The 111,420-nt window shown below is 64.4% G+C and carries 111 protein-coding genes, 1 tRNA gene and 3 pseudogenes (1 of these 115 only partly in view); 59 read left to right on the top strand and 56 right to left on the bottom strand.

Annotation, left to right across the window (positions count from 1 at the left end; translation table 11 throughout):
• Positions 1-2,022 carry the 5' portion of an Rne/Rng family ribonuclease gene (locus tag ABIB99_RS32975; RefSeq protein ID WP_354131271.1) on the bottom strand. The gene continues 1,074 nt to the left of window position 1, outside the view, so the window shows 2,022 of its 3,096 coding nt (coding positions 1-2,022); its start codon is at positions 2,020-2,022; its stop codon lies off the left edge, out of view.
• Positions 2,023-2,727: 705 nt separating this feature from the next.
• On the opposite strand from ABIB99_RS32975, the gene ABIB99_RS32970 reads away from it, so the two are divergent.
• The 7 genes from ABIB99_RS32970 to ABIB99_RS32940 all read left to right on the top strand — a co-directional run bounded on the left by ABIB99_RS32970 (position 2,728) and on the right by ABIB99_RS32940 (position 12,133).
• Complete coding sequence (locus tag ABIB99_RS32970) at positions 2,728-4,023, top strand: N-acetylmuramoyl-L-alanine amidase (RefSeq protein WP_354179548.1); 1,296 nt, start codon at positions 2,728-2,730, stop codon at positions 4,021-4,023.
• Between the two features lie 263 nt (positions 4,024-4,286).
• On the top strand, positions 4,287-6,797 hold the full coding sequence (locus ABIB99_RS32965; RefSeq protein ID WP_014495579.1) for a penicillin-binding protein 1A: 2,511 nt from the start codon (positions 4,287-4,289) through the stop codon (positions 6,795-6,797).
• A gap of 104 nt (positions 6,798-6,901) precedes the next feature.
• A protein-coding gene (gene prfB, locus ABIB99_RS32960) for a peptide chain release factor 2 (RefSeq protein WP_100213929.1) occupies positions 6,902-8,033 on the top strand; the annotation gives its coding sequence in 2 pieces (ribosomal slippage) (positions 6,902-6,970 and positions 6,972-8,033; 1,131 coding nt in all).
• The gene (locus ABIB99_RS32955; protein WP_354179545.1) at positions 8,033-8,914 is read left to right on the top strand and encodes an NAD(P)-dependent oxidoreductase; all 882 of its coding nucleotides are present in this window, start codon (positions 8,033-8,035) and stop codon (positions 8,912-8,914) included. The genes prfB and ABIB99_RS32955 overlap by 1 nt, the downstream gene beginning before the upstream one ends.
• Before the next feature lie 14 nt (positions 8,915-8,928).
• Complete coding sequence (locus ABIB99_RS32950; RefSeq protein WP_354179543.1) at positions 8,929-9,804, top strand: DMT family transporter; 876 nt, start codon at positions 8,929-8,931, stop codon at positions 9,802-9,804.
• A 78-nt stretch (positions 9,805-9,882) separates the two neighbouring features.
• Positions 9,883-10,788, top strand: coding sequence for a DMT family transporter (locus ABIB99_RS32945; RefSeq protein WP_354179541.1), 906 nt, complete (start codon positions 9,883-9,885; stop codon positions 10,786-10,788).
• Positions 10,789-10,897: 109 nt separating this feature from the next.
• Complete coding sequence (locus ABIB99_RS32940) at positions 10,898-12,133, top strand: ABC transporter substrate-binding protein (RefSeq protein ID WP_354179539.1); 1,236 nt, start codon at positions 10,898-10,900, stop codon at positions 12,131-12,133.
• On the opposite strand, the gene ABIB99_RS32935 is transcribed toward ABIB99_RS32940, so the two are convergent.
• From ABIB99_RS32935 to ABIB99_RS32910, 6 genes are all read right to left on the bottom strand, one after another.
• On the bottom strand, positions 12,134-12,817 hold the full coding sequence (locus ABIB99_RS32935; RefSeq protein WP_354179537.1) for an O-antigen ligase family protein: 684 nt from the start codon (positions 12,815-12,817) through the stop codon (positions 12,134-12,136). It lies immediately after the preceding gene.
• A 20-nt stretch (positions 12,818-12,837) separates the two neighbouring features.
• A complete protein-coding gene (locus ABIB99_RS32930; RefSeq protein ID WP_354179535.1) occupies positions 12,838-13,284 on the bottom strand; it encodes a hypothetical protein in 447 nt (148 codons plus the stop codon).
• 81 nt (positions 13,285-13,365) lie between these two features.
• A complete protein-coding gene (locus ABIB99_RS32925) occupies positions 13,366-14,745 on the bottom strand; it encodes a glycosyltransferase family 4 protein (RefSeq protein ID WP_354179533.1) in 1,380 nt (459 codons plus the stop codon).
• Positions 14,742-15,482 carry an ABC transporter ATP-binding protein gene (locus ABIB99_RS32920; RefSeq protein WP_354179531.1) on the bottom strand — a complete coding sequence of 247 codons (741 nt, stop codon included), beginning with the start codon at positions 15,480-15,482 and terminating at the stop codon, positions 14,742-14,744. Before ABIB99_RS32920 ends, ABIB99_RS32925 begins: the two co-directional genes overlap by 4 nt.
• 3 nt (positions 15,483-15,485) lie before the next feature.
• Entirely contained in the window at positions 15,486-17,414 is a 1,929-nt protein-coding gene (locus ABIB99_RS32915) for a glycosyltransferase (protein ID WP_354179529.1), read from the bottom strand.
• A gap of 7 nt (positions 17,415-17,421) precedes the next feature.
• Positions 17,422-17,583 (bottom strand): hypothetical protein, encoded by a 162-nt coding sequence (locus tag ABIB99_RS32910; protein ID WP_193375689.1) that lies wholly within the window; start codon positions 17,581-17,583, stop codon positions 17,422-17,424.
• Positions 17,584-17,709: 126 nt separating this feature from the next.
• On the opposite strand from ABIB99_RS32910, the gene ABIB99_RS32905 reads away from it, so the two are divergent.
• Both ABIB99_RS32905 and ABIB99_RS32900 read left to right on the top strand, forming a co-directional pair.
• Positions 17,710-18,609 carry a DUF6502 family protein gene (locus ABIB99_RS32905; protein ID WP_247310779.1) on the top strand — a complete coding sequence of 300 codons (900 nt, stop codon included), beginning with the start codon at positions 17,710-17,712 and terminating at the stop codon, positions 18,607-18,609.
• Positions 18,606-19,814, top strand: a complete 1,209-nt coding sequence (locus ABIB99_RS32900) for a DUF5666 domain-containing protein (protein ID WP_354179526.1) — start codon at positions 18,606-18,608, stop codon at positions 19,812-19,814. Before ABIB99_RS32905 ends, ABIB99_RS32900 begins: the two co-directional genes overlap by 4 nt.
• Positions 19,815-19,846: 32 nt before the next feature.
• Here ABIB99_RS32900 and ABIB99_RS32895 read toward each other — a convergent pair whose 3' ends face one another.
• Both ABIB99_RS32895 and ABIB99_RS32890 read right to left on the bottom strand, forming a co-directional pair.
• The gene (locus tag ABIB99_RS32895; protein ID WP_187387717.1) at positions 19,847-21,214 is read right to left on the bottom strand and encodes a M23 family metallopeptidase; all 1,368 of its coding nucleotides are present in this window, start codon (positions 21,212-21,214) and stop codon (positions 19,847-19,849) included.
• Between the two features lie 110 nt (positions 21,215-21,324).
• On the bottom strand, positions 21,325-22,014 hold the full coding sequence (locus ABIB99_RS32890; RefSeq protein WP_084795150.1) for a peroxiredoxin: 690 nt from the start codon (positions 22,012-22,014) through the stop codon (positions 21,325-21,327).
• A 202-nt stretch (positions 22,015-22,216) separates the two neighbouring features.
• Between ABIB99_RS32890 and ABIB99_RS32885 the strand changes: the two genes are divergently transcribed.
• Positions 22,217-26,017 (top strand): YhdP family protein, encoded by a 3,801-nt coding sequence (locus ABIB99_RS32885; protein ID WP_063986395.1) that lies wholly within the window; start codon positions 22,217-22,219, stop codon positions 26,015-26,017.
• Between the two features lie 139 nt (positions 26,018-26,156).
• Here ABIB99_RS32885 and ABIB99_RS32880 read toward each other — a convergent pair whose 3' ends face one another.
• Positions 26,157-27,851, bottom strand: coding sequence for a methyl-accepting chemotaxis protein (locus tag ABIB99_RS32880; RefSeq protein WP_354179523.1), 1,695 nt, complete (start codon positions 27,849-27,851; stop codon positions 26,157-26,159).
• 270 nt (positions 27,852-28,121) lie between these two features.
• The gene (locus tag ABIB99_RS32875; protein ID WP_354179521.1) at positions 28,122-29,813 is read right to left on the bottom strand and encodes a methyl-accepting chemotaxis protein; all 1,692 of its coding nucleotides are present in this window, start codon (positions 29,811-29,813) and stop codon (positions 28,122-28,124) included.
• Between the two features lie 161 nt (positions 29,814-29,974).
• On the opposite strand from ABIB99_RS32875, the gene ABIB99_RS32870 reads away from it, so the two are divergent.
• Positions 29,975-30,118: a hypothetical protein gene (locus ABIB99_RS32870; RefSeq protein ID WP_166341029.1), complete on the top strand. Its 144-nt coding sequence runs from the start codon at positions 29,975-29,977 to the stop codon at positions 30,116-30,118.
• Between the two features lie 55 nt (positions 30,119-30,173).
• Here ABIB99_RS32870 and ABIB99_RS32865 read toward each other — a convergent pair whose 3' ends face one another.
• The 3 genes from ABIB99_RS32865 to tyrS form a co-directional block, all read right to left on the bottom strand.
• Positions 30,174-30,617 (bottom strand): DoxX family protein, encoded by a 444-nt coding sequence (locus tag ABIB99_RS32865; protein ID WP_354131275.1) that lies wholly within the window; start codon positions 30,615-30,617, stop codon positions 30,174-30,176.
• Between the two features lie 219 nt (positions 30,618-30,836).
• Positions 30,837-32,033, bottom strand: a complete 1,197-nt coding sequence (locus tag ABIB99_RS32860) for an MFS transporter (protein WP_354179519.1) — start codon at positions 32,031-32,033, stop codon at positions 30,837-30,839.
• A gap of 119 nt (positions 32,034-32,152) precedes the next feature.
• Entirely contained in the window at positions 32,153-33,406 is a 1,254-nt protein-coding gene (tyrS, locus tag ABIB99_RS32855; RefSeq protein WP_063983526.1) for a tyrosine--tRNA ligase, read from the bottom strand.
• 164 nt (positions 33,407-33,570) lie between these two features.
• Between tyrS and ABIB99_RS32850 the strand changes: the two genes are divergently transcribed.
• From ABIB99_RS32850 to ABIB99_RS32840, 3 genes are all read left to right on the top strand, one after another.
• On the top strand, positions 33,571-34,674 hold the full coding sequence (locus ABIB99_RS32850; RefSeq protein WP_354179516.1) for an anhydro-N-acetylmuramic acid kinase: 1,104 nt from the start codon (positions 33,571-33,573) through the stop codon (positions 34,672-34,674).
• A 111-nt stretch (positions 34,675-34,785) separates the two neighbouring features.
• Complete coding sequence (locus ABIB99_RS32845) at positions 34,786-35,463, top strand: glutathione S-transferase family protein (RefSeq protein WP_354179514.1); 678 nt, start codon at positions 34,786-34,788, stop codon at positions 35,461-35,463.
• A 10-nt stretch (positions 35,464-35,473) separates the two neighbouring features.
• A complete protein-coding gene (locus ABIB99_RS32840) occupies positions 35,474-35,797 on the top strand; it encodes a DMT family transporter (RefSeq protein ID WP_028148768.1) in 324 nt (107 codons plus the stop codon).
• Here the strand turns inward: ABIB99_RS32840 and ABIB99_RS32835 are convergent.
• Together ABIB99_RS32835 and ABIB99_RS32830 are read right to left on the bottom strand one after the other, a co-directional pair.
• Positions 35,794-36,306, bottom strand: coding sequence for a DUF1697 domain-containing protein (locus ABIB99_RS32835; protein WP_354179512.1), 513 nt, complete (start codon positions 36,304-36,306; stop codon positions 35,794-35,796). The genes ABIB99_RS32840 and ABIB99_RS32835 overlap by 4 nt on opposite strands.
• Before the next feature lie 8 nt (positions 36,307-36,314).
• Positions 36,315-36,962 carry an alpha/beta hydrolase gene (locus ABIB99_RS32830; protein WP_014495555.1) on the bottom strand — a complete coding sequence of 216 codons (648 nt, stop codon included), beginning with the start codon at positions 36,960-36,962 and terminating at the stop codon, positions 36,315-36,317.
• A gap of 345 nt (positions 36,963-37,307) precedes the next feature.
• Between ABIB99_RS32830 and ABIB99_RS32825 the strand changes: the two genes are divergently transcribed.
• The 8 genes from ABIB99_RS32825 (at position 37,308) to ABIB99_RS32790 (ending at position 44,853) form a co-directional block, all read left to right on the top strand.
• Positions 37,308-38,447, top strand: coding sequence for a cysteine desulfurase family protein (locus ABIB99_RS32825; RefSeq protein ID WP_354179509.1), 1,140 nt, complete (start codon positions 37,308-37,310; stop codon positions 38,445-38,447).
• Positions 38,448-38,562: 115 nt separating this feature from the next.
• Complete coding sequence (gene sufB, locus ABIB99_RS32820; RefSeq protein WP_354179507.1) at positions 38,563-40,059, top strand: Fe-S cluster assembly protein SufB; 1,497 nt, start codon at positions 38,563-38,565, stop codon at positions 40,057-40,059.
• 62 nt (positions 40,060-40,121) lie between these two features.
• Positions 40,122-40,874, top strand: coding sequence for a Fe-S cluster assembly ATPase SufC (gene sufC / locus ABIB99_RS32815; protein WP_028161255.1), 753 nt, complete (start codon positions 40,122-40,124; stop codon positions 40,872-40,874).
• 11 nt (positions 40,875-40,885) lie between these two features.
• Complete coding sequence (gene sufD, locus ABIB99_RS32810; RefSeq protein WP_354131278.1) at positions 40,886-42,190, top strand: Fe-S cluster assembly protein SufD; 1,305 nt, start codon at positions 40,886-40,888, stop codon at positions 42,188-42,190.
• Positions 42,187-43,434: a cysteine desulfurase gene (locus ABIB99_RS32805; RefSeq protein WP_354095340.1), complete on the top strand. Its 1,248-nt coding sequence runs from the start codon at positions 42,187-42,189 to the stop codon at positions 43,432-43,434. The genes sufD and ABIB99_RS32805 overlap by 4 nt, the downstream gene beginning before the upstream one ends.
• Positions 43,431-43,802, top strand: a complete 372-nt coding sequence (locus ABIB99_RS32800) for an SUF system Fe-S cluster assembly protein (RefSeq protein ID WP_014495549.1) — start codon at positions 43,431-43,433, stop codon at positions 43,800-43,802. The genes ABIB99_RS32805 and ABIB99_RS32800 overlap by 4 nt, the downstream gene beginning before the upstream one ends.
• 49 nt (positions 43,803-43,851) lie before the next feature.
• Positions 43,852-44,250 carry a HesB/IscA family protein gene (locus tag ABIB99_RS32795; protein WP_166341045.1) on the top strand — a complete coding sequence of 133 codons (399 nt, stop codon included), beginning with the start codon at positions 43,852-43,854 and terminating at the stop codon, positions 44,248-44,250.
• Positions 44,251-44,412: 162 nt separating this feature from the next.
• Positions 44,413-44,853, top strand: a complete 441-nt coding sequence (locus ABIB99_RS32790; RefSeq protein WP_354179503.1) for a TfoX/Sxy family protein — start codon at positions 44,413-44,415, stop codon at positions 44,851-44,853.
• A 98-nt stretch (positions 44,854-44,951) separates the two neighbouring features.
• Here ABIB99_RS32790 and fabA read toward each other — a convergent pair.
• The 4 genes and pseudogenes from fabA to ABIB99_RS32770 form a co-directional block, all read right to left on the bottom strand.
• Positions 44,952-45,481 (bottom strand): annotated as a pseudogene (gene fabA / locus ABIB99_RS32785) (bifunctional 3-hydroxydecanoyl-ACP dehydratase/trans-2-decenoyl-ACP isomerase).
• A 104-nt stretch (positions 45,482-45,585) separates the two neighbouring features.
• The gene (locus ABIB99_RS32780) at positions 45,586-46,653 is read right to left on the bottom strand and encodes a GGDEF domain-containing protein (protein ID WP_354179501.1); all 1,068 of its coding nucleotides are present in this window, start codon (positions 46,651-46,653) and stop codon (positions 45,586-45,588) included.
• 165 nt (positions 46,654-46,818) lie between these two features.
• Complete coding sequence (locus ABIB99_RS32775) at positions 46,819-48,357, bottom strand: DEAD/DEAH box helicase (RefSeq protein WP_354179499.1); 1,539 nt, start codon at positions 48,355-48,357, stop codon at positions 46,819-46,821.
• 300 nt (positions 48,358-48,657) lie between these two features.
• Complete coding sequence (locus tag ABIB99_RS32770; protein WP_354179497.1) at positions 48,658-49,668, bottom strand: helix-turn-helix domain-containing protein; 1,011 nt, start codon at positions 49,666-49,668, stop codon at positions 48,658-48,660.
• 202 nt (positions 49,669-49,870) lie between these two features.
• On the opposite strand from ABIB99_RS32770, the gene ABIB99_RS32765 reads away from it, so the two are divergent.
• Positions 49,871-51,391 (top strand): caspase family protein, encoded by a 1,521-nt coding sequence (locus ABIB99_RS32765; RefSeq protein ID WP_354179495.1) that lies wholly within the window; start codon positions 49,871-49,873, stop codon positions 51,389-51,391.
• A 44-nt stretch (positions 51,392-51,435) separates the two neighbouring features.
• On the opposite strand, the gene ABIB99_RS32760 is transcribed toward ABIB99_RS32765, so the two are convergent.
• A complete protein-coding gene (locus ABIB99_RS32760) occupies positions 51,436-51,720 on the bottom strand; it encodes a hypothetical protein (RefSeq protein WP_063983514.1) in 285 nt (94 codons plus the stop codon).
• A 121-nt stretch (positions 51,721-51,841) separates the two neighbouring features.
• Here ABIB99_RS32760 and ABIB99_RS32755 point away from each other — a divergent pair, with 121 nt between their 5' ends.
• Both ABIB99_RS32755 and ABIB99_RS32750 read left to right on the top strand, forming a co-directional pair.
• Positions 51,842-53,101 (top strand): FAD-dependent oxidoreductase, encoded by a 1,260-nt coding sequence (locus ABIB99_RS32755; RefSeq protein WP_354179492.1) that lies wholly within the window; start codon positions 51,842-51,844, stop codon positions 53,099-53,101.
• Positions 53,102-53,280: 179 nt separating this feature from the next.
• On the top strand, positions 53,281-54,048 hold the full coding sequence (locus tag ABIB99_RS32750; RefSeq protein ID WP_071914298.1) for an outer membrane protein: 768 nt from the start codon (positions 53,281-53,283) through the stop codon (positions 54,046-54,048).
• A 368-nt stretch (positions 54,049-54,416) separates the two neighbouring features.
• Here the strand turns inward: ABIB99_RS32750 and ABIB99_RS32745 are convergent, their stop codons facing one another.
• Together ABIB99_RS32745 and ABIB99_RS32740 are read right to left on the bottom strand one after the other, a co-directional pair.
• Entirely contained in the window at positions 54,417-55,187 is a 771-nt protein-coding gene (locus tag ABIB99_RS32745) for an SDR family NAD(P)-dependent oxidoreductase (protein WP_063983511.1), read from the bottom strand.
• A gap of 21 nt (positions 55,188-55,208) precedes the next feature.
• Positions 55,209-55,394 carry a hypothetical protein gene (locus ABIB99_RS32740; RefSeq protein WP_007609848.1) on the bottom strand — a complete coding sequence of 62 codons (186 nt, stop codon included), beginning with the start codon at positions 55,392-55,394 and terminating at the stop codon, positions 55,209-55,211.
• Positions 55,395-55,533: 139 nt separating this feature from the next.
• Here ABIB99_RS32740 and ABIB99_RS32735 point away from each other — a divergent pair, with 139 nt between their 5' ends.
• Positions 55,534-55,980: a hypothetical protein gene (locus tag ABIB99_RS32735; RefSeq protein WP_354179489.1), complete on the top strand. Its 447-nt coding sequence runs from the start codon at positions 55,534-55,536 to the stop codon at positions 55,978-55,980.
• 295 nt (positions 55,981-56,275) lie between these two features.
• Here the strand turns inward: ABIB99_RS32735 and ABIB99_RS32730 are convergent, their stop codons facing one another.
• The 3 genes from ABIB99_RS32730 to parE all read right to left on the bottom strand — a co-directional run bounded on the left by ABIB99_RS32730 (position 56,276) and on the right by parE (position 60,631).
• Entirely contained in the window at positions 56,276-57,094 is an 819-nt protein-coding gene (locus ABIB99_RS32730) for an outer membrane protein (RefSeq protein WP_354179487.1), read from the bottom strand.
• Between the two features lie 281 nt (positions 57,095-57,375).
• Entirely contained in the window at positions 57,376-58,158 is a 783-nt protein-coding gene (locus ABIB99_RS32725; protein ID WP_028161268.1) for an outer membrane protein, read from the bottom strand.
• Positions 58,159-58,585: 427 nt separating this feature from the next.
• Positions 58,586-60,631 (bottom strand): DNA topoisomerase IV subunit B, encoded by a 2,046-nt coding sequence (gene parE / locus ABIB99_RS32720; RefSeq protein WP_354179485.1) that lies wholly within the window; start codon positions 60,629-60,631, stop codon positions 58,586-58,588.
• A gap of 271 nt (positions 60,632-60,902) precedes the next feature.
• Here parE and ABIB99_RS32715 point away from each other — a divergent pair, with 271 nt between their 5' ends.
• On the top strand, positions 60,903-61,433 hold the full coding sequence (locus tag ABIB99_RS32715; protein ID WP_063983507.1) for a DedA family protein: 531 nt from the start codon (positions 60,903-60,905) through the stop codon (positions 61,431-61,433).
• Between the two features lie 40 nt (positions 61,434-61,473).
• Here the strand turns inward: ABIB99_RS32715 and ABIB99_RS32710 are convergent, their stop codons facing one another.
• Positions 61,474-62,475, bottom strand: coding sequence for an MBL fold metallo-hydrolase (locus ABIB99_RS32710; RefSeq protein WP_354179482.1), 1,002 nt, complete (start codon positions 62,473-62,475; stop codon positions 61,474-61,476).
• A gap of 370 nt (positions 62,476-62,845) precedes the next feature.
• On the opposite strand from ABIB99_RS32710, the gene ABIB99_RS32705 reads away from it, so the two are divergent.
• The 4 genes and pseudogenes from ABIB99_RS32705 to ABIB99_RS32690 all read left to right on the top strand — a co-directional run bounded on the left by ABIB99_RS32705 (position 62,846) and on the right by ABIB99_RS32690 (position 66,241).
• On the top strand, positions 62,846-63,514 hold the full coding sequence (locus ABIB99_RS32705; protein WP_208086635.1) for an FMN-binding negative transcriptional regulator: 669 nt from the start codon (positions 62,846-62,848) through the stop codon (positions 63,512-63,514).
• On the top strand, positions 63,511-64,497 hold the full coding sequence (argC, locus tag ABIB99_RS32700; protein ID WP_354179480.1) for an N-acetyl-gamma-glutamyl-phosphate reductase: 987 nt from the start codon (positions 63,511-63,513) through the stop codon (positions 64,495-64,497). Before ABIB99_RS32705 ends, argC (ABIB99_RS32700) begins: the two co-directional genes overlap by 4 nt.
• 96 nt (positions 64,498-64,593) lie before the next feature.
• Positions 64,594-65,640 (top strand): N-acetyl-gamma-glutamyl-phosphate reductase, encoded by a 1,047-nt coding sequence (gene argC, locus ABIB99_RS32695; protein ID WP_354179678.1) that lies wholly within the window; start codon positions 64,594-64,596, stop codon positions 65,638-65,640.
• Between the two features lie 14 nt (positions 65,641-65,654).
• Positions 65,655-66,241 (top strand): annotated as a pseudogene (locus tag ABIB99_RS32690) (class I SAM-dependent methyltransferase).
• A 19-nt stretch (positions 66,242-66,260) separates the two neighbouring features.
• Here the strand turns inward: ABIB99_RS32690 and ABIB99_RS32685 are convergent.
• Together ABIB99_RS32685 and ABIB99_RS32680 are read right to left on the bottom strand one after the other, a co-directional pair.
• On the bottom strand, positions 66,261-66,659 hold the full coding sequence (locus ABIB99_RS32685; RefSeq protein WP_063983501.1) for an MAPEG family protein: 399 nt from the start codon (positions 66,657-66,659) through the stop codon (positions 66,261-66,263).
• 82 nt (positions 66,660-66,741) lie between these two features.
• Positions 66,742-68,550: a PHA/PHB synthase family protein gene (locus tag ABIB99_RS32680; RefSeq protein ID WP_354179478.1), complete on the bottom strand. Its 1,809-nt coding sequence runs from the start codon at positions 68,548-68,550 to the stop codon at positions 66,742-66,744.
• Between the two features lie 253 nt (positions 68,551-68,803).
• On the opposite strand from ABIB99_RS32680, the gene ABIB99_RS32675 reads away from it, so the two are divergent.
• The 6 genes from ABIB99_RS32675 to ABIB99_RS32650 all read left to right on the top strand — a co-directional run bounded on the left by ABIB99_RS32675 (position 68,804) and on the right by ABIB99_RS32650 (position 74,828).
• Positions 68,804-69,079, top strand: coding sequence for a hypothetical protein (locus ABIB99_RS32675; protein ID WP_135213523.1), 276 nt, complete (start codon positions 68,804-68,806; stop codon positions 69,077-69,079).
• A 209-nt stretch (positions 69,080-69,288) separates the two neighbouring features.
• Positions 69,289-70,509 (top strand): LL-diaminopimelate aminotransferase, encoded by a 1,221-nt coding sequence (locus ABIB99_RS32670; RefSeq protein WP_014495524.1) that lies wholly within the window; start codon positions 69,289-69,291, stop codon positions 70,507-70,509.
• A 30-nt stretch (positions 70,510-70,539) separates the two neighbouring features.
• Positions 70,540-71,856, top strand: coding sequence for a homoserine dehydrogenase (locus ABIB99_RS32665; RefSeq protein WP_085401211.1), 1,317 nt, complete (start codon positions 70,540-70,542; stop codon positions 71,854-71,856).
• Positions 71,857-71,995: 139 nt separating this feature from the next.
• Positions 71,996-72,997, top strand: coding sequence for a class II fructose-bisphosphatase (gene glpX / locus ABIB99_RS32660; protein WP_063983497.1), 1,002 nt, complete (start codon positions 71,996-71,998; stop codon positions 72,995-72,997).
• 142 nt (positions 72,998-73,139) lie between these two features.
• Positions 73,140-73,859, top strand: coding sequence for a haloacid dehalogenase type II (locus ABIB99_RS32655; protein WP_135213525.1), 720 nt, complete (start codon positions 73,140-73,142; stop codon positions 73,857-73,859).
• Positions 73,860-73,934: 75 nt separating this feature from the next.
• Positions 73,935-74,828: a LysR family transcriptional regulator gene (locus ABIB99_RS32650; protein ID WP_354179676.1), complete on the top strand. Its 894-nt coding sequence runs from the start codon at positions 73,935-73,937 to the stop codon at positions 74,826-74,828.
• 18 nt (positions 74,829-74,846) lie between these two features.
• Here the strand turns inward: ABIB99_RS32650 and ABIB99_RS32645 are convergent, their stop codons facing one another.
• From ABIB99_RS32645 to ABIB99_RS32615, 7 genes are all read right to left on the bottom strand, one after another.
• A complete protein-coding gene (locus ABIB99_RS32645; protein WP_354179474.1) occupies positions 74,847-75,041 on the bottom strand; it encodes a hypothetical protein in 195 nt (64 codons plus the stop codon).
• 21 nt (positions 75,042-75,062) lie between these two features.
• On the bottom strand, positions 75,063-75,188 hold the full coding sequence (locus ABIB99_RS32640) for an MFS transporter small subunit (protein WP_014495518.1): 126 nt from the start codon (positions 75,186-75,188) through the stop codon (positions 75,063-75,065).
• A gap of 4 nt (positions 75,189-75,192) precedes the next feature.
• On the bottom strand, positions 75,193-75,351 hold the full coding sequence (locus tag ABIB99_RS32635; RefSeq protein WP_157790313.1) for a hypothetical protein: 159 nt from the start codon (positions 75,349-75,351) through the stop codon (positions 75,193-75,195).
• A 27-nt stretch (positions 75,352-75,378) separates the two neighbouring features.
• A complete protein-coding gene (locus ABIB99_RS32630; protein WP_354179471.1) occupies positions 75,379-76,800 on the bottom strand; it encodes an L-lactate MFS transporter in 1,422 nt (473 codons plus the stop codon).
• Between the two features lie 264 nt (positions 76,801-77,064).
• Positions 77,065-77,751: an alpha/beta fold hydrolase gene (locus ABIB99_RS32625; RefSeq protein ID WP_212094622.1), complete on the bottom strand. Its 687-nt coding sequence runs from the start codon at positions 77,749-77,751 to the stop codon at positions 77,065-77,067.
• 276 nt (positions 77,752-78,027) lie between these two features.
• Positions 78,028-78,510 carry a bleomycin resistance protein gene (locus ABIB99_RS32620; RefSeq protein ID WP_354179468.1) on the bottom strand — a complete coding sequence of 161 codons (483 nt, stop codon included), beginning with the start codon at positions 78,508-78,510 and terminating at the stop codon, positions 78,028-78,030.
• A 105-nt stretch (positions 78,511-78,615) separates the two neighbouring features.
• Positions 78,616-79,080: a GntR family transcriptional regulator gene (locus tag ABIB99_RS32615; protein ID WP_354179466.1), complete on the bottom strand. Its 465-nt coding sequence runs from the start codon at positions 79,078-79,080 to the stop codon at positions 78,616-78,618.
• Here ABIB99_RS32615 and ABIB99_RS32610 point away from each other — a divergent pair.
• Positions 79,055-79,192 (top strand): annotated as a pseudogene (locus ABIB99_RS32610) (4-hydroxythreonine-4-phosphate dehydrogenase PdxA); the annotation flags it as partial. The gene ABIB99_RS32615 and the pseudogene ABIB99_RS32610 sit on opposite strands and share 26 nt — an antisense overlap.
• A 10-nt stretch (positions 79,193-79,202) precedes the next feature.
• Here ABIB99_RS32610 and ABIB99_RS32605 read toward each other — a convergent pair.
• A complete protein-coding gene (locus ABIB99_RS32605) occupies positions 79,203-79,616 on the bottom strand; it encodes a cupin domain-containing protein (protein WP_354097772.1) in 414 nt (137 codons plus the stop codon).
• 50 nt (positions 79,617-79,666) lie between these two features.
• Complete coding sequence (locus tag ABIB99_RS32600) at positions 79,667-80,410, bottom strand: SDR family oxidoreductase (protein ID WP_354179464.1); 744 nt, start codon at positions 80,408-80,410, stop codon at positions 79,667-79,669.
• Between the two features lie 363 nt (positions 80,411-80,773).
• On the opposite strand from ABIB99_RS32600, the gene ABIB99_RS32595 reads away from it, so the two are divergent.
• Both ABIB99_RS32595 and ABIB99_RS32590 read left to right on the top strand, forming a co-directional pair.
• Complete coding sequence (locus tag ABIB99_RS32595) at positions 80,774-80,947, top strand: hypothetical protein (protein ID WP_187387715.1); 174 nt, start codon at positions 80,774-80,776, stop codon at positions 80,945-80,947.
• 73 nt (positions 80,948-81,020) lie between these two features.
• Complete coding sequence (locus ABIB99_RS32590; RefSeq protein ID WP_354179462.1) at positions 81,021-81,779, top strand: sulfite exporter TauE/SafE family protein; 759 nt, start codon at positions 81,021-81,023, stop codon at positions 81,777-81,779.
• Between the two features lie 80 nt (positions 81,780-81,859).
• Here ABIB99_RS32590 and ABIB99_RS32585 read toward each other — a convergent pair whose 3' ends face one another.
• The gene (locus ABIB99_RS32585; RefSeq protein ID WP_085401220.1) at positions 81,860-82,936 is read right to left on the bottom strand and encodes a methyl-accepting chemotaxis protein; all 1,077 of its coding nucleotides are present in this window, start codon (positions 82,934-82,936) and stop codon (positions 81,860-81,862) included.
• Positions 82,937-83,219: 283 nt separating this feature from the next.
• On the opposite strand from ABIB99_RS32585, the gene recJ reads away from it, so the two are divergent.
• The 3 genes from recJ (at position 83,220) to ABIB99_RS32570 (ending at position 86,868) form a co-directional block, all read left to right on the top strand.
• Entirely contained in the window at positions 83,220-85,061 is a 1,842-nt protein-coding gene (gene recJ, locus ABIB99_RS32580) for a single-stranded-DNA-specific exonuclease RecJ (RefSeq protein ID WP_354179460.1), read from the top strand.
• Between the two features lie 91 nt (positions 85,062-85,152).
• Positions 85,153-85,962 (top strand): SDR family NAD(P)-dependent oxidoreductase, encoded by an 810-nt coding sequence (locus tag ABIB99_RS32575; protein ID WP_063983487.1) that lies wholly within the window; start codon positions 85,153-85,155, stop codon positions 85,960-85,962.
• 108 nt (positions 85,963-86,070) lie between these two features.
• Entirely contained in the window at positions 86,071-86,868 is a 798-nt protein-coding gene (locus ABIB99_RS32570; RefSeq protein WP_354179458.1) for an aldolase, read from the top strand.
• Positions 86,869-86,979: 111 nt separating this feature from the next.
• On the opposite strand, the gene ABIB99_RS32565 is transcribed toward ABIB99_RS32570, so the two are convergent.
• Positions 86,980-88,209, bottom strand: a complete 1,230-nt coding sequence (locus ABIB99_RS32565) for a lytic murein transglycosylase (protein ID WP_071914260.1) — start codon at positions 88,207-88,209, stop codon at positions 86,980-86,982.
• Positions 88,210-88,342: 133 nt separating this feature from the next.
• Here ABIB99_RS32565 and ABIB99_RS32560 point away from each other — a divergent pair, with 133 nt between their 5' ends.
• The 3 genes from ABIB99_RS32560 to ABIB99_RS32550 all read left to right on the top strand — a co-directional run bounded on the left by ABIB99_RS32560 (position 88,343) and on the right by ABIB99_RS32550 (position 89,201).
• Entirely contained in the window at positions 88,343-88,603 is a 261-nt protein-coding gene (locus tag ABIB99_RS32560; RefSeq protein WP_354179455.1) for a hypothetical protein, read from the top strand.
• A 73-nt stretch (positions 88,604-88,676) separates the two neighbouring features.
• Positions 88,677-88,928 carry a hypothetical protein gene (locus tag ABIB99_RS32555; protein ID WP_354179453.1) on the top strand — a complete coding sequence of 84 codons (252 nt, stop codon included), beginning with the start codon at positions 88,677-88,679 and terminating at the stop codon, positions 88,926-88,928.
• Between the two features lie 84 nt (positions 88,929-89,012).
• The gene (locus ABIB99_RS32550) at positions 89,013-89,201 is read left to right on the top strand and encodes a hypothetical protein (RefSeq protein WP_354179451.1); all 189 of its coding nucleotides are present in this window, start codon (positions 89,013-89,015) and stop codon (positions 89,199-89,201) included.
• Positions 89,202-89,207: 6 nt separating this feature from the next.
• Here the strand turns inward: ABIB99_RS32550 and ABIB99_RS32545 are convergent, their stop codons facing one another.
• Positions 89,208-89,738 (bottom strand): MarR family winged helix-turn-helix transcriptional regulator, encoded by a 531-nt coding sequence (locus tag ABIB99_RS32545; RefSeq protein ID WP_135213537.1) that lies wholly within the window; start codon positions 89,736-89,738, stop codon positions 89,208-89,210.
• A gap of 53 nt (positions 89,739-89,791) precedes the next feature.
• On the opposite strand from ABIB99_RS32545, the gene ABIB99_RS32540 reads away from it, so the two are divergent.
• Both ABIB99_RS32540 and ABIB99_RS32535 read left to right on the top strand, forming a co-directional pair.
• Complete coding sequence (locus ABIB99_RS32540) at positions 89,792-90,271, top strand: carboxymuconolactone decarboxylase family protein (RefSeq protein ID WP_063983481.1); 480 nt, start codon at positions 89,792-89,794, stop codon at positions 90,269-90,271.
• 32 nt (positions 90,272-90,303) lie between these two features.
• Entirely contained in the window at positions 90,304-90,807 is a 504-nt protein-coding gene (locus tag ABIB99_RS32535; RefSeq protein ID WP_063983480.1) for a cupin domain-containing protein, read from the top strand.
• 31 nt (positions 90,808-90,838) lie between these two features.
• Here ABIB99_RS32535 and ABIB99_RS32530 read toward each other — a convergent pair whose 3' ends face one another.
• Together ABIB99_RS32530 and efp are read right to left on the bottom strand one after the other, a co-directional pair.
• Entirely contained in the window at positions 90,839-92,461 is a 1,623-nt protein-coding gene (locus ABIB99_RS32530) for a hypothetical protein (protein WP_063983479.1), read from the bottom strand.
• Positions 92,462-92,478: 17 nt separating this feature from the next.
• A complete protein-coding gene (gene efp, locus ABIB99_RS32525) occupies positions 92,479-93,045 on the bottom strand; it encodes an elongation factor P (RefSeq protein WP_063983478.1) in 567 nt (188 codons plus the stop codon).
• Between the two features lie 162 nt (positions 93,046-93,207).
• Between efp and epmA the strand changes: the two genes are divergently transcribed.
• From epmA to ABIB99_RS32510, 3 genes are read left to right on the top strand one after another with little or no spacing between them, the layout of a single operon-like run.
• Positions 93,208-94,272 carry an EF-P lysine aminoacylase EpmA gene (gene epmA, locus ABIB99_RS32520; protein ID WP_063983477.1) on the top strand — a complete coding sequence of 355 codons (1,065 nt, stop codon included), beginning with the start codon at positions 93,208-93,210 and terminating at the stop codon, positions 94,270-94,272.
• Positions 94,269-95,363: a lysine-2,3-aminomutase-like protein gene (locus tag ABIB99_RS32515; protein ID WP_063983476.1), complete on the top strand. Its 1,095-nt coding sequence runs from the start codon at positions 94,269-94,271 to the stop codon at positions 95,361-95,363. The genes epmA and ABIB99_RS32515 overlap by 4 nt, the downstream gene beginning before the upstream one ends.
• A 43-nt stretch (positions 95,364-95,406) precedes the next feature.
• Positions 95,407-95,664 carry a hypothetical protein gene (locus tag ABIB99_RS32510; RefSeq protein WP_063983475.1) on the top strand — a complete coding sequence of 86 codons (258 nt, stop codon included), beginning with the start codon at positions 95,407-95,409 and terminating at the stop codon, positions 95,662-95,664.
• 58 nt (positions 95,665-95,722) lie between these two features.
• Here the strand turns inward: ABIB99_RS32510 and ABIB99_RS32505 are convergent, their stop codons facing one another.
• The 11 genes from ABIB99_RS32505 to ABIB99_RS32455 form a co-directional block, all read right to left on the bottom strand.
• On the bottom strand, positions 95,723-96,808 hold the full coding sequence (locus ABIB99_RS32505; protein WP_063986391.1) for a 3-deoxy-7-phosphoheptulonate synthase: 1,086 nt from the start codon (positions 96,806-96,808) through the stop codon (positions 95,723-95,725).
• A gap of 231 nt (positions 96,809-97,039) precedes the next feature.
• Positions 97,040-97,618: an HdeD family acid-resistance protein gene (locus tag ABIB99_RS32500; RefSeq protein WP_063983474.1), complete on the bottom strand. Its 579-nt coding sequence runs from the start codon at positions 97,616-97,618 to the stop codon at positions 97,040-97,042.
• 69 nt (positions 97,619-97,687) lie between these two features.
• Positions 97,688-98,728: a PrsW family glutamic-type intramembrane protease gene (locus ABIB99_RS32495; protein ID WP_028151012.1), complete on the bottom strand. Its 1,041-nt coding sequence runs from the start codon at positions 98,726-98,728 to the stop codon at positions 97,688-97,690.
• 329 nt (positions 98,729-99,057) lie between these two features.
• A complete protein-coding gene (locus tag ABIB99_RS32490) occupies positions 99,058-99,213 on the bottom strand; it encodes a hypothetical protein (RefSeq protein WP_187387714.1) in 156 nt (51 codons plus the stop codon).
• A gap of 93 nt (positions 99,214-99,306) precedes the next feature.
• Entirely contained in the window at positions 99,307-99,564 is a 258-nt protein-coding gene (locus ABIB99_RS32485) for a hypothetical protein (RefSeq protein WP_063983473.1), read from the bottom strand.
• A gap of 137 nt (positions 99,565-99,701) precedes the next feature.
• Entirely contained in the window at positions 99,702-100,709 is a 1,008-nt protein-coding gene (locus tag ABIB99_RS32480; protein WP_063983472.1) for an acyl-CoA desaturase, read from the bottom strand.
• 122 nt (positions 100,710-100,831) lie between these two features.
• A complete protein-coding gene (locus ABIB99_RS32475; protein ID WP_063986390.1) occupies positions 100,832-101,458 on the bottom strand; it encodes a PilZ domain-containing protein in 627 nt (208 codons plus the stop codon).
• Positions 101,459-101,599: 141 nt separating this feature from the next.
• The gene (locus tag ABIB99_RS32470) at positions 101,600-102,259 is read right to left on the bottom strand and encodes a hypothetical protein (protein ID WP_063983471.1); all 660 of its coding nucleotides are present in this window, start codon (positions 102,257-102,259) and stop codon (positions 101,600-101,602) included.
• 1,217 nt (positions 102,260-103,476) lie between these two features.
• A complete protein-coding gene (locus ABIB99_RS32465; protein ID WP_084795144.1) occupies positions 103,477-103,707 on the bottom strand; it encodes a photosystem reaction center subunit H in 231 nt (76 codons plus the stop codon).
• A gap of 506 nt (positions 103,708-104,213) precedes the next feature.
• The gene (locus tag ABIB99_RS32460) at positions 104,214-104,348 is read right to left on the bottom strand and encodes a hypothetical protein (protein WP_256461574.1); all 135 of its coding nucleotides are present in this window, start codon (positions 104,346-104,348) and stop codon (positions 104,214-104,216) included.
• Between the two features lie 103 nt (positions 104,349-104,451).
• A tRNA-Glu gene (locus ABIB99_RS32455) sits at positions 104,452-104,526 on the bottom strand.
• 225 nt (positions 104,527-104,751) lie between these two features.
• On the opposite strand from ABIB99_RS32455, the gene ABIB99_RS32450 reads away from it, so the two are divergent.
• The 3 genes from ABIB99_RS32450 to ABIB99_RS32440 are packed head-to-tail and all read left to right on the top strand — an operon-like array spanning position 104,752 to position 105,481.
• The gene (locus ABIB99_RS32450) at positions 104,752-105,006 is read left to right on the top strand and encodes a PilZ domain-containing protein (protein ID WP_063983468.1); all 255 of its coding nucleotides are present in this window, start codon (positions 104,752-104,754) and stop codon (positions 105,004-105,006) included.
• Positions 105,007-105,062: 56 nt separating this feature from the next.
• Positions 105,063-105,308 carry a hypothetical protein gene (locus tag ABIB99_RS32445; protein WP_354179442.1) on the top strand — a complete coding sequence of 82 codons (246 nt, stop codon included), beginning with the start codon at positions 105,063-105,065 and terminating at the stop codon, positions 105,306-105,308.
• 5 nt (positions 105,309-105,313) lie between these two features.
• A complete protein-coding gene (locus tag ABIB99_RS32440; protein WP_014495480.1) occupies positions 105,314-105,481 on the top strand; it encodes a hypothetical protein in 168 nt (55 codons plus the stop codon).
• Positions 105,482-105,613: 132 nt separating this feature from the next.
• Here ABIB99_RS32440 and ABIB99_RS32435 read toward each other — a convergent pair whose 3' ends face one another.
• Positions 105,614-106,252, bottom strand: a complete 639-nt coding sequence (locus tag ABIB99_RS32435) for a glutathione S-transferase family protein (protein ID WP_063986389.1) — start codon at positions 106,250-106,252, stop codon at positions 105,614-105,616.
• A gap of 313 nt (positions 106,253-106,565) precedes the next feature.
• Positions 106,566-107,018: a VOC family protein gene (locus ABIB99_RS32430; protein WP_014495478.1), complete on the bottom strand. Its 453-nt coding sequence runs from the start codon at positions 107,016-107,018 to the stop codon at positions 106,566-106,568.
• A gap of 302 nt (positions 107,019-107,320) precedes the next feature.
• Between ABIB99_RS32430 and ABIB99_RS32425 the strand changes: the two genes are divergently transcribed.
• The 5 genes from ABIB99_RS32425 to ABIB99_RS32405 form a co-directional block, all read left to right on the top strand.
• Positions 107,321-107,527: a hypothetical protein gene (locus ABIB99_RS32425; protein WP_028151003.1), complete on the top strand. Its 207-nt coding sequence runs from the start codon at positions 107,321-107,323 to the stop codon at positions 107,525-107,527.
• A gap of 5 nt (positions 107,528-107,532) precedes the next feature.
• A complete protein-coding gene (locus ABIB99_RS32420; protein WP_354179438.1) occupies positions 107,533-108,246 on the top strand; it encodes a hypothetical protein in 714 nt (237 codons plus the stop codon).
• A gap of 310 nt (positions 108,247-108,556) precedes the next feature.
• Entirely contained in the window at positions 108,557-109,468 is a 912-nt protein-coding gene (locus tag ABIB99_RS32415) for a peptidoglycan-binding domain-containing protein (protein ID WP_354179436.1), read from the top strand.
• 51 nt (positions 109,469-109,519) lie between these two features.
• Positions 109,520-110,194, top strand: coding sequence for a M48 family metalloprotease (locus ABIB99_RS32410; RefSeq protein ID WP_354179434.1), 675 nt, complete (start codon positions 109,520-109,522; stop codon positions 110,192-110,194).
• A 1,032-nt stretch (positions 110,195-111,226) separates the two neighbouring features.
• A partial coding sequence (locus ABIB99_RS32405; RefSeq protein ID WP_354179432.1) for a transposase occupies positions 111,227-111,420 on the top strand: 194 nt, incomplete at its 3' end.

Below are 111,420 nucleotides of genomic sequence, written 5' to 3'. Positions count from 1 at the left end.
CTCTTCGAGGCCGCGCAGCAGCTGGAGCGCAACCGAGGAGACCGAGCGGACATGGCCGGTGCCGCCGCAATGCGGGCAGGGATCGGTCGAGGATTCCAGCACGCTGGCGCGGATGCGCTGGCGCGACATCTCGAGCAGGCCGAAATGCGAGATGCGGCCGACCTGGATGCGGGCGCGGTCCTGCCGCAGGCAATCGGACAGCTTGCGCTCGACCGCGCGGTTGTTGCGCTTCTCGTCCATGTCGATGAAGTCGATGACGATCAGGCCGGCGAGGTCGCGCAGGCGGAGCTGGCGGGCGACCTCTTCGGCCGCTTCCAGATTGGTCTTGAGCGCAGTGTCCTCGATATGGTGCTCGCGGGTCGATCGTCCGGAGTTGACGTCGATCGAGACCAGCGCCTCGGTCTGGTTGATCACGATGTAGCCGCCGGAGCGCAACTGCACGGTCGGAGAGAACATCGCATCCAGCTGGCTTTCGACGCCCATGCGCGAGAACAGCGGCTGGCCGTCCCGATATTGCTTCACCGCGCTGACATTGGCGGGCATCAGCATCTTCATGAAGTCGCGCGCTTCTCGGTAGCCGGACTCACCGGCAACCGAGATCTCGTCGATCTCCTTGTTGTAGAGGTCGCGCAGCGAGCGCTTGATCAGCGAGCCTTCCTCGTAGACCAGGGTCGGGGCCTGCGACTTCAGCGTCAGGTCGCGCACCGTCTCCCACATCCGGATCAAATATTCGAAGTCGCGCTTGATCTCGGGCTTGGTACGGGCGGCGCCGGCGGTGCGCAGGATGATGCCCATGCCCTCGGGCACGTCGAGATCCTGCACAACTTCCTTCAGGCGGGAACGATCCTGGGCGCTGGTGATCTTGCGGCTGATGCCGCCGCCGCGCGCGGTGTTCGGCATCAACACGGCATAGCGGCCGGCGAGCGAGAGGTAGGTGGTCAGCGCTGCGCCCTTATTGCCGCGCTCTTCCTTGACGACCTGTACCAGCATCACCTGGCGGCGCTTGATGACTTCCTGGATCTTGTACTGGCGGCGCGGGCGGAAGGTGCGCTCCGGCACCTCCTCCATCACGTCGTCGCCGCCGACGGATTCTACGTGTTCCTCTTCGGCTTCCTCGCCGTCCTCGTCCTCGTCGTCTTCCTCCTCGGACTCCTGATGGCGAGCATCAGTGCTTTCGCCGGCAGCGTAGACGGCGTCGGCCGGTTCGGCGGAGGCGGTCACGGCTTCGGCGAGAGCCTCGGCATGGGCTTCGGAGGCGATAGCCTCCTGCGGTTCGGAAGCGGTCTCGGTCGCGACCACGGGCTCGGCGCCGAAGGCTGCGACAGGCGCGGGCGTTTCGTCGGCATGATCATGGTCGTGATGATCGTGCTGGCCGTCGTGGCCGTGGTCATGATCGTGATGATGGTCGTCGTGCCCATGATCGAGATGATCATGGCCTTCGTGGTCATGATCGTGGTGATCATGATCGCCATGTTCGTGGTCTTGATGCTCGTGGCCGTCGTGCTCGCCGTGATGCTCCGTCTCGGCGTGCAGGTGCTCGCCCTCGTGCGACGCACCCTCGATGTGCAGGGCGTCGCTCTCGACCGGCTGGGCCGCTGGATCGGCGCCGGCCTCGAGGCCCTCGACGATGTCGCTGCGGACGCGTTCGCCTTGACTGCGGCGGCGGGAGTTGCGGTGGCGCGAGCGGCGGCGGCCGTGGGAGCGGTTCTCGCTCTCTTCCTCGGCCTCGCGATGGGCCTGTTCCTCGGCCTCGATCAGTGCCTGCCGGTCGGCGACCGGGATCTGGTAGTAATCGGGATGGATTTCGCTGAAGGCGAGGAAGCCGTGGCGGTTGCCGCCATATTCGACAAAGGCGGCCTGGAGCGAAGGCTCCACCCGGGTGACCTTGGCGAGGTAGATATTCCCGCGCAGTTGCTTGCGTTGTGCGGTCTCGAAATCAAACTCTTCGACGCGATTGCCGCGGACCACGACGACCCGGGTCTCCTCCGGGTGGGTGGCATCGATCAACATCTTGTTGGGCATGTCTTAACTCTTGGCGGCGGCGGGCGCGATTCACCGTGGGCGCGATTAGCGCTGCCGGGTGCCGCGACGGTCCACCTGATTCGGGGGTGAGGGGAAGGCCGAAACGCCGTCTCTCGCGCCTTGCCGAAACGGAAGCTGGAGGGCCGAAGCGGCGCGCGGGATTGTCACTCCGCAGCGTCGCGAACGGTCCTTCAGAATTCGTCGGCACAGTCTGGCGCATCAAGCGTCGGCCCGTATGAAACATTGGGCGGCGGGGCCGCCCCTCAATCAGTTGCTGCTGGCCAGGCATGGCGCGAGCGCGCTCGCCTTGGGGATTACGAACCGCTCCCTTGGGATTAAGGGACCGGGTAACGAGTCACGTCGCTGTCAAAACCGTCCCGGAAACGCGGTGGTAACCAGGGACCGTCCGCCACCGGCGCTTGACCCGCTCCACCTCGCTGCCGCGCACCGCGCTGGTCTTTGAGGGGAACGGAAAAACGCTGGAATTCCCAAACCTTGAGAGTTCCGGCGCTGCACCGGGAGGCTGAACGCGACACAACCGGAAATATCGGCCGTCAGCACTCCGTACATACGTGGAATGGACCAACCGTGCAAGGGAGCGTCGCACGGCGGTCACAGTCGGGGAGTTTCGTATATCTGTCATTAAGCGACGATTAACCCTGTGGTTCTATTGCGTTAGAAGGGCCGCTCGGAGGCACTGAATCGGTGACGAGCCGCACAAATCAAAGGGTTTTGCTGGGATGCGCGGTTCTGTGCGCCGCAGCATTGGTATGCGCTGATTCCTGGCGCCTGAGCGCGGCGGAAAGCCAGCCGCAACCCTCTGTTGCGGTAGCGAATTTTCCAACCGCGTCCGCCGCCCGGCTGGCCGGCGATGGCAAGCAGACCCGCTTCATCCTCGACATCGATCAAGCCGTCACCTTCCGCGCCGTGACGCTCGCCGACCCGTACCGGGTGGTGGTCGATGTGCCCCAAGTCAATTTTCAACTGCCTGCGGGCACCGGGGTCGAGGGGCGGGGACTGGTCAAGGCCTTCCGCTACGGGCTGGTCATGCCCGGCGGCTCGCGAATCGTGTTCGACCTGACAGGCCCGGCCAAGATCGCCAAGTCCTACGTGCTGGAGGCCGCCAATGGCCAGCCGGCCCGGCTCGTGCTTGAGCTGGAGGAGGTCGACCGGACCGCCTTCGTGCAGTCGCTCCTCCCCGAGAAGCGCCCCGAACTGCGGCCCGCAATCGCCGACGCGCCGCCGGCAACGGTTCCGGCCGCCGCAGCTCCGGAAGCCGGGCAGCAAAAGGTCGACGGCCGCCCGATCGTCGTGATCGATCCCGGCCATGGCGGCATCGACAACGGCACGCAGTCGGGCGGCGAGAGCGAGAAGAACCTGGTGCTGGCCTTCGGCCTGGCGCTGCGCGACCGGCTGGACAAGACCGGCAAATTCCGCGTGGTGATGACACGGGACGACGACACCTTCATTCCGCTCAACGACCGGGTCAAAGTCGCCCGCGGGCTCAAGGCCGCCTTGTTCGTCTCCATCCACGCAGACGCCCTTCCGAAGGCCGAGGGCGATGCGCAGGGCGCGACCATCTACACGCTGTCCGACAAGGCCTCCGACGCCGAGGCGCAGCGGCTGGCGGATGCGGAAAACCGTGCGGACGCGATCGCCGGTTTCAACCTCGCGGAAGAGCCGACCGACGTCGCGGACATCCTGATCGACCTCACCCAGCGAGAAACTCGTACCTTTTCAAGCCGTTTTGCCCGCCTGTTGATGGGCGAAATGAAGTCGTCGGTGCGGATGCACAAGCATCCCCTGAAGTCGGCCGGCTTCCGGGTCCTCAAGGCGCCAGACGTGCCGTCGGTGCTGGTCGAGATCGGCTATGTCTCCAACAAGGGCGACCTCGAGCATCTGGTCTCGGAGGGGTGGCGGTCCAAGGCCGTGGGCTCGATGGCGCAGGCGATCGACGGGTTCCTGACCAAGCGGATGGCGACGGCCGGATCGTCAAATTGACGACCGGGGGATCGTCGAATTGACGACCGGGAGGCGTCGAATTGAGAGGGATTTTCCGTCCCGTTGCAAAAGCCCTAGTTTGGCCACAGCGGGCGCTTTATAAAAATGCCGCAGGGGGTTCCGGAATCGGCGAGAATCCCGTTCGGCAAGCGTCTTGGGTCCGGCACTGATGTAATTGAGTAGGCCGGTAAATTCGCGACGTGGAGTTGGCGCCTGTTTTGGGTGCCTTGAGCTGATCCAGAGTTTGAACGGATAAACATATAATGCGCTTGCTGGTGCGGTTCATGGGCTTCCTGTTCGCCGCGGGAACGGTGGTGTTCCTTGTCGGTGTCGGGGCCGTGGCAGGCCTGATCTGGCATTTCTCCAAGGACTTGCCGGACTACTCTCAGCTTCAGGATTACGAGCCGCCGGTGATGACCCGCGTGCACGCGGTCGACGGCTCGCTGCTCGGCGAATACGCCAAGGAGCGCCGGCTATACCTGCCGATCCAGGCGGTGCCGAAGCTCGTGATCAACGCCTTCCTCGCGGCCGAGGACAAGAATTTCTACGAGCATGGCGGCATCGACTACACCGGCATGGCGCGCGCCGGCGTGCTCTTCATCCAGAACTACGGCTCGAACCGGCGTCCGCAGGGCGCCTCCACGATCACCCAGCAGGTCGCCAAGAACTTCCTTCTGACCAACGAGGTCTCCTTCGCCCGCAAGATCAAGGAAGCCTTGCTGGCGATGCGCATCGAGAAGACCTATTCGAAGGACAAGATCCTCGAGCTGTACCTGAACGAGATCTATCTCGGCCTTGGCGCCTACGGCATCGCGGCCGCTTCGCTGGTGTATTTCGACAAGTCGGTGAACGAGCTGACGGTCGCTGAAGCGTCCTATCTCGCCGCGCTGCCGAAGATGCCCGCGACGCTGCATCCGGTGCGCAACCGCGATCGCGCCATCGAGCGTCGCAACTACGTGATCGACCGTCTGCTGGAGAACGGCTGGATCAAGCAGGCCGACGCCGACAAGGCTCGCAAGGAGCCGCTGGCCGTCACCAACCGTTCCAACGGCGCTCACACCTTCGCCGGTGAATATTTCGCCGAGGAAGTCCGCCGCGACATCTTCGAGCGCTACGGCGAGAAGAAGCTCTACGAAGGCGGTCTGTCCGTCCGCACCACGCTCGATCCGAAGATCCAGGTCATGGCGCGCAAGGCCATGGTCGCCGGCCTCGTGAACTATGACGAGCAGCAGGGCTATCGCGGCGCCATGAGCAAGCTCGATATTTCGGGCGATTGGGGCGTGAAGCTCGCCGAGATCAAGTCGCTGTCCGACATCTCGCCATGGCGCATGGCGGTGGTGCTGGAGACCAGCGACCAGTCGGCGCGCATCGGCTTCCAGCCGAACCGCGAGCTCGGCGGCGCCATCAGCAAGCAACGCGAGACCGGCATCGTCACGGTCGACGGCGTGCGCTGGGCGAGGGCGGCCCAAGGCAACGCCAAGGGCAAGACCCCTACGTCGGTGGCGCAGGTGTTGCAGCCCGGCGACGTGATCTATGCCGATCCGCTCTACACCAAGGAGGGACAGCCGGTCGAAGGCCAGTACCGCCTGCGCCAGATCCCCGAAGTGTCCGGCGCGATGGTGGCGATGGATCCCTGGACCGGCCGCGTGCTCGCGATGGTCGGCGGCTTCTCGTTCGACCAGAGCCAGTTCAACCGCGCCACGCAGGCCTACCGGCAGCCGGGCTCGTCGTTCAAGCCGATCGTCTATTCGGCCGCGCTCGACAACGGTTATACGCCCTCGACCGTGGTGCTCGACGCGCCCATCGAAATCGACCAGGGCCAGGGCGCCGGCGTGTGGCGGCCCGAAAACTTCTCGTCCGGCAAATTCCAGGGACCCGTCACGCTGCGCAACGCTTTGCGGCAGTCGCTCAACACCGTGACGGTGCGCCTTGCGCAGGACATCGGCATGCCCCTGATCGGCGAATATGCGCGCCGCTTCGGCGTCTATGACGAATTGCCGAACTATCTCTCCTACGCGCTCGGCGCCGGCGAGACCACGGCGATGCGCATGGTCACGGCCTATTCGATGCTCGCCAATGGCGGTCGCCGGGTGAAGCCGACCTTGATCGACCGTATCCAGGACCGTTACGGCCGCACCATCTTCAAGCACGACCAGCGCGAATGCCGCGGCTGCGACGCGCCGGGCGGCTGGAAGAACCAGGCCGAGCCGCAGCTGATCGACCGCCGCGAGCAGGTGCTGGATTCCATGACCGCCTATCAGATCACCGAGCTGATGGAAGGCGTGGTCCAGGCCGGTACCGCAACCGTGGTCAAGGAGGTCGGCAAGCCGATCGCCGGCAAGACCGGCACCACCAACGAGGCCAAGGACGCCTGGTTCGTCGGCTTCTCGCCCGACGTCGCCGTCGCGATCTATATGGGCTACGACAAGCCGCGCGCGCTCGGTAGGGGCAACGCCGCGACCGGCGGCCATCTGGCCGCGCCCATCGCGCGCGACTTCCTCAAGCTTGCGCTCGCCGACAAGCCCGCGGTTCCGTTCAAGGTGCCGGCCGGCATCAAGCTCGTGCGCGTCGTCTCCAAGACCGGCATGCGCGCCGGTCCCGGCGAGACCGGTGGAACCATCCTCGAAGCCTTCAAGCCGGGCACGGCGCCGCCTGACAACTACTCGGTCATCGGCGTCGCCGATGCCGACGGGCGCGGCGGCGTGCCGGCGTCGCAGCAGCAGCAGCCGGATTCCGGCTTCTTCATGCGGCCGGGCACCGGCGGGCTGTACTAGCGGATAAGACAGACGATCGCGGTTCCGGCGGTTGCGCTTTGCAGCCGCCGCCGCTACATCCCGATCTGAATTGCACGCGGGATTCCGCGAGATCAGAGAACAACATGCGCGCCGAAATCGAACGGTTGGTAGAAGAGATCAAGCAGTCGGTCGGGCTGCTGAGGAGGCATCTTTGACGTCGAGAAATCGACGGCGCGCCTCGCTGAGCTGAACAAGCTCGCTGAAGATCCCAACCTCTGGAACGATCCCCAGAAAGCCCAGAAGCTGATGCAGGAGCGCACCTCGCTTGAGGATTCGCTCTCCGGCATCGGCAAGGTCGAGCAGGAGCTCGAAGACGACATCGGCATGATCGAGCTCGGCGAGGCCGAGGGCGATGCCGGCGTCGTCACTGAGGCTGAAACCGCGCTGAAGAACCTCAAGAAGGAAGTCGCGCGGCGCGAGCTCGAGGCGCTGCTCTCGGGTGAGGCCGATCGCTTCGATTCCTATCTCGAAGTCCATGCCGGCGCCGGCGGCACCGAGAGCCAGGACTGGGCGCAGATGCTGCTGCGCATGTATACGCGCTGGGCCGAGACGCACGGCTTCAAGGTCGAATTCCTCGAAGAGTCCGAGGGCGAAGAGGCCGGCATCAAGTCCGCGACGATCCAGGTCTCGGGCCACAACGCCTATGGCTGGCTGAAGACGGAGGCGGGCGTGCACCGGTTGGTGCGCATCTCGCCGTTCGATTCCAACGCGCGGCGGCACACCTCGTTTTCGAGCGTGCAGGTGTTCCCCGTCATCGACGACAGCATCAAGATCGACATCAAGGAAGCCGACGTCCGCGTCGACACCATGCGCTCGGGCGGCGCCGGCGGCCAGCACGTCAACAAGACCGAATCCGCGGTGCGCCTGACGCATATTCCGACCGGCGTTGCCGTGGTCTGCCAGGCCGGCCGCTCCCAGCACAAGAATCGGGCGCAGGCCTGGGACATGCTGCGCGCGCGGCTTTACGAAATCGAGCTGAAGAAGCGCGAGGAGAAGGCCGCCGCCGACCAGGCCGCCAAGACCGATATCGGCTGGGGCCACCAGATCCGCTCCTACGTGCTGCAGCCCTACCAGATGGTGAAGGATTTGCGCACCGGCGTGCAGACGTCCGACACATCGGGCGTGCTGAACGGCGAGCTCGACGACTTCATGGCCGCAACCCTGGCGCAGCGCGCCTTCGGCACCACCGGCGCCGACATCGAGGACGTCGACTGATGTCCCGCGTCGCCTTCATCGGGTTGGGGCGGATGGGCCACGGCATGGCCGGCCGCTATCTCGATGCCGGCTTCACGGTGACGCTGTGGAATCGCAGCAAGGCAAAGGCGGACGACCTGATCGCGCGCGGTGCGCATTGGGCGACGTCGCCTGAGGATGCCGCGATCGATGCCGATGCGGTCGTGACCATGGTCGCCGATGACGAAGCCTCGCGCGCGGTCTGGCTCGGGCCCGAGGGCGCGGCCAAGACGGCAAAGGCCGGCACCATTGCGATCGAGTGCTCCACCGTCTCCTATGACCACGCCCGCGAGATGGGCCGCGAACTGAACGCGCGCGGGCTGATCTACATCGACTGCCCCGTGACGGGATTGCCGGATGCGGCAGCGGCCGGAAAGCTGACGCTGCTCGCCGGCGCTGACGCAGCTGATCTCGAACGTGCGCGGCCGTTTCTCGAACCGATCGGCTCGACCATCCGCCATTTCGGCGCGGTCGGCTCCGGCACGGTCTACAAGCTCATCAACAATCTCCTGGGTGCGATCCAGATCGCGGGCCTTGCCGAAGGCCTCGCCATCGCCGAACAGGCCGGGCTCGACATGAACCTGGTGCTGGAATCGATCCAGGCCGGCGTCGCCGCCAGCCCGCAGGTGCAGCGTCATTCCAAGCGCATGGTCGCCCGCGATTTCAGCGGCGCGACCTTTACGGCGGCGCTGCGGCACAAGGATGCCGCCTATGCGGTGAAGCTCGCCGAAGGCCTGCTCGCCGACAAGCCGCTGGTCTCGCGCGCTGCGGTCGAGTCCTACGCGCAGGCCAAGGCCGCAATGCCCGACGACGATGAAGGCAAGATGATCGAGCTGGTGTCGCGGCCGAAGAAGCCGACCTAGCTGGGCGCATCAACATGGGGCAGCCTCGTTCGGATCGCGGTCTCGGCATTGCCCTCGTCATCGCTGCCGCAGTTGCCTGGAGCACGGCGCCGTTCTTCACGCGCCTCTTGCCGTTCGATCCCTGGACCATCCTGTTCTGGCGCGGCCTGTTCGCGGGCAGCCTGATCAGCGTGTTTCTTGTCGTGATGCAGGGCCGCGCTGCGCTGTGGCAATTGGTCGTGCCGGGGAAGGGCGGCCTGCTCGTCGCGTCCTTGTCCGCGGTCGGCATGGTCTCGTTCATTCCCGCGCTTCAGATGACCACGGTCATGAATGTGGCGGTGCTGATCGCCACCCAGCCCTTCGTTGCGGCTGCGCTGGCGTGGCTGTGGCTCGGCGAAGCCGCGACGTGGCGTACGCTGACCGCGAGCCTGATCGCCTTTGCCGGCGTGGTGATCACGGTCGGCGGCGTTCGGGCCGGCGCCGATCTCGGCGGCGTCGCGCTGAGCTGCCTGATGGTGCTCGCCATCTCCGCCATGACGGTCGTGGTCCGGCGCCATCGCGAGACGTCGATGGTGGCCGCGGCAGCGCTGTCGAACTTCATGGGGAGCCTCGTCAGTCTTCCCTTTGCCCACGACATCGCCCATGTCGGCGGCAACAGCCTTGCGATCCTCGCGATGTTCGGCTGCCTCCAGGTCGCGCTCGGCCTGACCTTCTACATGCTCGGCTCGCGCTTGTTGCCTTCGGGGCAGGCTTCCCTGATCGCGACGCTGGAAACGCCGCTAATGCCGTTCTGGATCTGGGTCGCTTTTCGCGAACTGCCCGCCGTGCATGCGCTCATTGGCGGCGCGCTGGTGATCGGAGCGGTTGTCGCCGATATTGCCGGTGACGCTCGCTCGCGGCGCCCCTCCTGAGCAAATTTGTCGGAAATCGGGTGGCGGCCTGTCTCGCGCCGTTCTAGGCGGCAGGCTCGGCCGCCGAGGTGAAGCAACATGTCCCCGAACGATAACAGGATCGACGCGCGAGACTGGTCGCTGCTCGCGGTGCTCTCGGTTCTCTGGGGCGGATCGTTCTTCTTCAATGGCGCGGCGCTGCGGGAATTGCCGCCGCTGACGCTGGTGCTGCTGCGCGTCGCGCTTGGGGCGGCCATTCTGCTGCCGTTGCTGCGGATGCAGGGTATCGGTCTTCCCAAGGGCATGGCGGGCTGGAAGCCGTTCGTCGCGATTGGGCTGCTCAACAACGTCATCCCGTTCTCGCTGATCGTGCTCGGCCAGACCTACATTCCGAGTGGGCTGGCCTCGATCCTGAATGCGACCACGCCGCTGTTCACGGTGATGGTGATGGCGGCGGCCGGCGAAGAGGCCCTGCAGATGCGTCGGGTGGCCGGCGTGGCGCTCGGGCTCGCCGGCGTCATCATCCTGCGCGGATGGGAAACGAGGCCGGGGCAGGGGCTCGGCATCCTGCTCTGCCTGGGCGGCGCATTCAGCTATGGCTTTGCGGCGCTGGCCGCGCGGCGGCTGCTGAAGGACACGCCTCCGCTGGGAACGGCGACGTTTCAGCTGATGGCATCGACTGTGATGATGGCGATCGTCGCCGGCGCCATGGAGCAGCCGTGGCATCTTTCGATGCCGGGCCTGACGACCTGGCTCGCCGTGCTTGGCCTTGCCGCCCTCTCGACGGCGCTCGCCTACATCGTCTTCTTTCAGATCCTGCGACGTTCAGGCGCGACCAATGTGATGCTGGTGACGCTGCTCATTCCCGTCACCGCCATCCTGCTGGGATGGCTGGTGCTGGGTGAGCCGATCTCCGCGCGCGAGATCGCGGGCGCCATCGTCATCGGCAGCGCACTGCTCGTGATCGACGGGCGCGCACTGAGACTGCTGCGGCGCACCGCGTAAGTTCCGGGTCCGTCGTTTCACGGCGCGGAAAATCGCGGCGCTTGCCAGCGGCGAACGGCCTTGCGACACTCTCCGCAAAACAAGACTACAAAACATAGGGGAGAGAACGATGCCGGGTCGTCGCGAAAGCCTTGCTGCCCTCGCCATTCTTGCTGCCGGCGTGCTCGTCTCGGCACCGGCTCTGGCGCAGAAGAAATACGATCCCGGCGCCACCGACACCGAAGTCAAGATCGGCAACATTATGCCCTATAGCGGGCCGGCGTCGTCCTATGGCGTGATCGGCAAAACCGAGGCCGCCTATTTCAGGATGATCAACGACCAGGGCGGAATCAACGGCCGCAAGATCAACTTCATTAGCTATGACGACGCCTATTCGCCGCCGAAGGCGATCGAGCAGGCGCGCAAGCTGGTCGAGAGCGACGAGGTGCTGCTGATCTTCCAGCCGCTCGGCACGCCCTCGAACTCGGCGATCATGAAATACATGAACGCCAAGAAGGTGCCGCAGCTGTTCGTCGCCTCCGGCGGTACCAAGTTCGGGGACCCCAAGAATTTCCCGTGGACCATGGGTTTCCAGCCGAACTACCAGAGCGAGGGGCGGATCTACGCAAAGTACATCCGCGATCATTTCCCCAACAGCAAGATCGCCGTGTTCTGGCAGAACGACGACGCCGGCAAGGACCAGTTCAAGGGCCTGAAGGACGGGCTCGGCGACAAGGCCGGCATGATCATCGCCGACAAGTCCTATGAGGTCAGCGATCCCTCGATCGACTCGCAGATCGTGGCGCTGCATGACTCGGGCGCCGACATCTTCTTCTCATGGGCCGCCCCGAAGGGATCGGCGCAGGCAATCCGGAAGGTCGGAGAGCTCGGCTGGAAACCAAAATTCTTCCTCGCCAATACCGCGACCTCGGTCGCCTCGGTGCTCAAGCCCGCCGGGCTCGACTATTCCAAGGATATCATCTCGACCGTCTATCTGAAGGATCCGACCGACCCGACCTGGGACAAGGACCCTGCGGTGGTGAAGTGGCGCGAATTCATGGACAAATATTATCCCGATGGCGACAAGGCCAATAGCAACAACATCTACGGCTATGTGCAGGCCGAGGCGATGGCGCAGGTGCTGAAGCAGTGCGGCGACAAGCTCACGCGTGACAACGTGATGAAGCAAGCCACCAGCCTGAAGAATTTTCACACCGACCTGATGCTGCCCGGGATCATGGTGAACACCTCCGCCGACGACTACTTTCCGATCGAGCAGATGCAGTTGATGCGCTTCAACGGACAGGCCTGGGAGCTCTTCGGCGACGTCATCACCGGCGAGGTCGGGCACGAGCGCAGTCAATAGTCAGGGCTGGCGGCCGGCTTTCGCTTTCAGCGCGATGCCGCCGGCGACGCCAACGCCCAGCACATACATCCAGCCTTCGTGGAAATCGAACAAATGCGAGTTCAGAAGCGAGCTCGCGATGTTCTGTACGGCGGCCACGAGCCCGATCCAGGCCGCAAGGCCTTCGTCCAGGAACAGGCGAAGGTGCGCGATCCACATGGCGTAGAGCAGGACGACGCCGAGTACGCCCCATTGCATCGCGACATTGAGGGTCTGGTTGTGGGGATTGCTGACGATCTCCGCATCGAGGCGGCTTCCACCGGTGGCGGCGCGCTCGAACTGGCGCTTGATCGACCCGGTGCCGTGACCGGTCAGGGGCGCCTCGGCAATGGCGTGAAGCGCCTTGCGCCAATAGGTCAGGCGTTGGGCGGTCGAGGCTCGGCTGATGTCCTCGTGGCCGTGGCGGTATTCCACGGCGATGTCCGCAATGCGGTGGCGCAGATAGGGCGATGTCGTCCAGGCCAGCGCGCTCGCGGCTATCGTGCCTGCGAGCAGGACCAGCGCCGCGCGTCGGCTCAAATGCCTCCAGGCGAGCAATCCGAGCAGCACCGCGATGCACAGCAGCGCCGTGCGTGCGGAGGCGACGAACACCATGTTGGTGGCGAACAGCAGGATCAATGCCAGACAGAGGGCTGTCGCGACCACGCTTCCGCCACGCCAGAAAGTCAACGTCGGCAGTGCGAGCGCGACGCGGTCGCGGTGAGTTTCCAGGCGGGATCGTGCAGCACGATCCAGGAGTAGACTGCAAGCAGCGCGCAGGACGCGAGAAAGCCAAGGAAAACGCAGAAACCGCGTTCGGATCGGCTGAAGTGATAGAGCAGTGCTGGAATGAGCACGAGCTTTGCGACCGGCTTGATCGCATGCAACCGGTCGGCCCACGCGCCGTCCGACCAGAGCGTGCCGAGAAGCGCGAGCAGCAGGAAGGCAAAGGGCAGGGCGAACGCAGGCCGCGCGAGCTGGCGTCCATAGTCGCGCCAGTCGATGGTCGGCGTCACCACCAGCAGCCAGAGCCCGACGAAGATCGAAGGCGCCGTGGTCGACCAGGGCAGCGACGCCGCGATCAGCACAGCGAGCACATCGGCGGCCCCGATCAGAGCGGGCGATTTGCCCATGGCCCGCCATCGGGCGCGCAACGCTTGTCGACCGGCCGGGCCGGACCATTCCGCGGTTTCAGCAGTCATGTGCAACGACGCTTATTGCGCGGCGGCCAGGCTTTCCCGGGGCATCGCATGCCCGAGGAAGTCGCGCGCCTGGGTCTCGTAGCCGAAGCGCTCGGCGAGCTCGTGTCGCCTCGCGCGGATGCGGCCGCGGCATTCCTCCTGCCGCGTCAGCACGCGGGTGATTGAAGCTGCGATCGCATCGGTCGAGAACGGATCGAAATAGTCGGCGAGCTCGCCTGCGACCTCACGGAACACCGCGATATCGGAGCATAGCACCGGCGTGTTCGCGGCCAGCGCCTCGATGATCGGTATGCCGAAGCCTTCGGCCAGGCTCGGCATGATCAGCCCGTGCGCCTCCGCGATCATGGCGGCCTTTTCATGCTCGTCGACATAGCCGGCGAAGCGGACATTTGGCGGCAGGTTGCGCATCCGGCTGATCTGGCCCGCATGACCGATCACCACGAGATCGGCCTGAGGGACGTTGCGGAAGGCACGAATAACGGTGGCGACGTTCTTGCGCGGCTCGTTCGACACGATGATGACGAAGTTCGGCCGCCCCGGACGCCCCGACAGGGCTGGGAGGTGGAGGACATCCGGGGCGTCGAACCGGGTGCGGGGATACACGACCCGCGCCGGCAGGTGCGCAAATTGCGGCAACAGTTCCCTGAACCGCATCATGCTATAGTTTGAAACGAAGGCGAGCTCGTCAGCCTGGCGCAGGCTGGTGCCGATCCGCGCCAGGAACTGGCGCGTGGCAATGTCGCTGAGCTTGAGGTCGGTGAGCGGCAGCAAATCGTGGACGACGCAGATCACCTTGGCGTTCGGCTTGCGCCTGATCGCGACCCGCGTCGGGGTGTCCACAACGATGAGATCATAGTCACGCGCGTCGATCCGCGGCGGCGGCAGCAGGAAGAAGGCCGAGGATTCCTGATAGTTGAAGAATCCGGGCTCAAGCTGGAATTCGCCGAACAGTTCGAGATGGCGCATATCCGGCGGAATGTATTCGAGCGCGGCAGTCCGGTTCTCGATCAGCCGGGCTTGCAGGCCAAGCAGGCCGATCGCGCGCAGGAGGCAGAGGATATTGTCCCGCGACAGCAGCATGGTGGCCTTGTGGCGGAGCCAGTCGAACCTGCGACGCGCGCCGCTGAGCATCACCGGCCCGCTCACGTTGACCTCGTCGAGGAAGCGATAAAGAGCGAGCAGCTCGATGTTGCGCGACTGCGCCGGAAATAGTTTCGTGCGTCGTTCGCGCCGACATAGCTTGCGGTAACGCTTCGAGGTTTCCACCAGCAAGGTGAGTTCGTGGCCTTCCGACGCGAGCGACCGTACCAATTCCCGGGTGAAGTGGAAGATGCCACGCTTGTGATTGGGTTGTCCGAGCGACTCGGACACGACCAGGATGTTCTGTTTCATGCGCGTTTCTCTCGGAGTTCAAAGGCGTGCGTGGCTGATGGCTCGACCGCGATGGTCGAGGCGATGTGGCCGTGATCGAGGTTGATGATGCTGGAGCAGGTGCGGCGCAGCAGCGGCAGGTCGTGCGAGGCGATGATCACGATCGCCGCCTGCGAGACCAGGTTTTGCAGCCGCCTCTCGGCCTTCTCCGCAAAATGCTCGTCGACGACGCTGAGCCATTCGTCGAGCAGCAGGATGTCGGCCGGGAAAGCGGTGGCGGTCGCGAACAACACCCGCATCAGCATGCCCGAGGAGAACATCCGCAGGGGCAGGCGCTGCATGCGCGCTTCGAGCTCGGTGAAAGCCCAGATCTCGTCGATCACGCTGCGTGTGGGCTTGCGACCGCTGATCCGCAGCAGCAGCGCGATGTTGTCCTCCGCCACGAAGTCCAGATTGACCCCGGCGTTCAGGCCGAGCAGGGGCACGACGTTGCCCCGGACCGTGACGCGGCCACTGCTCGGCGGATAGACCCCGGCGATCAGGCGCAGCAGCGTCGACTTGCCGGAGCCGTTGGGCCCGGCAAGCCCGATACGGGCGCCGGCTTCGGCCTCGATCGAGACGTTGTCGACGGCGCGGATGATCCGCGTCTCGCCCGGTTCGCGGATGAGGTGGCCGAGCAGTCGCCGCTTCAGCGAGAAGTCGTAGGCGCCGTAGAGCGGATAGTCGAGACAGACGTTGTGCAGGCTGATCGAGACCATGCGTCAAATCCAGAATGCGGCTTTGCGCAGGTGGACCAGCGTCAGCACGCTCGCAAAGATCAGCAGCGCCAGCGTGATGAGGACGTAGACGATGCTGGCGGGATCGATATGGCCGCCTGCAAGCGGCTCGCGCCACACCGCGAACAGATGCGTCAGCGGATTGAGCCGCATCACCGTCGAGCGGTGATTGATCATCTCGGCGGACCAGATCACGGGCGAGGCGAGGAAGGCGAGCATCAGCGTGGATTCGATGATCGGCTTGAGGTCGCGATAGCGCGTTGCCGTCGCGCCGAGGACGAGGCTCAAGGCGAAGGTACAGGCTATGAACAGCAGCAGGCCAGGCAGCGCCGCCAGCGCGTGAGAGAGGTCGTGGGGCGAGAGGATCAGCCACAGCACCAGCGGCACGCAGGCGTTATGCAGCGCGAATAGCGCCTGGCGGAAGGTGCATTGCAGCAGGAAGATCACCGGCGGCAGCGCCCGGTCGCGGATCAGGCTCGCGGAATTCTGAAGCGCCGTGGTCGCATCGAGCACGACGCTGTTGAGGAAGGTCCAGGCCGTCATCGACAGCGCCAGCATCGGCAGGCGCGCCAGCATGTCGGCGTTCGACATGTGGCCGATCACCGAGCCCAATACGGCGACCACGATCGCCATCTGAAGCGACATCCAGAACGGGCCGAGCAGCGAACGCACGTAGCGGTGGCGCATGTCCGACCAGGCCAGTGCGGCCGCAATCCGGACGGTGTCCAGCCAGCCGGTCGCCTGCGGCAGCTCGGCGGCAGTTGCGAGTTCCTTGCACGACGCGGTGACGGCGTCGCGGTAGACGGCCTGCATGCCTTCCCTGAAGGCTGGGGCGGAATAGCGGGTGAGGGCGCGCGTCCGGGCTGACAGTCCCATGCGGCGGCGGCGCTCGGGATCGCTGATCAGCGTGTCGATGGCATCGCCGAGCTTTTCGGCGTCGCCCGGCGGCACCGTGATCGCCTCCATGCCGTGGCGGGCGACGCGCGGCACGGCGGTGTCGAGCGCCGTGTTCACGACAGGGCGGCCGGCGGCCATGGCCTCGAGCTGGACCAGGCCAAAGGTCTCGGCATTGGTGACCGACGGCATGACGAAGACGTCGGACAGGCACATCAGCTTGATGCGCTCGTTGTCGTTGACCGAGCCGAGCAAGCGGACGCGGTCGCGGAGGCCGAGCTCGCGGATCAGCTGCTCAAGCCGCGGCCGCTCGGTGCCTTCGCCGATGATCCAGACCTCGAACTTGCGGTTGACGGCGGCGCGGATCAGGACGTCAAAGCCCTTGTAGGGCACGAGCCGGCCGCAGGCGAGCACGAGCCGGCCGCGATCGTTCACGTGGTGCGGCTCGATCTTCGGCCAGTCGTAACCCGAGGTGTCGATGCCGAACGGCACGACGTGGCATTTGTCGACGAATTCCCGCAGCAACGGCGTGTTCTCGATCAGCGCATGGTCCGAGACGATGATCGCTGTCGCCCGGCGCAGCGTCCGCCGCATCAACGGTTCGATGAACCAGCGCAGGCCGGCATGGGTGACGATGTCGGCATGCCAGTGCACCACCAGCGGCCGATTGGCGCCGAAGCCGAACGCGAAAACGAGGTCGGCGAGCGGGAAGGGGGCATGGAGCGCGAGCAAATCGTGCTCGGCGATCTTGCGCCAGAGCCGCCAGGGATAGGTGGGGGCGGCGGGAAGCGACAGGAGATTGCCGAAGGAGCGGACGCGCTCGACCGGCACGTCATTGACGACGATCTCGCGCCGCTCGGCCGATTGCGAGCAGACCAGCACGGCGGACGCGAAGCTGTCCTTTAGGCTGGCGCAGATGTCGCGGATCACCGTCAGCGTGCCGCCGAACAGGTCGGGATAATAGATCTTGAAGATGTGCAGCACCGACGGGCGGCGCGGAGTTTCGCTGGTGTGATGCATGATGGTGTCAGCCTGCGAGAAGGGCCGCGACGAACGGTGCGGCCAGCACCGAGATGAAGATCACGCCGCGCAACAGCGCCGGCAGCATCGGCTCGATTGCGCCGCGCCCCCAGTCGGGAGCCGGCACAGCACGCAGTGAGTTGGAATTGCGGACCAAGCGGTCAGCCATGGGTGTGAGTCCCTTTACGTCGCGCCCTCAGTGGCGTCTCGTTTACGTGGGAAAATTTACCACGTCAATCAGAATGGAGAAAAAAGTGGGATTGTGTCCCACGTGGGGCGCGGGTACAGTTCAGACATGAATGCCAAGTCCGGGTCCAAAGCAGCGGCTCCGCAGCCGACTGCCGCGAAGCTGCACGCGCCGCTGGCGCGGCTGCTGCGCCCGCTCGTGCGGCTCTGCATTCGCAGCGGCATGACTTTTCCGGCATTGGCGCAATTGCTTCGCGAGCTGTTCGTCAACGTCGCCGAGCACGATTTTGCGCTGGAGGGGAAGGAGCAGACCGATAGCCGTGTCAGCCTGCTCACCGGGATCCATCGCAAGGAGGTGGCGCGGCTGCGCGGTGCCGGCGCGCCGGTGCACGAGGCGCCGGCCGCGGTGTCGCTGACGAGCGCTGTGATTGCGCGCTGGCTTGCTGCGCCCGAATTCACCGATGCGAAGGGCGAGCCGCTGGCGTTGCCGCGCACGGCCGAGGGCGATGCGCCGTCGTTCGAGCAGCTGGTCGCCTCCGTCACCAAGGACGTGCGGCCGCGCGCGGTGCTCGACGAATGGGTCGACCGCAAGCTCGTCACCATCAACGATTCCGACGAGATCGAGCTGGTCGAGGCGGCCTTCGTCCCGAGCGGCGAGGACGACAGCAAATGGCACTATCTCGGCCGCAATCTGCACGACCATATCGCGGCCGCCGCGCAGAACGTCTCAGGCGCGGCGCCGCGCTTCCTCGAGCGCGCGGTGCACTACAACAACATCTCGCCGAAGCTTGCCAAGCGCCTCGAGGCACGCTCGCGCGAGCTCGCGATGGACGCGCTGAAGACCGCCAACCGCGAGGCCAACCGCGCGCTCGGCAAGGACAAGGGCGGTGACGCCCGCTGGAATTTCGGCATCTACATCTACAGCGAAGATGCAGATGGCGAAGGAGAGGCCAAAGAAGGCGGCAAGGACAGCAGCAAGGAAAGCGGCAAGGAGGGTGGTTCTTCATGAGCCGGCCGCCGCTGATCTCCCGCCGTCTGCTGCTGACAGGATTTTGGCTCGCCGGTACGGCGATGGCCCACGCGCAGGTCAAGCGCGGCACCGATCAGGGCATCGGCGGCACCGGAATCAGGCGCGGTGACGACCACGGCATCGGCGGCACCGGCATCGTCGGCGTGATCCAGCGTTTTGGCAGCATCTACGTCAACGGCGAGCGCGTCACTTATGCGAGCGACGTGCCGGTCCGGATCGACGGCGAGGCCGCGAGCCCCAAGGCTCTGCGCATCGGTCAGCTTGCGCGCGTGGTCGCGACCCGTCAGGCCGACGGCACGCTCGTGACGCGCAACATCGCGATCGCGAGCGAGGTCGCAGGTCCGATCGAAGCCGTGAAGGGCAACGAGCTGACGGTGCTCGGCCAGAAGATCGTCACAAGCGACAAGGAGAGCAAGCTCCGTGCGGGCACGCAGGTGGCCGTCTATGGCCTGCGCCGGACCGACGGCGTGATCGTCGCAAGCCTGATCGAGCCGCGGCGCGAGGCGACCGAGCGTGTCACCGGTCTCGTCGAGCGCGGGCCTGACGGCTTGCATATTGGCGGGCTGAGGCTGAGCGGGGTCGATCCGCTGCTGGTTGGCCAGCGCGCCCAGATCGAGGGCCGTTCGAGCCAGGGCACGATGCAGGCCGCGCGCACGCGCATCGACGACTTCTCGGATCTCGTCGGCGCAAGCCGCCTCTCGATCGAGGCCTATGTGCAGCGTGTGGGATCGAACCTCCAGCTCGGCTCCGGCCTCGTGGCTCGTGACGGTTCACGCTTCGGTCCGGCAGCCGGCGAGGCCCGCATGGTGGTCAACGGCGTGTTCGATCGCTCGCGCGGCTTCCAGGTGGAGTCGGCTCAGGCCATAGGCCAGGGGCCGGGAGCCCCTCCATCCGGTGGCGGCAATCCCAATCGGTCGCCCGGCGGCTCGATCCTGCATCCGAACCGCGGCGCCACCACTCCGAGCGGTGGCCAGCCCGGCGCGCCCGGTGGTGGACCTGCGCCGGGATCTGGCCCAGGACCTGGCCCAAGTGCGAATCCCGGCTCCGCGCCGACGGGCCCGAGCGGGCCGTCAGGCCCAGGCGGATTTGGTTCGCCCGGCGGTGGGCCCATGGGACCCGGCGGTGGAATGGGCGGTGGCGGCTTTGGAGGTCCCGGAGGCGGGATGGGCGGCGGCCGGCGGTAGGCGCGGCCACGCTGAAAGCGCGTGGTGCGGGCTTAGCCCGCGCTGAGCCGCACGCCGGCGCGCAAGAACTTCTGCGGATCGACCGCTTCGCCGTCGATGCGGGTTTCGTAATGGAGGTGCGGGCCGGTGGAACGGCCGGTCGAGCCGACGAGGCCGATGACCTGGCCGAGCTTCACGATCTCGCCGACCTTGACGTTGATCTCGGAGAGATGGCCGTAGCGGGTCGACAGCCCGTTGCCGTGATCGACTTCGACCATGCGGCCGTAACCGCCGGACCAGCCGGCCGAGACCACCTTGCCGTTGGCGGTGACGCGGGCGGGATCGCCGGTCGCGGCGCGGAAATCGAGACCGGTATGCATCGCGGGCCGGCCGAGGAACGGATCGCTGCGCACGCCGAAGCCGGAGGTGAATTCGACCTCGCCGATGACGGGCTTGCGGTAGGGTACCAGCGCCAGCGTGCGATTGAGCCGATCCATCTCGGCGCGGGTGACATTGATGCGGTTGAGCTGTTTCTCAAACGGCCCGGCATTGGCCGTCAGCTTGACGGGCACGAAAGGACCGCCCATCGCGGAGCGCGGCACGGCGGCTTCGAGGCTGGCGAGATTGAGGCCGAGGTCGCTGACGACACCGCGCATCCGGCGCATGCGTGAATCCATGCCTTCCTCGACGGCGCTGAGCGTCGCCATCTGGCGACGCTCGACCTGGTCAAGCGAGGTCGTGAGCCGGACCAGGACGTTGTCGAAACCCTGGTTCTTGGCGAATTGGCTGGTCGGCGGTGCCGCGACGGTCAGCGCACGCGACTCAAGCCGTGCTTCGCGATCGGGCGGTGCCACGAAGATCACGGTGTCGCTGATCGGCGACGGCTTCGGCGTGCCCTGCGTCGCGCCCTGGCTCGAATCACCGCGCTGCGGGGCCGTGCGGGGGATTGATCCGGTCACGTCGGGCATGGCCCCGAGCGCCGTGGCGCGGGACTCCAGCGCCGTCTGGCGCTTCATGATCTGGTCGAGCTTCTGGTCGAACTGTTCCTGGTCGAGCAGCTGCCGGCTGGTGGTGCGGTCGACCTTGGCACGGAGCTCGGCGATGCGATCCTCGTAGGCGTACTGCATCTCGGCCTGACGTGCGATCAGCCGGGTCAGGACGTCGTCGCGGAAGGCGAAATAGGTCGCGGTCGCGGCCGACCAGAGTCCGAGCAGCACGACGGTGCCGACCACGATCCAGAACACCACAGGTCCGAGGCGGACCTGCTTGCCGTGGTGCACGATGGTGTAGGCGTCGTCGGTCGAGGGAAGGGGGATCGCGGCTGCAGCCACGGCGGCGGCAGGACGGCGATGGAGGGGCCGTCCGTGGTCGTGCGCGTGATGTTGGGGGTACTGCGAATATTGGGCAGAACTTTTCGACATCGGCACTCCCGCGCCGGTCGGATGAGTCCGTACGGCCTAATTGCCGCAGCAATCTGGGCCGGTCATGGTTAATTTTCCGGAAACGGAACCACTCGAATTTAACGGATTGGTTAAAGGCCTCTTGCCGCTTCCAGCACCTCGTCGGCGTGGCCGTCGACGCGGACATTGCGCCAGACCCTGGCTACCTTGCCGTCGGCACCAAGCAGTATCGTGGTGCGAAGAACTCCGAGGAAGCTCTTGCCATACATAGATTTTTCGCCCCAGGCGCCGTACGCCTCCAGCATCTCGTGTTTCTCATCCGAGATGAGGGGCATGCCGAGGCTGTGCTTGTCGCGGAACTTCTCCTGGGCCCTTAACGGATCGGCGGAGATGCCGAGCAGGGCCGTGCCGGCAGCGCTGAAAGCGTCCGCCAGCCGCGTGAAATCGATCGCCTCCCGGGTGCAGCCGGGCGTGTCGGCGCGGGGATAGAAGAACAGGACGAGCTTCCGACCGGCATAGTCGGCGAGCGAGACCACATCGCCGCCGTCGCGGGGCAGCCGGAAGGCGGGCGCCCTCTGGCCTTCGGTCAGGGCCGGCTTCGCCTTCGCGGGCGCGGAGGCCGATTTGGAGGAATTTAACTGTTTCGACGCGGCCTTATGTGATCCTGCTTTTGCTACGGTCCTGGTTGATTTGCTCGCCTGCGTCCGCTGTGTTTTCGCGGACTTTGTTTGAGTCGTTGCCCGCTTGGTCGGGGTCTTCTTTTTAGCTGTTGCGATGCCGGAGGGCGTTTTGGACGATTTCTTTCGGGATTTCTTGGACATACGCCTTCCTTTCGTCGCTTTCGGCGGGTCAACCAAAGCGGTATTGCAGCTCTCGTCCGGTGTGCCGGAATCGCCCTCGTCTGGGCAAGTCTGGCGACGCCGGGGTATGGTTACAAGGAATTCCACGCACCACCCCACTGCTCGTTGAACGCGCGCCCGGGGCGAAATGACGAACAGCAGGAACATTCGAGGTATGGCGGCAATGCCGGCGCGGGGAGCTTCGCTTCCCGCGGACGGCTGCGGTCCCGGCGGTGCTCAATCCTACGATGGGCGCCTGTATCGAGAGGCAATGGCAAGGAATACGTCGCCCCAGGATTACAATCGGGATTTCGATCGGCGCGGCGGTCAACAGCAGCCGCAGGAATGGGACGACGCCGACTGGGATCCGGATCAGGAAGCAGCGGCGGGCTATCGGGCGCGCCGGCTGTTGTCGCGTTCCAATTCAGGCTTCCATCGTTTCGGTGACGGGTTTGCGTCAATGCGCCGCTGGCTGGCGGCTGATCGCTGGCTGAAGCGGCTGGCCATCGTGGTCGGAGCCCTTGCCGTCATTTTCATCGGCTGTTTCGGCGCGCTGTGGTGGCGGCTTGGTGCGGGTCCCATCAATCTCGACATCGCGACACCCTGGCTCGCTGCTGCCATCGAGGACAATATCGGCCACGGCAACACTGTGGAGGTCGGCGGCACCCAGATCGAGCGGGCCGGGCGGATCCGCATCGCCGTGCGCATCCGCGACATCGTCGTCCGCGACCATGATCACGCCATCGTCGCCACCGCGCCGAAGGCCGAAGTGAAGCTGTCGGGGGCGGGTCTCCTGATGGGGCACCTGCGCGCGGAAAGCCTCAACCTCGTCGATGCCGAGCTGGCGATCCGCATTGCGCCCGACGGCACCGTCACCGTGTCCGCCGGCGACACCGCCAAGCCGCTGGCAACCGGCGTCGCATCCAAGAAGGAAGCGGGCCTGCCGCCGACATTCCCGCGCAACGGTGTCCCGCCGCCGCCATTCGCCACCGGACCTGCAAGCCCGGACGCATCGCAGGCTGCTCCCCAGGCCGCTGCCCCGAGCGGCATTCTTCAGGGCCTCGACTGGCTCGACAGTCTGAGCATGACCGGCCTCGACGGCCAGAACCTCAACGAGATCGGTCTGAAGAACGGCAATCTGATCGTCGACGATCAGCAGCGCGGCAGCAAATGGAGCTTTGAGAACATCACGCTCAGCCTGCGCCGGCCGAGCCATGGCGGCGTCGCGCTCAGCCTAGGCGAGGAGGGCGCGCGCCCGTGGTCGCTGCGCGCCACGATCGGCCCTGCCGAGAATGGTGTGCGTTCGGTCGACATCCGCGCCGATAAGCTTTCCACCGCCAACATCCTGCTGGCGCTCCGGGTGAAGGACTTCACCTACACCGCCGACCTGCCGCTGACCGGCGAGCTCAAGGGCGAGCTCGGCCGCGACGGCGTGCCGACCTTCTTCCGCGGCAAGATCGCGGTCGGTGCGGGCAACATCATCGACACCGACACGCCTGACTATCCGATGGCGATCGACTCGGCCGAGATCAACGTCGAGTGGGATTCGAACCGGCGGGTATTGGTCGCTCCGTTCAAGATTCTCTCGGGCGCGAACCGCCTGACGCTTCTGGCCCATCTCGAGCCGCCCAACGGCACCATCAACGACTGGCAGCTTGGCTTCAGCGGCGGCTCGATCCTGCTGGGCGGCATCGACAACGAGCCCCCGCTGGTCTTCAACCGCATCGCGATCGGCTTCCGCTTCGACACCGACCACAAGCGCATGCTGCTGACGCAAGCCGATATCAGCAATGGCGAGATCGGCGTCGCCGGCACCGGCGCCATCGACTATTCGGGCGAGCCGCGGCTGACGCTGGGCTTTGCGGGAACGCCGATGTCGGCCTCCGCGCTCAAGCGGATGTGGCCGACGCTCGTCGTTCCCGAGTTGCGCGAATGGGTGATCGAGCGGATCGAGCGCGGCACGCTCCAGCGCATCGAGATCGGCGTCAATTCGCCGACGAAGAACCTCCCGCGCAAGGGCCCGCCCATTCCCGACGACGGCCTGTCGGTCAACATCGTCGCGAGTGGCGTCGCGGTCCGCCCCGTGGATGGCATGCCGGTGGTGCACGATGCCGATTTGAAGGCGCGTGTGACCGGGCGCACCGCGACCGTGAATATCGGGCAGGGCATTGCCGATACGCCGGCGGGCCGCAAGGTCACGATCTCCGACTTCGTCTTCGAGGTGCCGGATATGGCGCCCAAGCCGTCGCCATCGCGGACCAGGTTCCGCGCCGACGGCCCCGTGGCGGCCGCCGCCGAAATCCTCTCCAATGATCGGCTCAGCGATCTGTCGGCGACGTTCGTCGATCCCAACACCAGCAAGGGAACGTTCTCGGCGAACATCCAGCTCGGCTTGCCGGTCAAGGGCGCGCTGACCAAGGGCGACACCAGCTACGCCGTCAGCGCCGACCTCAACGGCTTTGCCGCCGACAAGCTGGTGATGAACCAGAAGCTGGAGGCCAACAACCTCAAGATATCAGCCAACAACCAGGGCTATCAGGTCAAGGGCGACGTCAAGATCAACGGGCAGGCGGCTTCGCTGGACTACCGCAAGCCGACCGAGGGCGACGCTGACGTCAAATTGCAGGCCACGCTCGACGATGCGAGCCGCGCGCGTCTCGGATTCGACCTCAGCCCTGCCGTGAGCGGATCGCTGCCGATCAAGCTGTCGGGCAAGATCGCCGGAGGTCCCGACCAGACGACGAAGCTCGGTGTCGAGGCGGACCTGACCTCGGTCAAGCTCGACAACATCCTGCCCGGCTGGGTCAAGCTGCCGGGCAAGTCGGCCAAGGCCAGCTTCAAGGTGGTGCCGACGGCGCAATCAACGCGTCTGGAGGACATCGTCGTCGAAGGCGGCGGCGCCTCGATCAAGGGCTCGCTCGAGGTCGATCCGAACGGCGACCTCATGAACGCGAACTTCCCGACCTACGCTCCGTCCGACGGCGACAAGGCCTCGTTGAAGGTGGAGCGTGGCCAGGACGGGGTGGTGCGGGGCACGATGCGCGGGGATGTGTTCGACGGCCGCGGTTTCCTGAAGTCGGCGATCTCGGGCAATTCCAAGGACGACGCCAAGAACAAGATGAAGAACGTCGATTTCGACATCGACGTGAAGCTCGGTGCCGTCGCGGGCTTCAACGGCGAGGCGATGCGCAGCGTCGACGGCAAGATGTCGCGGCGCAACGGCACCGTCAAAGCCTTCACGCTGAACGGCAAGATCGGCCGCGACACCCCGGTGGCAGCCGATTTGCGCGGCGGCCGCGCCCAGGGCAATCGCGAGGTGATCTACCTCCAGACCAACGATGCCGGCGCGTTGCTGCGCTTCACCGACACCTACACCAAGGCGATCGGCGGCCAGATGGTGGTGGCGATGGAGCCGCCGACGTCGGAGCCGAACACGACGCGCGAGGGCCTCATCAACGTCCGCGACTTCACGGTGAAGGGCGAGGCGCAGCTCGAACGCGTTGCCGCCGGCGCGCCCAACGGCACCGGGAACGGCGTCTCCTTCAGCGCGCTGCGCGCCGAGTTCACGCGCCAGAACGGCGCGCTGACGATCCGCGATGGCGTCGTCAAGGGCCCGATGATCGGCGCCACCATCGAGGGCTCGATCGACTATCCCGGCAACCAGGTCTGCATGAGCGGCACCTTCGTGCCGATGTACGGCTTGAACAACATGTTCGGACAGATTCCGGTGCTCGGGTTGTTCCTGGGCGGTGGCGACAAGGAAGGCCTGATCGGCGTGACCTACGAGGTCGTCGGCACGCCGGCCGCGCCGGTGATGCGCGTCAATCCGGTTTCGGCCATGGTGCCGGGTGTGTTCCGCAAGATCTTCGAATTCAACACCGGCAAACAGAACACGCCGTTCGAGGAATTCCCTTCGCAGTCGAACGACGGCTCGACCGGATCGACGCGCCAGCTCTCGAGCGGCTGCACCCTCGCGCGGCGATAACCCACTAAAATTCGCAGGTGCTCGTCATGCCCGGGCTTGTCCCGGGCATCCACGTTCTTCGTGCAGAGCGGCTATAAAAACGTGGATGGCCGGGACAAGCCCGGCCATGACGCATGTGGAGGGATTGGCGTCGGGAAGCTTAGGCCGCGCGCACGCCTGCCAGGAAGGTGCCGACCTCGCCGGAGAGCTGCTCGGCCTGCTTGGAGAGATTGCTGGCCGCAGCGAGGACCATGCCGGTGGCGTTGCCGGTCTCGTTCGCTGCGGTGCTGACACCGCCGATATTGGTGGTGACTTCCTTGGTCGCCTCAGCGGTCTGCGAGACGCTGCGGGCGATCTCGGCGGTGGCGGCACCTTGCTCCTCGATGGCCGCGCCGATCGAGGTGGCGATGCGGCTGACTTCCTCGATGGTGGCGGTGATGCCACCGATGGCGTCCACGGCCTCCTTGGTCGCGCCCTGGATCTGGGCGATCTTGTCGCCGATCTCGCGGGTGGCTTCCGCGGTCTGGCTCGCCAGCGACTTCACCTCGGAGGCGACGACGGCAAAGCCGCGGCCGGCTTCACCGGCGCGTGCGGCCTCGATGGTGGCATTGAGCGCGAGCAGATTGGTCTGCGCCGCGATGCTGGAGATCAGCTCGGCGACGTGCTCGATCTGCTGGGCGCCGTCTGAGAGCGCACGGACGATGGTGTCGGTGCGGCGTGCGCTGTCCACGGCGCGGCCGGTCACTTCGGCGGATTGCGCGACCTGGCGGCTGATCTCGGTGATGGAGGAGGAGAGCTCCTCGGCGGCAGCCGCGACCGTCTGGACGCGCTGGCTGGCTTCGGTGGCGGCCGAGCCGACCACGGCGGCGCGGCGGTTGGTGCCCTCGGCCGTGGACGACATCGACTTGGCGGTGGTCTCGAGCTCGCCGGAGCCCGAGGCCATCAGGCCGACGAGCTGGCCGACCGAGGCATCGAAGCGGTCGGCGAGCGAGATCAGGGCGTCGCGTTTCTCCTGCTCATTGCGGGTCTTGGCGGCAACCTGCTCGGCCTCCAGCGTGCGCGCCGTCAAAGCGGTCTGCCTGAGCACTTCGAGCGTCTCGGCCATGCGGCCGATCTCGTCGCCGCGATCGGTCTCCTCGACCGGCCTGTCGATAGCGCCTTCGGAAATCTCCTGCATGCGGGTCTTCTGGCGGTTGAGCGCGCCGAGCACGTCGCGCGCGATCAACCAGGACAGCGTCGCCATCAGCAGCATCAGGCCAACGCCGATTGCGGCGAGCTCCAGCGTCAGCGCGCGCACGTCGGCGTCGATGTCGTCGACATAGAGACCGTAGGCAATTGCGACGTTCCAGGGGGCGAACTGGCGGGCGAACACCAGTTTGCGAACCGGAACCGTCTCGCCCGGACGCGGGAACAAATAGGACAGGATACTGCCTTCCGGTGTCTGCTTGCCTGCGGCCACCGTGGCATCGCCGATCACGATGCCATTGGCATCCTTGATGCCGTTGTTCTTGCCCTCGAGCTGAGGCGCGCCGCCATTCATCATCACTGTTGAATCGGCGGTATAGACGACGGGATAGCCTTGGCCGCCGTTGAACTTCATTCGCCGGCCGCGCAGCTTGAACTGGTCTTGCGCCTCGGCGAGCGTCATCTTGCCGGCGGCGACCTCGTCCTGGAGCGATTGCGCGAAGCCGTGCAGCAGATCGACTGCCGTCTGCATCTGGCGCGCGCGATCTTCGAGCATGCGCGTCTTGCTGAGATAGGCTGACGCGACGATGAGGGCAGTCACGGTGAGCGCCGCAAGACAGACCATGCTGGCAAGCTTGGTGCGGATTTTCAGGTGACTGAGCAGCGTCATAACGGCCTCGCGAACGGTTGCAAAATGCTAGTTCTCGCGCAGCCGTATCCGGAAGTCCTTACCATTCCTGAACGCAGGGCACGGCGTGTTCAGACGCGGCGCAATCTGCGCAGCCATGGACACGCATATGCAGGGAAGACGCCGATGCCTGCGGCGACGTGTCCAGAAAAATGCGTCGTGATCGCGTTCGTGCGATCGCGTGTCGGTTCGATCGATGCATCGATTCGCCGATGCTTCGTCGCGTTTAGAACCAGCGTAGCGTTGCGCGGCTTAAGCCGCGCGGACGCCCGCGAGGAACGTCCCGACTTCGCCGGAGAGCTGTTCGGCCTGCTTGGAGAGGTTCGAGGCGGCTGCGAGCACCATGCCGGCGGCATTGCCGGTCTCGTTCGCTGCGGTGCTGACGCCGCCGATATTGGTGGTGACTTCCTTGGTCGCCTCCGCGGTCTGCGAGACGCTGCGGGCGATCTCGGCGGTGGCGGCACCTTGCTCCTCGATGGCCGCGCCGATCGAGGTGGCGATGCGGCTGACTTCCTCGATGGTGGCGGTGATGCCGCCGATGGCGTCCACGGCCTCCTTGGTCGCACCCTGGATCTGGGCGATCTTGTCGCCGATCTCGCGGGTGGCTTCCGCGGTCTGGCTGGCGAGCGACTTCACCTCGGAGGCGACGACGGCAAAGCCGCGGCCGGCTTCACCGGCGCGCGCGGCCTCGATGGTGGCATTGAGCGCGAGCAGATTGGTCTGCGCCGCGATGCTGGAGATCAGCTCGGCGACGTGCTCGATCTGCTGGGCGCCGTCTGAGAGCGCACGGACGATGGTGTCGGTGCGGCGTGCGCTGTCCACGGCGCGCCCCGTCACCTCGGCGGATTGCGCGACCTGGCGGCTGATCTCGGTGATGGAGGAGGAGAGCTCTTCGGCGGCAGCCGCGACTGTCTGGACGCGCTGGCTGGCCTCGGTGGCGGCCGAGCCGACCACAGCGGCGCGGCGATTGGTGCCCTCGGCCGTGGACGACATCGACTTGGCGGTGGTCTCGAGCTCGCCGGAGCCCGAGGCCATCAGGCCGACGAGCTGGCCGACCGAGGCATCGAAGCGGTCGGCGAGCGAGATCAGCGCGTCACGCTTCTCCTGCTCGCTGCGGCTCTTGGCGGCGACCTGTTCGGACTCCAGCGTGCGCGCCGTCAAAGCGGTCTGCCTGAGCATTTCGAGGGTCTCGGCCATGCGGCCGATCTCGTCGCCGCGATCGGTCTCCTCGACCGGCTTGTCGATGGCACCGTCGGCAATCTCCTGCATGCGGGTCTTCTGGCGATCGAGCGCGCCGAGCACGTCGCGGGCGATCAGCCACGACAACGTCGCCATCAGCAGCATCAGGCCGAAGCCGACCGCGGCAAGCTCGAGCGTCAGCGCGCGCACATCGGCGTCGATGTCGTCGACATAGAGGCCATAGCTGATCGTCGCGTTCCAGGGCGCGAACTTGCGCGCGAACACGGTCTTGCGCACCGCTTCGGTCTGGCCGGGGCGGGGATAGAGATAGGAGGCCACGCCGCCGCCATTCTGTTCGCCGGCCTTGAGGATCGCGTCGGCAATGAGGACGCCGTTGGCGTCAATCGCGCCGGTGATCTTGCCTTCGAGCTGCTGGTTGGCGCCGTTGACGAGGAGGGACGTGTCGGCGTTGTAGACGACCGGATAGCCCTGGTTGCCGTTGAAGGTCATGCGCCGTCCGCGCATGTGGAACTGGGCCTTGGCCTCGGCCTGCGTCAGCTTGCCGGCGGTGACGTCGTCCTGGACCGACTGGGCGAGATTGTAGAGCATGTCGACCGCGGTCTTCATCTGCTGGACCCGGTCCTCCATCATGCGGCTCTTGCTGAGGAAGGCCGATACCGCGATGATGGCTGTGACTGTGAGAGCCGCAAGACAGACCATGCTGGTAAGCTTGGTGCGGATCTTCAGATGGCTCAGCAGCTTCATCGCAGCCTCTACTAAATGGTTGTTATTGCTCGCATCGGTAGCATGAAGTTCTTACCAATCATGAACATAGGCATGCGGCCGCCGGCCGCGCGCGTGACCGTTCGCAGCCTGATGCGCAACCGTGCAGGCAAAGCGACATGCGTCGGCGCACGTCAGCGCGTATGCTGGAGAAGATCGATCCTGGACTTTGGTGGTCATCGAGCCTGGCGGGAGCGGCAATGAACCGATTCGTTCACCGCCTCATCATGTCCGCGCTGCTCGTCGCGGCCCTCGTCCTGATCTGGAACGTGCTGGGCTCGCGGTAGATGACACCGGCAAAGCTGCCGGTGCCATCCGTGACTTGAGCGTCAATTGCGCGCGTCAGCGTCGCGCAAATGCGCCGCCGGTCGAGGCGCGTTCGTTGCCCAGCGCCGCATCGACGCTGATCGGGCCGCCGCCGGCCGCCGAGAGATAGAGGCAGGCGAAGCAGAACAGGATGGCGAGCGTGCCGTTGTTGAGCAGCGGCAGGAGCACCGGCGTCTCGCCCTTGAGCATATGCCCCATGAAGTAGGCGAAGGCCATTTCACCGGAGAGGATGAAAGCGGCGAGGCGGGTGAACAGGCCGAGGATCAACAGTGCGCCAAGCACCAGTTCAAGCGTGCCGGCCGCGCCGTAAAGCGACATCAGTTCGACTTTCGCGAACATCGGCAAAGGCGGAAACTTGAAAAGCTTGGCCACGCCGAATTGAAGCAGCAGCAGGCCGGTGATGAAGCGGAACAGGCTCAGGAGAACCGGTTCAAAGCGAGTGAGATAGGGAAAGTTCATTGGTTTGTGCCCTCCATCCAATGGGCGACTTGGACCGTATTCAGTTCGGCCTCGCAAGCCACCCGGGGTCAATTCGGCGCTGACATTTTTGTCATGTGGACAAAATATCGCAGTTCGTCCCTTAACTCCGGTTGCGCCCGACGGTTTCGCACGCGGTGCAGCGTGTGTCGCCCGTAATTTCCCGGTGACGCGGAGGGGTGCAGGTTACGTCGGGGAGACCTACTCCCGCAAGGCAGGGACAATCAGAAATGGAATCATTCCGAGGATCACGCTCGCAAGTGCGAAGACGAGCAGGAGATTGTAGCCGTGCGTGAAGTCGTGGATGAGGCCGCCGCTCCATGAGCCGAACGCCGAACCCAATCCGCTGCCGATCGAGATGGTGCCGAAGATCGTGCCGACGCGCTTGCCGCGAAAAATCTTCATGGCGGTCGCTGTGATCAGCGGGCCGCGCGAGCCCATCATGCTGCCGAAACAGACGACGAAGCCGGTGAGCAGGATGATGTTCGGATAATACTGCAAGAGCCAGAGCAGGACGATGCCGATGATCGAGATCGCGTAGCTGAGCAGCACCGAGGGCCGGCGCCCGATCAGCCCGTCGAGCGCGGACACGCCGAGCATGCCGAACACCAGCACCACGCCCGAAAAACCCCAGGCGGTCGCGGCCTGGAGCGGCGGAAAGCCGGCGTCGATGAGGTAGGCCACGATCTGCGCGGCGATCGAATACATGCCGACCGCGGTGAAGAAGAAGGTCGAGAACAGCGCCCAGAAAGCGTGGTGGCGCATCGCGCTCGCGAGCGTCCAGCCGTTGTCGATGAAACCGGGATCGGTCTTCTTGCTGACACGCGGCGAGCCGACCGCGAACATGCGCCAGGGCAGAAGCAGCAGCGGCACGAGCAGGCCGAGCGCGGCGAAGCCGTATACTTGATAGGCTTCGCGCCAGCCGAGATGATCGATCAAAAGCTGCGAGGTCGGGAGCAGCGCCAGCACGCCGCCACCCATCGCCGAATAGACCACCGCCATCGCGGTCGGCAACCGTGGCCCGAACCAGCGGCCGAGCAGGATCGAGTTCGGCACAATGCCGATGAAGGCGACGCCAATGCCGACGCAGAGGCCGATCGAGAGCTGAAATTGCCAGAGCGCCTGCGCGTGCGCCGCGATCAGGAAGGCCGAGCCGAGCAGAAAAAGCCCGAGTGCGTAGACGATGCGCGGTCCGGAATGGTCGAACAGGCGCCCGACCAGTGGCGCGGTCAGCCCGCTGATCAACCACGTCAGTGAGTAGATCGAGACGACCTGCGCACGGTCCCAGCCGAAGTTTTCGGAGATCGGCTTGAGGAAGACAGTGAAGCTCTCGCTGAGGCCGCGGCCGAGGACGGCGAGCGTGAAGCACAGCGCGAGCACGACGAGTGCGGTGCGCACCGCATCTCGCTGCGTGCGTTCGTCTTGTTCCCTCGAAGCTTCCCTGGGCGTGTTCTGATCCGTTGCCGGTCAGGGAGCGCGCTTCGGCGCGCCCTGACAAGCATCAAAAGCTCATAAGCCTATGCAGGCCGGATCAGGACGTGCTTCTTCTTGCCGAAGGACAGCTTGATCACGCCCTCGGGTGTCAGATTGGCCGCAGACAGCGCCATCTTCTCGTCGCTGACGGACTCGTCGTTGACGCGCAGGCCGCCGCCCTTGATCTGGCGCCGTGCCTCGCCGTTGGAAGCAACCAGGCCTGCCTTGACGAAGGCGTTGAGCACGCCGAGGCCGGCGTCCAGCTCGCCGCGCGGAATTTCCACTGTCGGCAGGCTTTCGGCCAGCGCGCCTTCCTCGAAGGTGCGGCGCGCGGTTTCAGCCGCTTGGTTTGCGGCGTCGCGTCCGTGCAAGAGCGCGGTCGCCTCGGTCGCTAGCACCTTCTTGGCCTCGTTGATCTCCGAGCCGCCGAGCGCCTCGAGTTTCCTGATCTCGCTCATCGGCAGCGTCGTGAACAGCTTCAGGAATTTGCCGACGTCGGCGTCCTCGGTGTTGCGCCAGTATTGCCAGAAATCATACGGCGAGAACTGGTCGGCGTTGAGCCAGACCGCGCCTTGCGCGGTCTTGCCCATCTTGGCGCCGGAAGCAGTCGTCAGCAGCGGAGTCGTCAGCGCGAACAGCTGGTGGGTGCCCATGCGGCGGCCGAGATCGACGCCCATGATGATGTTGCCCCACTGGTCCGAGCCGCCCATCTGCAATTTGCAACCGGTGCGCTTGGCGAGCTCGACGAAGTCGTAGGCCTGGCAGACCATGTAGTTGAACTCGATGAAGCTCATCTCCTGCTCGCGCTCGAGGCGCAGCCGCACGGAGTCCATGGTCAGCATGCGGTTGACCGAGAAATGCCGGCCGACGTCACGCAGCATCTCGATCCAGTTGAGTTTTGTCAGCCACTCCGCATTGTCGAGCATGACGGCGTCGCTCTTGCCGTCGCCGTAGCGCAGCACCTTTGCGAACACGCCGCGGATCGATTCCTTGTTCGCCTCGATCTCGGCGACGGTGCGCATCGCGCGGGTCTCGTCCTTGCCAGAGGGATCGCCGACCATGGTGGTGCCGCCGCCCATCAGCGTAATCGGTTTGTTGCCGGACTGCTGGAGCCAGTGCAGCATCATCATGGTCAGGTAGTTGCCGATGTGCAGCGAGCGGGCGGTGCAATCGTAGCCGACATAGGTGGTCGCTTCGCCCTTGGCGGCGAGCGCGTCCAGCCCCTCGAAATCGGAGCACTGGTGGATGAAACCACGTTCCTGCAGGGTATTGAGGAAATCCGATTTAAATGCAGTCATCTGTCGGCGAGCCTGACAATTCTTGGTTTACTGTTTCGGGTGCAATTTAAGGGTCTCCCGTGGGAACTCGATTGCCACCCGCCACTTTGCCTGTGGCATTATAAGATGTGTCCCTCTGGCACAAGATCGGCATGCCGGAGGGGGGCTCTTGAGGACGCTGATCCATGATGTTGACGGCACTCGGTTTGATGAGCGGCACCTCGCTGGACGGGGTGGATGTCGCGCTGATCGAAACCGACGGAAAGCAAGTGAAGGCGTTCGGGCCGTCCGGCTACCGGGCCTACAGCCCGGCGGAGCGCAATCTGCTGCGCCAGGCGCTGAGCGAGGCCGTGCACCTGCCGCGACGCGACGCCCGCCCGGGCGTTCTGGCCGAGGCCGAGCGCGCGGTGACGCTGGCCCATGCCGAGGCTGTGGCCGCCTTCATCGCCCAGAACCGGATGAAGCCGGAGGACATCGACATCGTCGGCTTCCACGGCCAGACGGTGCTGCATCGCCCCGAGAAGCGGCTGACGGTCCAGATCGGCGATGCGCCGGCGCTCGCCAGGGCGATCCATATCCCCGTGATGCACGACTTCCGTGCCGCCGACGTCGAGGCCGGCGGGCAGGGCGCGCCGTTCGTGCCGGTCTACCACCGGGCGCTCGTCCATTCGCTGGAGCGCGAAGGGCCGATCGTCGTCGTCAATATCGGCGGCGTCTCCAACATCACCTATATCGACGGCAACGATACCCTGATCGCCTGCGACACTGGACCGGGCAACGCGCTGCTCGACGATTTCATGTACCGCACCATGAACCAGGCCTTCGATGCGGAAGGAAAGTTCGCAGCGCTCGGCAAGGCGGACGAAGCCTGGATCGTGCGGGCACTGGAACTGCCGTTCTTCGCAGCTCCGCCGCCGAAATCGCTCGACCGCAACGACTTTGCCGCGCTGAAGCTCGGCGACGTCCCGCCGGCCGACGGCGCCGCGACGCTGACCGCCTTCACCGCGGCGGCGATCGCCCGGATCATCTCGCTCCTGCCGCGCCGGCCGCGGAGCTGGATCGTCTGTGGCGGCGGCGCCCGCAACCTCACCATGCTGCGGATGCTGCGGGAGCGGGTGGGCTCGGCCACCGTCGAAGCCGCCGAGACGCTCGGCTGGGCCTCCGACGCCATCGAGGCGCAGGCCTTCGGCTTCCTGGCCGCCCGCGGCCTCAAGGGCCTGCCGCTGTCCTACCCCGCCACCACCGGCGTGCCGATGCCGATGACGGGCGGCGTGATGGCGCGGCCCTGAGGTCCGGACCTTAAGATCAGAGGTCGGTTGATGCATATGCATCGATCTTGACGAGTGAATGCAATTGCATTTATATTGGATGCAGTTGCATCAAACCGCCGGATGATTGCCATGACCGCTTCACTGAAACTCATCAGCCACAAGCTTTGCCCGTATGTGCAGCGCGCCGTGATCGCGCTCAACGAGAAGGGCGTGCCGTTCGAGCGGATCGACATCGATCTCGCCAACAAGCCCGACTGGTTTCTGAAACTCTCGCCGCTCGGCAAGGTGCCGGTCTTGGTGGTGACGACGGAGAAGGGCGAGGTCGCGCTGTTCGAGAGCAACGTGATCTGCGAATACATCGAGGAGACGCAGGCGGGCCTCAAGCTGCATCCGGCGGATGCGTTGAAGCGCGCCGAGCATCGCGCCTGGATGGAGTTCGGCTCGGCGATCCTCGGTGACCTCTGGGGTCTGGAGACCACGACTGATCCGGCGACGTTCGAAAGCAAGCGCCAGGCGGTTGCGGCGAAATTCGCGCGCGTGGAGGCAGCGCTCGGCGCAGGGCCTTACTTCGCAGGCGATGCGTTCAGCCTCGTGGACGCGGTCTTCGCCCCGATCTTCCGCTATTTCGACCTGTTCGACGAACTGACCGAGCACGGCATCTTCAGCGATCTGCCGAAGGTCCGCGCGTGGCGCGTGGAGCTTGCGAGACGTCCGAGCGTGCGCGCCGCGGTCGGCGCGGACTATCCGCAATTGCTGCGTGCCTTCCTGGTGCGCCACGACGCGCATCTGCTGAAGCTTGCGGCCTGAGCGCACGCCAATGTCGCAATCCATGGCCTGGCTGATGCTGGTGATCGCCGGTGCGCTCGATGTCGGCTGGGCGATCTCGATGAAATATGCGGAAGGCTACACGCGAGCAGGCTGGAGCATCGCCTCGCTCGTGCTGCTCGCCGCCTTCGTCTTCCTGCTCGGACGCGCTTTGCAGGTGCTGGAGGTCGGCGTCGCCTATTCGGTGTGGACCGGCATCGGCGCGGCCGGCACCTTCCTATTGGGCGTCGTGCTGTTCGGCGAGACCTTGAGTGCGATGAAGCTTGCCGGCATCGCGCTCGTGCTGATGGGGATCGCCGCGCTCAAGCTGGCCTAGATCTCCGCGGCCATCTTCGCGAGCGTTGCGACGGTATTCATGTTGCGCGCGGTGCCGGTCTTGGCGGCGGGGATGACGAGCTTCGACGTCCCCATGCCGTCGCCATAGTGCACGTAAATCTCGCGACGGCCGAGGCGGAGCTCTTCGTTGTTCTGGCCGCGGATGCTGGTAAGCGCGTCTTCAGGTGGCGCCCTGTCGAGGAAGATCGCGACGGTGCGATTGGGCGCAGCCTTTGGAAAAGGATTGTCGGCCGAGACTTGCGCCATCTCGGCGGCGCTACGCACGAGCACCCCGACCGGCGCGCCGGCGTAGGCGTGCAGGCGCTTTTCGAGGGCGGTCTTGATTACAGCTTCCGACTTGCGGCTCGTGAAGACGACGTTGCCGCTCGCAATATAGGTGCGCACGGCGGCGAAGCCGAGCTCCTCGCACATGGCCTTGAGCTCGCTCATCGGCAGCTTGCCGGTGCCGCCGACATTGACGGCACGCAGCAAGGCGACGAAGGAGCCCATTTGAGGCCTTAGCGCACGTTGGCGAGGCGCATGTCGAGATAGGCCGTGATGGTTTCCATCAGCGGCTCGAGCTTGGCGTCGAAGAAGTGGTTGGCGCCGGGGATGACCTGCTGGTCGATCACGATGCCCTTCTGCGTCTTCAGCTTCTCGACCAGCGTGTTGACGTCCTTGGGCGGCACCACCGCGTCCTTCTCGCCATGCACGATCAGGCCCGACGACGGGCAGGGCGCCAGGAACGAGAAGTCGTAGAGGTTGGCCGGCGGCGCGATCGAGATGAAGCCCTCGACCTCGGGACGGCGCATCAAAAGCTGCATGCCGATCCAGGCGCCGAAGGAGAAGCCGGCGACCCAGCAGGCGCGTGCTTCGGGATTGATGGTCTGCGCCCAGTCGAGCGCTGCGGCCGCATCCGACAATTCGCCGGTGCCGTGGTCGAACGAGCCCTGGCTGCGGCCGACGCCGCGGAAGTTGAAGCGCAGCACCGAGAAGCCGCGATGCGCGAAGGCGTAGTAGCACTGGTACACGATCTGGTGGTTCATCGTGCCGTGAAACTGCGGATGCGGATGCAGGATCATCGCGATCGGCGCGTTCTTCTGCTTGGCCGGGTGATAGCGGCCTTCGAGACGGCCAGCAGGGCCGGTAAAAATGACTTCAGGCATGATGATCTCTTGATTGATCCCTTGAAGACGCTCTTCAGCAATCAACCGATTGTGCGGACTTCATCGACTGCTGTGCCGATCAAACCGCGAATGGAAGAGTGGAGCGGCGCCCTCGGATGGTGCGCGAGCGGCGCGCGGTGAACTGACGCGGGCGTTCTAACATGAGGCGAGGGTCAAAAAGCAAGCATCTTGAACATCCCGCAATGGGCTCAAGATGTTAGCGTGTCATGGCGGCGTCATTGCGCGACGAGGATTCGGAATCGAGTTGCCAAGCGCTCCACGGGGGCCCATGTCGGGCTCCAGGACGGGCACACCAGCCCGATCCGTAGAGTAGCATAATACCTCATGCCGAGCCGCGTCTATCTCGACTGGAATGCGACCACGCCGCTGCGTGCCGATGCGCGGACCGCGATGCTCGCCGCCTGGGAGCTGATCGGCAACCCGTCCTCGGTTCATGCCGAGGGGCGCGAGGCGCGCCGGCTGGTCGAGGAAGCCCGCGCCACGCTCGCGGCGGCCGTCGGTGCATTGCCGAGGAACGTCGTCTTCACCTCAGCTGGAACTGAGGCCAATGCGCTGGCGCTGTCGCCCGGTCTGCGGGGGCCGTCCGGCGGCCCTGTGGAGCGCCTGCTGGTCTCGGCCGTCGAGCATGCCTCGGTGCTGTCAGGCGGCCGGTTCCCAGCGGACAAGGTCAGCCAGATCCCGGTCACACGCGCCGGTGTCATCGACCTCGACCATCTGAAGGCGTTGCTCGGCGACGGCCCGCCGGCTCTGGTCTCCATCATGGCTGCGAACAACGAGACAGGCGCAATTCAGCCGATCGCATCGGCCGCAGGGGTCGTCCACGAAGCGGGGGGGCTCCTGCACGTCGACGCGATCCAGGCGCTGGGGAAAATCCCGTTCGATATCAAGGCTGTGGACGTAGACCTTGCAACCTTTTCGGCGCACAAGATCGGCGGCCCCAAGGGCGTCGGCGCGCTGGTCCTGGCCGAGGGGATGGCTGGACTGGAACCCGTGCTGCGGGGCGGCGGACAGGAGCTGAGCCGGCGCGCGGGAACCGAGAATGTCGCTGGCATCGCCGGCTTCGGGGCAGCGGTGAGAGCTGCCCTTCAGACTCTGCCGGAGGATGCGGTGCGGATGGCAAGCCTCAGAGATTCCTTGGAAAATGGTATCCGGAGGATTGCCGGGGCGATGGTTTTCTCGGATGACATTAAGCGGTTGCCAAATACCATCCTTTTCACTGCCCCCGGGCTGAAGGCCGAAACCGCCGTGATCGGCTTCGATCTCGAAGGCGTGGCTGTGTCCTCGGGCTCGGCCTGCTCATCAGGCAAAGTGCAGCCGTCTCACGTGCTGTCGGCGATGGGGTATGATGCCACCGTTGCCCAGGGAGCGGTGCGTCTCAGTCTGGGCTGGTCCACGGAACCAGATGACATCAACAGGGCGTTAGAGGCTTGGCGAAAGCTTGGTAATACCCTACTTAGAGCCTAAGCGACGAAACACGGCTTGAACGGTTCTAAGCGCGTGCTTTCTGCGGAAAAACATCGTAATACTCGTCCAAGTTTGTGATCCACCGCGGTCCTTGAAACCGCGAGCGGAGGATAGAATGCCAGCCGTGCAAGAGACGGTCGAGCGCGTGAAGCGCATCGACGTCGATCAGTATCGTTATGGGTTTGAAACCCTGATCGAGTCCGAGAAGGCCCCCAAGGGACTGTCGGAAGAGACCGTCAAGTTCATCTCCGAGAAGAAGAACGAACCCGCCTGGATGCTCCAGTGGCGGCTCGAGGCCTATCGGCGCTGGCTGACCATGACCGAGCCGACCTGGGCGCGCGTCGACTATCCCAAGATCGACTTCCAGGACCTCTATTACTACGCGGCGCCGAAGCCGAAGAAGACGGTCACCTCGCTCGACGAGATCGACCCCGAAATTCTGAAGACCTACGAGAAGCTCGGCATTCCCCTGCGGGAAGTCGCGATGCTCGAAGGCGTCGAGCCGAAGCCCGGCGATCAGGATCCGGCCCGGCGCAAGATCGCGGTCGATGCGGTGTTCGATTCGGTCTCGGTTGCGACCACGTTCAAGGCCGAGCTGAAGAAGGCCGGCGTGATCTTCATGCCGATCTCGGAGGCGATCCGCGAGCATCCCGAGCTGGTGCAGAAATATCTGGGATCGGTGGTTCCGACCTCGGACAATTTCTACGCGACGCTGAACTCGGCGGTGTTCTCCGACGGCTCGTTCGTCTATGTGCCGCCGGGCGTGCGCTGCCCGATGGAGCTGTCGACCTATTTCCGCATCAACGAGCGCAACACCGGCCAGTTCGAGCGCACGCTGATCATCGCCGACAAGGGCTCCTACGTCTCCTATCTCGAAGGCTGCACCGCGCCGCAGCGCGACGAGAACCAGCTGCACGCCGCCGTGGTCGAGCTCGTTGCGCACGATGATGCCGAGATCAAATACTCGACGGTGCAGAACTGGTATCCCGGCAATTCGGAAGGCAAGGGCGGCATCTACAATTTCGTCACCAAGCGTGGCGACTGTCGCGGCGACCGGTCCAAGATCTCCTGGACCCAGGTCGAGACCGGCTCCGCCATCACCTGGAAGTACCCGAGCTGCATCCTGCGTGGCGACAATTCCAGCGGTGAGTTCTACTCGATCGCGATCTCGAACGGTTTCCAGCAGGTCGATTCGGGCACCAAGATGATCCACCTCGGCAAGAACACGTCGAGCCGGATCATCTCGAAGGGCATCGCCGCCGGCAAGTCGCAGAACACCTATCGCGGGCTCGTCACCGCGCACCGGAAAGCGACCGGCGCGCGCAACTTCACGGCGTGCGATTCCCTGTTGATCGGTGACAAATGCGGCGCGCACACCGTGCCGTATATCGAGGCCAAGAACTCCTCGGCGACGTTCGAGCACGAGGCGACGACCTCGAAAATCTCCGAGGACGTGCTGTTCTATTGCATCCAGCGCGGCCTCAGCCAGGAAGAAGCCGTCGGCCTCGTCGTCAACGGTTTCGTCAAGGACGTGCTTCAGCAGCTGCCGATGGAATTCGCGGTGGAAGCGCAGAAGCTGATCTCGATCTCGCTTGAAGGGTCGGTCGGCTAATCGCCGACCCTCGCGGTGCGCTACGGCGCTCCATGCATCATTTGAATAGACTGGACACCAAGATGGCTTTGCTTGAAGTGAAGGATTTGAAGGTTCGTGTCGAGGAGCGTGAGATCCTCCACGGGCTGACGCTGACCGTGAACGAGGGCGAGGTTCACGCGATCATGGGGCCGAACGGCTCCGGCAAATCGACGCTCTCCCACGTTATCGCCGGCAAGCCCGGCTATGAGGTCACCGACGGCCAGATCCTGTTCAAGGGCGAGGACCTGCTGGAGATGGACCCCAACGAGCGCGCCGCGAAGGGCGTGTTCCTGGCGTTCCAGTATCCGGTCGAGATTCCCGGCGTCGCCACCATGACCTTCCTGCGCACCGCACTGAACGCGCAGCGCAAGGCGCGCGGCGAGAGCGAATATTCGACCCCGGACTTCCTGAGGAAGGTCCGCGAGGTCTCGAAGTCGCTGAACATCCCGCAGGACATGCTCAAGCGCGGCGTCAATGTCGGCTTCTCCGGCGGTGAGAAAAAGCGCAACGAGGTGCTGCAGATGGCGTTGTTCGAGCCGAGCCTGTGCATCCTCGACGAGATGGATTCCGGCCTCGACATCGACGCGCTGCGCATTGCGGCCGACGGAGTCAACGCGCTGCGCTCGCCCAAGCGCGCGATGGTCGTCATCACCCATTATCAGCGGCTGCTGAACTACATCGTGCCCGACGTCGTGCACGTGATGTCGAAGGGCCGTGTCGTGAAGAGCGGCGGCAAGGACTTGGCGCTGGAGCTGGAAGCGTCCGGCTACGCCCAGTTCGAGGATGCCGCGTAAGGAATTTTAGGATGAACGTTGCTGTGGCAAAGACCGGAAACGGCCGTGCGGTGAGCGATCTCTTCGCCAGCGCCGAAGGCCGCCTGCCGGGTCCGCCTTCTGTGATCGCGGTACGCCGCGAGGCGTTCGAGACCTATGAGCGTCTCGGCCTGCCGCATCGCCGGATCGAGGAATGGAAATATACCGACCTGCGTGCGCTGGTCGGCGAGGTGCTGCCGCTTGCGACTAGCCCTGATGCGGCCGCGTTGAAGCGCGCTGCGGATGCCGTCAAGGCGCATGCGATTGCGGGTGCTCGCAAGCTGGTGCTGGTCGACGGCGTGTTCGCGGCCGATCTCTCCGACGTCAAGGCGCTTGCCTCTGAGGCGGGCCTCAAGACGCTGCGGGAAGCGCTGGAGAAGGACGCAGGTCTCCTGAAGACCGCGGCCACCGATGCCGTGATCGCGCTGAATGCGGCGCTGGCAACCGACGGCGTCGTGTTGTCGATCGCCGACGGTGCGCAGCTGTCCGCGCCGATCCAGATTATCCACATCGCGACCGCTTCGTCCGCGTCGGCTTTCAGCCGTTCGCGGATCGCGGTCGGGAACGGCGCTCGCGCCACCATCATCGAGAGCTTTGTGGCGGCCGGTGCCAAGGCCTACCAGGTCAACGACGCCGTCATCCTCTCGGTCGGCAACAATGCCGACGTCGCGCATATCCGCCTGTTGGACGATGCGCCCGACGCGGTGAACGTGACCTCGCAGTTCGTCACGGTCGGCGCGAACACGAAACTCAACTTCTTCAACATGACCACCGGTGCTGCGGTCAGCCGCCTGCAGGGCTTCATCACGCTGGCAGGCGAGGGCAGCGATCTCTCCGTCAACGGCGTGAACCTGCTCCAGAAGACCGAGCACGGCGACACCACGCTGGTGGTCGATCATGCCGTGCCGAACTGCGTCAGCCGCGAGGTCTTCCGCGCGGTGATCGACGATCGCGCCCATTCGGTGTTCCAGGGCCGCATCATCGTCCGTCCCGACGCGCAGAAGACCGACGGCAAGATGATGACCCGCGCGCTGCTGCTTTCGGACGAAGCCGAGGCCGACAACAAGCCGGAGCTCGAGATCTTCGCCGATGACGTCTCCTGCGGCCACGGCGCCACTGCCGGCGCGCTCGACGACAGCCTGCTGTTCTACCTGAAGGCGCGTGGCCTCCCGGAGAAGCAGGCCCAGGCGTTGCTGATCCAGGCTTTCGTGGGCGAAGCGATCGAGCAGATCGCCGATGACGGTTTGCGCGAGCACGTGATCGGCATCGCCGAGCTCTGGCTGGAGCGGCGCCAATGAGCACGCATCCCGCAGTCAAGAACGGTGCCTACGACGTCGCACGCGTGCGCCAGGATTTTCCGGCGCTCGCCATGCAGGTCTACGGCAAGCCGCTGGTCTATCTCGACAACGCCGCCTCGGCGCAGAAGCCGAGCGCCGTGCTCGACCGCATGACGCAGGCCTATACATCCGAATACGCCAACGTGCATCGCGGCCTGCATTACCTCGCCAATGCCGCCACCGAGGCCTATGAGGGCGGTCGCAGCAAGGTTGCGCAGTTCATCAACGCGCCGCGGACCGAAGAGGTCATCTTCACCCGCAACGCGACGGAGGCGATCAACCTCGTCGCGTCGTCCTGGGGCGAACCGAACATCAAAGAGGGCGACGAGATCGTGATCTCGATCATGGAGCACCACTCCAACATCGTGCCGTGGCATTTCCTCAGGGAACGCCATGGCGCCGTGATCAAGTGGGCGCCGGTCGACGACGAGGGTAACTTCCTCATCGACGAGTTCGAGAAGCTGCTGACCGCGAAGACCAAGCTGGTCGCGATCACGCAGATGTCGAACGCGCTCGGCACCATTGTCCCGATCAAGGACGTTGTGAAGATCGCGCATGCGCGCGGCATTCCCGTGCTGGTCGACGGCAGCCAGGGGGCGGTGCATCTGCCTGTCGACGTCCAGGATCTCGGCTGCGATTTCTACGTCTTTACCGGCCACAAGGTCTACGGGCCGACCGGCATCGGCATCCTCTGGGCCAAGTACGACCACCTCGTCGCGATGCGTCCCTATAACGGCGGCGGCGAGATGATCCGCGAGGTCTCGCGCGACATCGTCACCTATGGCGATCCCCCTCACAAGTTCGAGGCCGGCACGCCCGCGATCGTCGAGGCCGTGGGCCTTGGCGCGGCCATCGACTACGTCAATTCGATCGGCAAGGAGCGCATCGCCGCCCATGAGCACGATCTCACCACCTATGCCCAGGACCGGCTGCGCGAGATCAACTCGCTGCGGCTGATCGGCACCGCCCGGGGCAAGGGCCCGGTGATCTCCTTCGAGCTCAAGGGCGCCCACGCCCACGACGTCGCCACCGTGATCGACCGCCAGGGCATCGCCGTGCGCGCCGGCACCCATTGCGTGATGCCGCTTTTAGAGCGGTTCAACGTGACTGCCACCTGCCGGGCGTCGTTCGGCATGTATAATACGCGGGAAGAAGTCGATCATCTGGCACAGGCGCTGTTGAAGGCGCGGGATTTGTTCGCATGAGTGACACGGCCGAAGTCAAAGCCAATCCGATGGAGACCCAGTCGGCGCTGCCGCCTGAGGAGACCGAGCGTCTCACCACCGAGATCATCGCGGGCCTCAAGACCGTGTTCGATCCGGAGATCCCGGCCGACATCTACGAACTCGGCCTGATCTACAAGGTCGAAATCAAGGACGACCGCTCGGTCGACGTCCAGATGACGCTGACGACGCCGAACTGCCCGGCTGCCGGCGAGCTGCCGACCATGGTCGAGAACGCGGTCGCCAGCGTCCCCGGCGTCGGCGTGGTCGACGTCAAGGTCGTCTGGGAGCCGCCGTGGTCGCCGGAACGCATGAGCGACGAGGCCCGCCTCGTGCTCAACATGTGGTGACGGTCTCAGCTCGCATTGAATTCGCTCCGCAACGGACCACATAGATAACATGACCCAGGTAACACCAGCTTCGACACCAAAGCCCCGGCGGCCGCGCCCGCAGGTGATGCGGCTGACGGATGCCGCGGCCCAGCGCATCAGCGAGCTGACGAGCCGCGCCGATTCCGAGATCGTGGGCCTGCGCGTCGGCGTGAAGAACGGCGGCTGTGCCGGTCAGTCCTACACGGTCGAATACGCCCATGATGTCCGCCCGACCGACGAGGTGGTCGAGGACAAGGGCGTCAAGATCCTGGTCGATCCCAAGGCCGTGCTGTTCCTGCTCGGCACCGAGATGGACTACAAGGCCGACAAGATGCAGGCCCAGTTCGTCTTCAACAACCCCAACCAGGTCTCCGCCTGCGGCTGCGGCGAGTCGGTCGAGCTGCGGCCCGCGAAGATCGACGGGTAAGTCGCTGTCGTCCCCGCGAACGCGGGGACCCATACCGCGTGGTCTGGCGATGACGCTCGGTATCAGTACCAAGCTTTCCTGGCTGGTAGTCTTCGCTAAACTCCTCCCTGTGGCTATGGGTCCCCGCGTTCGCGGGGACGACCGTGGGGAGACAGCTTGGCCATGGACCGCGAATTCCTGATCGACCTGTTCGCCGATTTCGGCCCCGTCACCATCCGAAAAATGTTCTCCGGCTACGGCATCTCCGCCGACGGCATCAACTTCGCGCTCGCCTTGCGCGCGGGCCTGTTCTTCCGCGCCGACGAGGTCACCATCCCGGACTTTGAAGCGGAAGGCTCGAAGCCGTTTCAGTATTCGACCCGCGCCAAAACCGTGCTGGTGAAATCCTATTGGGAATTGCCGGCGCGCCTGTTCGACGATTCCGAGGAGCTTGCGCAATGGGCGAGGGCAGCGCTCGCCGCCGCCCAGCGCGCCAAGGTGAAGAAGCGGCCGAAGGGGAAGAAGGCGGTGGCGAAGAAGAAGGTCGAGAAGAAGCCGCCGGCGAAGAAACAAGCAGCCAAGAAGGCGGTTCGTAGGGTGGGCAAAGCGACTCGTCCGCCGTAGCTCGTAGAGCGAAGGCGGAAGCGTGCCCACCGGTGAGGTCGTGGCGCGGAGAGATGGTGGGCACGGCGCTTGCGCGCCTTTACCCACCCTACGAGACCTCAGTCCACCGCCTTGGTCAGGCCGACCCGCATATCCTTCGCCGTGAAGACACCGACGCCGTCGGCAAGCACACGACCGTCGGCAATTCCGAGCACCAGCTTGCCGCGCCGGACCATACGCATGGCGACCCGTAGCGCACGCGTCGCGTCTCCGGTGTGACCAATCCCGCAGCCTCGACCTCGCCGACGCCGATGGCGCGGCCCTTGCCCGGTGAGCCCGACCAGCCGAGCCAGTAGCCGATCATCTGCCACATCGCATCCAGGCCGAGACTTCCCGGCATCATCGCGTCACCGCGATAGTGACAATCGAAGAACCAGTGGCCGGGCTCAATATCGAGCTCGCCGACGATGTGGCCCTTGCCGAACTCGCCGCCGTCCAGGCTGATCTCGGTGATGCGATCCATCATGAGCATCGGCGGGGCCGGCAATTGCGCGTTGCCCGGGCCGAAATAGCCGCCGTCGCTCGATCTCAGCAGTTCGTCCCTAGTGTAGGGCTGTTGCGGTGTGTGAAAGTCATGGGGATTGGGCAAGACGACAAGTCCTCTCGACGCTCGCAGTCGGGCGGCGGGGAAGATGTCGTTCGGCGGATTGGAATGTCAAGCGCCGGCCGTCGCTTCGGCGCGCTGCTTCGGCGTCAGGCCACCCGGCTGTGCGACTCGATCGCGAATTCCGGATCGGCCTCGCAGATCACGCGGTTGCGTCCGTTGCGCTTGGCGGCATAGAGGCAGGCATCCGCACGCTCGATCAGCGCGTCGGGGTCGTCGCCCTGCTTGAGCATGGAGACGCCGACGGAGATGGTGACGCGGCCGAGGATCTCGCCGGTCGATTTCTTCTTCAATTCCTTCGCCATCACGGCGCGGCGGATGTGATCTGCAACGGTGAGGGCCTGGCGCAGCGCCGTGTTGGGCAGCAGGACCGCGAATTCCTCGCCGCCATAGCGCGCGGTGATGTCCTGTCCCTTGATGGTCTGCTTCATGGACAGGCCAACCAGCCGCAACACCTGGTCGCCGGTGAGATGGCCGTAGGAATCGTTGAACGATTTGAAATGATCGATGTCGAACAGCAGCAGCGACAGCGGCTCGCCCGAGGCGAGCGCGCTCTGCACGGCCATGCCGATCATGCGATCGAAATATTTGCGATTGCCCAATCCCGTCAGCGGATCGGTCAGGCTCTCGGCGCGGATCGCCTCCAGGCTCTGCTGGAGATTGCTGATCTCGTTCTTGGACAGCGTCAGCCGGTCTTCCAGCACCTTGTTGGTCTCGCGCATCTCGCTGGTCGAACGCAGCAGCGTCTCGACGATCGACTTGATCTGGTCGCGGCTCTTGGCCGACGACAGTTTCTCGGTCGCGCCCGACAGGCTGGCATCGTAGGAGCCGGTCATCCCGAGCGCTTCGCTCAGCACCTTCATCACGTCGTCGATCTCGCCGATGACGCGTGCGCCGACCTTGTCGATGCGGTCGGTGGTCTTGATGTGGGAAAGATAGGTCTCGTAGATCTGCTCAAGATCGCCTTCGGTCAGCTTGCCGTGGCGTGCCAGCGTCTCGTTGATGATCTTGTTGAGCGGTGCGTTATAGCCGGTGGCGTAGACGTACCAGATCTCGTAATTGCGGGGAATTGCGGTCTGTCGAAGCGAACGGATCTGACCCAGAGCCACTTCGGCGAACGCCATCGTGCGTTCGTGTTCGTCGAGCACCTTGACCACGGAACATACCCCACAGCGGTCGGCGCGCCATCGACCGCAGCAATGCTTAAATTATGTTCGTAGGCTAACGGACGATCGTGAACGCTCTGTAAACAGACGTTCGCGAATGCATCAGAAAAAGTGTAATGCGGCTCAGCTCAACCGAAGCTGAATCGCGCCGGCGCGTCAGGCGCCGGCGGGAGAACGCACTGGCCGGAGCAGAAACGCCGGAAGGTGCGAGTGATCGCCGGGCTCGGTATCGGCCTCGCGCTGGCGGCGCGGCTCGGGGCGGCCGATCGACGGTACATGCGATGGATTGGCTTGCTGGCGCGATCCACCGCGCGGCTCGGATGATTGCTTCGCTTCACGCGGAGGCCTCGCCTCCCGTGCGGGCCTCGGCTCACGTGCAGGTCTCGCTTCAGGAGCGGACTGTGTCTCTGCGGAAGGCCTCGCCTCGCCGCGCGGTTCGCGGGGCTCGTGGCTGCGCTCACGATCGCGGCCACGCTGCGGCTTGCCGCGTCCGCCGCGGGAACGTTCACGGTCGCGCCCGCGCGGTTCGCGCGAACGTGCGCTCTGCTCGCCTGCGTCCGCGGGCACTTCGAAATCGCCCTCGGCGCGCGGAATGCTCTGGCCGATCAGCTTCTCGATCGCCACCATCGACTTCTGGTCGAGCGGCGTCACGAGCGAGATCGCCATACCGGACCGGCCGGCGCGGCCGGTGCGGCCGACGCGGTGAACATAGTCGTCGGGGTGGTGGGGGACGTCGAAATTGAAGACGTGGCTGACCTCAGGGATGTCGAGGCCGCGGGCGGCAACATCGGAGGCGACCAGCAGCGGCAGTTCGCCCTTGCGGAACTGTTCGAGCGCCGCCGTGCGGGCCGACTGGTCCATGTCGCCATGCAGGGCGCCGACGCTGAAACCATGCTTTTGCAGTGATTTGTGAACGACGGCGACGTCGCGCTTGCGATTGCAGAAGATGATCGCGTTCTGGAGATCCTTGGCCTCGCGCAGCAGGCGTCGCAGCAATTCACGCTTCTCATGCGCCTCGCGCCCGGCCGGGACCTGACACTGCGTGACGGTCACGGCGGTGGTGGCGGGCTTGGAGACCTCGACCTTCTGCGGATTATGCAGGAAGGTCTCGGTGATGCGCCGGATTTCCGGCGGCATGGTCGCGGTGAAGAACAGGGTCTGCCGCGTGAACGGGACGAGCTTGCAGACGCGCTCGATGTCGGGAATGAAGCCCATGTCCAGCATGCGGTCGGCTTCGTCGATGACGAGCAGCTCGACGCCGGTGAGCAGCAGGCCGCCGCGCTCGGTGTGGTCGAGCAGGCGGCCGGGGGTGGCGATCAGCACGTCGACGCCGCGCGTCAGCTTGGCATCCTGGTCGCCGAAGGAAACGCCGCCGATCAGCAGGGCGACGTTGAGCTTCTGGCCGGCGCCGTAGCGGTCGAAGTTTTCCTTCACCTGCGCCGCGAGCTCGCGGGTCGGCTCCAGGATCAACGTGCGCGGCATGCGCGCGCGGGCGCGACCCTTTTCGAGGATGGTGAGCATCGGCAGCACGAAGGCCGCGGTCTTGCCGGTGCCGGTCTGGGCGATGCCGAGCACGTCCTTGCGTGCGAGGACGTGGGGGATCGCCTGTTCCTGAATGGGGGTGGGGGTGGTGTAACCTGTGGCCGCCACTGCGGCGAGGACTTTTTCGGACAGTCCGAGATTTGAAAAGGACATTGAGCCTCTGGTCGAAACCGCCGTTCGGAATCGAGGGTAATTAAGGCTGTCGCGTTCCACCCCGAAACGGCGCGCTCTCAAAGAAGCTGGGGGTGCTGACTCACGCGAACAAAGCGCAAGGCTCAAGAATCGGTCTTCGATCTGAGCCGCGTCGCCCCGGAACATAGGCGGGAATCGGCCAAAGTCAATGGAGCGGGCGCGGGAAGACCCTAAAAAACCTGAGGTTTTTGCCCAAATAGCGGGCCCAGCTGGGCTTTTCCGCCTCCACCGTTAACTGGGCGATAGCTGCCGGCGGGACGACTAACGCCCTTCCGGGCCCCGGGCCCGGAAATCGCCGGGGGCCATTCCGTAGGCGGCGTTGAAGACCCGGTAATAGGTCGCCAGGCTCTCGAAGCCGCAGGAGGTCGCGATATCAGCGATCAGCCGGTCCGGCGCCTCGCGCATCAGGCGGCGGCTCTGTTTCAGGCGTTCGTCCGTCACGGTCTGCGAAAAGCTCTTCGCCGCGGCTTCGAACAGCATGTGCAGGTGACGCACGGACACGCCGAGCTGGTCGGCCACCATCGCCGGCGCCAGACCGGGGTCTTGCAGATGGCGCGCGATCAGGCGCCGCGCCTGCGAGAGCCGGGCGGTCCGCAGCGCGGCCTGCCCACGGCGGCTGCCGGGCCGCACGATGCCGCGCTCGATCAGCGCCAGATGGGCCAAGGCCTGGACGAGCGAGGCTTGATCCAAGGAGGCCTGATCCAAGGAGGTCTGGGCGACTGAGGTCGCATCAGTGGCGCCGTTATCGCCTGCGGCGGCCTCATCGAGGTCGGCGAAGCAGGCGCCGAGCAGGGGCGCCAGGCCGGGATCGTTGAACGTCCGGGGCGCAAGCTCGCGCATGCGCCTGTCCTGCGTGGAGAGGCTGCTCACGGGGATCTTCAGGATGCGCAGGTGGAAGCCGCCTGCGCCGAGCGGCGCGGTGCGATAGGGCTGGTCGGTATGGCTGGTGGCGAAGCTGCCGTTGGCGATCGCAAAGTCGCCGGTGCGCATGCCGCCGAACCAGCCGCCGCTGCCGAGCTGCTGGTAGACGCAGATGCTGTCGCCGGGCGCGTAGGCGATGTCGGAGTTGCTGCGCTCGACCGTGTAGTGCGACGCCTTCAGCTCGACGAGCCCACCGCCGCCGAGCTGGCACAGCGAGAATTCGCCGTAGAAGTCCGCGCGGCGCTCGCGCTCGAGTTCGGCGGTGACGCCGAACAGGCCCTTGGACCGGACCTCGCGCCAATAGTCGAACCGGTCATGCGGCTCGACCTCGTCAGTACACCATCGATACACGGCAGCCCCCGCTTGCAGCGCGCAGCTGCCTAGAAAAAGCAGATTCCGGAGGAATCTGCCATAGTCCTGATGACGGAACCCGTGGGCTCTGCGCGTTGAACCGTCGATATGGCTGGACCGACTATCATCAACGGCAGAGGGTTCCAATGAATCGCTGTTCGAGGGGGCCGGCGGAGCGCCGTTCTGCAACGGGAATTTTACGATGACGCGTCGGCTTTTCAGAATTCTGGCGGCCCTTGGCCTTGCGATCAGCCTGAGCGGCTTCGCGCTGCCCGCACAAGCCGAGAAGCGCGTTGCGCTTGTCGTCGGCAACAACGACTACAGGAACGTCCCCAAGCTCCTCAAGGCGGTCAACGACGCCCGCACCATGGGCGATACACTGAAGCAGCTCGGTTTCTCGGTGATGGTCGCCGAGAACCAGAGCCGGCAGCAATTCTCCGAGACGCTGCTCGCGTTCGACAAGGCGATCGAGCCCGGCGACACCGCATTCTTCTTCTACGCCGGCCACGGCTTCGAGATCGCGGGCCAGAACTACCTGCTGCCGACTGACGTGCCGGCGGCGACCGAAGGGCAGGAAGAGCTGGTGCGCGACGCTTCCATCCTGGCCGACCGCATCGTCGAGCGCCTTCAGAACAAGAAGGCGCGCACGTCGATCCTGGTGTTCGACGCCTGCCGCAACAACCCGTTCGAGCGCAAAGGCACCCGCGCGGTCGCCGGCGGCGGCGGCCTCGCGCCGATGGTGCAGCTGCCCGAAGGCGTGTTCTCGGTGTTCTCCGCAGGTCCCCGCCAGACCGCACTCGATCGTCTCTCCAACGACGACGCCAATCCCAATTCGGTGTTCACGCGCACCTTCGCCAAGGAGCTGCTCCAGCCCGGCGAGAATCTGGTGCAGGTGGCGCAGCGCACCCGCCGTCTCGTCAGCGAGATGGCCGACACCGTCAAGCACAGGCAGGTGCCGGTCTATTTCGACCAGATGGTCGACGACGTCTTCCTCAGCGGCGTTGCCACGGACACCACCGCCGCTGCGCGCCCGGCCGATCCGGCGCCACAGAAGCTCGCGGCCCTCCCGCCGGTGTCGGTACCGCGCGTGCCGAAGGAGGAAACCACCAACGCGCCGATCGCCAGCTTCTCGCGGCACAATGGCGGCTGGAGCGTGGTGTTCTCCTTCGCCGATCCGACGCTCGGCATTTCCTGGCGCATGGCCGGCAATGGCGATTTCCGCGAGACCGGCTTCATCGACACGCTCGATCCGCGCACGCGCAAGCGGATGCCGAACCCGTCGATCGAATTGCCGCCGGATGCGCAGGCCGGCACCATCGAGGTCCGCTATGTCGATCAGTCCGGCGACATGCAGGGGCCATTCCCGATCAGGTTCGATCCCGAGGCCGCGCTGATCCGCGACCAGCGCAAGATCCTCGACATGACAGCGACGAGCTGGCTGTCATTCCGCGAGTTCAATGGGCTGCTCGTCTACTACACGCACCTCGTGTCCTACCGCTGCGCCATCCGCGAGGTGCGCATCGGCATCGACACCGCCGTTCCGAACCAGGTGTTGAAGATGCCGGGCTGCGACATGCGCGATCCCAGCGCGATCAGTGCCGGCATGCCGCTCTACATGAAGCTTGCCCCGGCTACCCAGTTCGTCTCGGTGGAACTGACCTACCGCGATGGCAGCGTGTCGGAAATCAAGAGTTTTCGGGCCGCGAACCGCAGCAACAACTGAGCGGTCTGCCATTGTTGGGCGGCGAGCGCAGTTGGCGCGGGAAACTAGCCGCGACGCTTCCCGATGTAGCGCTTGATGGCGTCGATCGCTTCCATCAAGGGCGGCGCAAGCGAGAAGAACGTCCCCATGGCGATCGAGATGACCACATGGCGAAGCAGGACCTTCTCCTGTTCCTCGAACGGATAGCCGTTCTGGTCGATCCGTGCCGGCGCGAGCGTGCCCGCCTCCTGAGGATCCGGCTTCCGCGGCTTGCGCGGCGGCAGCATGATCACGACGAAAAGCACGTTGATCAGCAGCCAGATGCCAAGCACTATCAGTATGGTGCGCAACGCGGGATCATCCTGAAATCAATCGAAATTATCAGCAACGCTACCGGCCATTCGGCATTGCGGCAAACCAATTCCGGCTTGTTGCACCGCACAGAGTACTAAAGTTGTAAGCGAGGAGTTGATGACGGAATCTGATACCCCAGAGCACACCGTTCGTCACTCCGTGAGAGCCCGATGTTGCATCGTCGGCGGCGGGCCGGCCGGCATGATGCTCGGCTATCTCCTGGGACGCGCCGGCATCGACGTCGTGGTGCTGGAGAAGCATGCGGATTTCTTCCGCGACTTTCGCGGCGACACCGTGCATCCCTCGACGCTCCAGGTGATGGACGAGCTCGGCCTGATCGATGGGTTCCTGAAGCTGCCGCACCAGCGCCTGCAGATGATGGACGGCCTGTTTGGCGGCACGCCCGTGCGGATTGCCGATCTCCGCCGGCTCCGCACCAAGTACCCGTTCATTGCCTTCATGCCGCAATGGGACTTCCTGAATTTCCTGCGCGAGGCCGGCCAGCGCTTCGCCTCGCTCAAGGTGATGATGAATACGGAGGCCGTCGATCTGATCCGCCGCGGCGAGACCGTCGCCGGCGTGCGTGCGATGACGCCGGATGGGCCGATCGACATCGAAGCCGATCTCACCGTTGCCTGCGATGGCCGGCATTCGACGGTGCGCGAACGTGCGGGGCTCCGCGTCGAGGAGATCGGCGCGCCGATGGACGTGCTGTGGTTCCGAGTCGGCCGCAAGGCGGACGAGACCGAGAACCTGTTCGCGCGCGTCGAGCCCGGAAAGATGATGGTCACGTTCGACCGCGGCGACTATTGGCAGTGCGCCTATGTCATCGCGAAGGGACAATACGAGGCGGTGAAGGCGAGGGGATTGCAGGCGCTGCTCGACGACGTCGTGCGCATGGCGCCGATCCTTCGATCCGGCATTGCCGATGTGAAGAGCTTTGACGACGTCAAGCTGCTCACCGTCGCGATCAACCGCCTGGCGCGCTGGACGCGGCCGGGCCTGCTTCTCATCGGCGATGCCGCGCATGCGATGTCGCCGGTCGGCGGCGTCGGTGTCAATCTCGCTGTGCAGGATGCAGTTGCGACCGCCAATTTGCTGGCCGACAAGCTTCGGCAGGGCTGCCCAACCGAGAATGAACTCGATGCCGTGCGCCGACGCCGCGAATTCCCGGTGAGGATGACGCAGCGCATGCAGGTGATCGTGCAGAACAACATCATCAGCGGCGCCCTGCAGGGCGGCGAGCGGCCGCTGAAGGTGCCGCTGGTCGTGCGCCTGATCACTGCGCTGCCATGGCTCCAGGGTATTCCGGCGCGCCTGATTGCGCTCGGCGTGCGGCCCGAGCACGTGCAATCCAAGGCCGCGCCGGCGTCGTAGTGCAGGAGGTCGGTAGGGATAACGCGGCGTTAAATCGCGCGCCGCGCGTTGCGTGCGCGCAACAGCGCAAACGGATTCACGTCGCGCCGCTTGCCAATCCGGCGTCTTAACTTTCTTGATTCAAATTTGAGTAAGACCTGCGTGTGACCGTGCACCCATCAAAGGACACGGGGTGTACCATGCGTAACAAATTGATTGCCGCCTTCGCCTGCACGACCGCTCTGGTTTCGACCGGCGCCGCTTCAGCCGCCGATCTCGGTGCGCGCTACATGAAGGCGCCCGCCTATGCGGAGCCGCTGTTCAACTGGACCGGTTTCTATGTCGGCGGCCACATCGGTGGCGCATGGACCAACGAGCAGTTCATCAACAACGGGACCGGCGCGCCGTTCGGCGATCTCGTTCCGGGCCAGGGCTATCGCCAGCGTGGCGCCGGCATCATGGGCGGTGCTCAGATCGGCTACAACTGGCAGGCCAACAACTACGTGTTCGGCATGGAAGGCACGATCTCCGGCCTCGACAACAAGGGTACGGTCGTCAACACCGCCTTCGGCGCCGCTGACGACATCTTCACCTGGCGCGCCAACGTGCTAGCGACCGTCGTCGGCCGCGCCGGCTTCGCCGTGCAGAACAATTTGTTCTACATCAAGGGCGGCTATGCCGGCGTGAACAACCGTCTCAACGTCAGCGACACCGTTGCGCCCTCGACGGGCTCGGGCGGTCAGACCCACTGGGCCAACGGCTGGACCGTCGGCGCCGGCTGGGAATACGGCATCACCCGCAACTGGATCGTCGGCCTCGAATACAACTACGCGGCCTTCGGCAGCCAGACCTATCAGCTCGGCGGCACCTCGGGTAACTACACCTTCGATGCCAAGCCGCGCGACATCCAGTGGGCCGTCGTGCGCGCGAGCTACAAGTTCGACGCACCGGTCATCGCGCGCTACTGAGCACGTCAACAAACGACCGAAGCTAAAAAAGTACTGCCAACAACTGAAAGCCCCGGCTCCGTCCGGGGCTTTTTTCTGCCGATTCGCGCGTCGTTGTCGCCACGGGCGGGACGGCGCAGCGGATGGTCATCTCCGGAAACTGACCGTGACGGTGCATAAGGGTGCAGTAGGTAAATAGCACTTGCCTATTTCTGCCCCCACGGACTCCGCGACGTATCGTTTCAGTCATGTCGTTGATGCGGTGCGCGTCGGCGTGAACTACCGCTTCAGTCCCTCGGCCGTCGTCGCAAGGTACTGATCTCTCCGAACGTGAGAGCTTTCAAAGCCCCGGCATCTGCCGGGGCTTTTTCGTCGACCGCGGGGCAAGCTTACGCCATCACGGAGAATCCACCGTCGACGGGGATCGCAGTGCCCGTGACGAAGTTCGAGGCGGGCGAGGCGAGGAACACGGCGATGCCGGCGAAGTCGTCGATATCGCCCCAGCGTCCCGCGGGCGTGCGCGCCAGCACGCGCTCATGCAGTCCCGAGACCTGCTGCCGCGCGCCGCGGGTGAGGTCGGTGTCGATCCAGCCCGGCAGGATGGCGTTGACCTGGATGTTGTCGGGCGCCCACGCATTGGCGCACGCGCGCGTGTACTGCACGATGCCGCCCTTGCTTGCCGCATAGGCGGTGGCGAAGCTCGCGCCGAAGATCGACATCATCGAGCCGATATTGATCACCTTGCCGTTGCCCGACGCCTTCAGCGCCGGATAGGCCAGCTTCGAGCACACGAAAGCGCTGGTGAGGTTGGTGTCGATCACCTTGTTCCACTCGTCGAGCTCGAGCTCGTGCGGCGGCTTGCGGATGCTCATGCCGGCATTGTTGATGAGGATGTCGATCCGGCCGAGCTCCTTGACGACGCGGTCGATCATGGCCGCGACCGCCGCCTTGTCGGTGACGTCGGTGGTGACGGCAATCGCCTTCACGCCGCGCTCTCTGAGATCGGCAACGGCAGCGGCCGACTTGGTTTCGTTACGTGCGACCACGGCGATATCGGCGCCGGCATCGGCGAGTCCGTGGGCGAGGCCAAGACCGATGCCGCCATTGCCCCCTGTGACGATCGCGACTTTGCCGCGGAGATCGAACCGGTTGGATGTCATATTTGTATTCCCTGGTTTCTTCTATTGGTTGCTCTGCCAGATCAGGACCAGTCCGAAGCCGGCCATGGCTGCGCCATAGCCGGCCCATTGCAACTGGTTGACCATGAAGCTCGACCGCGGCCAGGCGACGGTGCCCGTTCCCTGTCCGATCCAGAGCAGCCCGACGGCGAGGGCAAACAGGCCTGCGATCAGCAGAAATCTGCGCATGCATTCCTCCCCGTTGGTTTGCTTCTGTCGTGGCCTACGGCATCAACGATCGCCGCTTGTCACGAAAACTTCCCGCCAGACTAGCCGTAGCTTCGGTTTGGATACAATGGCTGCGGATGCAGGGCCGCTGGGAGGATCCATGTCCGTGCGGAAGATGATCCTTGGTAGCACCCTTGGCATCGCGGCTGCGGCCGCACTGGTGGCGGCCTATGCCGTCATTCCACGGCGTGCGGATCTGCGGGCGTTCGATCCGGCCGAGATGGCGCGGCTCGAGACCGCGATGTGGCGCGACTATTACGACAAGCGCTATGCCGCGCTGTTCCACCATCTCTACGAATCGACGCGGACGCAGTTCGGCTTTTCACCGCTAGGAAGCTTGCAGATCGCGCTCGGCGCCGCCGGGGCCGCCAGGACGTTCCAGCCGACGCGATCACGCCGGGAGGCCGATGCGGCCCTGCCAGCGCTCGTTGGATACTACCGGGATTTTGCATCGGCCGCGCCAGTGTCGTCCGACGCGCACGAGGCCGCCCGTCTCGAGCTTGACTGGTGGCAGGCGCGGCGCGAGGCGGTGGACCCGCGCGACTAGGGCCTCACCATCGCACGCGTGGTGGCGCTGACCCTACGGCAAGAGCGCGGACGATTCCGGCATCAGGCAGTTCGGCATCGCGCGGGCGGACGCCATGGCGTTTCGCGAAGCGCGGAGCGAGGCGATCACCGAGGCCGACTGGGCGGGGATCGAACCGGCTTGGAGAGACGTACCGGTCTCTGGCCGCGAGCGTCGGCCGCTGACAATTCGGCAACGAAAAAGCCCCGAACGATGCCGGGGCTTTGACGTCCGATATCCAGACTGGATCGGGACTTGTCTCAGGAGTGGGGCCGTTTCAGTTGAAGCGGTAGACCAGCGACGTGCTGATGGTCTGGACCCAGGGCTTGAAGGTAATTGCGGTGCCCGTCAGACCCACCGCCGGCGCGCCGAAGTCATTGCCCGGAGCAAACGTCGTGGGCCGGGAAATGCGGTCATAGTACGCTGAGCGGTATTCGGTTTTCATGAACCAGCCGGGCGCAGCAATTCCGAAAATGTCGAGGTTGTTCTCGACGCCACCGCCAACGAAAAAGCCATCGCGGTGGAAGGAGCCTGTGGTCGTCTGCGTCGCGGTACTGGCGCCCGGTCCCACACCCAGAAACGTCTGAGACGTGCCCGACCATTCCGAACCCGAGTAACCGGCGTTGACGTAGGACAGGACATTGGGCGCAACGAGATAGCCTAGCCGCGCGCCGGCCGTGTAGCTGGTGCGAAGCTTTTGGCGGCCTTCCGTCTGCCAGAAGGCGGGGTCGGTCAGCGAGCCACTGATGTCACCGAACTGTCCGTCGGCGAACACGCCGGCCACCCAACGGCCGTTGAATTGCCAATCGTAACCGGCGCCGACGGTTCCAAACCAGCCGCTGCCACCCAGGCGCGTATCGCGGGTTATAGCGGTGCCCGCAGGTGCGAAGGCACCGAACCCTCCGGCAACACCGGTGCTCTGAACGTTGCTGTCAGCGGACCACAGACCGCCGCCGCCGCCGCCGAAGATGTAGAAGCCGGTCCAGCTTTGGACTGGCGCCTGAGCCTTCACATAAGGGCGGGCCCCAAGATCAGCCGCCGCGGCCGAACCGGTCATCGCCGCCATTGCCGTCAGAGCGAGCAAAAACGTCTTCATGATAAAATCCCAACCTTGGTCTGTTCGGCGCGAGCGCGCTGAACTTCGAGTCATCGGATGACCAAGCTATAGGCGGTTCCAGCCAAAAAGCTGTTGCCGGTCAGGTACATATGAATCGGGAACGCAGAGCTTCAGGCGACGCCTCCGGACTGGCACGACCTGCTGGGGGCACCGTGCACCGGAGCTCTCGATGTATCGAGCCTTGAACTCCGCAAAACAGAAGCCGCAACGAAAAAGCCCCGGACAATGCCGGGGCTTTGACGTCTGAATTTCAGATCAGATCAGTACTTCGCGACGACCGGACCGGTCCAGTTGAAGCGGTAGACCAGCGAGGTCGAGATCGTCTGGTTCCAGCTGTTGGCGCGGATGCTCTGGCCGACCGGGAGATTGCTGACGTCGAACAGCTCGTCCTGGGTCTTGGCGTTGTAGAAGGCCGAACGATACTCGGTCTTCATGAACCAGCCGGGCGAGCTGATGCCGAAGAAGTTCAGGCTGTTCTCGACGCCGCCACCGATGAACCAGCCGTTGCGGTTGTAGCTGTTGAGGTGGGCACCGACCGGGACGCCAGCGAGGTCAGTGAAGTTGGTCTGGCCGAAGTGGGCGCCCGAGTAACCGCCGTTGACGTAGGTGAGAACGTTCGGAGCGGCCAGCCAGCCGAGGCGCACACCAGCGGCCCAGGAGGTTTCCAGCTTCTGGTTGCCCGTGATATTGTTGCCCGGATCCTGGATGGTGGCGCGGATGCTGCCGAACTGACCGTCAGCGAACACACCGGCGACCCAGGTGCCGCTGAACTGCCAGTCGTAACCGGCGCCCACGGTGCCGAACCAGCCCGAGCCACCCTGGCGCTGGGTGATCGTCAGCGGGGTGCCGCTGACAGTGTCGACAATCGATTGATCGGCATTCGAGAGGCCGCCACCGCCACCGCCGAAGATGTAGAAGCCGGTCCAATTGGCGACGGGCGCCGGCATCGGAGCCTTCACGTAGGGACGGGCGGCCAGGTCGGCCGCCGACGCCGAACCGGTCATCGCGGCAACCGCGGTCAGTGCGAGCAAAATCTTCTTCATGTTAAAATCCCCAAGCTTTGGTCTGTCCGGCAGGCGCGAGCGCACTGAAGTCCGAGTGATCTGATGCCCGGACTATAGCCGCTTTCCACCGAAATGCTGTTGCCGGACAGGCACAGTCGCCGGGAAACGCCGCTCGGCGAGGATTCCGGGCGTGATCGCCGAAATCAAAAATAGCGCTATTATTACAATATGTTGCGCCATTTTCCGAAGATCGAATTTCGGTAACTTCTCGTTAGTAAATCCGGCTCTGTCCGAAATGGTAGCAATCCTGCCTCAGCCTTGGCGCCGGTGAGTCGTTGGCCGAGTCGTTCCGCCCCAAGATGAGTCGGGTAGCGGACGCGGTCTGGTCGGGCGCCTCCGCGAGCAGCCGCAAACAAAAAAGCCCCGGCCGAGGCCGGGACTTTGTGCGTGACGTCGGAAGACTGCCTCAGACGTCCAGCAGCTCCTCGCTCGCAAACTCCGCCTTGTCCGAGATGAACGCGAAGCGCGCCTCGGCCTTGGTGCCCATCAGGCGCTCCACCGAATCCGCCGTGGTGTCGCGGTCGTCGGCGAGCAGCACCACCTTGAGCAGCGTCCGCTTGCGCGGATCCATGGTGGTTTCCTTGAGCTGCGCCGGCATCATCTCACCAAGGCCTTTGAAGCGGTTTACCTCGACCTTGGCGTTGGCGTTGAACTCGCTCTTGAGCAGCGTCTCCTTGTGCTTGTCGTCGCGTGCGTAGACGGACTTCGAGCCATGGGTCAGCTTGTAGAGCGGCGGCACCGCGAGGAAGAGGTGGCCCTCGTCGATCAGCCGCGGCATCTGCCGGTAGAAGAAGGTGATCAGGAGCGAGGCGATGTGGGCGCCGTCGACGTCGGCGTCGGTCATGATGATGATGCGCTGATAGCGCAGATCCTCTTCGCGATATTGCAAAAGCTGGCCGCAGCCGATCGCCTGCACGAGGTCGGAGAGCTGCGTGTTCGCCGTCAGCTTGTCCTTGCCGGCCGAGGCGACGTTGAGGATCTTGCCGCGCAGCGGCAGCACCGCTTGCGTCTTGCGATCACGGGCCTGCTTGGCGCTGCCGCCTGCCGAGTCACCCTCGACGATGAAGAGCTCGGAGCCGTCGGTGCCGGCATCGGTGCAGTCGGCGAGCTTGCCGGGCAGGCGCAGCTTCTTGCCGGCGGTCTTGCGTGCCGTTTCCTTTTCCTGGCGACGGCGCAGCCGCTCCTCGGCCCGATCGATCACGAAGTCGAGCAGCCGGTTGGCCATGTTCGGATTGCCCGACAGCCAGTGGTCGAACGGATCCTTCATCGCCTGTTCGACGATGCGCTGTGCTTCGGCGGTGGCGAGACGATCCTTGGTCTGGCCCTGGAATTCAGGCTCGCGCACGAACACCGACAGCATCACGGCCGCGCCCACCATCACGTCTTCCGACGTAATGGATGACGCGCGCTTGCCCTGACCGACGCGCTCGGCGTGATCCTTCAGGCCGCGCAGCAGCGCGCTGCGCAGGCCGGATTCGTGCGTGCCGCCATCGGGCGTCGGCACGGTGTTGGTGTAGGACGACAGGAAGCCGTCGGCATCCGCGGTCCAGGCGACAGCCCATTCGCAGGCGCCATGCGCGCCGTTGCGGCCCGATTTGCCCGAGAAGATGTCGGGATGCACCAAGGTGTCGGCGTGGATCGCAGCGGCGAGGTAATCCTTGAGGCCGCCGGGGAAGTGGAAGGTCGCTTCCGCCGGCACATCCTCGACGCCCTTCAAGAGCTCGGGTGCGCAATTCCAGCGGATCTCGACGCCGCCGAACAGATAGGCCTTCGAGCGCGTCATCTTGAACAGGCGCTGCGGCTTGAATGCGGCCTTGGCGCCGAAGATGTCGGTGTCGGGCTTGAAGCGCACGCGGGTGCCGCGGCGGTTGTTGATCTTGCCGAGATCCTCGAGCTTGCCCTTCGGGTGCCCGCGCTCGAACGTCATGCGGTAGAGCTTCTGGCTGCGCGCGACCTCGACCTCAAGCAGCGAGGAGAGGGCGTTCACCACGGAGATGCCGACACCGTGCAGACCGCCGGAAGTCTCGTAGACCTTGGAGTCGAACTTGCCGCCCGAATGCAGCGTGCACATGATGACTTCGAGCGCCGACTTCTTCGGAAACTTCGGATGCGGATCGATCGGGATGCCGCGGCCGTTGTCGGTGACGGTCAGGAACCCGTCGGCGCTGAGCTCGACTCCGATGAAGGTCGCGTGCCCGGCCAGCGCCTCGTCCATCGAGTTGTCGATGACTTCGGCGAAGAGGTGATGCAGCGCCTTCTCATCGGTGCCGCCGATATACATGCCGGGCCGGCGGCGCACCGGTTCCAGGCCTTCGAGCACCTCGATATCGGCCGCAGTGTAGTCGGCTTCGCCGCCGGTTCCGCGCGAAGCCGCCTTGGCGGGCGCACGCGACTTCGGCTCATCGCCGCCGAAAAAATCGTCTTTTGCTTTTGGCTTCAACTGCTTGGACATATATTTTGATGCACTTTGATGGCCGCGATGGCGGCGAATCGGTTGGGCCGACTATGCCACGGCTGGCCTGCAAAGGTCACCGCAGGTCCGCCCGGCGGGTGTGGGTGGGAGCCAATCCCGGCGATTTTACGCCGCAGGCCCCACCAATTCCCGGCAATTTGACACCTGGGCCCGGCTCAGGCCCGGCTTTGTGACTTGATGTCACACAAGTCCTTGGCTTACCAGTCCTTTTATCTGACAGGACCGTGACGGGGCGGGAAGGCAATCTGGAATGGAGCAGTACGCGCACGCGCTGGCCGATTTCGTGCGCGCTCACCAGGCCTGGGCGGCCCCGATCGTGTTCCTGCTCGCCTTCGGGGAGTCGCTGGCCTTCATCTCGCTGCTGATCCCGGCCTGGGGAGCGCTGGTTGCGATCGGCGCGCTGATCGGCGCGAGCGGCATCAGCTTCTATCCGGTCTGGATCGCCGGCGGCATCGGTGCTGCGCTCGGCGACTGGGTCTCCTACTGGTTCGGCTATCGCTACAAAGAGCAGGTCGCGCAGATGTGGCCGCTCTCGCGCTATCCGGAACTGCTGCCCAGGGGCGAAGCCTTCGTGCGGAGCTGGGGCGTGCCCAGCATCTTCATCGGCCGCTTCTTCGGCCCCTTGCGCGCCTCGGTGCCGCTCGCAGCTGGCATTTTCGAGATGCCGTATTGGAGTTTTCAGGCCGCCAATTTCATCTCGGCGCTGGTCTGGTCCGCGGCGCTGCTGCTGTTCGGTGACGTGATCGCGAAGATCATGGAATGGATCTGGCGCGTGATCTGACCGGGCAGCTCGGCCGCCCGGTCAGCGGATACGGCAGAGCCTAAAGCGAGGCGTTCCAGATCGACGGAATCCAGCGATAGCCCGAACCATCCTTCTCCTTCTCGACGCGGACGAGACCGGGGAAGGCGGCATGGAAGGCCTGGATCGGCATCTTCTCGGCAATCGCCATGTCGTAGAGCTTCCGCCGCGTCTGTTGCGCCAGCGGCTTGTCGACGTCGGAGGCGATGTTCCATTCGGGGTGCTTCACGAACAGGAACGCTGCGCCCGCGGTGATGTCGACCTGCACAAGTACCTTTTCCGCTCCGGACGCGACGATGAAGGAGTTGTGTCCCGGCGTGTGGCCCGGGCTCGCCACCGAGGTGATGCCGGGCGCGACTTCCTTGCCGGACTCGTATTGCGTGACCTTGCGGCCGAGCGCATCGAACACGCGGCGGATATTCTTGAAGTTGCTCTCAAGGATCGGATTGCCGGTCCCCTTGCTCATCTCGCCGTCGTCCATCCAGAACTTCCATTCCACTGCCGGAACCATGATCTCGGCGTTGGGGAAGGCCGGCTTGTTCTCGGCCGCGAGCAGGCCGTTGATGTGATCGCCGTGGAAGTGCGAGATGATGACGGTGTCGACTGCCGCGCGGTCGATGCTGGCCGCCGCAAGGTTGTTGTGGAACTGGCCGACCTTGCCCTTGGTCTGCGTGAACTGGTCGGGCCCGAGACCGGTATCGATCACGACGAGCTTCGGCCCGGTGTTGACGACGACCGGATTGAAGGTGTGGGTGACCTTGTCGGTCGGCAGATGGTTCTCGGCGAAGATCTTGTTGATGTCGTCCTTGCTGGCGCCGGCCGCGTAATTGTCCGTCAGGTTCACGGTCGCGACGCCGTCGCAGACCACGGTGATCTGGTGGGTGCCGACATTGTAGCGGTAGAAGCTCGCATTCTGGGTCGCTGCCGGGGGCGCGGCGGCGCTCGCGGGCGAGGTCTTCACGAAGGGCAGGAGCGCCGAGGCGGCGGCGCCGGCTAGCGTTGCGCGACGGGTGATCTCGGTCATGGCGATGTCCTGGGGCTGGGTTGCGAACGAAAGGCGCGAACCGGCGGGGTTGTGGCGCCTTTCTTTCTCGGGAACCCCCAAACTTAGGAGAAATTCCGCTGCCACCCGATGACATCCGTGCGGCATCCTGCCATCGCGCCCCGTCGATTTGGACTTGACCCTGGAACCCTCTGGCCTTATAGCCGCGCGCCATGATCAACGCCGCGACCATCCTGTTCGCCCGTCGCCGCCGCCGCTCTTTAGCGGTTTGGGCGGTCGATCGCGTTTGAGATCATCGTCTTTGCCGCTGGATCCGATCCGCGGCATTCTCTCTCCTGTCAGCGCGATCTGATCCGGCGGCCCCCCGGAGGAGGCCCAGCAGGAGACCACGATGTACACGCCACCCTTTTTCAAGCAGGACCGCGCCGCAAGCCTGAAATTCGCCGAGGAGCGCGGCTTCGGCACGATGTGCGCCTTCGACGGCCACAAGCCGGTCGCCTCGCCACTGCCGTTCTACCTGACTTACGCCGCTGACGGCACGCCGCAGGCCGCCTTTCATGTCGCCCGTCACAATCCGCTGCTAAAGCTGGCGGATGGCGCGACCTCCTGGCTGCTCGCGGTCAACGGCCCCGATGCCTATGTATCGCCCGACTGGTACGTCTCGCCGGATCAGGTGCCGACCTGGCTCTACCAGTCGGTGCATCTGAGCGGGCCGGTGCGCCTCTTGTCGGACGATCAGCTGGCGGTGCAGATCGACACGCTGAGCGACAAGTTCGAGAGCTGGCTGTTGCCGAAAGCGCCGTGGACATCGGCGAAGATGACGGCAGGCCGGCTGGAAGCGTTGAAGAAGGGGATCGTGGGTCTGGTCATGACGGTTGAAGAAGTCGAAGGCAGCTTCAAGCTCAACCAGCACAAATCGGACGCGGACTACACCGCGATCGCCAACGCGCTCGGTGCGCAACCCGAAGCCGACGCCAGAGAGATTGCACAATTGATGCAGGACGTGAGGCCGGAGGCCTTCGCGAACGAAACCAACATGCTCGAAAGGAGCGCGCCATGAGCCTCACCGAAACCACCAAGGCCCCGACCACCGGCGCGGCCAAGAAGCCCGCCACCGTCTTCGTCGACGGCGGCTCCGGCACCACCGGGCTCGGCATCAACGAGCGGCTGAAGCTCCAGAGCGACGTCACGGTGAAGACGATCGCCGACGACAAGCGCAAGGACCCCGCGGCTAAGAAGGCGCTGATGGAGGAGGTGGATCTCGTCATCCTCTGCCTGCCTGACGATGCCGCGAAGGAAACAGTGGCGCTGGTCGACAGCATGAGCACCGCAGGGCCGAAGGTGCTTGACGCTTCCACCGCCTACCGGGTCGCGCCCGACTGGGCCTACGGCTTTCCGGAGCTGACGCCGGACCAGGCCGGCAAGATCAAGGCCGCGAAGAAGGTCTCCAATCCCGGCTGCTATCCGACCGGTGCGATCGCGCTGCTGCGGCCAATCGTCGATGCCGGTCTGTTGCCGCCCGATTATCCCGTCACCGTCAACGCGGTGAGCGGCTATTCCGGCGGCGGCAAGTCGATGATCGCGAGCTTCGAAGACGGCAGCGCGCCGTCCTTCGAGCTCTACGGCCTCGGCTTCGAGCACAAGCATCTGCCGGAGATGCAGCTCTATTCGAAACTGACGCGGCGGCCGATCTTCATTCCCTCGGTCGCCAACTACCGGCAGGGCATGCTGGTCTCGGTGCCGCTCCAGCTCGACGCGCTGCCGGGCAAGCCTGGCGGTGCGGACCTTCAGGCCGCGCTGGCCAAGCGTTACGCCGGCTCGAAATATGTCTCGGTGATGCCGCTCCAGAACGAGGCGACCAAGGGCGGCAAGCTCGAGCCGGAGGCGCTCAACGAGACCAACACGCTCGAGCTCCACGTCTTCGCCAGCGACAAATATCACCAGGCAGTGCTGGTCGCGCGGCTCGACAATCTCGGCAAGGGCGCCTCGGGTGCGGCCGTGCAGAACATGCGGCTGATGCTGGGGCTTGCCGACAATAGCTGATCGAACGTTGCTCGGGAGGCCAGCCCGGTGGACGAAGCGACGCTGCGACTTTCGACCCCGGCAAGACGATCAAATGACGCCTGAAAGGTACGCGTGATTAGCTCGAAGAAGATCGGCATTCTCGGCGCCTCCGGTTACACCGGGGCCGATGCGGTGCGCCTGTTGGCCCGGCATCCGAATGCCGAGATCGTCGCGCTCACCGCCAACACCCATGCCGGCAAGTCGATGGGCGACGTGTTTCCGCATTTTTTCATGCTGGACCTGCCGAAACTCGTGGAATGGGAAAAGGTCGACTGGAGCAAGCTCGATGCGGTGTTCTGCGGACTGCCGCACGGCACCACGCAGGAAATCATCGTCGCGGTCCTCAAGGCAAATCCCAAAATCAAGGTCCTCGACATGTCCGCCGATTTCAGGCTGCGGGACAAGAGCACCTATGCGCAATGGTACGGCCATGAGCACCGGGCGCTCGAACTGCAGGGCGAAGCGGTCTACGGTCTCACCGAATTCTATCGCGAGAAGATCACGTCGGCGCGGCTGGTCGCCTGTCCCGGCTGCTATCCCACGGCGGCGCTGCTCGCGCTGGTGCCGCTTGCGAAAGCCAAGCTGATCGACGTCGACGACATCGTCATCGACGCGAAATCGGGCGTCACCGGAGCCGGCCGCGGGCTGAAACAGAACACGTTGTTCAGCGAGGCGGGCGAGGGGCTGTCGCCCTATTCGGTCGGCACCCACCGGCACGCGCCCGAGATCGAGCAGGAGATCGGCGTCGCCGCCGGTTCCGCAGTGACGATCAACTTCACGCCGCATCTTATTCCGATGGCGCGCGGCGAACTCTGCACCTCCTACGTCAAGCTCAACGGCGCGACGCCGGACGATCTGCGAAGCGCGCTGGAGCAGGCTTATGCCAACGAGCCCTTCGTGCATGTCGCCAGGAAGGGCGTGCTGCCGCAGACCCAGAATGTGCGCGGCTCCAACTATGTGCAGATCGGCGTCGTCGCCGACCGCATCAAGAACCGGGCGATCGTGATTTCCACGCTCGACAATCTGGTGAAGGGTTCGGCCGGGCAGGCGATCCAGAACATGAACCTGATGTTCGGGCTGCCCGAGACGGCGGGGTTGGAGCAGATCGCGCTGTTTCCATGACACGAGGTACTGCGGTGGACGAAGCGACCTTGCAATTCTACCGGCAGAACGCCAAGGCCTATGCCGGCTGGGCGAAGGCCGCATCGACGCGGTTGCGGGGCTTTCTCGCCCTGCTGCCGCCGGGAGGCGCGATCCTCGAGCTCGGTTGCGGTGCCGGCAATCATTCCGCAGTGATGCTCGCCGAAGGTTTTTCAGTGCGTGCGACCGATGGCTCGCCCGAAATGGCCGAGATCGCCTCGCGCCGGCTTGGTCATCCCGTCGAGGCGATGCGGTTCGACCAGCTGGATGCGCACGAGGCCTATGACGGCGTCTGGGCGAGCGCCTGTCTGCTGCATGTGCCACGCGACGAACTCGCCGGCATCCTTGGAAAGATCCACCGTGCGCTCAAGCCATCAGGCGTGTTCTACGCCAGCTACAAGATGGTGAGGACGATGGCCGCGACAGCCTCGGGCGCTACTACAGCTGCGTCTCGCGGGAGTGGCTCGAGATGACTTACGCCAGCGCAGGTTCGTGGATCACGCTGTCGTCGGACACCAACGTGATCCAGAGTTTCGACGAGACGCCAGCCAACATGCTGAACCTCGTCGTACGCAGGGCCTGATCCCTAAGAGACCCGATTTCTAGAGCACCTTGAAGATCGCCAGTGCCAGCACGGCCTGGGCGAGGAAGCCGACGGTGAAGGCCAGCGTGCGGAATACCGGGATGCCGAGCGCGTAGACGATCAGATGTGCGACGCGCGACCAGAAATAGACCGCGCAGGCGAGCACGGTCCATTTCGAGGAATAGTCGATCGCGTTCAGGATCAGCACCAGCGGCGCGAAGAGCACGAGGTTCTCGACCGCGTTGTCATGCGCGAACATCAGGCGGTTCGCCCACTCAGCCTGCGGCTTGTCGGCGCGCGAGGGATTGGCCAAGGCGCCACTGAGCCCCCGAACCTGGCAGCGGTTGATGGTGTAGGGAATCCAGAGGATCCCGGTCAGGATCACCGTCAGTGTCAGCCAGAACAATTCGCGCGTCATAACCCGGTCCCCTCTGTCGTCGCTGTGTTGAACGCGAGATTATACAAGCGCGCAGGATTGCGCCATGCGCAAAGAAATCCCGCTAGGCGCGAACCCTGACATAGCTGCCGGGCGCGTCCTCGATCGCGGGCAGGGCCTCGCTGCCGACCACGCGCGCCGGGACTTCCTCGGGATCGAGCCCGCCCAGCCATTGCCGCCAGTCCGGCCACCACGAGCCCTTGTGCTCCACCGCGCCCTTCATCCACTCGGCGACGTTGACGTCCTTGACGTTGTCGTTGGTCCAGTACTGGTACTTGTTCGAGGCGGGCGGGTTGACCACGCCGGCGATGTGGCCCGAGCCGGACAGCACATATTTCACCGGGCCGCCGAAGAACTGCGAGCCGTACAGCACCGATTCCGCCGGCGCGATGTGGTCCTCGCGGGTGGCGAGGTTGTAGACGGGCACCTTGACCTTGGAGAGGTCGAGCAGCGTGTTGTCGAGCACCATCGTGCCGGTGGAGAGCCGGTTCTCCAGATAGCAGTTGCGCAGGTAGTAGGAATGGTTCGACGCGGTCATGCGCGTCGCATCCGAATTCCAGTGCAAGAGGTCGAACGCGCTCGGCTGCTGGCCCTTCAGATAGTTGCTGACGACATAGGACCAGATCAGATCGTTCGAGCGCAGCATGTTGAAGGCCATTGCCATCTTCGAGCCTTCGAGCACGCCGGCCGCCTTCATGTCCTGCTCGAGGGCCGCGATCTGGTCTTCGTCGACGAACACCAGGAGATCGCCGGCATGGGTGAAGTCGACCTGCGCCGCGAAGAACGTCGCCGACGCCACGCGCTGGCGGCGCTTCTCGGCGAGCCAGGCCAGCGTGGTCGCGAGCATGGTGCCGCCGACGCAATAGCCGGCGGTGTGCACCTTCAACTCGCCGGTGACCTTCTCGATCACGTCCATCGCCGTGAGCGGGCCTTCCTTCATGTAGTCTTCCCAGCTCTTGTTACCGAGCCGCTTGTCGGGATTGACCCATGAGATCACGAACACAGTGACGCCCTGGTCGACGCACCACTTGATGTAGGATTTCTCCGGCTTGAGATCGAGGATGTAGAACTTGTTGATCCAGGGCGGCACGATCAGGAGCGGCGTGCGCAGCACGTTCTCCGTGGTCGGCGAATACTGGATCAGCTGCATCATCTCGTTCTGGTAGATCACCTTGCCCGGTGTCGTCGCCATGTTGACGCCGACGACGAGATTGTCCGGATTGGACTGGCGGATCTTCAGCATGCCCTTGCCGGCCGCGATGTCCTCGGCCAGCATCTTCAGACCGCGGGCGAGGTTCTCGCCGCTGCTCGCCACCGTCTCGCGCAGCACTTCCGGATTGGTCAGCACGAAGTTGGACGGCGAGATCGCGTTGGTGATCTGCTGGATGTAGAACTCCGCCTTGCGGCGGGTCTGCGGATCGAGCCCGTCGGCGTCGCGCACCAGCTCCTGCGCCCATTTGGTCGTGAGCAGATAGAGCTGCATCATGAAATCGAAGAACTGGTTCGACTTCCATTCCGGATCGGCAAAGCGCTTGTCGCGCGGCGAGGGCGCGATCGCGGGCGGGGCGTCCTGGCCGGCCATGCGGCGCGCCGCCGAGCCCCAGAGGTCGAGATAATCCTTGGCGAGCTTGGTCTGCAGATCCGACGCGCGGGATGTGTCCGCCAGCCAGTATTCGGCGACCGACGTGAAGGCCTTGACCACTTCCGTCAGCTCGGCGGGCGGCCGATCCTGCACGTCGCCGCTCTCGCGTGGTTTCAGATACGCGGCGAGCGCCTTGCCGCCGCTCTCCATCGCCCGCGCGACATTCATCGCGAAGGCTTCCGCATCGAACTTCGTCTCGGGTTTGGGCGTGTCGGTCGTGGCGGTACTCATGAGCAGAACAGTAACGATTCATTCTGTATTCGTCACCGCGAAGCTCGCATGTTTGGCGTTAAACAAGCTCCAACATGTGCTGCACTGCGACAAAGCCCCTTGGTTTTGTCACAATCAGCGTGCACCTCTTCCGCAGTGGGCCTTGGAAGTATTCTCGCTCGTACCATTTGTGGGCAGCAATGGTTTGAGCTTGGGCAGGTTGTCGGGTTAAGTTCCGGCAGCCTTGCGTTGGGATGAGTAGGGGATTTCCCAAGTGTTGGCGTTGAGGGACCTGCAAAAGTCGCTGCCGATCTGTGGCGCGCTGCTGATGGCGGCGCTTGCCTTGGGCGGCTGCTCGAGTCAGCTGGCTGACTATACCCCTACTGATGCGCAGGCCCATCCCAGGGAGCCCGGCTCGTACCTTCCGGTGCACGATCTGCCACCGGATCGTGATCAGGCAATCATCCCGCCGGACCAGCGCGCCAAGATCGAAGCCGAGCTGGCCGCCGCGCGCGAGCGCCAATCCGTTGCCGCAAAAGACGCCAAGTAACGCGGCGTAATCGCTGGCGCCCCCGCCATGCCGTGCTAAAAGACCTCAGTTCAGCCGAGAGTCAGGGCGAACAACTTCAGCTCCTGCCGTCGAATATTGCTCTAAGCGTTTGATTTTGAGCGATTTTCGCGAGGGGGCGAGAGCTTTCCCGAGCGGCTGTCATGGCCGGTCGATTCTGTCCTGACCGGTTGCCCGGAGCCCAGAGAGCCATGGAAGAGTTTTACCGCATCCGCCGCCTTCCGCCTTACGTGTTCGAGCAGGTCAACCGGGCCAAGGCGGCCGCGCGGAATGCCGGCGCCGACATCATCGACCTCGGCATGGGCAATCCGGACCTGCCGGCGCCTGCACATGTGCTGGAGAAGCTGAAGGAGACGCTGGGCAAGCCGCGCACCGACCGCTACTCGGCTTCCCGCGGCATCCCCGGGCTGCGCCGGGCCCAGGCCGCCTATTACGCCCGCCGCTTCGGCGTGAAGCTCAACCCCGACACCCAGGTCGTCGCGACACTCGGTTCGAAGGAGGGCTTTGCCAATGTGGCGCAGGCGATCACCGCGCCCGGCGACGTCATCCTCTGCCCGAACCCGAGCTACCCGATTCACGCCTTCGGCTTCCTGATGGCGGGCGGCGTGATCCGCTCGGTGCCCTCGGAGCCGACGCCGCAATTCTTCGAGGCGGTGGAACGGGCGATCGTGCATTCGATCCCGAAGCCGCTCGCGCTCGTCGTCTGCTACCCCTCGAACCCGACCGCCTATGTCGCGAGCCTCGACTTCTACAAGGATCTCGTCGCGTTCGCGAAGAAGCACGAGATACTGATCCTGTCCGACCTCGCCTATGCCGAAGTCTATTTCGACGAGAACAACCCGCCGCCTTCGGTGCTCCAGGTGCCCGGTGCGATCGACGTCACCGTCGAGTTCACCTCGATGTCGAAGACCTATTCGATGGCCGGCTGGCGTATGGGTTTTGCTGTCGGCAACGACCGCGTGATCGCAGCACTCGCCCGCGTCAAATCCTACCTCGACTACGGCGCCTTCACGCCGGTGCAGGTCGCCGCGACCGCCGCGCTGAACGGCCCCGACGATTGCATCAAGGAGATGCGCGACACCTACCGCAAGCGCCGCGACGCGCTGGTGGAGTCATTCGGCCGCGCCGGCTGGGAGATCCCGCCACCGGAAGCCTCGATGTTCGCATGGGTGCCGCTGCCGGAGGCCTTCCGCAGCGTCGGCAGCATGCAGTTCGCAACCCTGATGGTGGAGAAATCCGGCGTCGCGGTCTCGCCCGGTGTCGGCTTCGGCGAGCACGGTGAAGGATATGTCCGCATCGCCATGGTGGAAAACGAGCAACGGATCAGACAAGCCGCGCGCGGCGTGCGCCGCTTCCTTGAAAGCGGCATCGAAACGTTGCACAACGTCGTTCCGCTCGCCAATCGGCGTTAAGTTTCTCTTCGGCAGGTTTTCTAAAGCATCATGGTTGCACCCCTGAAAGTGGGCATAGCGGGGCTCGGCACCGTGGGCGCCGAAGTTGTCCGTTTGATCGAGACCCAGGCCCGCGTGCTCGCGGGCCGCAGCGGCCGCGGCATTCGCGTCGTCGCCGTCACCGCGCGCTCGAAGGCGAAGAAGCGCGGCGTCGATCTGCGCGGCATCGAATGGGTCAGGGACCCCATGGCACTGGCCACGCATCCCGGCATCGACTGCTTCGTCGAGCTGATGGGCGGCGCCGGTGATCCCGCTCTCTCTGCGGTCGAAGCGGCACTGAATGCGGGCAAGTCGGTCGTCACCGCCAACAAGGCGCTGCTCGCCAAGCACGGCCTGAAGCTTGCCAAGGCCGCCGAAAAGCACGGCGGCGCGCTGAATTTCGAGGCAGCGGTCGGCGCCGCGATCCCTGTCATCAAAACGTTACGCGAAGGGCTTGCCGGAACCGGCGTCACCCGCGTCTACGGCATCCTCAACGGCACCTGCAATTACATCCTGACGCGGATGGAGCAGGAGGGACTGTCCTTCGCCGAATGCCTCAAGGATGCGCAGCGGCTCGGCTACGCCGAGGCCAATCCGTCCTTCGACGTCGATGGCCACGACACCGCGCAAAAACTTGCCATTCTCGCCAGCCTCGCTTTCGGCACGAAAGTTGCTCAAAGCGCGGTGTATGTCGAGGGTATCTCATCCATCGCGCCGGAAGATCTGCGCGCAGCCGACGATCTCGGTTACCGGCTCAAGTTGCTCGGCGTTGCCGTTCGCACCGCCAAGGGCATCGAGCAGCGCGTGCATCCGACCATGGTTCCAAAATCCTCCTCGATCGCGCAGGTGATGGGTGTCACCAATGCAGTCACGATCGATGGCGAGGGCATCCCTCCGATCACGCTGGTCGGCCCCGGTGCCGGCGGTGCTGCGACCGCATCCGCCGTCGTCGCCGACATCGCCGACGTTGCGCGCGGCATCCGCGCCAATCCGTTCGGCCGGCCGATCTCGCATCTGCGCGACACCAAGAAAGCGCCGATGGAGCGGCACGAGGGCGGCTACTATATCCGCCTGCTGGCGCGCGATTTCCCGGGCACTGCGGCCGCGATCGCGACCCGGCTCGCGGAGCAGAAGATTTCGATCGAGTCGATCGTGCAGCGTCATCCCAACGGCGGCGCTGCGCCGGCGAACGGCAAGGCGGTGCCCGTGCCCGTCATCCTGATCACCTATGCGACGCACGAGGACGCCGTGCGACGCGCGCTCGCGGCCGTGCAGAAGGACAAGGTGATCAGCGGACGGCCGCAGGTGATCCGGATCGAGAAGAACTGAGCATGACCCGGAAAAGTGTGAAGAGGTTTTCCGGCAAGGTCATGCTCAAACAATAGGACACGGTTCGAACGAACTGTGGGTGTTACGAGTTGATGCGGACGGAGATCTCCGTCCAAAACTGTTCCGAAGGAGTTAGCCGATGTCGACCCATATTTCAGTCCCGCCGCACGCGTTGCTCGAGCGCATCCTCACGCTGGAGATCGTGCGGGTGACGGAGCGGGCGGCGGTGTCTTCGGCGCGGCTGCGCGGGCACGGCAACGAGAAGGCGGCCGACCAGGCCGCGGTGGACGCCATGCGGCGCGAGCTCAACAAGCTGCCGATCGAGGGCACCATCGTGATCGGCGAGGGCGAGCGCGACGAGGCGCCGATGTTGTTCATCGGCGAGAAGGTTGGCATGAACGCCGGCCCGCAGGTCGACATCGCGGTCGACCCGCTCGAAGGCACCACGCTGTGCGCCAAGAACATGCCGGGCTCGATTGCCACCATGGCGATGGCCGACGGCGGCACGCTGCTGCACGCTCCTGACGTCTACATGGAGAAGCTCGCGATCGGTCCCGGCTACGACAAGGGTGTTGTCGAAATTGATGCCTCGCCCGCCGACAACGTCCGCCGCCTCGCCAAGGCCAAGGGTGTCCAGCCGGAAGGCATCACCGTTCTCGTGCTCGACCGCCCGCGCCATGCCAGCATCATCGAGAGCGTGCGCTCGACCGGCGCCGCCGTCCGCCTCATCACCGACGGCGACGTGGCCGGCGTGATCCACTGCGCCGACCCCGATAACACCGGCGTCGACATGTATCTCGGCACCGGCGGCGCGCCGGAAGGCGTGCTCGCGGCCGTGGCGCTGCGCTGCATCGGTGGCCAGATGCAGTGCCGCTTGATCCTGGATTCCGACGAGAAGCGCGAGCGCGCCGCCAAGATGGGCGTCAACGATCCCAAGATGATCTACGGCATCGAGGACATGGCGCGCGGCGACTGCCTGTTCGCCGCCACCGGCGTCACCACCGGCTCGCTGCTGTCTGGCGTCAAGTTCCGCAAGGACGGCGTGATCGAGACCGAGACAGTCGTGATGCGCTCCGTCACCGGCACCGTGCGTTACATCAAGGCCGAGCACCGGCAGTTGGAGAAGTTTTACCTGGGCTGACGCGCTTCGTCATTCCGGGGCGACGGGACCGCGCAAAGCGCGCGGCCCGGAGAAACCGGAATCTCGCGCCATAACTTCTGGATTCCGGGTTGGTGCTGACGCGCCCCCCGGAATGACAAGAACAACAAAAGAGGAAGCGCACATGTCCGATCTCTCCTCCGTCAAAGCCCTGGTCTTCGACGTGTTCGGCACCGTCGTGGACTGGCGCACCAGCCTGATCACCGACCTCACGTGGTGGGGCAAGGGCCGCGGCATCTCCGCCGACTGGACCGCTTTGGTCGACGGCTGGCGCGGCATGTACACGGCCGCCATGGATGACGTGCGCAAGCACCCCGAACGTGGCTATGTCATCCTCGACGTCCTGCACCGCCGCTCGCTGGACAAGCTGGTCGAGAAGTTCGCGATCAAGGGTTTGACCGAGGCCGACCTCGACTACATCACCAAGGGCTGGCACCGTCTGCATCCCTGGCCCGACAGTGTCGCGGGCCTCACACGGCTGAAGTCGAAATTCGTGATCTCGCCGCTGTCGAACGGCAATGTCGCGCTGCTCACCAACATGGCGAAGTTCGCAGGCCTGCCGTGGGACCTCATCATGTCGGCCGAGCTGTTCGAGCACTACAAGCCCGATCCCGAGACCTATCTCGGCGCCGCGCGCCTGCTCGGCCTCAAGCCGGAGCAGGTGATGATGGTCGCCGCCCACAACGGCGACCTCGCCGCCGCGCAGAAGAACGGGCTGAAGACCGCGTTCGTGGCGCGGCCAACCGAATACGGCCCGCTCCAGAAGGTCGATTTCGAGGCGACCGGCAATTGGGACATCGTCGCCAAGGATTTTGGCGGGGTCGCCGACAAGCTCGGCTGCTGAGCGGCACTGCTTCTGTTTGACATCCTTCAAGACAGCGCCTTTCATATCGACAATGTCGATGTGTGAGGTGCGCCCCTGGATACCGAGCTCGCGCGTACATTCCTGACCGTGGTCGCGACCGGCAATTTCATCACCGCCGCCGACCGGCTTCACGTCAGCCAGTCCACCGTCAGCACGCGGATCCACTCGCTCGAGGAGCTGCTCGGCTGCACGCTGTTCGTGCGCAACAAGGCAGGCGCGACGCTTACGGTGGCTGGGCGGCAATTTCAGCGCCACGCCTCGACGCTTGTTCGCACCGTCGAGCAGGCCCGCCACGATGTCGGCCTCCCCAAGGGCTTTAGCGGCGCGCTGGTGGTCGGCGGCCGCATCGGCCTGTGGGAGGAGTTCCTGCTGCTTTGGGTACCGCGCATGCAGGAGGCCAATCCTCAGATCTCCATCCGGGCCGAGAGTGCCCTTGAGCCCGAACTGATGCAGGGGCTGGTCGAGGGACGCATCGACATCGGCGTGATGTACACCCCGCAAAGCCGCCCCGGCCTCAAGGTCGAGTTGCTGATCGAGGAGCAGCTCGTGCTGGTGTCGACCAATCCCAGGAGCGATCCGGAGCCGCAGGATGGCTACGTCTATGTCGACTGGGGGCCCGAATTCTACGCCCGCCACAGCGCCGTCTTTCCCAATTTCGCGGGGCCTGCGCTGACCGCCAACATCGGCTGGCTCGGGCTGCAGCACGTTCTCGCCAACGGCGGCTCCGGCTATTTTGCGCACCGGATCGTCGAGCCGCTGCTGAAGGCGCGGCGGCTGCACCTGGTGGTGGGAGCGCCAAAATTCTCGATGCCGGCCTATGTCGTCTATTCGGTCGACCAGCCCGACGACCACGTGCAGAGCGCGATTGCGATCATGCGCGACCTCGCCGCCGAGCAGACCCGGCGCGTGACGGAAACGCCGGCGCGTGGCACGCGCAAGCGCCGCTGACGGCTCGTTCGACTGGATCTATCCGCGCCGGTGCAGGCGGGTCTCGGCGAGCGCCGTCACCGCGCCAAGTGCGAGCGTCGCGATGACGATGTCCGCAGTCGCGTCGAAGCCGACGGCGAGAACCGCGGCGGCGATCACCGCGGCCAGCACGGTGATGGCGAAGCCTTCGTCGGTTATCAACTGTCGCGCGCCGCGGAGAAGCGTTGCACGCATGTTCGTGGGACGCATCGCCGCCTACTGAAACAGCTTCATGGCGTTGAGCAGGGTCTGGATCACGCCCGCGAGCAGGGGGATGCCCGCAAAGCTCCAGGCCAGCGCCAATTGCAGCGGGGTGGTCTTTGCCGTCTGAGCGGTCTGCATGATGTCAGGCCCCCGAGGGATTGTTGCTCGCCGCGGCTGCGGCCGCGATCTCGGTGGCTCGATGCACCGGCCGCATCGCCGCCATCGTCCGGGATACCCGCCAGGCGATCCAGCTCAGCAGCGATTGGGAGAATGACGCTTCGCTCCGTGATGTCGTGGTCATGGTCGCCTCCTTGTGTTCGTCCGAACGTCAGGCAGCGCGCGCCGCCTCGAGTCCTGAACTGTCCTCGTCTTTCATGTGATGACGCTTGTCGACGGCACGGACGCAGAGATTGGCGAGGAAGCCGACCACGAGCAGTCCGGCCATGATGTACATGGTCGTGTTGTAAGCCTGGGCCTTCGGCACGCCGTGCGTGACGTTGTATTCGCGGATGTAGTTGATCAGCACAGGCCCGGCGATTCCGGCCATCGACCAGGCCGTCAACAGAATGCCGTGGATGGCGCCGACATAGCGCGTGCCGAACATGTCGCGCAGGTAGGCCGGAACGGTGGAAAAGCCGCCGCCATACATGCTGACGATGATCAGGAAGCACAGCACGAACAGCACGACATTGCCGCTCGCGCCGGCATAGGGCACGGTCACGTAGAGGGCGATTCCGAGCACCATGTAGACGAAATAGGTGCTCTTGCGTCCGATGAAGTCGGATAGCGAGGCCCAGCTGAAACGTCCGCCCATGTTGAACAGGCTCATCAGGCCGACGAGACCTGCGGCCGCGACCGCGGTGATATGGCCGGGGAACATCTCCTGGCTCATCGCTGAGGCCTGGCCGAGCACGCCGATGCCGGCGGTGGTGTTGCAGAACAGCACGATCCAGATCAGCCAGAACTGCGGCGTCTTGACCGCCTGGTAGACGAACACGTCGTTTCTGGTCATCAGCTTGGTGGCGGCCGCAGGCGGCACGTAACCCTCCGGCTTCCAGCCCTGCGCCGGCACGCGCACGATGGCGGAGCCGACCATCATGAAGACGAAGTAGACACAGCCGAGCGTGATGAAGGCGCCGAGCACGCCGACGTCGCTCGTGGTCGCAAACTTGCTCATCAGCCATACGGAGAGGGGGGAAGCGATCAGCGCGCCGCCGCCAAAGCCCATGATCGCCATGCCGGTGGCCATCCCCGGCCGGTCGGGAAACCACTTCATGAGCGTCGAAACCGGGGAGATGTAGCCGATGCCGAGCGCGCAGCCGCCGATCACGCCGTAGCCGAGATAGATGATCCAGAGATTGTGGAGATAGACGCCGAGGGCCGAGATCAGGAATGCGCTCGCCCAGGCAACGCCGGCAGTGAACATCGCCTTGCGCGGGCCGCCTTCCTCGACCCAGCGTCCGAACACTGCGGCCGACAGTCCGAGGAAAACCATCGCGATGGAGAAAATCCAGCCGAGCTCGGTGAGCTTCCAGTCGCCGGATGCCGATTGGGTGACGCCGAGCAGCTTGGTCATCGGCAGGTTGAAGACGCTGAAGGCGTAGGCCTGCCCGATGCACAGATGCACGCAGAGCGCGGCGGGCGGCACCATCCATCGGCTGTAGCCCGGCCTTGCGATCGTGTGCTCGCGATCAAGGAAGGGCAGCAGCGAACGTGCAGGCATTCCCGATGCGTCGAGCGTCGTCGTCATCCAATCCTCCGGTGCCTCGCTGTTCTCGGGGGCGGCCTTTACGGGCAGCCGGGCGATGGCGCGGATCAGGCTACGCAGAAGGAGGATTTTGACAAACGAATAATATGCGCTGTTACAATCTGATTAGTCGATATTAGAAAAAGCAGAAATCGGTATGGCGTTTTCGCGATGGAGAAAAGGTCCGGGCGGTCTTGCGCCGCCCGGACCTGATCCGAAGAATGACAACGTCATCTGCCTTGGTTCGGTATGGTATGTCAGCTGATGCTACTTCGCTGTGACCGCATTCGCAGCCTTTCGGATCACATCCAGCACCACATCCGGCTTCGACAGCATGGGGACGTGGGACGAAGGCACTTCGGTCACGGTGGCGTTCATGCGCTTCGAGACGAAGTGTTGCAGATCGGGGTGAACCGTCTGGTCCTTGCTGGCGAGGATGTACCAGCTCGGCTTCGAGGTCCACGCTGTGCCATCGACCTTTTGGGTCAGGAGATCCGCAACCGGCGCCCCTTGCGTTGCGTAGACCAGCTTTTGCTCGGCTTCGGGCAGGTCGCCGGCAAAGTGCGTCAGGCCGCTTGGCTTGAGCCAGACACGGCCCGCCGGCGCGTCGATGTGGCCGAACACCTGCGTCGTCGGAAATTTTGCAATCTGGCTCTGCGAAGTTTCGTCGGCAGCGGGCGCGAGCGCCGCGATGTAGACCAGCGCGGCGACCCGCGGATCGGTTCCGGCATGCGTGATCAGTGTGCCGCCATAGGAGTGGCCGACGAGGACCACGGGTCCGGGAACACGGCCAAAGCACGCCGTCACGCAGGCGACGTCGGTTGCGAGTGAATCGAGCCCGTGCTGGCTCGCCAGGACCTCGTGGCCTTCGGCTTGCAGCGTCGGGATCAGCTTGCCGAAGCACGATCCGTCAGCCCAGAGGCCGTGCGCGAAAACGATGCTTGGTTTGGTCATGAGATGGTCTCCGTTGGCTGCGCAACGGCGAGCCGAGGTGCTCGCGGAGCGTGAAGCGGGGGAGCTTCACGTCTAACGCGCGACCACGTCAGCTGACAGAGGGTCGCAAGGATAATCGGGCGAATGCGAAATTGAGCAAGTTCGGCTCGTGAGCCGAATGCAGCGTTTACCCCACACGACAGAGAGCGTGCATCAGTTCAATGGTCCGGGCAGCGTGCACCGTCGCGATAGTGTCTCCTGATTGCGCGATGCGGCAGGACTGGACGAATCTTTGCGTCAGGATGGCGTGCGCATGCCGAGGCGTTCGACGAAGCGCACGAGGTAACCGTCCGGATCCTGGACGAGGAATTCACGCTGGCCGAACTCCTGGTCGCCGACCCGATACCAGGCTTCGTTCGGCTGCTCGTAGAGCGGCCATTTGGCATCGCCGAGAGCCCTCAGCGTGGGATCAATGCGATCGACGACCATCTGGAAATTGACGCCGCGTCCGAATGGCCGCTGCATGTCTGCCGTCTCCCAGCGGCCATTCAATTCGCAGAGCATCACCTGCAAACGCCCCCTGACGAGATACGCAAATCGCGCATCGGGGCGATCGTAAGCGAGCTCGAAGCCGAGCAAGTCGCGCCAGAACGGCAGGCTGGCTTGAAGGCTGGAAACGCTGAGTTCGGGAACGAGATCGGCAAAGCCGCCTTGCGGCGCGCTTCCGGTGCTGTCGGAGGTCGCACGCGCGACGGGGTCTGAGGGCAGCGGTTTGTTCATTGCGGCGTCGCCTGATCTTATGACCGATCTTCGAGGCGGTTATCGCAGCGAAGAGGCGCCAAGGCCAGACGCGGAATGAACGAATGCTCGCCGGGCGAGCCCGCCTCACGCGATCCGCAGCGCGAGGTCGCTTCCTTCCGTCTCGGCAAAGCCCGCCTGCAAGACCTCTTCGCGCTTGTGGCGCAGATGCGCACGCAGGATGTGGGAGAGGCCGGCGCCGTCACGCCGCTGCAGCGCGTTCAGGATCGCCTCGTGCTCCTTCACGGCGAACGCCCAGCGCTGCGGTGTCATCGGCGTGACGTAGCGCGCGCGCCGGATGCGCGCGGTCACGGAAGCATAGAGCCCGGTCAGCGCGGGATTTTCGGCTGCGGCGACAATGGCCTCGTGAATGGCGCGGTTGCCGCGATAATACTGGATCAAATCGCCCTCGCGATAATGCCGAACCATGTCGTCATGTGCGGCGGCGATTTCGCCGATCCCGGCGTCGCTGATGCGCTCGCAGGCGAGCTCGCCGGCGAGCGCCTCGAGACCCCGGCAGACCTTCGGTGGCTTCCCATTCCCGATCTGCACGCCCGCGCACGGCACGGCCTACGACATCGCGGGGCAAGGCATCGCGTCGATCGGCGCCAGCCGCGCCGCGTTGCTGCTGGCCGCGGAGATGGCCGCGCGCCGCGCTGCGTGACGAGGCGGCGCTACTTCGTGATCGGCGTGACCAGCTCCTTATCTGCTGAATCCACGACGAAGACGGCCAGCAGCTTCGCAGGTTCAGTATCGCTGGCATTCGCGCTTATGGCGTGACGGTCGCCGGGCTTTTCGAAGAAATTCTCTCCTTTGCGATAGACCTTGGCGGGCTCGTCATTGACCTGACTGCGGATCGCTCCTTCCAGGATGGTCGCATAGATGAATGCGGAGCGCGGATGCATGTGTGCCGGCGAGGAGCCTCCGGGACCATACTCGACCAGCACGCCCTTCATGCTCTTGCCCGGGACGTTCGGCAGCGCCTGGTCGAACACGACCGTCACTTTGGCCAGAGGTGCCGGTTCGGCCGCATAAGCTGTCAGGATTGATGCGGCATAAACCGCCGTTGCAATCAGCAATCTGCGCATGGGATTTCCTTCATTGCAGTGGTTGTCGTGAGGGAAGGTCTGGCGGATCCTCAGAGCCTTGCGAGCCACGTCGCGAGCGGCGTTTTTCCAAGCCGCGCTTCGCCGAGCGGGTTCAGCGATGTGTCGTCGATGGGGGCGCCGTAGTACGGTGCCTTCGGGTCTCCCACTACCGGTCGGGCGTCGCCGGACGCCTTCAGGCGCCGCGCAATGAATTCATTGAAGGGCGCCTTCTCGGGGCCTGCGATATCGATCGTGCCGTTGAGCGGCCGGCCCATGGCGACCTCCGCGAGGCGATCAGCTACGTCTTCGGCGGCGATCGGTTGAAACAGTGCGGACGGGACGACGATCTTTCCTTCGACCACAGCCGTTTCGGCAATGGCGCCGAGGAATTCGAAGAACTGGGTGGCTCGAACGATGGAGTAGGGGACCGACGAGGATTTGATGATGGTCTCCTGGGCGAGCTTGGCCCGAAAATAGGAATTGTCGGGCGACCGTTCGGTCCCCACGATCGACAGCGCCACGTGATGCTTCACGCCCGCGGCCGCCTCTGCCGCGACGAGGTTCGTGCTCGAACGCTGGAAGAAATCGAGCACGGCGGCGGGCTCCCAGGACGGCGCGTTGGCAACGTCGACGACGACATCCGCGCCAGCCAGCGCTGCAGCGAGGCCTTCCCCGGTCACGGCGTTCACGCCTGATTTCGGCGAGGCTGCAACGGCCTCGTGGCCGTTTTGTTTCAACTTCGTCACGAGCTTGGATCCGATCAATCCGGTCCCGCCGATCACGACGATCTTCATGGCATGTCTCCTCGGCATGTGACGAGTGTGAGTGATCCAGGTCCGTGAGCCGATCACGTCACGTCGCCCAACGTGATGCGAAGCGCAGCTTAGCCGAGCAATGCGGCGAGCTCTTGCCTGTAACCGGCCTGCCTTGCCGGAAAATGCTCAGGAGACTCGTTGGGGTGGGCGCCGCGCCCGCCGTGGTCGGATCGAAGCCCAACGCAAAAAGTTTGCTGCATCTGCTCTGCTCGTGCGGAGGTGGTGAAATTGCACCGAGATCAATGTTCTTATTGTACTGATGTTTGTACCGGTTCATATTGCAGCGCATCGACCCTCAAATGCACCGAGAGGTGGTCGCGCCCGACAAAGCGGAGCAACAGAATGACTATGAGTTATCTTGATGTGTTTCTGGCATTCCTCGGAATGACCTTTGGCCTGCCTTCAGTGCTGCCCGGTCTCTTTTTCCAGCCGAAGGCCGAGCCGCCTCGAACCTCGCAAGCGACGTCGACCGACGCCGGCCCAACAGCAACCGATGACGACGTCACGGCGACCTGAGCCGAGTCTCTCCCGCGACGTTTCGGCGTGACGCGCGCCGAGGCGCGAGCGTGCCCGTCATGGAGATGCGCAGATGGATTTGACTGTCGCCACGGTGATCATCGCCTTTTCCGGCGTCTTCCTGATCTGCTTCATGAAGGGCGCATTCGGCGGCGGCTTCTCTATCGTCGGCATTCCGTTGCTGTCGTGCGTGATGGATCCGGTCACGGCGGGCGGCCTGCTCGCGCCGCTCTTCATCGCCATGGACCTGTTCGCGCTGCGCTACTGGAAGCCCTCGACATGGTCGAAGCCGGACCTTGTGCTGCTGTTGCCCGGGCTCGTGATCGGCATTGCCCTCGGCTATCTCTTGTTCCGTGTATTGGACCATCGCGCCGTCGCGATCGTGATGGCGGTCGTGACATTGAGCTTCGTTGGCATATGGCTCGTGAGTGATCCGAAGGTGGTCGTTCGTCCGCGCTCCTCGCCGAAGGCGGTTGCTGCCGGTCTTGCCTCGGGTGTCACGACTATGGTCGCGCATTCCGGCGGACCGCCGCTGGCGATGTACCTCCTGCCGCTTGGCCTCAGCAAGGAGGTCTACGCGGGAACGACGAGCCTGTTCTTCACCGTCGGCAACGCGATCAAGGCGGTACCGTGGCTGCTGCTCGTGCGGCCGGCGGGCAACGTCTGGATCGTGATGGCGGCGTGCCTCTTTGCCATTCCCAGCGGCGTCTGGCTCGGCTGGCGGCTGCACGGAAAGCTGGACCAGCGGCAGATCTACCGGGCGTGCCATGGCTTGCTGGCCGTGACGGCGTTGAAGCTGTTGTGGGACGGAGTGTCTGGCTATCTCGGATAGGCTGCAAGTCACTCCGCATCACGGCGCGACCATCGTTCGACGGTCACGCTGCCGCGCTCACAGATCACGCGATGATGTCGTCACGCCCCGCAGACGATCACGCCGTACCAGCCGAGGCCGCGATAGGTCTCGTAGCCCGGGGTCGCATGGAACGCGACCAGCGCGCCCGTGCGGTCGTGATAGAAGCCGGAGCGCTGGCCGTTCAGCGAGATCGAGATGCGCTCGCTCAAAATACCCTGGCCGTCGGAAGCTGCGATGACACGCAGATTGGAGTCGACCAGCAGCACGCGCGCCTTGTCGCTGTCGCCGACGCGCACGCCCTGCACGATGGCGCGGGCCTGCGCCTCCCAGTCGAAATGGATGGCGAGCACGCCGATCGGCGCGCCGTTGGCCTGGCCGCCGGCGCGGACGCTGGCACAATAGGTCGCGACCTGTGCATTGCCGAGCAGCGGCTGGTTCTCGACGTCACCGGCGACATAGTCGTCGCCGGAGCGCAAGGTTCGCGCCTCGCGAAACCACTTTGTGTGGGCGACGTTCTGGCCGACGACGCGAAATCGGTCGGCGCGGCCGTTGGCGATGACGTTGCCGTCGAGGTCGCAGAGCCAGAGGTCGAGATAGACGGTGTAGGCGCCGAGGATCACGCCGAGGCGCTGCGAGGCATGGGAGACGGCTGCGGCGTTGGGCGAGGCCGCGCAATCGACCACGGCGGAGTCGGTCGCCCACCAGCGCACATCGCAGGTGCGTTCGTAGAGGTTGCGATCGATCAGCTCGATAGCATTGAGCGACAGGTCGACCATGCGCTCGCCGCGCGAGCGCTGGCTCATGCGGTCGATCGAGGCGACGAGATCGCCGGTGCGCTTCGTCAGCTGGGTTTCGAGCTCGCGCGCGATGGTTTCGACCTGCTGGCCGACGCCGCGCACCTCCTGCGCCACCACCGCGAAGCCGGCGCCTTGCGCGCCGGCGCGCGAGCTCTCGATCAGCGCGTTCAGCGCCAGCATCTTCATCTGGTTGGTGATCTGCTGAATCGCCTTGGTCTTGTCGACTGCGATCTGGTTGACCTCCGCAGTCAGGCGATTGATCAGCGCGGAGATATCGGAATCGTCATCAGCGGGTTCGGTGGCGATCGGCTTGGCTTTCAGACCCAGCGCAGCAGACATCGGGGAGCTTCCCTTGGCAATGAGGCCTGATCTGCAACGAACCCGGAACAACTAATTACAGATCGAATACGAGTCTTTTTCGAAGATTCCGCCTAACGCCCGCTTAATTTGCTGTTCCACGGAATGCCCAAATGATAGTCAGTCCGCGCAGCAAAGCGGCAATCCACCGCTTTGTGCGGCGTGGACATTGCAAATCCCGGGGGATTCCAGGTCAATCGTCATTGTCGGCCGATCGCCGCAACGCCCGGTTCGATTCCCGGGTTCCTCAAGCCAGTCTCGACTCATGACGCCGCCCGCAACCGCCTTGCCCGTCGAAGTGCCCCAGGCGTTTCTGGGCGTCGCGCGCTCGCTCACCGACAAGCTCTGGCTCGACCGGCTGGATGCGCGCGGGGCTGCCAAGGCGCTCGCCATCGTGCAGCGGCACCAGCTGCCGGAGTTGCTGGCACGGGTGCTGGCGGGCCGCTGCATCGACATCGATGGCGTCAGCGACTTCCTGGATCCGACCATCCGCAAGCTGTTGCCGGACCCGTACACTGTGACCGAGATGGAGGCCGCCGCGAAGCGGATCGCGGACGCAGCGATGCGCGGCGAGAAGGTCGCGATCTTCGGCGACTACGACGTCGACGGCGCGACCTCGGCGGCGCTGCTCGCCTGGCATCTGCGCCATTGCGGGCTCGATCCGCTGATCCATATTCCCGACCGGATTTTCGAAGGCTACGGCCCGAACATTGAAGCGATCCGCGCGCTGGCCGCGAAGGGCGCCACGCTGCTCGTCACCGTCGATTGCGGCACCACCAGCATCGAGCCGCTCGCTGAAGCCAAGCGCCTCGGCATGTCCGTGGTCGTGATCGATCATCACCAGGCCGGCACGGAGCTGCCGGAGGTCGATGCGCTGGTCAATCCGAACCGGCTCGACGATCTCTCGGGCCTCGGCCATCTCGCCGCCGTCGGTCTCGTGCTGGTGACGCTGGTCGCCGTCAACCGCGAGCTGCGCCAGCGCGGCTTCTGGACGAGCGAGATGCCCGAGCCCGATCTGCTCGGCATGCTGCATCACGTCGCGCTCGGCACGGTTGCGGATGTGGCGCCGCTGATCGGGCTCAATCGTGCTTTCGTCGCAAAAGGCCTGATCGCGATGCGGCGGCGCGACCATGTCGGCCACACCGCGCTGATGGACGTGGCGCGGCTCAACGGCCCGCCGGAGGCCTGGCATCTCGGCTTCATGCTGGGGCCGCGCGTCAATGCCGGCGGCCGCATCGGCCGCGCCGATCTCGGCGTGCGGCTCTTGCTCGAAGGCGACAGCGTCGAGGCTGCGCGGATCGCCGCCGAGCTCGATCGCCTCAACAGCGAGCGCCGCGTCATCGAGCAGGCGGCCGAAGCGCAGGCCGAAGCCGAGGCGCTGGCCTCGATTGGGCTCGAGGACAAGATTGGCGTGATCGTCACGGCCTCCGAGGGGTGGCATCCCGGCGTGGTCGGCCTCGTCGCGTCCCGCCTGAAGGAGAAGTTTTCGCGGCCGGCCTTCGCGATTGCGCTGGAGCCCGGCGGCATCGGCACCGGCTCGGGCCGTTCGATCGCCGGCGTCGATCTCGGCAAGGCAGTGCGGCAGGCGGTGACTGACGGCATCTTGCTGAAGGGCGGCGGCCACGCGATGGCCGCGGGCGTGACATTGCGGAAGGAGAAGCTCGCCGAATTCCGCGCCTATCTCGAAAACGCGCTGGCGCGCGACGTTGCCGAGGCGCGCCATGTCAACGAGCTCTATGTCGACGGCGCGGTGTCCGCGCGCGCCGTGACGACGGAGCTTGCGACCACGCTCAACCGCGCCGGTCCCTTCGGCAGCGGCAATCCGGAAGTCGTGCTGGCGCTGCCGTCGCATCAGCTCGTCTATGCCGATGAGGTCGGACAGGCGCATTTGAGGCTACGCTTCAAGTCGGGCGACGGCTCGATCGTCAACGGCATTGCGTTCCGTTCGGTCGGCCAGAAGCTCGGCAATGCACTTCTCGCCAATCGCGGTCAGCAATTGCATGTCGCGGGATCGTTGTCGGTCGACCGGTACCAGGGCGCCGAGCGCGTGCAATTCCGCGTCGTCGACGTCGCGCTACCGGACCAGGGGCCATCCGTGATCAGATAACGCAAGATCCCTCGCGACAAACGCGCTACGCGTTTGCGCGGAGATCATGCGTCAAAAATAAGCCGCTCGAACAACAAAAAAGGGAGTGAACATGGCAGGGCAGGTTGAGGGCAAGGTCGCGCTGGTGACGGGCGGCGCCTCGGGCATCGGCGAGGCCATCGTCGAATTGTTCGCGCGCGAAGGCGCTACCGTCGTCATCACCGACATCGACGAGCTGCGAGGCCCGGAGCTCGTCAAGCGCGTGACAAAAGCCGGCGGCAAGGCGATTTTCCTGGAGCAGGACGTCACCAGCGAGGAGCGCTGGATCGAGATCGTAGCCGAGATCGCCAAGCGCCATGGCCGGCTCGACATCATGGTCTCCAATGCCGGCATCGGCATTGCGGTACCCTCGATCGTCGATATGACGCTCGCTGACTGGCACAAGCAGAACGCGATCAACCTCGATGGCGTGTTTCTGTCCGTGAAGCATTGCCTGCCGCTGATGCGCAAGACGGGCGGCAGCTCGATCGTGATGATGTCCTCGCTCGCGGGCTTGCGCGGTGCGCCCGGCCTCTCGGCCTATTCGCTGACCAAAGGCGGCGTGCGGCTGTTCGCCAAATCGATCGCGATGGAGTGCGCGGCGGCCGGCGACGGCATCCGCGTCAACTCCGTTCACCCCGGGATCATCGATACCCCGATCTGGGGCAAGATTCCGACCGGTGCAACGGGCGCCGGCCAGAACGCCCCGATCGACCCCGAGGAGCGAGCCAAGGTCGCAACGCCGCTCGGTCGCGCCGGGCAGGCCGCGGAGATCGCTTCCGGTGTGCTGTATCTGGCATCCGATGCCTCGCGCTACGTTACCGGCAGCGAGCTCGTCATCGACGGCGGCATGAACGCCGGCGGCGTGCCACGGCGGCAATAAGCCGCCGCGCAAGACGCGAAGGGCAGGGTGGCGCCCGCAGGGGCTGACGCAGAGGCGTCGGCCCTGTACAACGCAGGCCTCTTCCGACCGAAAGAGGTTTCCTTCGCCATGGCGCACAGCCTTCAATCTTCCTCATCCGCACCTGCGCCGTTCCGCTCGAACCGGCCTGATCTCGCCACCGACGCGATCCGCACCGCGCGCGAGGACCTCGCAGCCTGCTTCCGCATGGCCGCGCGCAGTGGTTTTGAGGAGGGCATCTGCAACCATTTCTCGGCCGTGGTGCCTGGCCATGACGATCTCTTCCTGGTCAATCCATATGGCTACGCCTTCCGCGAGCTGACGGCGTCAAAGCTCCTGATCTGCGATTTCCACGGCAACGTGCTCGACGGCGAGGGCGCGCCCGAGGCAACCGCGTTCTACATCCACGCCGAGATGCACAGGCTGCTGCCGCGCGCGAAGGTCGCCTTCCACACCCACATGCCCTACGCCACGGCTTTGTCGATGACCGAGGGTGATCCCCTGATCTGGGCCGGCCAGACCGCGCTGAAATTCTACGGCCGCACCGCAGTGGACCGCGATTACAACGGCCTCGCACTCGACAACCGCGAAGGCGCGCGCATCGCCTTGGCCGTCGGCGATGCCGACATCGTCTTCATGAAGCATCACGGTGTGATGGTGCTGGCCCCGACCATCGCGGAGGCCTGGGACGATCTTTATTATCTCGAGCGCGCCGCCGAGGTGCAGGTGCTGGCGATGTCGACGGGACGAAAGGTGCTGCCGGTCGATCCCGCGATCGCGGCGGAAACCTACAGGCAGATGCGCGAAGGCGATTCCGAATCCGCGCGGCTGCATCTCGCCGCGATCCGGCGGCAGCTGGACGCGGAAGAGCCGCAGTACCGGCACTAGCGATGGTGGCGTAGCCTGGATGGAGCGAAGCGTAATCCGGGGCTGTCAAAGGCGGAAGCAGTCGTCCCGGATTACGCTTCGCTCCATCCAGGCTACGTGCAAGCGCAAGCCCTACGACCCCTGCCGCAGCTTCGCCAGCAGCTTCAGCCCGCCATACCCATCGGCGGGCGTGATCCCCGCGCGCTGCTGAAAATCCTTGATCGCCTTCATGGTGTCGTTGCCGACGCGGCCGTCGGTGCCGCCGGTGTCGAACCCGGCCTTGGTCAGGCGCGTCTGCATCTCCTGCACCTCGGCGAGCGTCAGCGCGCGCTCTGAGCCGGGGAAGGGCTGGATGAAGGGCGGCGCGCCGAGGCAGCGGTCGCCGAGATGGCAGATCGCCAGCGCATAGTTCATCGAGGGATTGTAGCTCTTCACCGCGTTGAAATTCGGTCCCAGCAGGAAGGTCGGGCCGCCCGCCACCGGTGTCCAGATCTGCGCGGATGCGTTCGGCTGCGGGAATGGCTGGCCGTCGGCGCGGGTGACGCCGGCCGCCTGCCACGCCGCATAGGTGCGGTTGCCGCTCGCCTCGCCGGAGGCGCGCACCTCGTAGCCCCAATGCTCGCCGCGGCGCCATTTGCCGCGATTGACGAGATATTTTGCCGTCGAGCCCAGCGCGTCGTCCGGCTTGCCGAACGGCGAGACCTTGCCGTCGCCGTCATAGTCGATGCCGACATTGAGCCAGACCTCCGGCATCCATTGCGAATGGCCCATCGCGCCGGCCCATGACCCCTGCATCTGCTCCGGCGTGCTCCAGCCCTTGTCGACGATGCGCAGCGCGTTGATCAGCTCGGTCTCCCAATAGGCCTTGCGGCGCGGCTCGTTCCAGGCGAGCGCGGCGAGCGAGGGAAACACCGGCGTCATGTGGTTCTGCTGCACCAGCGGATCGCCGTAAGCCGACTCCACGCCCCACAACGCCAGCAGCGTGCCGCGCTCGACGCCGAAATCGCGCTCGATGCGCGCGAGCAGCGCCTCGTTGTTCTTCAGCGCGATCTTGCCATTGATGATGCGCCAGTCCGAGACGCGGCGGTTGATGTATTGCCAGACCTGCTCGTGGAATTCTGGCTGGTTGCGCATCTGCTTGAACACGCTCATGTCGGGCTCGACCCGCGCCATCGCGCGCTGCCAGGTCGCGGCCGAAATGCCCTTCGCCATGGCGCGTGCACGAAAACCCTCGCGCCATTCGTCGAAGCCCGGAGGCGCGGCGAGAAGCTGCGTGGGGAATGTGATGAATGCGGCTGCGCCGAGCGTGGATCGAAGCAGGGCGCGGCGGCTGTGATTGGCCGAGGAATCAGCTTGTTTCATGGACCCATTCTAGCGGGAATCACGGCTGCTGTGGGCCGGTTCCTGGAACACCGGGAACAGGCCATCGCGCCGCGTTCCGCCGGAACAAAGTGTCGCAGTCCCGCATTCCCTCCGCATACACTGGAGGATGAAGATGAAAAGATATCTGTTTGCCGCCGCCATGGTCACGGCCATCGCTGCCCCTGCATTCGCCGACGAAGTCGGCGTTCACGTCGGCCCGGTCGGTGCCGGCGTGACGGTCGGACAGTCCCACGAATATCGTGAGCGGGACCGCGATCGCGACCGCACCACGGTCATCAGGGAGCGCGAGCCTGCCGACCGCACCACGGTGATCAAGAAGGAAGATGAATTCGGCGATCGCAGCAAGACCGTGATTCATCACGACAACGACTGACGGAGCAGGGCCCCGGCCGAGCGCCGGGGCCCGCCGTCTGCACGTAGTCTGCTCATCGAGAATTCGGGGTGGAATGAAGATAGGGGCACATGCGGAAAGCCATGTCGTCGAACTCGACGACGGATCGCAATGGCGGATCTATCCCGGCGATCTCGCGACCACGTTGAGCTGGAAGCCCGAAACCGATTTGCGTATCGAGCCGAGCGGTGATCGGACGAGTTCGCATGTGCTGGTGAATGCCGCCGATCAGAGCCGCGTGCACGCGAGCGCGGCGGGCGATGCCTGGCCCGACGGTGAGGTTAAGAAAGCGTTGAAGGGCGGCTGAGCGTCCTTAGGCTTGCCCGGATATCCCCAATTTCAAGCCTGTCGCTTTACGGTCGGTTTGCTTCCGTCTGCCCAGAATGCGCGCATGCGGGAGCTGTTCGACATCATCCGTTCCAATCCCTGGCCGTTCGGCGCCGGGCTGTTTGTCGTGATCCTGATGATCATCGCCGAGAACTTTGGCCGTGGCATTCAGGGCGACGGCGCCGTCAGCGATTTCTCGAATGCCGATGGAGGCGATGGCGGCTGCGGTGGTGACGGAGGCGGTGGCGACTAAAGCCGGTTAGTCCTCCTGCAAATCGGCGGCGATGCCGGCGAGCCAGCGCCGGATCGCGGTCTCTGCCTTGGCGTCCAGACTTGCGGCAAGGCGCTTCTCCAGCGCGATCACGCGCTCCCTGCAAGCCTTCAACAGCGTCGTTCCCCGCTGCGTCAGCGTCCATTGCTGGATCCGGCCGTGGACCGGATGAGGCGTCATCACGATCGCACCGTCGCGATCGAGGTTGCGAATGATCACGCCGACCGTCTGCGGGGTCAGGAACGTGAGCCGGGCGACGTCGGCGCCGGAGAGGCCGGGATAGGCGTTCAGCATGGTCAGCACGGCAAATTGCGGCGACGTCACGCCGAGGTCGGCGAGCGTCCGTTCCATCGTCAGGCGGACCGCGGCGTGGGCTTGTCGCAGCAGATAGCCGAGATAACCTTGCTCGCCGCGCTTGCCTTCGCCGGGCGCCGGCACGCGAACGGCAGCGATTTCGGCAGGCGCGGCCGGCTTCCGCGAAGCCTTCGATTTCGTGATGGCAGCGGTCTTGCGTGTCATATAAGAGCTCTTATAAGATGTAAGCAGTCTTACAATACACGAGGTGAACGCCAATGTCACACGCCCGCGGCGAGTACGAGGATTTCAAGAAGATCGCGCCCGATGCGTATGAGCTGGTGCTGGCGCTCGGCCAGGTGGCGGCCAAGGCGGGCCTCGACAAGCAGCTGCTCGAGCTGGTCAAGCTGCGCGCCTCGCAGATCAACGGCTGCGCCTTCTGCGTGCAGCACCACGTCCTGTTGTCGGAGCGGATCGGCGTGCCCGTGGACAAGCTCAATCTGGTCGCGGTCTGGCGCGAGGCGCCGGTCTTTTCCGCGCGCGAGCGGGCCGCGCTGGCCTGGGCAGAGGCGCTGACCTGCCTGCCCGATGGCGTCAGCGAAGAGGTCTATGCGGAGGCTTCCGGCGAATTCTCCGAGACCGAGCTGATGTACCTGACCTCGGCGGTCGCCTCGATCAACGTCTGGAACCGCTTTGGCGCCGCGTATCGCTGGACGCCGGCGAAGCGGCCGGTCGCAGCGAGCGCCGCGGCATCTTGAGTGCAACAACGATAAAACAAGGGGAGGTTATCATGACTGCAATGAGTTTGACCCATGCGCAGCGTCCGGCGCCATCGCGCTCGATGGCTCTGGCCGTCGTCGGCGGGCTCGCCTGCGCGCTTGCGATCGGCAAGGCGTTGCCGGTGACGATGGACGCCGTATCCGGCGCGTTGGCGCCGCTCTGCGCGACCGCGGCGGAGAGCTCGCCGCTCGACAAGGTCGAGCCGATCGGCTCCTACGCGCTACCGAACGTCCCGGGCAAGCGCGTCACCATCGTGCGTGTGTTCTACGGTCCCGGCGGATTCTCGCGGCCGCATCGTCACGCGGGCTCGGTGACCGCTTACATCACCAAGGGTGAAATCCGTTCCCAGCTTGGCGGCGGTCCTGTCGAGACATTTGGTGTCGGCCAGTCCTTCTTCGAGCCGCCGGGATCGACGCATCTGGTCTCGGCCAATGCCAGCGCGACCGAGCCGGCGGAATTGATCGCGGTGTTCGTGGCGGACGAGGGCGCGCAGCTGACGACGCTGTTGGAGTAGTCCGTAGCGGCCCCATGAGCGAGCTCGCCCCTCAATTCTCCTCGCCGCTCGATCCCTCGCGCAGGTCCGGCTTGATCACGTCCTCCGGCAACGCATGCGCCACCGGCTGCGGCGTGCCGGCGATCTCCGGGCCGACTTCGCGGCCGCGGGCGTGGATCAGGCGTTCATAGGCCGAGACCAGCGTGACGTAAGGACTGACCCAGATCCAGCCGTCGCGAGTAAATACCTGCACGTCGAAATGCAAATGCATCGATGTGCCGGCGGGATGGTCGAGATAGTTGGAGACCACGCCGATCTTCTCGCCTTCGGTGACGATGCGGCCGTTGAGCATGCCGTCGGCGGTCAGCGCCTGCGGGTTCATGTGCATATAGCGGAAGCGAATATGCTCGGTGCGGCTGTTGACCTCGAGCGTCGCGGCCTGATCCTTGGCGCCGCGGATCACGATGGCGTCGCGCACCGCGACGACGCCTCGCTGCTTGCGATCGCAGGGTTCGTGGCCTTCGCCGGGCGGTGGGCATTCGGCGGCGCGGATGTCCTCGCCCTGGTGGCCATAACCGCCGCCGCATTGCCAGACCTCGAAACTGCGGGACTCGCAGAAATTGTCGCGCCAGGGATAGGCCGTCGGGCCGTCGCTCTTGTCGCGCTTGCCGTAGGATTGCGAACGCACGAAGGCGGGCGCCTTTTCGAGCGGAAAACGGATCTGCGCATAGGCCATCACATCCGGATGGCCGGCCTTGTTGCGATAGCCGGTGTTCGGGATGATGTCGCCGCTCGGTCGGTAGGTGAAATCCGGCGACCGCGCTGAAGGACGATCGATGATGCTGGAGGCCATGTCCGTGAGCGGCCGCATGCGCTGGCCGCCGGCGATGCGGAGCCCTTTCAGGAAGCGCTCGGCAACCGGATAGGCTTCCTTGCAGGCGAGCCTCCGCGGCTTTGCGATGCTGTCCAGGCACTGGATGGAGACGACATAGGCAACGCCGAAGCGGGTGAAGGCGTAGCGCACATAGCCTTCCCGGATGAACCTGCGCAGGTCCGGATAGGTTGCCGCAAGCGGCTTGACCTGCTCGCCCTTGCCGCCGGCGGGATCGGCGACGTCGTAAACGAGTGCCGAGCCCGTGATCTGCACCTCGACCGGCCTTGTGTAGACGCGGCTCGGCATGCCGTCGCCGGCACCGGGTTCGAGCGAGAAGCTGGCACTGTAACCTGAGGGGCCGGCATCAAACATGTCGACGGGATTGAAATCGGCCTGATAGCGCGAGAGCGCGAGTGTCCCCGGCGCGCGATTGCGCTGCGCCTCGAGATAGGCGGCAGCATCGAACGGCAGAAGCACGGGCACGGAGCTGCGGGCGATACCGGTGAAGAATTGCGATGAGACCGCGTTGAGCTGCACCAGCGCAGGCATGGCGCGCGGATCGTAGCGTGGCACCGAACGGCGGGGTGCGAAGATGAAGTCGCCCGCGATCGGAGGACGGCTGTTGACCTCGGTGCGGAACTGGTCGAGCGCTGCGCGCCAATCGACGCGCAGCGCCGTGAGCGAAGGGCTGCGGATTTCGTCCGCAGCGAGCGGAGTGGCGGTGAGGAGCGAAAGCGCCGCCAGAATCAGCGAGACGAAGCGGAAACTTTTCCCAACCACTGCCTCGGCCCCCGGCGGCACCTGCTCTGATTCCTCGCTTAGTCCTTGGCGCGCTCGGAGTAGGAGCCGTCTTCGGTCATCACCACGATACGGGTGCCGACGGCGATGTGCGGCGGCACGGTGGTGCGCAGGCCGTTGGAGAGCACCGCGGGCTTGTAGGAGGAGGAGGCGGTCTGGCCCTTGGTCACGGGCTCGGTCTCGACCACTTCCAGCGTCACGCGCTGCGGCAACGCGATCGACACCACGTTGACGTCATGCGTCGACAGCTTGACCGTCATACTCTCCTGGAGATAGGCGGCCGCGTCGCCGATGACGTCCTTGGACACCTGGACCTGGTCATAGGTTTCCGGGTTCATGAAATGGAAGCCGTCGCCATCTTCATAGAGGAAGGTGAAGTTGCGCTCTTCGATCGTGGCCTTCTCGACCTGGTCGGTGGTCTTGTAGCGCTCGGAGATCTTTACCCCGTCCGAGATTCGGCGCATTTCGATCTGGCTGACCGGAGTGCCCTTGCCGGGATGGATGTTCTCGGCGGTCACAACGACATAAAGCTTGCCGTCTTGCTCGATCACGTTGCCCTTGCGAATAGAACTGGCGATGACTCTCAAAGCTATATTTCCTGCTTGCTTGGCCCGGCTCCGGCCAGGACGTGGTCAAATTGATGGGGGACCTGGGGCCTCAAATCAGACCGCGGCACCCGTTTCGGGCCGCAACATACGCATTTTGTCATTGAATGCCAGCATTTTGCTGGCCTGCGGGGCGGCCGGTTGATGGTTGGGGACAAGCCGATTTCGCCGTTCTGGTCGCCCTCGCGGCACCTCGACCGGCGGCCGCTCCTCCAGGCCAGGGGGGCCATTACCGGGTCTCTCAGGGGCTTTTTCGCCGAGCAGGGGTTCCTCGAGGTCGAAACCTCGGTCCTTCAGGTCTCCCCGGGTAACGAAACCCATCTGCACGCCCCCCGGACCGAGATCATGCGGCCCGATGGCAGCCGTGCCAGCCGGTACTTGCGGACCTCGCCGGAATTCGCCTGCAAGAAGCTGCTGGCGGCGGGCGAGGAGCGGATTTTCGAATTCGCACGGGTGTTCCGTGATCGCGAGCGTGGCGACCTGCATCTGCCCGAATTCACCATGTTGGAATGGTACCGGGCCAGCGCCCCCTATGATGCCATTATGGCGGACACCGTCGTGGTCATCGCCCGCGCCGCGCAGGCGACCGGGATCGGGAATTTCTCGTTCCGCGGCCGGGCCGCGGACCCCTTCGCCGAGCCGGAGCTGGTGACGGTCGCCGGCGCCTTCGAGCGGTTCGCAGGGATCGACCTGCTGTCGACAATTTCGGGCGGCGAGGGTAACCGTGCCGCGCTCGCGCAGGCGGCCGGCGCCAAGGTCCGGGTGGCGGAGGACGACACCTGGTCCGACATCTTCAGCAAGGTCCTGGTCGAGCATGTCGAGCCGCATCTGGGGCAGGGGCGTTTGACCATTCTGTTCGAATACCCATCTCCAGAGGCGGCGTTGGCGCGGGTGAAGGCCGATGACCCGCGGGTCGCCGAGCGGTTCGAGGTCTATGCCTGCGGCGTCGAGCTCGCCAACGGCTTTGGCGAGTTGACCGACGCCGAGGAACAGCGCAAGCGCTTCACGGAGTCGATGGCGGAGAAGCAGCGCCGCTACGGCGAGGCCTATCCGCTGGACGAGGATTTTCTGGCCGCGGTCGCCCAAATGCCGGAGGCGAGCGGTGTCGCGCTCGGCTTCGACCGGCTGGTGATGCTGGCGAGCGGCGCAGCGCGGATCGATCAGGTGGTGTGGACACCGCCTGCAAATGAAACGTTAAGTGAGACATGACGAAGACCAACCTTGCACGCACCCTGCGTGAGCCGGCCGAACTTGTGGCCGCGCAGCTTGCACCTGCCGAAGCGCTGCCCGCGCTCGAACGTGTCGCCGCGCGCTATGCGGTGGCGATCACGCCGGCGCTGGTCGAGCTGATCGACACGTCCGATCCCGACGATCCGATCGCGCGGCAATTCGTTCCGACCGCCGCAGAACTGGAGATGCAGCCAGGCGAGAGCGCCGATCCGATCGGCGATCATCCGCACTCGCCGGTGCAGGGCATTGTGCATCGCTATCCCGACCGCGTGCTGTTCAAGCTCGTCCACGTCTGCGCGGTCTATTGCCGCTTCTGCTTCCGCCGCGAAATGGTCGGGCCCGGCAAGGAGAACGCGCTCTCGGACGGCGCATATCGCGCGGCGATCGACTACATCCGTTCGCACAGCGAGATCTGGGAAGTGATCCTGACCGGCGGCGATCCCTTGATGCTATCGCCGCGCCGGATGAGCGAGATCATGGCCGATCTCGCGGGAATCGATCACGTCAAGATCATCCGCCTTCACACCCGCGTGCCGGTAGCCGATCCCGCGCGGATCAGCGACGAGATGGTGGCTGCGTTGAAGGTCGAGGGCGCGACCACCTGGGTCGCGGTGCATGCCAACCATGCGCGCGAGTTGACGGGGCCTGCGCGCGCGGCCTGCGCGCGGCTTGCCGATGCCGGAATTCCCATGGTGAGCCAGTCCGTGCTTTTGCGCGGCGTTAACGACAGCATTGCCGCTTTGTCGGATTTGATGCGAGCTTTCGTCGAATGCCGGATCAAGCCCTACTATCTGCATCACGGCGATCTCGCGCCGGGCACCGTGCATTTGCGAACGACGTTGGCCCAGGGGCAGGATTTGATGCGGCAGTTGCGCGGACGGGTGTCAGGACTGTGTCAGCCCGATTATGTCATCGACATTCCCGGCGGCGCCGGCAAATCGCCGGTGGGGCCGAATTATGTGTTGGCGGTGCAAAATACCGCAGCCGACGCGCGTGAAGCGGAAAAGGAAACGCGCTATCGTATCGTGGATTATTGCGGCGACGTTCATCTCTATCCGCCCGAGACGTGAGCGGCGATGCAGAGAACGTGGGTTTGAGAATGGAGGAACGGACATGAAGAAGATCATGGTGGTGGCAGCGTCGCTCGTGGTCTTGCTTGGCGGCGCGGCGGTTGCACAGCCCAGCGGCTCCAAGGGGGCGACATCCGGCGGCGCGACGTCCGGGTCGGTGCCGCAAGCGCCGATCGGGCATCGCCAGCCGCGCGCCGGTGACGTACCGAACGAGAAAAATCTGAGCGATCCGAATAATCCCGTAAACAAGGAAGACGCGGCGCTCGACAAGAAGATCAAGAGCATCTGCCGCGGCTGTTAGCTTGTGGCTATCGGCGGGCAGGGCGCGACAGCTCGCCCCGCCCGCGTTGGTTTTGGCCTTACGCCGAGCGTTCGTGCAGCCCCGCGCGCTTCGTGTTGCGCCGGATCTCGACCGCGTCAGCGAGTTGCTCGAGCGCGGTTGCCGTGGTCGCCCAGTCGATGCATCCGTCCGTGATGCTCTGGCCGTAGGTCAGCGGCTTGCCCGGCACCACGTCCTGGCGGCCGGCGACGAGATTGCTCTCGATCATCACGCCCATGATACGGTTCTCGCCGCCCGAGATCTGGCCGGCGATGTCGGCCATGACCAGCGGCTGGTTTTCCGGCTTCTTGCTCGAATTGGCGTGGCTTGCATCCACCATCACCAGCGGCGCGACGCCGGATTTGGCCAGATCGTTGCAGGCCGCCGCGACGCTTGCCGCATCGTAATTCGGCTTGCTGCCGCCGCGCAGGATGATGTGGCAATCCTCGTTGCCCGCGGTCGAAGCGATCGCCGAACGGCCGAGCTTGGTCACCGCCATGAAATGATGCGGATGCGAGGCCGACTTTACCGCGTCCGCAGCGATGCGCACATTGCCGTCGGTGCCGTTCTTGAACCCGACCGGGCAGGACAACCCCGAGGCCAGCTCGCGATGGATCTGGCTCTCGGTCGTGCGCGCGCCGATCGCGGCCCAGGACACGAGGTCCGCAATGTATTGCGGCGTCGTCATGTCCAGAAATTCTGCGCCGGCGGGCAGGCCGAGATTGTTTACCGCGGACAGCACGTTGCGCGCCAGCCGCAGGCCCTTGTTGATGTCGAAACTGCCGTCCAGGTCAGGATCGTTGATCAGGCCCTTCCAGCCGACGGTGGTGCGCGGCTTCTCGAAATAGACCCGCATCACGATCTCGAGCTGGTCGGCCAGCTCTTCGCGCAAGCTCGCGAGGCGCTCGGCATATTCGAGCGCGGCCTTGGGATCGTGCACCGAGCAGGGGCCGACCACGACCAGCAGGCGGTCGTCCTGGCCGTTGAGGATGGCATGGATGGCGTTGCGCGCCGCCATCACCACACGCGTTGCGGTGAGCGTGCGCGGGACTTCCCGCATCACCTCTTCCGGCGTGCTCAGCTCTTTCAGTTCGCGGATACGAAGATCGTCGGTCGTGCTCAGCACGGCGGGCTCCTGTTTGTTTGAACCTGCCGGCAATAAAAAAGCCGCCAGGTCTGGCGGCTTGTTCGGACGTTTGCTTCAATATTCAGATTGAGCGCGATCCTCCTGCCGCCAGCGAGCTGTCGTAGCTAAAGTACCAAAAATAGCTGGTGACGAGGGTGATCATGGCCGCTCATATAGCGTGCGATTGGCGGGTTGTCACCCCCCAATCGGCGCGAGCGGCCACGAGGCGCCTCAACTGTTGCTCTTGCGAGCCGCCAGCGCCATGCCGATCAGGGTGGCGCCGCCGAACAGCAAATTGATACCGACGAGGATGCCGATCGCCCATTCCGCCGAGCTCGGCAGCCCCGTGATCACCATGAACGCGATGGCGATGTCGACGAGGCCGGAGATCAGGAGCCAGGACCAGCGGCTGCTCAGCTCGCGGCGGTGCTCCAGCGCATACATGATGGTGGCGACGCCCTCGGCGAGGAAGTAGGCGCCGAGCACGATAGTCAGCGTCAGCACGGCCTGCATCGGCCGGGCCAGCAGGAGCATGCCGGCGAGCACGGCCAGCGCGGCCGAGATCAGCGACCACCAGAATCCCGGCGAGCTGCGCGCCCAATAGGTCACGATCAGTCCGCCGATGCCGCTGATCAGGAACATCCAGCCGAGAAAGATCGTGATCGCAAGGCTCGCGAGCGGCGGCAGGATCAGCGCGGCGACGCCGAGAACGGCAAGCAGGATGCCTTCGAACAGGAAAGCCTTCCAATGCGCCTTGACCGTTTCGCTCATGGCGGATTGCAGCCGGGAAAAATCCTCAGGCGATGTCATCGGCAGGCTCCAGATCGAAAGATGTCTGCTCAATCTAGTATGCACACACCGCGCTTGCCATCCCGGGGCTCAACCGCCGCCGTGCGCTGACGAAAAACCTTCGCCGCTGGTGCGAACGCGGTTGCGGCCGAGAATGTAGATCGCGATCGTGACGATCAGGAGCGCGAGGCCGAGCAGGATCGAGACGAAGCCGATCGGGATCAGGGCCAATGTCAGATTGCGCTCGGGATTGATCAGCCAGTGATGGATCGAGGTCAGCACGAAGGCGAGGCCGAGAAAGCCGACGCCGCCGCCGGCGAGCAGCAGCGCCCACATCCGGCGCAGCTGGCTAAGCCGCTCCCGCGCGATATCGGTCCGCGGCGCGTGATGGCGCGCGACCCGCCGCACCAGGCGGATGGCGAAGGCGATCGAGCTGAAGCCGATCAGCAGGCTCGCTCCGCCCAGCCACATCCGCAGCGTCGGATCGAGATCGGGCATCCGCTGCAAGGTCAGCAGCGGGAAGTCGAAGGCCGAATGCAGCGCGAGCGGACCTGCGAAGATCAGCAGGCGGCTGGACAGGCGGGCCCAGTCGCGATGGTGGCGGTTGGCGCCCAGCGCCGTGCCGGCCCGCGCGATCGTCAGGTAGGCGCCGGCGATGATGCCGAGCGCGCCGTGGAACGGCACGGTCAGCACGCTGCGCAGCGCGGCCAGCGAGCGCCACATCTCGGCGTGCTGGACGAGGTAGGCGAGGTTCTCGTAGGCGGCGAAGCCGAGGCCGACCGCGGCGCCATAGACCACGGTGTCCATCGGATTGGCGAAGGTCCGCCGCTTGGTCGAGGAGACCAGCACGATGGCGATCACCTTGACCGCTTCCTCGGGCAGCGCGACCCCGAAGACCGAATGCATGGCGAGCGCCGCCCAGGGGTTGTCGGGGGCCGCAACCATCTTGGCGAAGGGCGCGCGGGCAAGGCCCAGCAGCGAAATGCTGGCCGCCCCGAGCAGGAACGCAGTCCAGACCTGGGCCGGCGGTCCCGGGCGCTCCTCGGCGGCAATGACGAGCCACAGCATCAGCAGCGCCGGGGCGATGGCGGCAGTTCCGATGACGGTGGGCAAAGCTTCAATCAGGTACATCGGCGCCGAAAATAGGTTCCCTTGATCTGCTTATCTACGTCTACCGATGCGACCATGTGTCATGCATTTGCTGTCGCGTCACTTAACAGGCGCGACAGCCGGCGTTCATCGGGATCGGCACCGAACGTGTAGAATACGAGCGCAATCAAGCGCATGACAGAACCAATTCGTCATCGATGGGAGCGGTCCGCGCCCGCCACCGGATCGCGATTGGCAAGTCAGATCAAGGCACTGCGCAGGTTTCTTCGATTCTCGATGCACGTGACTGAGCGGCGAGTCCAGAGGCGGCGGGGCTTCCGCCTGGACAACGCGCGGCCGGGCTAACCGGCCTAGTCACGCTTCGTTGTGCGCCCGCGGGGCGGCGCAGCGACCCGGCGTGCCCGCACCTGCTCCAACTCCCAGAAGGCGCGCACGAGGCACGTGCCAAGGCAGAAGACGATGAGCAGCAGCAGGAAGGCCTGGTCGACGGCGGGGATGTGCATCATGACGTTGATTAAGCAACGTGCATGCCATGCGTTCCCGCAGCCGCCTGCGCCGCGCGCAGCCCGCAAGGCGATTTGGGCCGGCGTTCCCGCCCTTCAATGCGTGGTGAACGGCGGTGGGGTGTCCGGCGCGATGTCGAAGGCGCCGAGATGGAATTCCTCGCCGACGGCCTCGTCCGGCTCGGCGTGGTGCGCGAGCAGCGTGAAGGCGGCTTGCGGATATTGCTTCCAGATATCGAGATCGCCGGCCGTAATCGTCAGCCAGCCAAAGGTGTACATGTAGCGTCCGGGCTCAGTGACCCGGCCAACCCGGTCCCAAGTGATCTTATCAATCCTAATCTTGTTGACTGCCATTCGGTCCCCCGATCGCAAGTCTGCAAATGAGGTCCGGCACGAGGCACAGACCCTCAAAAGCTGATCCCGCAATGGGGCCGCGATAGGGCAGCGGAGCAGAGGCAAGGCGGCCGGAGGAACGGCCGCCGCCTGCCGCCTTAGCGCGCCGTCGTGGCCGCCTGCGCTTCCGCTTCGGACGCCAGCTCGAGCTGACGGTGCGAGGCGTGGAAGACGTCGTGGACGAGGCCGATCTTCTCCATGCCCAGAATGATCAGGCCGTTGAGATCGATCTCCCACCAGGCGTGCGAGATATAGGCGTCCCGCGGGAAGCGGTGATGGTTGTTGTGCAGACCCTCGCCGAAGGTGAGGATCGTGGTCACGAACTCGTTGGTCGAGGCGTCCTCGACCTCGAAGCGGCGATAGCCGTAGGCGTGGCAGACCGAGCCGGTGAGCTGGCTGGTGAGGATCAGCAGGTAGCAGCGGAGCAGGCCGGAGAACAGCACGCAGCCGATCATGGTGTGCACGCCGCCGAAGGTGTAGCCGATTACGGCGGGAATGAAGACGCCGGACATCCCGTACCAGACCCAGCGCGTGCGCACGAAGAACATCGCGATCGGATCGGCGAGGATGTCCTTGGCGTAGTATTCGTTGTCGGTGGTCGCCTGGTCGAACACCCAGCTGCCCTGGGCGTGCAAAAAGCCCTTGAACGCGCTGACATAGCGATTGCCGAAGCCGTCGAATTGCGGGCTGTGAGGATCGCCGACATCGTCAGCGTATAGATGGTGGCGACGGTGGTTGGCGACCCATTTCGCGATCGAGCCCTGCACCGCCATCTGGGCGATGGCGCAGAAGAAGACGCGCATGATCGGGCCGGTGCGGAAGCTGCGATGGACGAACAGGCGGTGCATGCCCGCGCCGATGCCGAACGTCGTCAGCGCGAACATCCAGGCGAAGGTAAACAGCTCCACCCTGCCGACGCCTTGCGTGATGGCCCAGATGATGCCCGCGACAGCGCCGACGTAGAGAATGCCGAGGAGGAGGTAGCTTTCGCGCAACTTGGCCTGGACGAGCGGGCCTTCAGTGATGACGCCGGGCGGGAGCTGCGGCTTTGCGACGGCGGGCGCGTTTTGGGCGGTCTCTGCCGGGGCGAACTCAGCGATGGACATTCCGGGACTTCCAATAACTCGGGGCCCGCAGTGATTGCGGACATGCTGGGTCACACCCTACCGCGCGGGGATCAGCACCTCCAGTATTTAGTTAAAATTGAGTTAAAATCGATCGGGCCGATTCAGGCCAATTGCAGCATGGGCGTACGGACAACCAGGCGGACGAGGTCGTCCCGCTGCTGCTTCTCGGCGAACTTGACCGCAAAGCCGTTGTCGAATTTGCGAATGACGCGCCCGACGCAGGCGCCGACCGCAAGCGGGGTTCCGATCTGCGGGTCGTATTCGCAGGATATCGCGACCCCGGCCGTGGAGACGTCGATGATGAAGCAGGCATGGGTGCTGCCGTCGGCGAGCGTCAGAAAGCTGTGCGAGACCTGCGGAACGAAGCGCGCGTCATTGCGCAGTTCCAGAATGCTGGCGTCCTTCTGCTTCTTCTCCAGCCAGGTCAGCTTTTCCGACATCCAGGCGCGCCGCTCCCGCGTCATGTCGAGTTCCATCAGGAAGCCCGCCTTCAGCGTCGCGCTGATGGTGCACTGGAATTCGCCAAAGTCCTGGAAATAGGAGGTCACGCGCTCGCCGACCTTTCCGACAACAGGCACGTCGACGATCATGCGGAACGGGGAGACACGCTTGGTGCGGCAGGCGAAGGTACGCAGCTGGCCCTCACAATCGTACCAGCGCGGCAGCGAGTAGCTGCCGCTCACGCTGACTTCCACTGCACGCTGCCGGAGAAACTCTGAGACGGACATGAACGCCAATCGTGTTTCGGATTGTTTCCGTAGATTCACGGTAGGGCGCAACGTCTAAGCAAACGATACGCCGATCAAATAGCAGGGGTAAATTTCCGGTAAACGCCCCGGCCGTCTCACGACATCGTCATTGCGCGCCGCTCAGAGAGATCCGAGCAGCACCAGCAAGGCGAGCAGGCCAAGGGCCATGAGGAGCTTGATCGTCGTCGCGGTCAGGCTGTCCGGCCTGATCTGGAATCCGAACCACGGCAACGCGTGCCGCATCGCCAGCCCCGCAGACGCTTCGACGGTCGCGAACACGACGGCGATGCCGGCAATGGCGGACCAGGATGTGTCCGGCGGCATCCATGCCGCAAGCCAGGCCGGCACGGAGCCTTGCAAGGACGCGAGCAGCGCGAACCATCCGAACAGGGATGCGAAGCCCTTGATGATGTCGGGTCCGACCGTATCCGGCTCGAGCCGGATGCCGACCGTTCCGAGCGCGTGTTCGATGCGCTCGCCGTCGGTGAGGAAGAGGAAGGCACCAAGATAGAGAGGAACACGCGACTGGAAGAGCAGGGCGATGACACCGAACAAAACCATGTAGCCGAAGGCGTCGCCGAGAATGTCCACGCCGCTCGTGCGCGACGGCGCCGGCACCGTCGCGGCCTGGGGCTGCGGAAGCGATCGGGCGCGTGCCATGTGCTCCAGCATTCTGGCGCGCCGCTCCGGCGCGTACGGCGTGGTACGGTGCATCCAGGACGGCAGTGCCGGCGAGGCGGCGCCGGTCTGGCGGTCCGAGGGGGATTTATGCAGCACCATGGCCTGTACCGGTTCCAACGGGACATTGGTCGTCGGTCGGGGGCGGGGAGGTTCATGCGGGGCGGCGGATTTCGCCGCATCATCCGATGGCCCGGATGATGGCGCTCCCTGGCGGAATCGAACCCCTCTCTCCACTGTGAAAGAGATGGGATGATGTCCATGGTCGTTTATCCCCGTCTAAAAATGCGTGCTGCTTTGGCTTCCTCGTCGAGCTTACGCATCCGCTCCTAGTGGTAGGCCCTGGCGGCCGCTCGGTTCTCCACCTTGGTCATTGCGCCATCGAAGCCTGGCGCCGCGAGAGTCAAATTATCAATCCCTTGGGCCGCGGAACGAACGCGGGCTACTGCGCATCGTGGGTGTGGAAAAGCAAAGGCCCCGCCGGTTCACGCTGGCGGGCCCCAGCCTTGTTGCATGCGCTAATCATTCGTGAATTGCCCAGCCCTGACGCCGTAGAAATACTGATCCAGCTATGATGGCGGTGGCGTTGATTACCGGCTGTGTCAGCGTTTTGGCTCTAGGCGCCACATTCGCGGTGGTCATCTATTTCGATGCTAGAGCGGATCGCAGGCGCCAACAGTAAGGCCGCGCCAGAAGTTGATTGCCTGATGAACAGGATCACTCAAACGTTGGGCCGGACGGGGATGTCCCTTGTTGTCGTCTCTCTCGTCTCTGCCTGCTCCAGCTCAGAACATGCCGCTCCGAAGTCAGTTGTTCGATCTGGCGCGCCGTGGGCCCGAGACCTCAATGAGCCGCCCCCAAATCGAGAGCCCGCGAGTGCCGCAACTGCACAGACAAAGGCAGACCTGAACGCTGCGCGCCAGAAGGCGGTTACCGGGCGGTAGGGGCGCTTTCGCGCTGAGTCGTCCGCAAGCTTACCTGTGCTGGCAGAACTTCACGAGCGGCGGGGCTTTGGTCCCGCGCCTAGATCAGCGGAAAATGGTTGTTCCTATATTGAAGGGCTGACGGATCCGCAGGGCTCATGGGTTAGGAGCACGTGCCCGTGCCAACATTCATGGTGCGTTTGGGCGAAGCCAATCAAGGCCAGGATAATCAAAGCCACTGCGACGCATCCGGCTACAACGTTCTGCATCATGGCTGCCACTCCAGGTAAACTGTGACTGGCTTACTCGGCCAGGCACCGGCGAGCAGGCCTTCGAAGTCCGCGCTGGGCGCCCGGTCACCGAGTGATCACCGCGGACGGTGACCGGGCGGACAAGCTATTTGGCGAAACCGGAGTCTAGAAGCTTCAGAGTCGAAATCGGCCACTTGCCGTCGTGGCCACCGATCGAGATCCGGAGCCCGTGCACCTCGTCAAGGAAGACGTGATCAACCGTCCCCGCCTTACCGTCGGTCAGGATAACACCCCTGCCGATTAGCTCCGTCTCGGCAGCATGAAGTTCTCGAAGGATGTTCGTCGCTCGTTTGGTCCAGTCATCGGACATGGTCATGCCCTACGCGGCCGGCGGATTAGTGAAGATCAGTCAGCGCGGCAGATTCATTGAGGCCATCGCCGCTTCGCGCGAGTCAGTGCCGCCAACCGTCCTTGTCGAGCTCGACCCTGAAACCTTCCGGCAGCCGCGGCGTCTCGCCTTCGGTCACGACTTGCAGCGCGGGTTACTTCGGTGGGCGCAAATCGCCTTGAAGCCAGCGGCCATTGGAATGCATGGGATCTTCATGCGTTGCGAATGTCGTACGTGCGTGATTGCAGACAGCGCAGCGAAACATGTGCAAGTCCACGCTTAGGCTTTTTGGCTCGATGCTGACGAGCATCATCTGGGCCTTGCACCTCGGACAGGCAGGGCGCGCAAATGGAGCCGGCGGAATGTGCCGCGCCAATCTGGCGGCCCACCGTTGTTCGAACTTTCTTTCGAGGTCCGCAGGGATCGTGCTCATGATCCGAACTCCGGGGTTCGCGATCCTGCCCCGGTGCTAACGCCTCAACGCTCACCGCGCCCTAAAGGTCCCAAACAGCACCAGAAGGAACCATCGCGTCCGCAGCGGCGCGGTAGTCGGCCGCCAGCGCGTTCAGTCCGTCGCGCGCGAGAACGAGATCGTCATCGTCCGCCCAATCCGAGCAAAGGCGCTCCATCTCGCGCAGCTCCGCGACCCGGCGCTGTGTACGAGTCCATACCCGTATATTGGACAGGTGTTGGACACGGCGGCGGAGGAGGGCGGCAAGTGATTGATTTTGTTGGCGCTCCCTAGCGGAATCGAACCGCTCTCTCCACCGTGAAAGGGTGGCGTCCTAACCGATAGACGAAGGGAGCAAACACAAGGCCCCGCCGCTTTTCACGGCATGGCCGCCGGCCACCCGAGTCGAGCCCGGCGGCTGCAGCGGGCGAACGTATAGTGGCCTTTGGCGCCGTGGGCAAGCCGTTCGGGAACGGTCTTTTGGCACCAGTGGATAGCCTCCACCCCCGCTACATTCGGGGGCGATTTCAACGGTTTCTTAGGGGGGCCTGAGCTAGCGCTGGAACCGGAGAAATTTGTCCATGCCCCAGCCCAAGAAGCGCGCAGCCCGCAAATCGCTGTCGCGGCACGCCTGGATCACGCTCGACGGCGGATTCGCGGCGCGGCATTGCCTGGTCCAGGACATCTCCGATACCGGCGCAAAGATCACGCTGGACGAGGACGCGAGCCAGCTCCCGGGCGTGATCCGGATGGCGTTCGCGCGTGATGCCCGCACCGGGCGGAGCTGCCAGGTGATCTGGCGCCGCGGCAAATCGGCCGGCGTCAAGTTCATCTGATCCCGCGCGAGGCGACCCGGATGGCGCGTGGCGCCGGTCCGGGCTAGAACGGATGCATGCGCGCGCCGTTCCTCATCCTCATCCCGTTGCTGGCCACCTCCGCGGCCGCGGCCGAGGCCCTGCGCCTTCCGCCTGCCGAGGGGCCGCAGGCCGGCAAGGCTCTGCCGCTGAAGGGGACGGGTGGCACGGCGAAGGCCGGTTCCTGCGCCTCCTATGGCCCGCGCTTCGTCATGGTCGAGGGTACCAGCACCTGCGTGAAGATCGGCGGCTCGGTCAGCGTCGAGACCACGGTCAGGCGCTGAAGCCGATGCCGCCGGATCTCATGCGGCCCGACATCATCGTCCCCTTCGTGATGTATTGCGCACTGCTGTTGTGGGTCGGGCGCGGCCTGAGCTGGACGGCCAAGCTCGCCACCGCCGCCGTGACGCTGGTGCTGATCATCTGCGTGCTGCTGGTCGAGCGCGGCTGGCGCTAGGCACCGCCCAGAACAAAAACCGCGAAAACAACCCCATGCACAGTAGCCGTCAAGTCTTGGCGCGACGCCCGAGACGTGCGCCATGGCGACGATTCATCGCGCGCTCAGCACAGCTTACGCCGCGCCGCCGGCTCACGACATCGGCGGTGCGACGAACTGGGCAAATCCGGGCCGCTTGCCGAGCTCGGCGAGCCAGCGGGTCAAATGCGGTTGCGCCGGACGGGTGATGCCCTCGACGCCGAGCCAGCGCCGCGCATAGGCGCCGATCGCGATGTCGGCCAGCGTGAACTGGTCGCCATCCATGAAGCGGCGCGATGACAGCAGGCGGTCGGCGATGGCCCAGACCTCGGCGGCGGCATCGGCATCCCGCTGCACCTGGATCATGTCGCGCTCGGCGGGGGCCGTGCGCACGATGCCCCAGAACACCGGGCGGTCCACCGGCTGCACCATCGACAGCGTCCAGTCGAGCCAACGGTCGACGCTGGTGCGCAGCTTCGCTGCCTCGGGATAGATCGGCGTGCCGCGGCCATGCGCGAGGCAGAGATAGCGCATGATGGAGTTCGATTCCCACAGCACGAAGTCGCCCTCGACCAGCGTCGGGATCCGCGCGTTGGGGTTCATCGCGAGATAGTCGGGCTCGCGGGTCTTGCCAAAGCTCATGCCGGCGTCGATGCGCTCATAGGGCAGGTCGAGCTCGGCGAGGCACCACAGCACCTTCTGCACGTTGACCGAGTTGGCGCGGCCCCAGATCGTCCGCTTGGTGTCCGGCATGAAGTCCTCCCGCATTTCGCTTTGGCGCGCGTGATAGCGGAATTCCCTGGCGGGAGCGACGGCGATTGCGGCGCGCCTCTCATGCAAAAAGCTCCGCCGTCGGCGGAGCTTTTATTGCAAGCTAAACTTGGCAAATCGAACCCGGCAGATCGAGCCCGATGATCAGTGGCCGAAGAACAGCCACAACAGAATGATCACCGGGATCGGCACGCCAAGCATCCACAGCAACAGTCCTCGTCCCATTGCGTCCTCCTCCAATCGTTATGTCGGAGGGACAACACGGGTAGCGAGGGCTGGTTCCTGCGTCGCGGCCCTACCAGTGGCCGGTATTCGGCATCGACGACCAGGGCTCGGCCGGCGCCTTCGGCTCGCCCTTCTGCAGCAGCTCGATCGAGTGCAGATCCGGCGAACGGACGAAGGCCATGTTGCCGTCGCGCGGCGGACGGTTGATGGTGACGCCGGCCTTCATCAGCTGCGCGCAGGTTGCGTAGATGTCGTCGACCTCATAGGCGAGATGGCCGAAGAAGCGATCCTCGCCATACTTCTCCTCGTCCCAATTGTAAGTGAGCTCGACCAGCGGCGCGCCGCGCGTTTGCGGCTGCTTCTTCAGCGCCTCGAGATCGTCCGCCGAGCACAGGAAGACGAGCGTGAAGCGCCCCTTGTCATTCTCGATCCGCCGCACCTCCTTCAAGCCCAGCGCATCCTGGTAAAACTTCAGCGCGACATCGAGATTGCGCACGCGCAGCATGGTGTGAAGGTATCGCATGGTTGTTGCTCCCTGATACGGAGGTGTTTTGGTTTGGGCCGGAACGGCGGGGACAGGAGATAGCAGGAAAGTGGGAGGAGGGGCAGGGGGCGCAGGCACATCTGCGTGAGGGAGAGACGGTGGGTGCGGTCAGCCAACTCAGCATGGACGGACAAGCCGTAGCGTCAGCCGGGACACGCAGATGAGTTCAATGCGCTGTCAGCGGAATTCAACGCTTCTCGTCAATGAGCAAGCCCGGTCCTGCCGATGAACCATCCTCAATGTCACGGTCACTAATGCCCATATCAGGAAGGTATTTCGCCGTGAAATGGTTCAAGCGATATGCAATTGGCTGCCTGATCTGGTTGATCCTCGGCGGCATCAACGATGGCTACAGACGGCCCGGCGAAGACATGCGTTGGGGCGCTATCGTCATGGTGGCGGGTTTTTGGCCAATCGTGACCGCCGTCATCGTTGGCAGCTCTGTTGGCGAGGTTGCGCACAAGATCAATGAAGGGAAGCTGGGGTGACTGACGTGTCCGACACCCAGAAACTGATGCCCGCACTCTCGACGCCTAGGCGCGACCTGCTGAGGCGAGAAATATATAGGCAATTCGGAGTTGATGGTCGAAAGACGCTCTTCTTGCTCCTTCTCCTTTTCGCGATCCCCGCGGACGACTGCTCCGCGCAGACACCGCCGCCCCCAGTCGACGAACATGCGTTCGAGCGCGTGCCGCCGACAGTCGTGAAGAGATTGGCGACCCGCTTTTCGCTAGGCGCATTCGCCGGCCGCTTCGAAGAGACGCGGCTCGGCGCGGTTCGCGAAGCCGTGGGCGAAGGGACCATCCGACACCAAGGCGACGCTGGAGATAGCATCTATTGGCTGTGTTATCGGCGCGCGCAGCATCGATTATGGGTGGTGTCCAGCGGAGAGATGGGCGGCCCGGACCATCTCGTCACGGAGATCGTTGAAGAGCTCACCGAGAAAGACGCCGGGGCCTCGGTCGATTGCGCCATCATCCCGGAAAAGTTCTCGCCCGTCGTCCTCGACAGCAAGCTGCATTTAGGTATGTCGCGTCAGGAGGTAATCACGGCGTTGGGACCGCCGTCGAAGTCGGAAGCTGCTCAGATCGTGTATTCTCACGAGGGAAAGCTCGCAGACGGTTTCGATGAGACCGCTTGGCTCATTCTCGGATTTGGTGAGGACAAGCTCGTGTCCATGCGCGGCGGCAAGACCACGACGAATTGAAGTGGCTGGAGTTACGGTGACAGTGCACTCAATTGGCGCTAGCACCAAGCTGTCGGCCGAAGCCCCAGAGTCAGTAGGGGTGGCGATCGGGAATCAATTTAGTGCACTGTCACCGTAATCCCAAGCATCGAATGCTGTTTGCCGCTCGAAACGGATCATCCTGAAGGTTGCCGCGCCCCGATCTTTTGACGCGCCGGCCCATAACTTTGTGCATTTTTTCGTAATGTGAACTAGTTCATATTCCCGCTGTATAGCGAGCACTACCCTTTGCCGGTGCAAACTTCGGACGCGCTTCTTCCGGAGGGAAGATATGAGTACGTGCGGACGGGCTGTATCCAGCATCCAGAATGCGACCCACGTCATACGGATAGCCGCAACGGTTGCGTCGCTTTGCGCCGGACCGGCATTTGCGCAATCTCAAACAGCGCCCCAAATCCGAAAGCAACAAGAAGCTCTGATTTGGATGACCTACTACGAAGGTCTTGTTGATGGAAATGTCGGTGAAGGCACGCTTGCGGCTATCAAGAAATTCCAAGCTCGCATTGGGCATCCTGTAACGGGTCAATTGGCGCCGCTGGAAGAAGGTCAACTTCTGCGCGAGGGTCGAGTTCGTCGTACTCAAGCGGGGTTTAAGCAGTTTACAGACAATGACGCAGGGGTTTCAGTCGGTATTCCCTTGGGCTATGTGGAGGGACCAACAGAGACGAAATGGGGTAACCACTGGTACAGCAAGAAAAACGGATTGCTTGTTGAGACACTGCGGTTTGGGACCGAAGTGTCGTTTAAAGATCTCTTCGACAGATTCCTCAAGATCAATGACAGGAAAGTTGCCTATCAGCGTTTCGTTGAAAACGATTGGTTCGTGATTGCTGCATTCGAGGGAAAAGCAGCTGTCTATGTCCGCGCCGATGTTGTAACGCCGCCTAACAAGCCACCGGAGATACGCGGATTTTCAATTTGGATGAGCAAGGATCGGCCCATCGAGTACCAGGCAATTCCTCCCGCGATGCTGTCTAGTTTCAGGTCCAACACCGACCGAAAGAATGATGCTTCGTCGAATGAAACGGTTGGCATCAGCACTCCGCCTGCCGTTGCGAATCCACCTCCTCTTGTAATTCAGACGAGCAAGTCCGCGGTCAGCGTTTTAGACTGTTACAAGGGACTTGGAGATTGTCCAGCTGCGATGACCCCGGCTCCGGTTGCCGCGTTTAAAAAGGATTGAGCTTTAACATTGAGAGATGTCGCCATGTGTATTGCATGCTCGCGACGCGCTTTGATCATCGGTTCGATTTCGACCCTCGTGTCAAGCCGAACAGCTTCCTATGCGATCGACGGCAGCCGTGTGGCCTGCGTTTCTGGAAGTTCGCTGCCCGATTATAGTAACATGACATCCAAATCGGGCGATCCGGCCTTTGACAGAGCGCTGATAGCAGAATTGAAGCGCATCATTTCGGTGATTCCGGTTGACCCTGGATTCAAGTTTGTCAACGCCAAGAACGCAGGAGCCACGCCTGAGACCATCGTCAATGGAACAAAGGGGACTGTCTTAATCGGAATCAGGCTGGTTAATGAGCTTCTCAAACCGAGGCAAGGAGGCATCACCGTAGCCTGTGTGTTAGCACACGAGTGCGGGCACATATTTCAGTTCTTCTCGGCCGATCAATATTATGCTCGTTTGAGCGGCCCCACGGAGCGTTTGCGCGAGCTTCATGCTGACGTCCTCGCCGGATACTATTTGGCCAAGAAGATGGGATCCGATCCCGGCGCTATGCGCGATGTACTGAGGGCATTCATTGACCTAGGCGCTTACGAAAACGCTTCACCGGATGATCATGGATCTCCGGGGCAGCGATGCGCGGCATTGGATAAAGGATATACGCTGTCGTTGAGTGGGAAGCCGTTCCAAGATTCAGCGCAGGAGGGTGCATCCTATGTGCGTGGACTGTAGAAAGCATTCAGCGCAGCTCACTTTAGCCATAGCAATGTGGAGTTGCTGGATTTCGCCAAGCGCCTGCGAGGAGACCATACCTCCTCCGCCAGTGCTTCAGAATCCTTCGAGCGCAGGAGCCACTCTCGCGGGATTTTTTTCGTCAAAGACACCTTACGAGTTTTGGCTGACCTGCTTGATCGGCATTCTTGGTCTCGCGATTATAGGCGCCCTTATTTTTTCGTTACGGAAAGTAGCGAATGCTCGGCCTGATGACATTGCCCGCCCAGTAATCATACTTACCGTAATCACTGGAACTCTCATCTTGGTGACAGTTGGCTACAGCAACGAACAGATTGCACCGGCTTTCGGACTATTCGGAACTATCATCGGGTACATGCTAGGTCGTTTTGCACAAACTACTTCGGCTGCCCCTGTTTCGAGTGACGCTCAACAAAGCACAGCTTCTCAGTCACCAGGAAAGCTTTCGAATACAGAAGAAGTAAGGAGCGCAGCATGATGGTCCGCGCGATGATTCCGGTTTGCGTTTTGGTCGCAATAGGTCTAGGGGCGCCAGCCGCCGCGGGGGATTCTGCGACACCAAGGACGCCTATCGGTCCTCGGGAAGGGGGAATAGCTCAGATAGCTCCCCCGTCTATTCTCTTGAACTCGCCGCCTAAGTCGGGTGAAATTCGCATACGAAATCCCGGTCCATACACGTTAGTTTTTTCTTACTGGAACGGGCAGTCTGCATGGCAAACCCTATCGATTGAGCCTAAGCAGTCGACAGACTTTTCGTGTGCAAAATGCGGCGAGACGGTTCTAGTCTCGTACCACGACGGAAAGGAAAATAAGACGATCAAGGCAACAACTGGACGCACCTACCTATTTTGGCCTGGACAGGCGAATGCCTGGGTTCTGGTTCTAGCGTCTTCCGAATCCCAGTAGCTGTTTAGTCCGACATCGTTGCTCTCATTCCAGTCCGTGCATCCGCAGAATTACGGTGACAGTGCACTAAATTGACGCCATCCGATTTCGCGATCAAGAAGCGGCATGGCCCGCCTTGCCCGTGTCGTTATTCCCGGTCATCCGCACCATGTCACCCAGCGCGGCAATGGCCGGTCGCGCACGTTCTTCGACGATGGCGACTATGCGCTCTATCGTGACCTGCTCGCCGCAAATTGCGGCGACGCCGGAGTTGAGGTGTGGGCCTGGTGCCTGATGCCAAACCACGTGCATCTCATCCT

It is taken from the genome of Bradyrhizobium sp. LA6.1 (genome assembly GCF_040547805.1).
Lineage (GTDB): Bacteria > Pseudomonadota > Alphaproteobacteria > Rhizobiales > Xanthobacteraceae > Bradyrhizobium > Bradyrhizobium barranii.
The sequence above is the reverse complement of the archived record's forward strand: the minus strand, read 5'-3'. Positions and strand labels throughout refer to the sequence as shown.

Excerpts from the sequence above, each read along its gene's own strand:
- ABIB99_RS32965 (WP_014495579.1), top strand. The coding sequence starts at position 4,287 with ATGCGCTTGCTGGTGCGGTTCATGGGCTTCCTGTTCGCCGCGGGAACG.
- ABIB99_RS32955 (WP_354179545.1), top strand. The coding sequence starts at position 8,033 with ATGTCCCGCGTCGCCTTCATCGGGTTGGGGCGGATGGGCCACGGCATG.
- ABIB99_RS32950 (WP_354179543.1), top strand. The coding sequence starts at position 8,929 with ATGGGGCAGCCTCGTTCGGATCGCGGTCTCGGCATTGCCCTCGTCATC.
- ABIB99_RS32945 (WP_354179541.1), top strand. The coding sequence starts at position 9,883 with ATGTCCCCGAACGATAACAGGATCGACGCGCGAGACTGGTCGCTGCTC.
- ABIB99_RS32940 (WP_354179539.1), top strand. The coding sequence starts at position 10,898 with ATGCCGGGTCGTCGCGAAAGCCTTGCTGCCCTCGCCATTCTTGCTGCC.
- ABIB99_RS32930 (WP_354179535.1), bottom strand. The coding sequence starts at position 13,284 with ATGGGCAAATCGCCCGCTCTGATCGGGGCCGCCGATGTGCTCGCTGTG.
- ABIB99_RS32925 (WP_354179533.1), bottom strand. The coding sequence starts at position 14,745 with ATGAAACAGAACATCCTGGTCGTGTCCGAGTCGCTCGGACAACCCAAT.
- ABIB99_RS32920 (WP_354179531.1), bottom strand. The coding sequence starts at position 15,482 with ATGGTCTCGATCAGCCTGCACAACGTCTGTCTCGACTATCCGCTCTAC.
- ABIB99_RS32915 (WP_354179529.1), bottom strand. The coding sequence starts at position 17,414 with ATGCATCACACCAGCGAAACTCCGCGCCGCCCGTCGGTGCTGCACATC.
- ABIB99_RS32910 (WP_193375689.1), bottom strand. The coding sequence starts at position 17,583 with ATGGCTGACCGCTTGGTCCGCAATTCCAACTCACTGCGTGCTGTGCCG.
- ABIB99_RS32905 (WP_247310779.1), top strand. The coding sequence starts at position 17,710 with ATGAATGCCAAGTCCGGGTCCAAAGCAGCGGCTCCGCAGCCGACTGCC.
- ABIB99_RS32900 (WP_354179526.1), top strand. The coding sequence starts at position 18,606 with ATGAGCCGGCCGCCGCTGATCTCCCGCCGTCTGCTGCTGACAGGATTT.
- ABIB99_RS32895 (WP_187387717.1), bottom strand. The coding sequence starts at position 21,214 with ATGTCGAAAAGTTCTGCCCAATATTCGCAGTACCCCCAACATCACGCG.
- ABIB99_RS32890 (WP_084795150.1), bottom strand. The coding sequence starts at position 22,014 with ATGTCCAAGAAATCCCGAAAGAAATCGTCCAAAACGCCCTCCGGCATC.
- ABIB99_RS32885 (WP_063986395.1), top strand. The coding sequence starts at position 22,217 with ATGCCGGCGCGGGGAGCTTCGCTTCCCGCGGACGGCTGCGGTCCCGGC.
- ABIB99_RS32880 (WP_354179523.1), bottom strand. The coding sequence starts at position 27,851 with ATGACGCTGCTCAGTCACCTGAAAATCCGCACCAAGCTTGCCAGCATG.
- ABIB99_RS32875 (WP_354179521.1), bottom strand. The coding sequence starts at position 29,813 with ATGAAGCTGCTGAGCCATCTGAAGATCCGCACCAAGCTTACCAGCATG.
- ABIB99_RS32870 (WP_166341029.1), top strand. The coding sequence starts at position 29,975 with ATGCTGGAGAAGATCGATCCTGGACTTTGGTGGTCATCGAGCCTGGCG.
- ABIB99_RS32865 (WP_354131275.1), bottom strand. The coding sequence starts at position 30,617 with ATGAACTTTCCCTATCTCACTCGCTTTGAACCGGTTCTCCTGAGCCTG.
- tyrS (WP_063983526.1), bottom strand. The coding sequence starts at position 33,406 with ATGACTGCATTTAAATCGGATTTCCTCAATACCCTGCAGGAACGTGGT.
- ABIB99_RS32850 (WP_354179516.1), top strand. The coding sequence starts at position 33,571 with ATGATGTTGACGGCACTCGGTTTGATGAGCGGCACCTCGCTGGACGGG.
- ABIB99_RS32845 (WP_354179514.1), top strand. The coding sequence starts at position 34,786 with ATGACCGCTTCACTGAAACTCATCAGCCACAAGCTTTGCCCGTATGTG.
- ABIB99_RS32840 (WP_028148768.1), top strand. The coding sequence starts at position 35,474 with ATGTCGCAATCCATGGCCTGGCTGATGCTGGTGATCGCCGGTGCGCTC.
- ABIB99_RS32835 (WP_354179512.1), bottom strand. The coding sequence starts at position 36,306 with ATGGGCTCCTTCGTCGCCTTGCTGCGTGCCGTCAATGTCGGCGGCACC.
- ABIB99_RS32830 (WP_014495555.1), bottom strand. The coding sequence starts at position 36,962 with ATGCCTGAAGTCATTTTTACCGGCCCTGCTGGCCGTCTCGAAGGCCGC.
- ABIB99_RS32825 (WP_354179509.1), top strand. The coding sequence starts at position 37,308 with ATGCCGAGCCGCGTCTATCTCGACTGGAATGCGACCACGCCGCTGCGT.
- sufB (WP_354179507.1), top strand. The coding sequence starts at position 38,563 with ATGCCAGCCGTGCAAGAGACGGTCGAGCGCGTGAAGCGCATCGACGTC.
- sufC (WP_028161255.1), top strand. The coding sequence starts at position 40,122 with ATGGCTTTGCTTGAAGTGAAGGATTTGAAGGTTCGTGTCGAGGAGCGT.
- sufD (WP_354131278.1), top strand. The coding sequence starts at position 40,886 with ATGAACGTTGCTGTGGCAAAGACCGGAAACGGCCGTGCGGTGAGCGAT.
- ABIB99_RS32805 (WP_354095340.1), top strand. The coding sequence starts at position 42,187 with ATGAGCACGCATCCCGCAGTCAAGAACGGTGCCTACGACGTCGCACGC.
- ABIB99_RS32800 (WP_014495549.1), top strand. The coding sequence starts at position 43,431 with ATGAGTGACACGGCCGAAGTCAAAGCCAATCCGATGGAGACCCAGTCG.
- ABIB99_RS32795 (WP_166341045.1), top strand. The coding sequence starts at position 43,852 with ATGACCCAGGTAACACCAGCTTCGACACCAAAGCCCCGGCGGCCGCGC.
- ABIB99_RS32790 (WP_354179503.1), top strand. The coding sequence starts at position 44,413 with ATGGACCGCGAATTCCTGATCGACCTGTTCGCCGATTTCGGCCCCGTC.
- ABIB99_RS32775 (WP_354179499.1), bottom strand. The coding sequence starts at position 48,357 with ATGTCCTTTTCAAATCTCGGACTGTCCGAAAAAGTCCTCGCCGCAGTG.
- ABIB99_RS32765 (WP_354179495.1), top strand. The coding sequence starts at position 49,871 with ATGACGCGTCGGCTTTTCAGAATTCTGGCGGCCCTTGGCCTTGCGATC.
- ABIB99_RS32755 (WP_354179492.1), top strand. The coding sequence starts at position 51,842 with ATGACGGAATCTGATACCCCAGAGCACACCGTTCGTCACTCCGTGAGA.
- ABIB99_RS32750 (WP_071914298.1), top strand. The coding sequence starts at position 53,281 with ATGCGTAACAAATTGATTGCCGCCTTCGCCTGCACGACCGCTCTGGTT.
- ABIB99_RS32745 (WP_063983511.1), bottom strand. The coding sequence starts at position 55,187 with ATGACATCCAACCGGTTCGATCTCCGCGGCAAAGTCGCGATCGTCACA.
- ABIB99_RS32740 (WP_007609848.1), bottom strand. The coding sequence starts at position 55,394 with ATGCGCAGATTTCTGCTGATCGCAGGCCTGTTTGCCCTCGCCGTCGGG.
- ABIB99_RS32735 (WP_354179489.1), top strand. The coding sequence starts at position 55,534 with ATGTCCGTGCGGAAGATGATCCTTGGTAGCACCCTTGGCATCGCGGCT.
- ABIB99_RS32730 (WP_354179487.1), bottom strand. The coding sequence starts at position 57,094 with ATGAAGACGTTTTTGCTCGCTCTGACGGCAATGGCGGCGATGACCGGT.
- ABIB99_RS32725 (WP_028161268.1), bottom strand. The coding sequence starts at position 58,158 with ATGAAGAAGATTTTGCTCGCACTGACCGCGGTTGCCGCGATGACCGGT.
- parE (WP_354179485.1), bottom strand. The coding sequence starts at position 60,631 with ATGTCCAAGCAGTTGAAGCCAAAAGCAAAAGACGATTTTTTCGGCGGC.
- ABIB99_RS32715 (WP_063983507.1), top strand. The coding sequence starts at position 60,903 with ATGGAGCAGTACGCGCACGCGCTGGCCGATTTCGTGCGCGCTCACCAG.
- ABIB99_RS32710 (WP_354179482.1), bottom strand. The coding sequence starts at position 62,475 with ATGACCGAGATCACCCGTCGCGCAACGCTAGCCGGCGCCGCCGCCTCG.
- ABIB99_RS32705 (WP_208086635.1), top strand. The coding sequence starts at position 62,846 with ATGTACACGCCACCCTTTTTCAAGCAGGACCGCGCCGCAAGCCTGAAA.
- argC (WP_354179480.1), top strand. The coding sequence starts at position 63,511 with ATGAGCCTCACCGAAACCACCAAGGCCCCGACCACCGGCGCGGCCAAG.
- ABIB99_RS32685 (WP_063983501.1), bottom strand. The coding sequence starts at position 66,659 with ATGACGCGCGAATTGTTCTGGCTGACACTGACGGTGATCCTGACCGGG.
- ABIB99_RS32680 (WP_354179478.1), bottom strand. The coding sequence starts at position 68,550 with ATGAGTACCGCCACGACCGACACGCCCAAACCCGAGACGAAGTTCGAT.
- ABIB99_RS32670 (WP_014495524.1), top strand. The coding sequence starts at position 69,289 with ATGGAAGAGTTTTACCGCATCCGCCGCCTTCCGCCTTACGTGTTCGAG.
- ABIB99_RS32665 (WP_085401211.1), top strand. The coding sequence starts at position 70,540 with ATGGTTGCACCCCTGAAAGTGGGCATAGCGGGGCTCGGCACCGTGGGC.
- glpX (WP_063983497.1), top strand. The coding sequence starts at position 71,996 with ATGTCGACCCATATTTCAGTCCCGCCGCACGCGTTGCTCGAGCGCATC.
- ABIB99_RS32655 (WP_135213525.1), top strand. The coding sequence starts at position 73,140 with ATGTCCGATCTCTCCTCCGTCAAAGCCCTGGTCTTCGACGTGTTCGGC.
- ABIB99_RS32645 (WP_354179474.1), bottom strand. The coding sequence starts at position 75,041 with ATGCGTGCAACGCTTCTCCGCGGCGCGCGACAGTTGATAACCGACGAA.
- ABIB99_RS32640 (WP_014495518.1), bottom strand. The coding sequence starts at position 75,188 with ATGCAGACCGCTCAGACGGCAAAGACCACCCCGCTGCAATTGGCGCTG.
- ABIB99_RS32635 (WP_157790313.1), bottom strand. The coding sequence starts at position 75,351 with ATGACCACGACATCACGGAGCGAAGCGTCATTCTCCCAATCGCTGCTG.
- ABIB99_RS32630 (WP_354179471.1), bottom strand. The coding sequence starts at position 76,800 with ATGACGACGACGCTCGACGCATCGGGAATGCCTGCACGTTCGCTGCTG.
- ABIB99_RS32625 (WP_212094622.1), bottom strand. The coding sequence starts at position 77,751 with ATGACCAAACCAAGCATCGTTTTCGCGCACGGCCTCTGGGCTGACGGA.
- ABIB99_RS32620 (WP_354179468.1), bottom strand. The coding sequence starts at position 78,510 with ATGAACAAACCGCTGCCCTCAGACCCCGTCGCGCGTGCGACCTCCGAC.
- ABIB99_RS32605 (WP_354097772.1), bottom strand. The coding sequence starts at position 79,616 with ATGCGCAGATTGCTGATTGCAACGGCGGTTTATGCCGCATCAATCCTG.
- ABIB99_RS32600 (WP_354179464.1), bottom strand. The coding sequence starts at position 80,410 with ATGAAGATCGTCGTGATCGGCGGGACCGGATTGATCGGATCCAAGCTC.
- ABIB99_RS32595 (WP_187387715.1), top strand. The coding sequence starts at position 80,774 with ATGACTATGAGTTATCTTGATGTGTTTCTGGCATTCCTCGGAATGACC.
- ABIB99_RS32590 (WP_354179462.1), top strand. The coding sequence starts at position 81,021 with ATGGATTTGACTGTCGCCACGGTGATCATCGCCTTTTCCGGCGTCTTC.
- ABIB99_RS32585 (WP_085401220.1), bottom strand. The coding sequence starts at position 82,936 with ATGTCTGCTGCGCTGGGTCTGAAAGCCAAGCCGATCGCCACCGAACCC.
- recJ (WP_354179460.1), top strand. The coding sequence starts at position 83,220 with ATGACGCCGCCCGCAACCGCCTTGCCCGTCGAAGTGCCCCAGGCGTTT.
- ABIB99_RS32575 (WP_063983487.1), top strand. The coding sequence starts at position 85,153 with ATGGCAGGGCAGGTTGAGGGCAAGGTCGCGCTGGTGACGGGCGGCGCC.
- ABIB99_RS32570 (WP_354179458.1), top strand. The coding sequence starts at position 86,071 with ATGGCGCACAGCCTTCAATCTTCCTCATCCGCACCTGCGCCGTTCCGC.
- ABIB99_RS32565 (WP_071914260.1), bottom strand. The coding sequence starts at position 88,209 with ATGAAACAAGCTGATTCCTCGGCCAATCACAGCCGCCGCGCCCTGCTT.
- ABIB99_RS32560 (WP_354179455.1), top strand. The coding sequence starts at position 88,343 with ATGAAAAGATATCTGTTTGCCGCCGCCATGGTCACGGCCATCGCTGCC.
- ABIB99_RS32555 (WP_354179453.1), top strand. The coding sequence starts at position 88,677 with ATGAAGATAGGGGCACATGCGGAAAGCCATGTCGTCGAACTCGACGAC.
- ABIB99_RS32550 (WP_354179451.1), top strand. The coding sequence starts at position 89,013 with ATGCGGGAGCTGTTCGACATCATCCGTTCCAATCCCTGGCCGTTCGGC.
- ABIB99_RS32545 (WP_135213537.1), bottom strand. The coding sequence starts at position 89,738 with ATGACACGCAAGACCGCTGCCATCACGAAATCGAAGGCTTCGCGGAAG.
- ABIB99_RS32540 (WP_063983481.1), top strand. The coding sequence starts at position 89,792 with ATGTCACACGCCCGCGGCGAGTACGAGGATTTCAAGAAGATCGCGCCC.
- ABIB99_RS32535 (WP_063983480.1), top strand. The coding sequence starts at position 90,304 with ATGACTGCAATGAGTTTGACCCATGCGCAGCGTCCGGCGCCATCGCGC.
- epmA (WP_063983477.1), top strand. The coding sequence starts at position 93,208 with ATGGTTGGGGACAAGCCGATTTCGCCGTTCTGGTCGCCCTCGCGGCAC.
- ABIB99_RS32515 (WP_063983476.1), top strand. The coding sequence starts at position 94,269 with ATGACGAAGACCAACCTTGCACGCACCCTGCGTGAGCCGGCCGAACTT.
- ABIB99_RS32510 (WP_063983475.1), top strand. The coding sequence starts at position 95,407 with ATGAAGAAGATCATGGTGGTGGCAGCGTCGCTCGTGGTCTTGCTTGGC.
- ABIB99_RS32500 (WP_063983474.1), bottom strand. The coding sequence starts at position 97,618 with ATGACATCGCCTGAGGATTTTTCCCGGCTGCAATCCGCCATGAGCGAA.
- ABIB99_RS32495 (WP_028151012.1), bottom strand. The coding sequence starts at position 98,728 with ATGTACCTGATTGAAGCTTTGCCCACCGTCATCGGAACTGCCGCCATC.
- ABIB99_RS32490 (WP_187387714.1), bottom strand. The coding sequence starts at position 99,213 with ATGATGCACATCCCCGCCGTCGACCAGGCCTTCCTGCTGCTGCTCATC.
- ABIB99_RS32485 (WP_063983473.1), bottom strand. The coding sequence starts at position 99,564 with ATGGCAGTCAACAAGATTAGGATTGATAAGATCACTTGGGACCGGGTT.
- ABIB99_RS32480 (WP_063983472.1), bottom strand. The coding sequence starts at position 100,709 with ATGTCCATCGCTGAGTTCGCCCCGGCAGAGACCGCCCAAAACGCGCCC.
- ABIB99_RS32475 (WP_063986390.1), bottom strand. The coding sequence starts at position 101,458 with ATGTCCGTCTCAGAGTTTCTCCGGCAGCGTGCAGTGGAAGTCAGCGTG.
- ABIB99_RS32470 (WP_063983471.1), bottom strand. The coding sequence starts at position 102,259 with ATGGTGCTGCATAAATCCCCCTCGGACCGCCAGACCGGCGCCGCCTCG.
- ABIB99_RS32465 (WP_084795144.1), bottom strand. The coding sequence starts at position 103,707 with ATGACCATGTCCGATGACTGGACCAAACGAGCGACGAACATCCTTCGA.
- ABIB99_RS32460 (WP_256461574.1), bottom strand. The coding sequence starts at position 104,348 with ATGGAGCGCCTTTGCTCGGATTGGGCGGACGATGACGATCTCGTTCTC.
- ABIB99_RS32450 (WP_063983468.1), top strand. The coding sequence starts at position 104,752 with ATGCCCCAGCCCAAGAAGCGCGCAGCCCGCAAATCGCTGTCGCGGCAC.
- ABIB99_RS32445 (WP_354179442.1), top strand. The coding sequence starts at position 105,063 with ATGCGCGCGCCGTTCCTCATCCTCATCCCGTTGCTGGCCACCTCCGCG.
- ABIB99_RS32440 (WP_014495480.1), top strand. The coding sequence starts at position 105,314 with ATGCCGCCGGATCTCATGCGGCCCGACATCATCGTCCCCTTCGTGATG.
- ABIB99_RS32435 (WP_063986389.1), bottom strand. The coding sequence starts at position 106,252 with ATGCCGGACACCAAGCGGACGATCTGGGGCCGCGCCAACTCGGTCAAC.
- ABIB99_RS32430 (WP_014495478.1), bottom strand. The coding sequence starts at position 107,018 with ATGCGATACCTTCACACCATGCTGCGCGTGCGCAATCTCGATGTCGCG.
- ABIB99_RS32415 (WP_354179436.1), top strand. The coding sequence starts at position 108,557 with ATGAGTACGTGCGGACGGGCTGTATCCAGCATCCAGAATGCGACCCAC.